The 115343-nt window shown below is 70.6% G+C and carries 65 protein-coding genes and 9 pseudogenes (2 of these 74 only partly in view); 36 read left to right on the top strand and 38 right to left on the bottom strand.

Annotated features, from left to right (window positions below; translation table 11 throughout):
* The 5 genes and pseudogenes from M1203_RS24820 to M1203_RS24800 all read left to right on the top strand — a co-directional run.
* The coding region annotated (locus tag M1203_RS24820; protein WP_374403898.1) for a type I polyketide synthase crosses the window boundary (this coding region is incomplete at its 5' end): on the top strand, nucleotides 1–6291 show 6291 of its 12497 nt. Its footprint begins 6206 nt before the window's first position.
* 42 nt (nucleotides 6292–6333) lie between these two features.
* On the top strand, nucleotides 6334–25935 hold the full coding sequence (locus M1203_RS24815; protein ID WP_249951998.1) for a type I polyketide synthase: 19602 nt from the start codon (nucleotides 6334–6336) through the stop codon (nucleotides 25933–25935).
* A gap of 31 nt (nucleotides 25936–25966) precedes the next feature.
* On the top strand, nucleotides 25967–46642 hold the full coding sequence (locus M1203_RS24810) for a type I polyketide synthase (protein WP_249951997.1): 20676 nt from the start codon (nucleotides 25967–25969) through the stop codon (nucleotides 46640–46642).
* Nucleotides 46643–46910: 268 nt separating this feature from the next.
* Nucleotides 46911–58169: pseudogene (locus tag M1203_RS24805) on the top strand (type I polyketide synthase); the annotation flags it as partial.
* A 42-nt stretch (nucleotides 58170–58211) separates the two neighbouring features.
* Nucleotides 58212–58970 (top strand): thioesterase II family protein, encoded by a 759-nt coding sequence (locus M1203_RS24800; protein ID WP_249951995.1) that lies wholly within the window; start codon nucleotides 58212–58214, stop codon nucleotides 58968–58970.
* 71 nt (nucleotides 58971–59041) lie between these two features.
* Here M1203_RS24800 and M1203_RS24795 read toward each other — a convergent pair whose 3' ends face one another.
* Nucleotides 59042–59776, bottom strand: a complete 735-nt coding sequence (locus tag M1203_RS24795) for a MerR family transcriptional regulator (RefSeq protein ID WP_249951994.1) — start codon at nucleotides 59774–59776, stop codon at nucleotides 59042–59044.
* Between the two features lie 76 nt (nucleotides 59777–59852).
* On the opposite strand from M1203_RS24795, the gene M1203_RS24790 reads away from it, so the two are divergent.
* On the top strand, nucleotides 59853–60161 hold the full coding sequence (locus M1203_RS24790; protein WP_249951993.1) for a hypothetical protein: 309 nt from the start codon (nucleotides 59853–59855) through the stop codon (nucleotides 60159–60161).
* A gap of 135 nt (nucleotides 60162–60296) precedes the next feature.
* Here the strand turns inward: M1203_RS24790 and M1203_RS24785 are convergent, their stop codons facing one another.
* The 4 genes from M1203_RS24785 to M1203_RS24770 all read right to left on the bottom strand — a co-directional run bounded on the left by M1203_RS24785 (nucleotide 60297) and on the right by M1203_RS24770 (nucleotide 63147).
* On the bottom strand, nucleotides 60297–61136 hold the full coding sequence (locus M1203_RS24785) for an ABC transporter permease (RefSeq protein ID WP_249951992.1): 840 nt from the start codon (nucleotides 61134–61136) through the stop codon (nucleotides 60297–60299).
* Nucleotides 61133–62143, bottom strand: coding sequence for an ABC transporter ATP-binding protein (locus M1203_RS24780; protein WP_249951991.1), 1011 nt, complete (start codon nucleotides 62141–62143; stop codon nucleotides 61133–61135). Before M1203_RS24780 ends, M1203_RS24785 begins: the two co-directional genes overlap by 4 nt.
* Nucleotides 62144–62200: 57 nt before the next feature.
* Nucleotides 62201–62656 (bottom strand): MarR family winged helix-turn-helix transcriptional regulator, encoded by a 456-nt coding sequence (locus M1203_RS24775; RefSeq protein ID WP_249951990.1) that lies wholly within the window; start codon nucleotides 62654–62656, stop codon nucleotides 62201–62203.
* Nucleotides 62657–62787: 131 nt separating this feature from the next.
* The gene (locus M1203_RS24770; protein WP_249951989.1) at nucleotides 62788–63147 is read right to left on the bottom strand and encodes a DUF6204 family protein; all 360 of its coding nucleotides are present in this window, start codon (nucleotides 63145–63147) and stop codon (nucleotides 62788–62790) included.
* A gap of 144 nt (nucleotides 63148–63291) precedes the next feature.
* Here M1203_RS24770 and map point away from each other — a divergent pair, with 144 nt between their 5' ends.
* The gene (map, locus tag M1203_RS24765; RefSeq protein WP_249951988.1) at nucleotides 63292–64074 is read left to right on the top strand and encodes a type I methionyl aminopeptidase; all 783 of its coding nucleotides are present in this window, start codon (nucleotides 63292–63294) and stop codon (nucleotides 64072–64074) included.
* Between the two features lie 7 nt (nucleotides 64075–64081).
* Here the strand turns inward: map and M1203_RS24760 are convergent, their stop codons facing one another.
* The gene (locus tag M1203_RS24760; protein WP_249951987.1) at nucleotides 64082–64657 is read right to left on the bottom strand and encodes a TetR/AcrR family transcriptional regulator; all 576 of its coding nucleotides are present in this window, start codon (nucleotides 64655–64657) and stop codon (nucleotides 64082–64084) included.
* A gap of 101 nt (nucleotides 64658–64758) precedes the next feature.
* Between M1203_RS24760 and M1203_RS24755 the strand changes: the two are divergent.
* The 4 genes and pseudogenes from M1203_RS24755 to M1203_RS24740 form a co-directional block, all read left to right on the top strand.
* Nucleotides 64759–65196: pseudogene (locus M1203_RS24755) on the top strand (MFS transporter); the annotation flags it as partial.
* 145 nt (nucleotides 65197–65341) lie between these two features.
* Complete coding sequence (locus tag M1203_RS24750) at nucleotides 65342–65785, top strand: hypothetical protein (RefSeq protein WP_249952018.1); 444 nt, start codon at nucleotides 65342–65344, stop codon at nucleotides 65783–65785.
* Between the two features lie 94 nt (nucleotides 65786–65879).
* Complete coding sequence (locus M1203_RS24745; RefSeq protein WP_249951986.1) at nucleotides 65880–66716, top strand: alpha/beta fold hydrolase; 837 nt, start codon at nucleotides 65880–65882, stop codon at nucleotides 66714–66716.
* A gap of 246 nt (nucleotides 66717–66962) precedes the next feature.
* Entirely contained in the window at nucleotides 66963–68543 is a 1581-nt protein-coding gene (locus M1203_RS24740) for a polymer-forming cytoskeletal protein (RefSeq protein ID WP_249951985.1), read from the top strand.
* A gap of 194 nt (nucleotides 68544–68737) precedes the next feature.
* Here the strand turns inward: M1203_RS24740 and M1203_RS24735 are convergent, their stop codons facing one another.
* Complete coding sequence (locus M1203_RS24735; RefSeq protein ID WP_249951984.1) at nucleotides 68738–69019, bottom strand: hypothetical protein; 282 nt, start codon at nucleotides 69017–69019, stop codon at nucleotides 68738–68740.
* A 621-nt stretch (nucleotides 69020–69640) separates the two neighbouring features.
* On the opposite strand from M1203_RS24735, the gene M1203_RS24730 reads away from it, so the two are divergent.
* Nucleotides 69641–69793 (top strand): hypothetical protein, encoded by a 153-nt coding sequence (locus M1203_RS24730; RefSeq protein ID WP_249951983.1) that lies wholly within the window; start codon nucleotides 69641–69643, stop codon nucleotides 69791–69793.
* 87 nt (nucleotides 69794–69880) lie between these two features.
* Here the strand turns inward: M1203_RS24730 and M1203_RS24725 are convergent, their stop codons facing one another.
* Complete coding sequence (locus M1203_RS24725; protein WP_249951982.1) at nucleotides 69881–70822, bottom strand: SDR family NAD(P)-dependent oxidoreductase; 942 nt, start codon at nucleotides 70820–70822, stop codon at nucleotides 69881–69883.
* Between the two features lie 187 nt (nucleotides 70823–71009).
* Here M1203_RS24725 and M1203_RS24720 point away from each other — a divergent pair, with 187 nt between their 5' ends.
* On the top strand, nucleotides 71010–71804 hold the full coding sequence (locus M1203_RS24720; protein ID WP_249951981.1) for a helix-turn-helix domain-containing protein: 795 nt from the start codon (nucleotides 71010–71012) through the stop codon (nucleotides 71802–71804).
* Nucleotides 71805–72259: 455 nt separating this feature from the next.
* Here M1203_RS24720 and M1203_RS38795 read toward each other — a convergent pair.
* The 6 genes and pseudogenes from M1203_RS38795 to M1203_RS24700 all read right to left on the bottom strand — a co-directional run.
* Nucleotides 72260–72402 (bottom strand): annotated as a pseudogene (locus tag M1203_RS38795) (transposase); the annotation flags it as partial.
* 28 nt (nucleotides 72403–72430) lie between these two features.
* Nucleotides 72431–72550, bottom strand: a pseudogene (locus M1203_RS39065) (IS110 family transposase); the annotation flags it as partial.
* Between the two features lie 761 nt (nucleotides 72551–73311).
* Nucleotides 73312–73777, bottom strand: a pseudogene (locus tag M1203_RS24710) (ATP-binding protein); the annotation flags it as partial.
* 151 nt (nucleotides 73778–73928) lie between these two features.
* Nucleotides 73929–74063, bottom strand: coding sequence for a hypothetical protein (locus M1203_RS38790; protein WP_283958970.1), 135 nt, complete (start codon nucleotides 74061–74063; stop codon nucleotides 73929–73931).
* A 293-nt stretch (nucleotides 74064–74356) separates the two neighbouring features.
* Complete coding sequence (locus M1203_RS24705) at nucleotides 74357–75241, bottom strand: hypothetical protein (protein ID WP_249952016.1); 885 nt, start codon at nucleotides 75239–75241, stop codon at nucleotides 74357–74359.
* Nucleotides 75242–75354: 113 nt separating this feature from the next.
* Nucleotides 75355–76008 (bottom strand): DUF1707 domain-containing protein, encoded by a 654-nt coding sequence (locus M1203_RS24700; RefSeq protein ID WP_249951980.1) that lies wholly within the window; start codon nucleotides 76006–76008, stop codon nucleotides 75355–75357.
* Between the two features lie 694 nt (nucleotides 76009–76702).
* Between M1203_RS24700 and M1203_RS24695 the strand changes: the two genes are divergently transcribed.
* Nucleotides 76703–77152, top strand: a complete 450-nt coding sequence (locus M1203_RS24695; protein ID WP_249951979.1) for a hypothetical protein — start codon at nucleotides 76703–76705, stop codon at nucleotides 77150–77152.
* A gap of 106 nt (nucleotides 77153–77258) precedes the next feature.
* On the opposite strand, the gene M1203_RS24690 is transcribed toward M1203_RS24695, so the two are convergent.
* Nucleotides 77259–78143, bottom strand: a complete 885-nt coding sequence (locus M1203_RS24690) for an IS5 family transposase (protein WP_249951978.1) — start codon at nucleotides 78141–78143, stop codon at nucleotides 77259–77261.
* Between the two features lie 133 nt (nucleotides 78144–78276).
* Here M1203_RS24690 and M1203_RS24685 point away from each other — a divergent pair, with 133 nt between their 5' ends.
* The 5 genes and pseudogenes from M1203_RS24685 to M1203_RS24670 form a co-directional block, all read left to right on the top strand.
* Nucleotides 78277–78735: a PPOX class F420-dependent oxidoreductase gene (locus tag M1203_RS24685; RefSeq protein WP_249951977.1), complete on the top strand. Its 459-nt coding sequence runs from the start codon at nucleotides 78277–78279 to the stop codon at nucleotides 78733–78735.
* Between the two features lie 529 nt (nucleotides 78736–79264).
* Nucleotides 79265–79492: pseudogene (locus M1203_RS39250) on the top strand (DeoR family transcriptional regulator); the annotation flags it as partial.
* Between the two features lie 42 nt (nucleotides 79493–79534).
* Nucleotides 79535–80134, top strand: coding sequence for an alkaline phosphatase (locus M1203_RS24680; protein ID WP_249951976.1), 600 nt, complete (start codon nucleotides 79535–79537; stop codon nucleotides 80132–80134).
* 413 nt (nucleotides 80135–80547) lie between these two features.
* Complete coding sequence (locus tag M1203_RS24675) at nucleotides 80548–81435, top strand: spherulation-specific family 4 protein (protein ID WP_249951975.1); 888 nt, start codon at nucleotides 80548–80550, stop codon at nucleotides 81433–81435.
* 161 nt (nucleotides 81436–81596) lie between these two features.
* A pseudogene (locus M1203_RS24670) lies at nucleotides 81597–81719 on the top strand (glycosyl hydrolase family 5); the annotation flags it as partial.
* Nucleotides 81720–81795: 76 nt separating this feature from the next.
* On the opposite strand, the gene M1203_RS24665 reads toward M1203_RS24670, so the two are convergent.
* Nucleotides 81796–82428, bottom strand: coding sequence for an ATP-binding protein (locus tag M1203_RS24665; RefSeq protein WP_249951974.1), 633 nt, complete (start codon nucleotides 82426–82428; stop codon nucleotides 81796–81798).
* A gap of 365 nt (nucleotides 82429–82793) precedes the next feature.
* On the opposite strand from M1203_RS24665, the gene M1203_RS24660 reads away from it, so the two are divergent.
* Nucleotides 82794–83864 (top strand): Gfo/Idh/MocA family protein, encoded by a 1071-nt coding sequence (locus M1203_RS24660; protein ID WP_249951973.1) that lies wholly within the window; start codon nucleotides 82794–82796, stop codon nucleotides 83862–83864.
* 95 nt (nucleotides 83865–83959) lie between these two features.
* Here the strand turns inward: M1203_RS24660 and M1203_RS24655 are convergent, their stop codons facing one another.
* The 5 genes from M1203_RS24655 to M1203_RS24635 all read right to left on the bottom strand — a co-directional run bounded on the left by M1203_RS24655 (nucleotide 83960) and on the right by M1203_RS24635 (nucleotide 88490).
* Nucleotides 83960–85231 carry a ferritin-like domain-containing protein gene (locus M1203_RS24655; RefSeq protein ID WP_249951972.1) on the bottom strand — a complete coding sequence of 424 codons (1272 nt, stop codon included), beginning with the start codon at nucleotides 85229–85231 and terminating at the stop codon, nucleotides 83960–83962.
* Nucleotides 85228–86079 (bottom strand): phosphate/phosphite/phosphonate ABC transporter substrate-binding protein, encoded by an 852-nt coding sequence (locus M1203_RS24650; protein ID WP_249951971.1) that lies wholly within the window; start codon nucleotides 86077–86079, stop codon nucleotides 85228–85230. The genes M1203_RS24655 and M1203_RS24650 overlap by 4 nt, the downstream gene beginning before the upstream one ends.
* Nucleotides 86076–87257: an acyl-CoA dehydrogenase family protein gene (locus M1203_RS24645; protein ID WP_249951970.1), complete on the bottom strand. Its 1182-nt coding sequence runs from the start codon at nucleotides 87255–87257 to the stop codon at nucleotides 86076–86078. The genes M1203_RS24650 and M1203_RS24645 overlap by 4 nt, the downstream gene beginning before the upstream one ends.
* A 415-nt stretch (nucleotides 87258–87672) precedes the next feature.
* Nucleotides 87673–87906 carry a helix-turn-helix transcriptional regulator gene (locus M1203_RS24640; RefSeq protein WP_249951969.1) on the bottom strand — a complete coding sequence of 78 codons (234 nt, stop codon included), beginning with the start codon at nucleotides 87904–87906 and terminating at the stop codon, nucleotides 87673–87675.
* Nucleotides 87906–88490 (bottom strand): DUF2975 domain-containing protein, encoded by a 585-nt coding sequence (locus M1203_RS24635; RefSeq protein WP_249951968.1) that lies wholly within the window; start codon nucleotides 88488–88490, stop codon nucleotides 87906–87908. The genes M1203_RS24640 and M1203_RS24635 overlap by 1 nt, the downstream gene beginning before the upstream one ends.
* Nucleotides 88491–88904: 414 nt before the next feature.
* Here M1203_RS24635 and M1203_RS24630 point away from each other — a divergent pair, with 414 nt between their 5' ends.
* A complete protein-coding gene (locus tag M1203_RS24630) occupies nucleotides 88905–89747 on the top strand; it encodes a DUF6461 domain-containing protein (protein WP_249951967.1) in 843 nt (280 codons plus the stop codon).
* A gap of 75 nt (nucleotides 89748–89822) precedes the next feature.
* Here the strand turns inward: M1203_RS24630 and M1203_RS24625 are convergent, their stop codons facing one another.
* From M1203_RS24625 to M1203_RS24605, 5 genes are all read right to left on the bottom strand, one after another.
* Entirely contained in the window at nucleotides 89823–90041 is a 219-nt protein-coding gene (locus M1203_RS24625; RefSeq protein WP_249951966.1) for a hypothetical protein, read from the bottom strand.
* Nucleotides 90042–90199: 158 nt separating this feature from the next.
* Nucleotides 90200–90436, bottom strand: a complete 237-nt coding sequence (locus M1203_RS24620) for a hypothetical protein (protein ID WP_249951965.1) — start codon at nucleotides 90434–90436, stop codon at nucleotides 90200–90202.
* Complete coding sequence (locus M1203_RS24615; protein WP_249951964.1) at nucleotides 90433–90915, bottom strand: hypothetical protein; 483 nt, start codon at nucleotides 90913–90915, stop codon at nucleotides 90433–90435. Before M1203_RS24615 ends, M1203_RS24620 begins: the two co-directional genes overlap by 4 nt.
* A 150-nt stretch (nucleotides 90916–91065) precedes the next feature.
* A complete protein-coding gene (locus M1203_RS24610) occupies nucleotides 91066–92280 on the bottom strand; it encodes a helix-turn-helix domain-containing protein (RefSeq protein WP_283958967.1) in 1215 nt (404 codons plus the stop codon).
* 112 nt (nucleotides 92281–92392) lie between these two features.
* Nucleotides 92393–93139, bottom strand: a complete 747-nt coding sequence (locus M1203_RS24605; protein WP_308404900.1) for a TetR/AcrR family transcriptional regulator — start codon at nucleotides 93137–93139, stop codon at nucleotides 92393–92395.
* 77 nt (nucleotides 93140–93216) lie between these two features.
* Here M1203_RS24605 and M1203_RS24600 point away from each other — a divergent pair, with 77 nt between their 5' ends.
* Complete coding sequence (locus M1203_RS24600; protein ID WP_249951962.1) at nucleotides 93217–93537, top strand: DUF1330 domain-containing protein; 321 nt, start codon at nucleotides 93217–93219, stop codon at nucleotides 93535–93537.
* 246 nt (nucleotides 93538–93783) lie between these two features.
* Here the strand turns inward: M1203_RS24600 and M1203_RS24595 are convergent, their stop codons facing one another.
* The gene (locus M1203_RS24595) at nucleotides 93784–94164 is read right to left on the bottom strand and encodes a MerR family transcriptional regulator (RefSeq protein WP_249951961.1); all 381 of its coding nucleotides are present in this window, start codon (nucleotides 94162–94164) and stop codon (nucleotides 93784–93786) included.
* Nucleotides 94165–94328: 164 nt separating this feature from the next.
* Between M1203_RS24595 and M1203_RS24590 the strand changes: the two genes are divergently transcribed.
* From M1203_RS24590 to M1203_RS24565, 6 genes are all read left to right on the top strand, one after another.
* The gene (locus tag M1203_RS24590) at nucleotides 94329–94613 is read left to right on the top strand and encodes a hypothetical protein (RefSeq protein ID WP_249951960.1); all 285 of its coding nucleotides are present in this window, start codon (nucleotides 94329–94331) and stop codon (nucleotides 94611–94613) included.
* A gap of 15 nt (nucleotides 94614–94628) precedes the next feature.
* Nucleotides 94629–95567 carry a chlorophyllase gene (locus M1203_RS24585; protein WP_249951959.1) on the top strand — a complete coding sequence of 313 codons (939 nt, stop codon included), beginning with the start codon at nucleotides 94629–94631 and terminating at the stop codon, nucleotides 95565–95567.
* A gap of 207 nt (nucleotides 95568–95774) precedes the next feature.
* Entirely contained in the window at nucleotides 95775–97115 is a 1341-nt protein-coding gene (locus tag M1203_RS24580; protein ID WP_249951958.1) for an FAD-dependent monooxygenase, read from the top strand.
* 240 nt (nucleotides 97116–97355) lie between these two features.
* Nucleotides 97356–98306: an SMP-30/gluconolactonase/LRE family protein gene (locus M1203_RS24575; RefSeq protein ID WP_249951957.1), complete on the top strand. Its 951-nt coding sequence runs from the start codon at nucleotides 97356–97358 to the stop codon at nucleotides 98304–98306.
* A 561-nt stretch (nucleotides 98307–98867) separates the two neighbouring features.
* Nucleotides 98868–99614 (top strand): VOC family protein, encoded by a 747-nt coding sequence (locus M1203_RS24570; protein WP_249951956.1) that lies wholly within the window; start codon nucleotides 98868–98870, stop codon nucleotides 99612–99614.
* A gap of 172 nt (nucleotides 99615–99786) precedes the next feature.
* Nucleotides 99787–100104 (top strand): hypothetical protein, encoded by a 318-nt coding sequence (locus M1203_RS24565; protein WP_249951955.1) that lies wholly within the window; start codon nucleotides 99787–99789, stop codon nucleotides 100102–100104.
* Nucleotides 100105–100126: 22 nt separating this feature from the next.
* On the opposite strand, the pseudogene M1203_RS24560 reads toward M1203_RS24565, so the two are convergent.
* Nucleotides 100127–100356 (bottom strand): annotated as a pseudogene (locus tag M1203_RS24560) (dehydrogenase); the annotation flags it as partial.
* Between the two features lie 39 nt (nucleotides 100357–100395).
* Between M1203_RS24560 and M1203_RS24555 the strand changes: the two are divergent.
* Both M1203_RS24555 and M1203_RS24550 read left to right on the top strand, forming a co-directional pair.
* Nucleotides 100396–100695: a hypothetical protein gene (locus tag M1203_RS24555; RefSeq protein WP_249951954.1), complete on the top strand. Its 300-nt coding sequence runs from the start codon at nucleotides 100396–100398 to the stop codon at nucleotides 100693–100695.
* 198 nt (nucleotides 100696–100893) lie between these two features.
* Complete coding sequence (locus M1203_RS24550; protein WP_249951953.1) at nucleotides 100894–101214, top strand: transposase; 321 nt, start codon at nucleotides 100894–100896, stop codon at nucleotides 101212–101214.
* On the opposite strand, the gene M1203_RS24545 is transcribed toward M1203_RS24550, so the two are convergent.
* Both M1203_RS24545 and M1203_RS24540 read right to left on the bottom strand, forming a co-directional pair.
* A complete protein-coding gene (locus M1203_RS24545; protein WP_249951952.1) occupies nucleotides 101193–101552 on the bottom strand; it encodes a hypothetical protein in 360 nt (119 codons plus the stop codon). The genes M1203_RS24550 and M1203_RS24545 overlap by 22 nt on opposite strands.
* Nucleotides 101553–102235: 683 nt before the next feature.
* Nucleotides 102236–102778: a GNAT family N-acetyltransferase gene (locus M1203_RS24540; RefSeq protein ID WP_249951951.1), complete on the bottom strand. Its 543-nt coding sequence runs from the start codon at nucleotides 102776–102778 to the stop codon at nucleotides 102236–102238.
* Between the two features lie 173 nt (nucleotides 102779–102951).
* On the opposite strand from M1203_RS24540, the gene M1203_RS24535 reads away from it, so the two are divergent.
* Nucleotides 102952–104043, top strand: a complete 1092-nt coding sequence (locus M1203_RS24535; RefSeq protein WP_308404899.1) for a cobalamin-independent methionine synthase II family protein — start codon at nucleotides 102952–102954, stop codon at nucleotides 104041–104043.
* A 226-nt stretch (nucleotides 104044–104269) separates the two neighbouring features.
* Nucleotides 104270–104665 carry an Imm7 family immunity protein gene (locus M1203_RS24530; protein WP_249951949.1) on the top strand — a complete coding sequence of 132 codons (396 nt, stop codon included), beginning with the start codon at nucleotides 104270–104272 and terminating at the stop codon, nucleotides 104663–104665.
* A gap of 23 nt (nucleotides 104666–104688) precedes the next feature.
* Here the strand turns inward: M1203_RS24530 and M1203_RS24525 are convergent.
* From M1203_RS24525 to M1203_RS24505, 5 genes and pseudogenes are all read right to left on the bottom strand, one after another.
* A pseudogene (locus M1203_RS24525) lies at nucleotides 104689–105557 on the bottom strand (IS5 family transposase).
* 174 nt (nucleotides 105558–105731) lie between these two features.
* Nucleotides 105732–106619 carry a poly-gamma-glutamate hydrolase family protein gene (locus M1203_RS24520; RefSeq protein WP_249951948.1) on the bottom strand — a complete coding sequence of 296 codons (888 nt, stop codon included), beginning with the start codon at nucleotides 106617–106619 and terminating at the stop codon, nucleotides 105732–105734.
* Nucleotides 106620–106881: 262 nt separating this feature from the next.
* Nucleotides 106882–107370 carry a DUF3558 family protein gene (locus M1203_RS24515; protein ID WP_249951947.1) on the bottom strand — a complete coding sequence of 163 codons (489 nt, stop codon included), beginning with the start codon at nucleotides 107368–107370 and terminating at the stop codon, nucleotides 106882–106884.
* 549 nt (nucleotides 107371–107919) lie between these two features.
* Nucleotides 107920–108339 (bottom strand): cupin domain-containing protein, encoded by a 420-nt coding sequence (locus M1203_RS24510; protein ID WP_249951946.1) that lies wholly within the window; start codon nucleotides 108337–108339, stop codon nucleotides 107920–107922.
* Nucleotides 108340–108491: 152 nt separating this feature from the next.
* Entirely contained in the window at nucleotides 108492–109334 is an 843-nt protein-coding gene (locus M1203_RS24505; protein ID WP_249951945.1) for an SDR family oxidoreductase, read from the bottom strand.
* Nucleotides 109335–109676: 342 nt separating this feature from the next.
* Here M1203_RS24505 and M1203_RS24500 point away from each other — a divergent pair, with 342 nt between their 5' ends.
* A complete protein-coding gene (locus tag M1203_RS24500; RefSeq protein ID WP_249951944.1) occupies nucleotides 109677–110537 on the top strand; it encodes a helix-turn-helix domain-containing protein in 861 nt (286 codons plus the stop codon).
* 203 nt (nucleotides 110538–110740) lie between these two features.
* Here M1203_RS24500 and M1203_RS24495 read toward each other — a convergent pair whose 3' ends face one another.
* From M1203_RS24495 to M1203_RS24485, 3 genes are all read right to left on the bottom strand, one after another.
* Nucleotides 110741–111580, bottom strand: a complete 840-nt coding sequence (locus tag M1203_RS24495; protein ID WP_249951943.1) for an SDR family oxidoreductase — start codon at nucleotides 111578–111580, stop codon at nucleotides 110741–110743.
* Between the two features lie 106 nt (nucleotides 111581–111686).
* A complete protein-coding gene (locus M1203_RS24490; RefSeq protein WP_249951942.1) occupies nucleotides 111687–112121 on the bottom strand; it encodes a carboxymuconolactone decarboxylase family protein in 435 nt (144 codons plus the stop codon).
* Nucleotides 112118–113152 carry a zinc-binding dehydrogenase gene (locus tag M1203_RS24485; protein WP_249951941.1) on the bottom strand — a complete coding sequence of 345 codons (1035 nt, stop codon included), beginning with the start codon at nucleotides 113150–113152 and terminating at the stop codon, nucleotides 112118–112120. Before M1203_RS24485 ends, M1203_RS24490 begins: the two co-directional genes overlap by 4 nt.
* Before the next feature lie 319 nt (nucleotides 113153–113471).
* On the opposite strand from M1203_RS24485, the gene M1203_RS24480 reads away from it, so the two are divergent.
* From M1203_RS24480 to M1203_RS24470, 3 genes are all read left to right on the top strand, one after another.
* Nucleotides 113472–114353, top strand: a complete 882-nt coding sequence (locus M1203_RS24480) for a helix-turn-helix transcriptional regulator (protein WP_249951940.1) — start codon at nucleotides 113472–113474, stop codon at nucleotides 114351–114353.
* Between the two features lie 494 nt (nucleotides 114354–114847).
* The gene (locus M1203_RS39245; RefSeq protein WP_326613926.1) at nucleotides 114848–115051 is read left to right on the top strand and encodes an RlpA-like double-psi beta-barrel domain-containing protein; all 204 of its coding nucleotides are present in this window, start codon (nucleotides 114848–114850) and stop codon (nucleotides 115049–115051) included.
* Between the two features lie 14 nt (nucleotides 115052–115065).
* Nucleotides 115066–115343: the beginning of a cell wall protein gene (locus M1203_RS24470; protein ID WP_249951938.1), read on the top strand. Its footprint extends 340 nt past the window's final position; only the first 278 of its 618 coding nucleotides appear in the window; its start codon is at nucleotides 115066–115068; its stop codon lies beyond the right edge, outside the window.

Here is a 115343-nt window from a genome sequence, read left to right as displayed (position 1 = left end):
TCCGTCGCCGCGCTGCTGGCCGGCGTCCCCTCGCTCACCGCGGTCGTGCACACGGCGGGCATCGAGCGCATGACACCCCTTGCCGACCTTGATCCCGATGACCTCGCCGAGTTCGGCGAGGTGCTGGCGGCCAAGGTCGTCGGCGCGCGGAACCTGCACGAGCTGCTGGGCGACACGCCGTTGGACGCGTTCGTGCTGTTCTCGTCCATTGCCGGTGTGTGGGGCAGTAGCGGGCAGAGCGCGTACGCGGCTGCCAACGCCTACCTGGACGCCTTGGCCGACCACCGAAGGGCGGCGGGTCTGCCCGCCACGGCCGTCGCGTGGGGGCCGTGGGGCGGTGGTGGCGGCATGGTGGCGACCGACGAGCAGGCCGCGCTGCTGCACCGCTGGGGCTTGTCGACGATGGCTCCGGCTGTGGCGATCGCGGGTCTGGCCACGGCTCTGGAGCGTGGTGACGGGAACGTTGTCGTCGCCGATGTCGACTGGGAGCGGTTCGCGGGCACCTTCATGTCGCAGCGGCCCAGTGTGCTTCTGAGTGAACTGCCCGAGGTGCGTGCGGCGTTCGAGGCCGCTCCGGCGGAGCCGGGTATATCCGCTCTCGCGCAGCGCCTCGCGGGTCTGGAGGTGGCTGAGCAGGAGCGGCAGCTCACCGAGTTGGTCCGGTACGAGGCGGCCGCGGTGCTGGGCCATATGTCCGGTGACGCGTTCTCCGCGACCCGCGCCTTCAAGGAGCTGGGCTTTGACTCGCTGACGGCGATGGAGTTGCGTGGCCGGCTGAGCGAGGCCACCGGAGTCGCCCTGCCCGCGACGGTGGTGTTCGACTATCCGACGGCCGCCGCGCTGGCCGCCTTTCTGCGTGTCGAGTTGTCCGGTACGGACGTGACCCCCGCTGCTTCCGCCCCTGTCGCCGTCTCGGGTGTGACCGATGAGCCGATCGCGATCGTGGCGATGGCGTGCCGGTATCCGGGGGGTGTGTCGAGCCCGGAGGATCTGTGGGACGTGCTCCTGTCGGGTGGGGACGCGGTGGCGGAGTTCCCGGCCGACCGTGGCTGGGACGTGGAGTCGCTGTACGACCCGGACCCCGACCACGCGGGCACCACCTACAGCCGCATGGGCGCGTTCCTCGACCGTGTGGCGGAGTTCGACTCGGGTTTCTTCGGTATCTCGCCGCGTGAGGCGTTGGCGATGGATCCGCAGCAGCGCCTGCTCCTGGAGACCTCCTGGGAGGTTTTCGAGCGGGCGGGCATCGACCCGAATTCGGTACGCGGCGAGCGGGCGGGCGTGTTCGTCGGTTCGAACGTGCAGGACTACGGGATGGTGCTGGACGGGGCCGCCGAGGACGTGGGCGGCCATGTGGCGACGGGCAGCGCGGCGAGCGTCATGTCCGGCCGGCTGTCGTACACGTTCGGGCTTGAAGGTCCCGCGGTGACGGTGGACACGGCGTGCTCGTCGTCGCTGGTGGCACTGCACCTGGCGGTGCAGGCCCTGCGGTCGGGCGAGTGCTCGCTCGCGCTGGCCGGTGGCGTCACCGTGATGTCCACACCCGGCGCGTTCATCGAGTTCAGCCGCCAGCGCGGACTGTCGGTGGACGGCCGCTGCAAGGCGTTCTCCGACAGCGCCGACGGCACGGGCTGGGGTGAGGGCGTCGGCATGCTGCTCGTGGAGCGGTTGTCCGACGCCCGGCGCAACGGCCACCAGGTGCTGGCGGTCGTACGGGGTTCGGCGATCAACCAGGACGGCGCGTCCAACGGCCTCACCGCGCCGAACGGTCCTTCCCAGCAGCGGGTCATCCGCCAGGCGCTGTCGGCAGCCGGCCTCGCGCCGTCCGAGGTGGACGCGGTGGAGGCACATGGCACCGGCACCACGCTCGGTGACCCGATCGAGGCGCAGGCGCTGCTCGCCACCTACGGTCAGGACCGTGACGGTGAGCCCCTGTTGCTCGGTTCGGTGAAGTCCAACATCGGCCATACGCAGGCGGCCGCCGGTGTGGCGGGCGTGATCAAGATGGTGTTGGCCATGCGGCACGGTGTGCTGCCGAAGACGCTGCACGTGGATGAGCCGTCGTCGCACGTGGACTGGTCGACGGCGGCGATGGAACTGCTCACCGACCAGCGGGAGTGGCCTGCCGTGGATCGGCCGCGGCGGGCCGGCGTGTCGTCGTTCGGATTCAGTGGAACGAACGCGCACGCCATCATCGAGCAGGCACCCGAGGTGACGTCGGCCGAGGCCGAGCCCGAGCCGCGCGAACCGGGTGTTGTGCCGTGGGTGCTGTCGGCGCGGTCCGGCGAGGCGCTGCGGGAACACGCGTCCCGGCTCCGGGAGGAGTTCGCGCGGGAGGCGGCCGTGCCGGTCGCCGACGTCGCCCACTCGCTGGGGTCCCGGTCGGTGTTCGACCACCGGGCCGTGGTGGTGGGGCAGGACCGGGAGGACTTCCTCTCCGGTCTCACCGCCCTGGCCGACGGCCGTGAGGCGCCGAACGTCGTGACCGGCGTGGCGGAGAACCGCGGCGCCGGTGTGGTGTTCGTGTTCCCCGGCCACGGTTCGCAGTGGGTCGGCATGGCACTGGAGCTGCTGGAGTCCTCGCCGGTGTTCCGCGCGCGGATGGAGGAGTGCGCGGAGGCGCTGGACGAGTTCGTCGACTGGTCGCTGCTGGACGCGATCCGGGACGCAGGACTGATGGAGCGGGTGGATGTCGTCCAGCCCGCCCTGTTCGCGGTGATGGTGTCGCTGGCGGCCACCTGGCGGTCGTGGGGCGTCGAGCCGAGCGCCGTGCTCGGGCACTCGCAGGGCGAGATCGCGGCAGCGTGCGTCGCGGGTGCCCTGTCCCTGGAGGACGCGGCGCGGCTGGTCGTCCTGCGGAGCAAGGCGTTGACCGTACTGTCCGGCCAAGGCGGCATGGTGTCGGTCGCGCTCGGCGTCGACGCCGTACGGGAGTTGCTGACCCGGTGGGACGGGCAGCTCGCGGTCGGCGTGGTCAACGGCCCCGCCTCGGTCGTCGTGTCCGGCGATGTCGCCGCGCTGGACGAGCTGATGGAGGTCTGCGCCGAGAAGGGGGTGTGGGCACGGCGGGTCCAGGCGGACTACGCCCCGCACTCCCACCACGTCGAGCGGATCGAGGCGGAACTCCTGGAAGGGCTGGCGAGTGTGTCGCCGCGCTCCGGTGACGTGCCGTACTTCTCCCCGCTGACCGGCGGGTGGCTGGAGACCCGTGGGATGGACGCCGCGTACTGGTACCGGAGCCTGCGGCAGACGGTGGAGTTCGCGGACTCCGTCTCCACGCTGGTGGCGGAAGGCTTCAAGGCCTTCGTCGAGGTGAGCCCGCATCCGGTGCTGGTGGCCGGGCTGGGCGAACTGGTCGGTGGAGACGGTGTGGTGGTCGGCTCGTCGCGGCGCGGGGACGGGAGCCTCGCCCGGCTGATGACCTCGGCGAGCACACTGCTCGTGCGCGGCGGCCAGGTGGAGTGGGAGCTCTCCGGTGCGCGCTGGGCCGGCCTGCCGACGTACCCGTTCCAGCGCGAACGCTTCTGGCCCACGACGACGCACACCGCGACCGGCGATGTGACCTCGGCCGGTCTGGGGCGGGTGGACCACCCCCTGCTCAGCGCCGTCACCGAACTCGCCGACTCCGAGGGCCTCGTGTTCAGCGGCAGGCTGTCCCCGCGCACCCACCCCTGGCTCACCGACTACCGCGTCCTGGGCGCCGCTGTGCTCCCCGGTGCGGCCTACCTCGACCTCGCGCTGCGCGCCGGCGACCACGTCGGCTGCGCGTCCCTGGACGACCTGGTGCTGGGCACGCCCCTGGTGCTGCCCGAGCGGGACGGCGTCCAGGTGCGGCTCAGCCTCGACGGGCCTGACGCGTCGGGCAGGCGGGCGTTCACCGTGGATTCCCGAGGGGACGAGGGCGGTGGCTGGACCCGCCACGCCACCGGCACCCTCGCGGCCGAGGCGGCACCCGTCACCGACGACCTCGTCGTCTGGCCGCCGAGCGAGGCCGAGCCGGTCGAACTGGACGGCCACTACGCCACTCTCGCCGCCTCCGGCCTCGACCACGGCCCGGCGTTCCAGGGGCTGCGCGCGGCCTGGCGCAAGGGTGACGAGGTGTTCGCCGAGGTGGTGCTGCCCGACGGCCTCGCGGCCGAGGGCTTCGGCCTGCACCCCGCTCTCCTGGACGCCGCGCTGCACGTCATCGGGCTCGGAGTGGGTTCGGACGGGCTTCCCTTCTCGTGGGCCGGGGTGCGGCTGTTGGCGACCGGCGCGACAGCGCTTCGGGTCCGGTTGACGCCGGTCGGCGTGGACGCCGTGGCGGTGCTGGTCGCCGACGGTTACGGCGAGCCGGTCGCCGCTGTCGACGAGCTGAGCCTGCGGCCCGTCTCCGCCGATCAGCTCAACCTCGCGCGATCCGCCCACCGCGACTCGCTGTTCGAGGTGAAGTGGGTTCCGATGCCGGACGCCGCTCCCCACACCGGTACGTGGGCGGTGCTCGGCGGCGACACCGCCCGGCTTGCCCACGCGCTCACCGCGGCGGGTGAACCGGTCGACGAGCACGACGACCTGGCCGCCCTGCTGGCCGCCGTCGATGGCGGCGCGCCCGTGCCCCGGTGTGTGGCCGTGACGCCCGGCGAGGGCGCGACGACGCCCCGGGAGGCGACGCGCCGCACCCTCGACCTGCTCCAGAAGTGGCTCGCGGACGACAGGCTCTCCGAGTCGCGGCTCGTGCTCGTGACGAGCGGCGCGGTCGCGGCCGGGCGGGACGAGGACGTCCCGGACCTGGTACGCGCCCCCGTGTGGGGCCTGGTGCGGTCGGCGCAGTCGGAGCACCCGGCGCGGTTCGTACTGGTCGACGTGGACGAACACGAGAAGTCGCCGCGCAGGCTGCCCGCGGCCGTGGCAACCGGGGAGCCGCAGGTCACGGTCAGGAACGGCGCCGCCTCGGTGGCCAGGCTGGCACAGCTCGCCACCCCGGCCGACGCGCCCGGACCGGTGGCGTTCGGCCCCGACGGCACGGTCCTGATCACCGGTGGTTTCGGCACGCTCGGCGGGCTGACGGCGCGCCACCTCGTCACCCACCACGGAGTCCAGGACCTGGTACTGACCGGCAGGCGCGGCGCCGCCACGCCTGGCGCGCGGGAGCTGTGCCGGGAACTGGAGGAACTGGGCGCGCGTGTCACGGCCGCGGCGTGCGACGTGAGCGACCGCGAGGCGGTCGCCGCGCTGCTGTCCGAGCACCCCGTGACCGCTGTCGTACACACCGCCGGCGTGCTCGACGACGGCACGGTCGAGTCGCTGACCCCGGAACACATCGACACGGTGTTCCGCCCCAAGGCCGACGCCGCGCTGCACCTGCATGAACTGACCTCGGGCACGGACCTCACGGCGTTCGTGCTGTTCTCCGCCATCGCCGGTGTGCTGGGCAGCCCAGGCCAGGGCAACTACGCCGCGGCGAACACGTTCCTGGACGCGCTCGCGCAGCACCGCCGGGCAGCCGGGCTGCCCGCGACATCGCTGGCGTGGGGCCTGTGGGCCGAGGCCAGCGGCATCACCGGCCACCTCGATGAGGCCGACGTACAGCGGATGGCGAGGGGCGGCATGCTCCCGCTGTCCTCCGAGGACGGCATGGCGCTGTTCGACGCGGCACGCGCGACCGGCGCCGCGACCGCGGTGCCCGCCGCGATCGACCTGTCCGCACTGCGAGCCCACCCGGAGCAGGTGCGGCCACTACTGCGGGGTCTGGTGCCCACGCCCGCCCGCCGCATCGCCCGGTCCGGCCACGGCTCCGGCGCGGTACCGCTCGCCCAGCGGCTCGCGGGCCTCACCGAGGCGGAGCAGGACCGGGCGCTGGTGCACCTCGTCCGCACCCACACCGCGGCCGTGCTCGGCTTCGCGGGACCGGAGACCGTCGAGGCGGACCGGGCGTTCAAGGAGCTCGGGTTCGACTCGCTCACCGCCGTGGAACTCCGCAACAGGCTCGACACCGAGGTCGACACCCGACTGCCCGCCACCCTGGTGTTCGACCACCCGAATCCGGCTGCGCTCGCGGCCCACCTGCGGACGACGCTGTTCGCCGGCCAAGGCTCGCCGGCCGCCGCGGCGCTCAGCGAGCTGAACAAGCTGACGATCACCATCTCCAAGCTCGACCCGGACGACGCGCTGGTCGGGGACATCCGGCTGAGGCTCCGGTCGCTCCTGTCCACCTGGGACGACAAGGAGCCCGAGGCCGCCGTGGACGACCTGAACAAGGCAACGCTGGACGACGTGTTCGACATCATCGACGAGGAACTCGGCAACTCCTGATCCGCGGGTCCCGACTCTTTACCAAGAGGGGTTAGCAAGCATATGTCGAATGACGACAAGGTCCTCGACTACCTGAAGCGCCTGACCGCGGATCTGCGGCAGACCAAGCAACGGCTTCGCGAGGTCGAGGAGAAGGCCGGCGAGCCGATCGCGATCGTCGGCATGAGCTGCCGTTTCCCCGGTGGTGTGGAGTCTCCCGAGGACCTGTGGCGGCTGCTGGCCGAAGGCGGGGACGCGGTGGCGGAGTTCCCGGCCGACCGTGGCTGGGACGTGGAGTCGCTGTACGACCCGGACCCCGAGCACTCGGGCACCACGTACAGCCGCAAGGGCGCGTTCCTCGACCGTGTGGCGGAGTTCGACTCGGGTTTCTTCGGGATCTCGCCGCGCGAGGCGTTGGCGATGGATCCGCAGCAGCGGCTGCTGCTGGAGACCTCCTGGGAGGTGTTCGAGCGGGCGGGCATCGACCCCAACTCGTTACGGGGCAGCCGGTCCGGTGTGTTTGTCGGTACCAACGGCCAGGACTACGCGGCGCTGTTGAGGGCCCTGCCGGAGAGCGTCGAGGGGTACGCGGGTACCGGTATCTCGGCGAGTGTCATCTCCGGCCGGCTGTCCTACACGTTCGGCCTTGAAGGCCCCGCGCTCACCGTGGACACGGCGTGCTCGTCGTCGCTTGTCGCGCTGCATCTGGCGGCGCAGGCGCTGCACAAGGGCGAGTGTGAGCTGGCCCTCGTCGGCGGTGTGACGGTGATGACGACGCCGGGCTCGTTCGTGGAGTTCAGCCGCCAGCGCGGGCTGTCGGTGGACGGGCGCTGCAAGGCGTTCTCGGACAGCGCCGATGGCACCGGTTGGGGTGAGGGTGTCGGCATGCTGCTCGTGGAGCGGTTATCGGATGCCCAGCGGAACGGGCACCGTGTGCTTGCTGTGGTGCGGGGTTCGGCGGTGAACCAGGACGGTGCGTCGAACGGTCTCACCGCGCCGAACGGTCCGTCGCAGCAGCGGGTGATCCGGCAGGCGCTGGCCAGTGCGGGGCTGGCGCCGTCCGAGGTGGACGCGGTCGAGGCGCATGGCACGGGTACGACGCTGGGTGACCCGATCGAGGCGCAGGCGCTGTTGGCGACGTACGGGCAGGACCGGCCCGAGGGCCGGCCGTTGTGGCTGGGGTCGTTGAAGTCGAACATCGGCCACACCCAGGCCGCGGCCGGTGTCGCGGGCGTCATCAAGATGGTGATGGCGCTGCGGCACGGTGTGCTGCCGCGGACGCTGCATGTCACCGAGCCCTCGTCGCACGTGGACTGGTCCGCCGGTGCCGTGGAGCTGCTGACGGAGGCCCGGCCCTGGCCGGAGACGGGGCAGCCCTGGCGGGCCGGTGTGTCGTCGTTCGGAGTGAGTGGCACCAACGCGCACACCATCATCGAGCAGGCCCCCGTGGTGGAGCGGGATGAAGCCCCGGAGCCGGTACGTGACAGCCTCGGCCCGGTGCCATGGGTGCTGTCGGCGCGCGGCGAGGATGCCCTGCGTGGTCAGGCCGAGCGTCTGATGTCGATGGTGGATGACCGGGCCCTCGCGGATGACCGGGCCCTTGTTGATGTCGGCTACTCGCTCGTGGCGTCCCGGGCGACGTTGGACCACCGCGCGGTGGTGGTCGCGGGTGACCGGGCCGAGTTCCTGGACGCTTTGGCCGCCGTGGCCGAAGGCCGGTCGACCGGCGCGGTGGTCAGCGGAGTCGCTGATAACCCCGGTCAGCTGGGTTTCCTGTTCTCGGGTCAGGGGTCGCAGCGGCTGGGGATGGGGCGTGAGTTGGCGGGGCGGTTCCCGGTGTTCGCGGAGGCGCTTGACGGGGTGCTGGGTGAGTTTGATCCGGTGGTGCGTGAGGTGGTGTTCGGTGAGGACGCGGAGGCGTTGGATGGGACGGGGGTGACGCAGCCGGCGTTGTTCGCGGTGGAGGTGGCGTTGTTCCGGTTGTTGGAGTCGTGGGGTGTCCGGCCGGATGTGGTGGCGGGTCATTCGATTGGTGAGTTGGCGGCGGCGTATGTGGCGGGTGTGTGGTCGTTGGCTGATGCGGTGAGGGTGGTGTCGGCTCGTGGTGCGTTGATGCAGGCGTTGCCGTTGGGTGGTGCGATGGTGGCGGTGGGGGCGTCGGAGGCGGAGGTCGCGGCTGAGTTGCCGGATGGTGTGGGTATCGCGGCGGTGAATGGGCTGAACTCGGTGGTGGTTTCGGGTGTGGCCGCTGGTGTGGAGGTGGTGGCGGAGCTGTGGCGTGAGGCGGGGCGGAAGGTGTCGCGTCTGCGGGTGAGTCATGCGTTCCACTCGCCGTTGATGGATCCGATGCTGGATGAGTTCCGGCGGGTGCTGGAGGGGGTGTCGTTCGAGGCGCCGTCTATTCCGGTTGTGTCGACGCTGACGGGCCGGTTGGCGACGGCCGAGGAGTTGGGTTCGCCGGAGTACTGGGTGCGGCATGTGCGTGAGTCGGTGCGGTTCCACGACGCGGTCGTGACGCTGCGCGAGCAGGGTGCCGGTGTGTTCGTCGAGATCGGGCCGGGCGGGACGCTGTCCGCCCTCGGTCTCGGCAGCGCGCCCGACGCGGCGTTTCTGCCCGCGCTGCGGACGGACAGACCCGAGGAGATCGCTCTCGTCACCACGGTCGCCGCACTGCACACGCAGGGCGTGGCGGTTGACTGGACCGCTTACTTCGCGGGCAGCGGCGCGCGGCAAATCGACCTGCCGACCTACGCGTTCCAGCGTGAGCGCTACTGGCTGGACGCTCCGTCCGTCGACGAGGGCGTTGAGCGTATGTCGCCCGTGGAGGCGCGGTTCTGGGAGGTCGTGGAGGACGGTGACCACGCTGATCTCGCGCGTACGCTCGACGTGTCGTCGGACGATCCGCTGAGTGCCGTACTGCCCCGGCTGTCCGCGTGGCGCAAGGAACAGCAGGGCCGAACCGCTGTGGACGGTTGGCGTTACCGGATCGACTGGCGGCCGGTGGCGGCCGGGAGCCGGCAACTGGACGGTGTCTGGCTGGTGGTCGCGCCGGCCGGTGGGGACCGCGCCGAGGTGGTTGGTGACGCGCTGGTCCGTAACGGTGCGGATGTGCATGTCCTTTACGTGGATCCGGAGGCGGTCGATTGGGCGGAGCGGCTGGCTGATCTGCCTGTTCTGAGTGGTGTGGTCTCTCTGTTGGGACTCGCGGACGCGGGTGGGTCGGTTGTGCCTGTGGGTGTCGCGGCCACGGTCGGTCTGCTGCGGGCGTTGGGTGACGCGGGTGTGTCCGCGCCGTTGTGGTGTCTGACGTCGGGTGCGGTGTCGGTGGGTGCGGGTGACGCCGTCGCTGGGTTCGAGCAGTCGATGGTGTGGGGTCTGGGCCGGGTGGCGGCGTTGGAGCACCCCGGCCGCTGGGGCGGCCTGGTCGACCTGCCCGAGGTGCTGGATGACACGACCGCTGACCTCCTTGTCTGTGCTCTGGCCGGAACGACGACCGGCGAGGACCAGATCGCCTTGCGTGGCGGGGAGGTTCTTGGCCGGAGGCTGGTGCCCGCGCCGCTGGGCGAGATCTCCGGCGAGGGCTGGTCGCCGCGCGGCACGGTCCTGGTCACCGGCGGCACCGGTGCCCTCGGTGCGCACGTTGCCAGGTGGCTGGTGGCGAAGGGGGCCGAGCACCTGCTGCTGACCAGCAGGCGCGGGCTGGCGGCCGATGGCGCCGAGGAGCTGCGTGCCGAACTGACCACGCTCGGTGCCCACGTCACGATCGCGGCCTGTGACGCCGCCGACCGGGACGCGCTGGCAGACGTGCTCGCCTCGGTGCCCGCCGAGTTCCCGCTCACCGCGGTCGTGCATGCGGCGGGCATCGAGCGCTCGACACCCCTTGCCGACATAGATCCGACCGACCTCGCCGAGTTCGGCGAGGTGATGGCGGCCAAGGTCGTCGGCGCGCGGAACCTGCACGAACTGCTGGGCGACACGCCGTTGGACGCGTTCGTGCTGTTCTCGTCGATCGCCGGTGTGTGGGGCAGCGGTGGGCAGAGCGCGTACGCGGCCGCCAATGCCTACCTGGACGCCTTGGCGGAGCACCGCAGGGCGGCGGGTCTGCCCGCCACGGCCGTCGCGTGGGGTCCGTGGGGCGATGGTGGCATGGTCGCGGACGCCGGGCAGGACGTGGCAGCCCAGTTGCGGCGCAGGGGCCTGACCACGATGGCTCCGGCTGTGGCGATCGCGGGTCTGGCCACGGCTCTGGAGTGTGGTGACGGGAACGTTGTCGTCGCGGATGTCGACTGGGAGCGGTTCGCGGGCACCTTCATGTCGCAGCGGCCGAGCGCGCTGCTGGGTGAACTGCCGCAGGTCCGTGCGGCGTTCGAGGTCGCTCCCGTGGAGCAGGGGGTGTCGGCTCTCGCGGGGCGGCTCGCCGGTTTGGATGTGGGGGAGCAGGAGCGGCAGCTGACCGAGCTGGTCCGGTATGAGGCTGCCGCGGTGCTGGGCCATGTGTCGGGTGAGGCGTTCTCCGCGACGCGTGCGTTCAGGGAGCTCGGGTTTGACTCGCTGACGGCGATGGAGCTGCGGGGCCGGCTGAGCGAGGCCACCGGTGTCGCCCTGCCCGCGACCGTGGTGTTCGACTATCCGACGGCCGCCGCGCTCGCGGCTTTTCTGCGTGTTGAGTTGTCGGGTGCGGAGGCGGCTGTCCCCGCGGCTGCGGTCGCTGTGTCGGGTGTGGCGGATGAGCCGGTCGCGATTGTGGCGATGGCGTGCCGGTTCCCGGGTGGTGTGTCGAGCCCGGAGGATCTGTGGGACGTGCTCCTGTCGGGTGGGGACGCGGTGGCGGAGTTCCCGGCCGACCGTGGCTGGGACGTGGAGGCGCTCTACGACCCGGATCCGGCGGGTGTCGGTACGTCGTACAGCCGCATGGGTGCCTTCCTCGACCGTGTCGCGGACTTCGACTCGGACTTCTTCGGGATCTCGCCGCGTGAGGCGTTGGCGATGGATCCGCAGCAGCGGCTGCTGCTGGAGACCTCCTGGGAACTGCTCGAACGGGCCGGGGTCGACCCGGCGTCGCTGCGCGGTGAACGCGTCGGCGTGTTCGTGGGGTCGAACATGCAGGACTACGGGATGGTCCTGGACGGCGCCGCCGAAGACGTGGGCGGTTACGCGGCGACCGGCACCGCGTCCAGCGTGGCTTCCGGCCGGCTGTCCTACACGTTCGGCTTCGAAGGTCCCGCGGTGACGGTGGACACCGCGTGCTCGTCATCGCTGGTGGCACTGCACCTGGCGGTGCAGGCCCTGCGGTCGGGCGAGTGCTCGCTCGCGCTGGCGGGTGGCGTCACCGTGATGTCCACGCCGGGTGCGTTCATCGAGTTCAGCCGCCAGCGCGGGCTGTCGGTGGACGGCCGCTGCAAGGCGTTCTCCGCTGACGCGGACGGTACCGGGTGGGGTGAGGGTGTCGGCATGCTGTTCGTGGAGCGGCTGTCGGACGCGCAGCGCAACGGGCATGAGGTGCTTGCTGTTGTGCGGGGTTCGGCGGTGAACCAGGACGGTGCGTCGAATGGTCTGACGGCGCCGAACGGTCCGTCGCAGCAGCGGGTGATTCGTCAGGCGCTGGCGAGCGCGGGCCTTTCCCCGTCGGATGTGGATGCCGTCGAGGCGCATGGCACCGGCACCACGCTCGGCGATCCGATCGAGGCGCAGGCGCTGTTGGCGACGTACGGGCAGGACCGGCCCGAGGGCCGGCCGCTGTGGCTGGGGTCGTTGAAGTCGAACATCGGCCACACCCAGGCCGCGGCCGGTGTCGCGGGCGTCATCAAGATGGTGATGGCGATGCGGCACGGTGTGCTGCCGCGCACCCTGCACGTGAACGAGCCGTCGCCGCACGTGGACTGGTCCGCGGGCACGGTCGAGCTCCTGACGGAGGCACGTCCGTGGCCGGAGACCGGTGGGTCGTGGCGGGCCGGTGTGTCGTCGTTCGGGTTCAGCGGGACGAACGCGCACACCATCATCGAGCAGGCCCCCGTGGTGGAGCGGGAGGAAGCCCCGGAGCCGGTACGTGACGGCCTCGGCCCGGTGCCATGGGTGCTGTCGGCGGGCGGCGAGGGTGCTCTGCGTGGCCAGGCCGAGCGCCTGATGTCGATCGTGGACGAGCACACGCTTGTCGATGTCGGGTACTCGCTCGCGACGTCGCGGTCGGCGTTGGATCACCGCGCGGTGGTGGTCGCCGGTGACCGGACCGAGTTCCTGGACGCATTGACGTCCGTGGCCGAAGGCCGGTCGACCGGCGCTGTGGTCAGCGGAGTCGCCGACGACCCCGGCCGGCTGGGTTTCCTGTTCTCCGGGCAGGGGTCGCAGCGGCTCGGAATGGGTCGTGAACTGTCCGAGCGTTTCCCGGTGTTCTCGGACGCCCTGGACGCTGTGCTGGGCGAGTTCGACCCTGCGGTACGGGAGGTCCTGTTCGGCGAGGATGCCGAGGCGCTGAATGAGACGGGGGTAACGCAGCCGGCGCTGTTCGCGGTCGAGGTGGCGTTGTTCCGGTTGCTGGAGTCGTGGGGTGTCCGGCCGGACATGCTGGCGGGTCATTCGATCGGTGAGCTGGCGGCTGCCCATGTGGCGGGTGTGTGGTCGTTGGCCGATGCGGTCAGGGTGGTGTCGGCTCGTGGTGCGTTGATGCAGGCGCTGCCCGGGGGCGGTGCGATGGTGGCGATCCAGGCGACCGAGGCGGAGGTCGCGCCGGAGCTGCCTGACACCGTGGGTATCGCGGCGGTGAACGGTCCGCACTCGGTGGTGGTTTCGGGTGTTGCCGCCGATGTGGAGGCGGTCGCGGAGCGGTGGCGCGAGGCGGGGCGGAAGGTTTCTCGTCTGCGGGTGAGTCACGCGTTCCACTCGCCGTTGATGGACCCGATGCTGAACGAGTTCCGCCGGGTACTGGAGGGTGTGTCGTTCGAGGCGCCGTCCATTCCGATCGTGTCGACGCTGACCGGTGTGCGGGCGACGGCCGAGGAGTTGGGTTCGCCGGAGTACTGGGTGCGGCACGTACGGGAGTCGGTGCGGTTCGCGGACGCCGTCGGGACGCTGGTGGCCGAGGGTGTGGCGACGTTCGTGGAGGTCGGGCCGGGCGGGACGCTGTCGGCGCTGGGCCAGGAGTCCGCGCCGGAGGCGACGTTCGTACCGGCGCTGCGGGCGGATCGGCCGGAGGCCGTGGCCGCCACGACGGCCGCGGGACAGCTGCACGTACGCGGTGTCCGGGTGGAGTGGGAGGCGTTCTTCACCGGTCGCGGCGCGCGGCGGGTGGACCTGCCCACCTACGCGTTCCAGCGGGAGCGCTACTGGCCTGACATGCTGCCGGCGATCGGCGATGTCGCGGCGGTCGGACTCGGTTCGACGGAGCATCCGTTGTTGGGTGCGACGGTCGCCGTGGGAGGCACGGATGGTGTGCTGCTCACCGGTCGCCTGTCGGTTCAGTCCCATCCGTGGCTGGCCGACTACGCAGTCCAGGGTTCGGTTCTGCTGCCCGGTACGGCTTTCCTTGAGTTGGCGATCCGAGCGGGTGACCAGGTCGGGTGTGACCTGGTGGAGGAACTGACGCTGGAGGCACCCCTCGTCCTGGCCGAGAACGGTTCGGCGCGGATGCAGGTGTGGGTCGGCGCGGCGGACGAGTCGGGCCGGCGTGAGCTGGCCTTCTACTCCAGCGCGGGTGAGACCGACGACGGCCGTTCGTGGACCCGGCACGCCATCGGTGTGCTGCGCGCGGGAGGCGGCTCCGGTGGGGCTTCTCTGGTCGAGTGGCCGCCCGTCGGCGCGGAGGCCGTGGACCTGGACGGGGCCCACGACCGGCTGACGGAGCTGGGCTTCGGCTACGGGCCGGTGTTCCAGGGGCTGCGGGCCGCGTGGCGCAGTGAGGAGGAGGTGTTCGCCGAGGTCGCGCTGCCCGAGGGTGTGGGCGTGGACGGATTCGGTCTGCACCCGGCGCTGCTGGATACGGCGCTGCATGTCATTGGGCTGACGGGCGACGCTGACGCTCCCGGCAGGTTGCCGTCCGCGTGGTCGGGTGTGCGACTGCACGCCTCGGGCGCGACGGTGCTGCGGGTGCGGTTGGCGCCCGTGGGGTCGGACGGGATGTCGTTGGCGGTCGCGGACGGGGCGGGTGCCCCGGTGGCCACAATCGACTCGCTGGTGCTGAGCCCGGTGTCGGAGACACTGGCGCGGCAGGATTCGGAGTCGCTGTTCGGCGTTGACTGGGCGTCGGTTCCCCTGCCCGACGGCGACGCTCCGACGACCGAGTGGACCGACCTGGAGACACTGACGAGCTCCGCCGAGCTGCCCGACTTCGTCGTCCTGCCGTGCCCGGTCATCGCCGCTTCCGACACCGTCACCGGCGCGCATGAGGCCGCGCACTGGGCGCTGAACGCGGTCCGGACCTGGCTTGCCGATGAACGGTTCGACGCGGCGCGCCTGGCCGTCGTGACCAGCGGCGCGATCGCCACTGGGCCCGATGAGGCGGTGCGCAATCTCGCGCAGGCCGCGGTGTGGGGTCTGGTGCGGTCGGCCCAGTCGGAGAATCCGGACCGGATCGTGCTGGTGGACCTCGACGACGAAGTGGCCTCGCTCGACGCGTTGCCGTCCGCGTTGGCCACCGGTGAACCGCAGTTGGCGGTCCGCTCCGGCGCCGTCAGCGCGCCTCGCCTTGCGAAGGTTCGGCGGTCCGTGGTGGATGACCCCGGTTTTGGTTCGGGTGCGGTGCTGGTCACGGGTGCGACGGGCACGCTGGGCGGCCTGGTCGCCCGCCATCTCGTGGCGGAGCGGGGTGTGCGGAGTCTGCTGCTGGTCAGCAGGCGTGGCGCGGCGGCCGAGGGTGCCGGGGAGCTGCGTGACGAACTGGTCGCGCAGGGTGCCGAGGTGGTGTTCGCGGCGTGTGACGTGGCCGACCGGAAGGCCATCGCGGGCCTGCTGGCCGAGCACCCGGTGACGGCTGTCGTGCACACCGCCGGTGTGCTGGACGACGGCACGATCGGTTCGTTGACCCCGGAGCGGATCGACGCCGTATTCCGGCCGAAGGTCGACGCGGCGTGGCATCTGCACGAGCTGACCCGTGATCTGGACCTGTCGGCGTTTGTGCTGTTCTCCTCGGTGGCCGGCACTCTCGGCGGTCCGGGCCAGGGCAACTACGCGGCGGCGAACACGTTCCTGGACGCGCTCGCGCAGCACCGCCGGGCCGCCGGCCTGCCCGCGACGTCGCTGGCCTGGGGCCTGTGGGCCGAGGCCAGCGGGATGACCGGCCAGCTCGACAAGACTGATGTGGAACGGATGAGCAGGGGCGGTCTGATCCCGCTCCGCTCGGCCGAGGGGCTCGCCCTGTTCGACGCGGCGGGTTCTACGGGGCGTGCCGTGCTGGCGCCGGTGCCTCTGGATCTGCCCGCGTTGCGCAAGCAGGCACGTTCCCAGCCGGTGCCGTACATGCTGCGGGGCCTGGTGCGCTCCACCGTGCGCGGGACCGCCGAGTCCGGGGCCGCCGTCAGGTCCGTGCTGGCGCGGTCGCTGGCGGGGCTCACCGAGGCCGAGCGGGAGAAAGCGCTGCTGGATCTCGTACTCGGCCATGTGGCTGTGGTCCTCGGCCACAGCTCGGCGCACGCCATCGCGCCCGACCGCGCGTTCAGGGAACTGGGCTTCGACTCGCTCAGCTCCGTCGAGTTGCGCAATCGGCTGGGCGTGGCCACCGAGCTGGCCCTGCCTGCCACGCTCGTCTTCGACTACCCGACTCCCGCTGTTCTCGCGGCGCACCTCGGAGCCGAGCTGCTGGGTGTGGTGCTCGATGCCGCGGCCCACGATGCCGCCGCGGCCGTGAGCGACGAACCGATCGTGATCGTCGGTATGAGCTGCCGGTTCCCCGGTGGGGTCGAGTCGCCGGAGGATCTGTGGCGTCTCGTCGAGTCCGGTGTGGACGCGGTGTCCGGATTCCCCGCAGACCGGGGATGGGACCTGGACTCGCTGTATGACCCGGACCCCGAGCACTCGGGCACCAGCTACGCGCGAGAAGGCGCCTTCCTGGCCGACGTGGCGGAGTTCGACCCGGGATTCTTCGGGATCTCGCCGCGCGAGGCGCTGGCGATGGATCCGCAGCAGCGGCTGCTGCTGGAGACCTCCTGGGAGGTCTTCGAGCGGGCGGGCATCGACCCGGACTCGTTGCGGGGCAGCCGGTCCGGAGTCTTTGTCGGTACCAATGGCCAGGACTACGCGGCGTTGTTGATGGCCGCGCCGGAGAGTGTCGAGGGGTACGCGGGTACCGGTCTCTCGGCGAGCGTCATCTCCGGCCGGCTGTCCTACACGTTCGGCCTTGAAGGCCCTGCGGTGACGGTGGACACGGCGTGCTCGTCGTCGCTCGTCGCGCTGCATCTGGCCGCGCAGGCGCTGCACAAGGGCGAGTGTGAGCTGGCGCTCGTCGGCGGTGTGACGGTGATGTCGACACCGGGATCGTTCGTGGAGTTCAGCAGGCAGCGTGGCCTGGCTCCGGACGGTCGGTGCAAGGCGTTCTCCGACAGTGCCGATGGCACCGGTTGGGGTGAGGGTGTCGGCATGCTGCTCGTCGAGCGGCTGTCGGACGCCCGCCGCAACGGTCACCAGGTGCTTGCGGTGGTGCGGGGCTCTGCGGTGAACCAGGACGGTGCGTCGAATGGTCTGACGGCGCCGAACGGTCCGTCGCAGCAGCGGGTCATCCGTCAGGCGCTGGCCAGTGCGGGCCTGTCCCCGTCGGATGTGGACGCGGTGGAGGCGCACGGTACCGGTACGACGCTGGGTGACCCGATCGAGGCGCAGGCACTGCTGGCCACCTACGGGCAGGACCGTGCCGACGAGCCGTTGTGGCTCGGGTCGATCAAGTCGAACATCGGTCACACGCAGGCCGCCGCGGGTGTGGCCGGTGTGATCAAGATGGTGATGGCGATGCGGCACGGTGTGCTGCCCCGCACCCTGCATGTGGACGAACCGTCGTCGCACGTGAACTGGTCGGCCGGCGCCGTCGAGCTGTTGACGGAGACTCGGCCGTGGCCGCAGACCGGTCAGCCGTGGCGGGCAGGCGTCTCATCGTTCGGTGTCAGTGGCACGAACGCGCACGCCATCATCGAGCAGGCCCCCGTGATCGAGCGGGAGGAAGCTCCGGAGCCTGTGCGTGACGACCTCGACCTGGTGCCGTGGGTGCTGTCGGCGCGCGACGAGGCCGCCCTGCGGGGCCAGGCCGACCGGCTGATGTCCATGGCGATGGTGGACGAGCACGCGGTTGCCGATGTCGGCTACTCGCTCGCGACATCACGGACGGCGTTGGACCACCGTGCGGTGATTGTGGCCGCGGACCGTTCCGAGTTCCTGTCGGCTCTCGCCGCTCTCGTTGAGGGGCGGGACGGGCCGGGTGCGGTGGTGGGTGAAGCGGCATCGCACCGGGTGGGTTTCCTGTTCTCGGGTCAGGGGTCGCAGCGGCTGGGGATGGGGCGTGAACTGTCCGAGCGTTTCCCGGTGTTCGCCGAAGCTCTGGACGCTGTGCTGCGCGAGTTCGATCCTGCGGTACGGGAGGTCCTGTTCGGTGAGGATGCCGAGGCGCTGAATGAGACGGGGGTGACGCAGCCGGCGTTGTTCGCGGTTGAGGTGGCGCTGTTCCGGCTGCTGGAGTCGTGGGGTGTCCGGCCGGACATGCTGGCGGGCCATTCGATCGGTGAGCTGGCCGCTGCCCACGTGTCCGGCGTGTGGTCGTTGGCCGACGCGGTCAAGGTGGTGTCGGCGCGGGGTGCGCTGATGCAGGCGCTGCCCGAGGGCGGTGCGATGGTGGCGATCCAGGCGACCGAGGCCGAAGTCGCGCCGGACCTGCCCGACACCGTGGGTATCGCGGCGGTCAACGGCCCGAACTCGGTGGTGGTTTCGGGTGTCGCCGCCGATGTGGACGTGATGGCGGAGCTGTGGCGTGAGGCGGGTCGTAAGGTGACCCGGCTCCGTGTCAGCCACGCGTTCCACTCGCCGTTGATGGACCCGATGCTCGATGAGTTCCGCGCGGTGCTGGAGTGCGTGTCGTTCGAGGCGCCCACGATCCCGATCGTGTCGACGCTGACCGGTGTGCGGGCGACGGCCGAGGAGTTGGGTTCGCCTGACTACTGGGTGCGCCATGTACGGGAGTCGGTGCGGTTCGCCGACGCCGTCGGGACGCTGGTGGCCGAGGGCATGACCACGTTCGTCGAGGTCGGGCCCGGCGGGACGCTGTCGGCACTGGGCCAGGAGTCAGCGCCCGACGCGGTCTTCGTACCGACGCTGCGGACGGATCGCCCGGAGGCCGTCGCCGCCACGACGGCCGCGGGACAGCTGTACGTACGTGGTGTCCGGGTGGAGTGGGAGGCGTTCTTTACCGGTCGCGGCGCGCGGCGGGTGGATCTGCCCACCTACGCCTTCCAGCGCGAGCGCTACTGGGTTGATGTGGTGCCGCTGGTCGGTGATGTCACGGCGGCCGGGCTCGGTGCGGCCGAGCACCCGTTGCTGGGTGCGACCACCGCTCTCGGTGGCACGGACGGTGTGCTGCTCACCGGCCGTCTGTCGGCCCAGACCCACCCCTGGCTGGCCGACTACGTGGTCCAGGGTTCGATTCTGTTGCCCGGTACGGCGTTCCTTGAGTTGGCGATCCGTGCCGGTGACCAGGTCGGCTGCGACCTGGTCGAGGAGCTGACGCTGGAGGCGCCGCTCGTCCTGCCCGAGAAGGGCACGGTGCGAGTGCAGGTGTGGGTCGGTGCCGAGGACGGGGCGGGCAGGCGTGAGCTGACGCTCCACTCCAGCGCGGGCGACGACGGCGTGTCGTGGACCCGGCACGCCGGCGGAGTGCTCCGTGCGGGCAGTCGGTCCGACGGTGTTTCCCTGGCCGAGTGGCCGCCCGCCGGTGCCGAGACAGTGGACCTGGACGGCTTCTACGACCGCTTGGCCGACGGCGGGTTCGGTTATGGCCCGGTGTTCCAGGGGGTGCGGGCCGCGTGGCGCAGTGGGGACGAGGTGTTCGCCGAGGTCGCACTGCCCGAGGGCGTAGGAGCCGACGGATTCGGTCTCCACCCGGCGCTGCTGGACGCGGCGCTGCACGCCATCGGCCTGTTGGACGATGATGCGGATGCTCCTGACACTCTGCCGTTCGCGTGGTCGGGCGTACGACTGCACGCCTCCGGGGCGGAGATGTTGCGGGTGCGGCTGTCGCCCGCGGAGTCGGACGGCATGTCGTTGGTGGTCGCGGACGGCACCGGCGCGCCGGTCGCCGAGATCGACTCGCTGCTGCTGCGCCCGCTGTCGGAGACGCTGACGCGGCAGGACTCGGAGTCGCTGTTCGCCGTCGACTGGGTGTCGGTTCCCCTGCTCGACGACGACGCTCCGACGACCGAGTGGGCCGAACTGGATGCCCTGGCCGAGCCGCTGTCCTCCGACTTCGTGGTCGTGTCGTGCCCGGTCGTCGCCGCGTCCGACACGGTCGATGGCGCGCACGAGGCGGCGCACTGGGCGCTCGACACAATTCAAACCTGGCTGACGGACGAGCGGTTCGACGCGGCCCGCCTGGTCGTGGTGACCGGCGGCGCGGTCGCCGTCTCGGACGACGAGGATGTACGGGACGTCGCGCAGGCCGCCGTGTGGGGCCTGGTGCGATCGGCCCAGTCGGAGAATCCGGACCGTATCGTGCTGGTCGACCTCGACGACGAGGCGGCCTCGCTCGACGCGTTGCCGTCCGCGTTGGCCACCGGCGAACCACAGTTGGCGGTCCGCTCCGAAGACATCCGGGTACCCCGCCTTGCCAGGGTTCGGCAGTCCGTGGTGGACGATCCCGGTTTCGGCTCGGGCGCGGTGTTGCTCACGGGTGCGACGGGCACGCTGGGCGGCCTGGTGGCCCGTCATCTCGTGGCGGAGCGGGGCGTACGGAGTCTGCTGCTGGTCAGCAGGCGTGGCGCTGCGGCCGAGGGTGCCGGGGAGCTGCGTGACGAACTGGTCGCGCAGGGTGCCGAGGTGGTGTTCGCGGCGTGTGACGTGGCCGATCGGGAGGCGGTGGCGGCGCTGCTGGCCGAGCACCGGGTGACGGCCGTCGTACACACCGCCGGTGTGCTGGACGACGGCACGATCGGGTCGTTGACCCCGGAGCGGATCGACACCGTGTTCCGGCCGAAGGTCGACGCGGCATGGAACCTCCACGAGCTGACCCGTGATCTGGACCTATCGGCGTTTGTGCTGTTCTCGTCGGTGGCGGGCACGTTGGGTGGTCCGGGCCAGGGCAACTACGCGGCGGCGAACACGTTCCTGGACGCGCTCGCGCAGCACCGCCGTACCCAGGGCCTGCCCGCGACATCGCTGGCGTGGGGCCTGTGGGCGGACACGGGCGGCATGGCCGGCAGCCTTGACGAGGCCGATGTGCGTCGGATGGCCAGGGGCGGTGTGATCCCGCTCCGCTCGGCCGAGGGCCTGGCGCTGTTCGACGCGGCGGGTTCGACGGGGCGTGCCGTGCTGGCGCCGGTGCCTCTGGATCTGCCCGCGTTGCGCAAGCAGGCACGTTCCCAGCCGGTGCCGCACATGCTCCGCGGCCTGGTGCGCTCCACCGCGCGCAGGACCGTCGAGTCCGCCGCTGTGGCCGGGTCGGCGTTCGCGCGGTCGCTGGCCGGGCTGACCGAGGCCGAGCGGGAGAAGGCGCTGCTGGACCTGGTACTGGACCATGTGGCCGTGGTGCTGGGGCACAGCTCGATGCAGGCCGTCGCCCCCGATCGCGCGTTCAAGGAGGTCGGCTTCGACTCGCTGACCGCCGTCGAGCTGCGTAACCGGCTGGGCGGCGCGACCGAACTGCGGCTGCCCGCCACGCTGATCTACGACTATCCGACCCCCGCGGCGCTCGCGGCACACCTCGGCGCCGAACTCGTGGGCGCACCCGTCGCGGCGACGATCACCCGCCCGGCCGCGGCCGTCCTCGACGAGCCGATCGCGATCGTCGCGATGAGCTGCCGGTTCCCCGGCGGGGTGAACTCGCCCGAGGACCTGTGGCGGCTCGTGCTGGACGGTGTCGACGCCATCGGCGAGTTCCCCGGCAACCGCGGCTGGGATCTGGCAAACCTGTACGACCCCGACCCGGATCACACCGGCACCTCGTACGCGCGTGAAGGCGGCTTCCTGTACAACGCCGACCTGTTCGACCCGGCGTTCTTCGGGATCTCGCCGCGTGAGGCACTGGCGATGGACCCGCAGCAGCGGCTGCTGCTCGAAACCTCCTGGGAGGCGTTCGAACGGGCCGGAATCGACCCGAATTCGGTGCGGGGGCGTGACATCGGCGTCTTCACCGGCTCGAACGTGCAGGACTACACCACGCTGCTGACGGCGAGTGAGGAGACCGTCGAAGGGCTGGTCGGCACGGGCAACGCGGCAAGTGTCGTGTCCGGTCGGGTCGCCTACGCGTTCGGTCTCGAAGGTCCCGCGGTGACGGTCGACACCGCGTGCTCGTCGTCGCTGGTGGCGCTGCACATGGCGGTGCAGGCGCTGCGCACGGGTGACTGCTCGATGGCGCTGGCGGGCGGCGTGACGGTGATGTCGACGCCGGGTTCGTTCATCGAGTTCAGCCGCCAGCGCGGACTGTCCACCGACGGTCGGTGCAGGCCGTTCTCGTCGGACGCGGACGGCACCGGCTGGGGCGAGGGCGTCGGAATGGTCGTGCTGGAGCGGCTGTCCGAAGCCCAGCGCAACGGGCACCAGGTGCTCGCCGTCGTGCGGGGGTCCGCGATCAACCAGGACGGTGCGTCGAACGGTCTCACCGCGCCCAACGGGCCTTCGCAACAGCGGGTGATCCGCCAGGCGCTCGCCGGCGCGGGTCTCACGTCGTCCGATGTGGACGCGGTCGAGGCACACGGCACCGGCACCACCCTCGGTGACCCGATCGAGGCGCAGGCGCTGCTCGCCACGTACGGCCAGGACCGTAGCGGTGAGCCGCTGTGGCTCGGGTCGCTGAAGTCCAACATCGGCCACACCCAGGGCGCGGCCGGTGTCGCGGGCATCATCAAGATGGTGATGGCGATGCGGCACGGCGTGCTGCCGAAGACGCTGCATGTCGCCGAGCCCACCCCGAAGGTCGACTGGTCGGCGGGCGATGTCGCGCTTCTCACCGAGGCCCGCTCCTGGCCGGACACCGACCGTCCGCGCCGTTTCGGTGTGTCGTCGTTCGGGTTCAGCGGCACCAACGCGCACGCCATCATCGAGCAGGCGCCGGTCACCGAGGCCGCCCCGCGGACGGCCGCGCCGGTCACGTCCCCGGTGCCGCTGCTGGTCTCGGCCAAGGACAACGACGCGCTACGGGCACAGGCCGACCGGCTGCGCGCGCATCTCGTGGCGCACCCCGAGCTGAGCCCGCTCGATGTCGCCGGCACGCTCGCCGTGGCGCGAACGGCCTTCGACAACAGGGCGGTTGTCGTCGGCCATGACCGCGACGGCCTGCTCGCCGGCCTCGCCGCGCTCGTCGAGGGGCCGACGGCGACGGCCCGCCGCGTCGAGTCGACCCGGGTGGCGATGGGGGTGACCCGGCCCGCGGGCAAGGTGGCGTTCGTGTTCCCCGGCCAGGGTGCGCAATGGCTGCACATGGGTGCGGCATTGGCGGAGTCGTCGCCGACGTTCCGGGCCTCGCTCGACGCGTGTGCCGACGCGCTCGCCCCGTACGTGGACTGGTCGCTGTACGACGTGCTGGCCGACGCGGCCGAGCTGGAGCGGGTCGATGTGGTGCAGCCCGCGCTGTGGGCGGTGATGGTGTCGCTCGCCGCGTTGTGGCGCTCCTACGGTGTGGAGCCCGACGCGGTGGTGGGGCACAGTCAGGGCGAGATCGCCGCCGCCTGTGTCGCGGGCGCGCTGTCGCTGGCCGACGCCGCCAAGGTGGTCGCGCTGCGCAGCAAGGCGATCCTGGCGCTGTCCGGCCAGGGCGGAATGGTGTCGCTGGCGGCGAAGGTCGACGACGTACGCGAGCGGATCGCCCGGTGGCACGGGCGGATCTCGGTCGCGGTGGTCAACGGCCCCGGCTCGGTCGTGGTGGCGGGCGATGTCGACGCGCTGGACGAGCTGATCGAGTTCTGCGCCGCCGACGATGTGCGGGCACGGCGGGTTCCGGTGGACTACGCGTCGCATTCACCGCACGTCGAGCGCATCCGGGAGGCGCTGGCGACCGAGCTGGCGGGGGTGGAGCCGACGCGGGCGAGCGTACCGATGCTGTCCACGGTCACCGGGGAGTGGCTGACCGGCACGGAAGTGGGCGCGGACTACTGGTATCAGAACCTGCGGAACACCGTGCGCTTCGAGGAGGCGACCCGCGGCCTGCTCGACTGGGGCGTCGGCGTGTTCGTGGAGTGCAGCGCGCACCCGGTGCTGACCTTCGGGGTGCGTGAGACGCTGGACGTGACCGGCGCGGAGGCCGTGGTCGTGGGCACGCTGCGCCGCGACGACGGTGATCTGGACCGGTTCCTGCTCTCCGCCGCCGAGGCATACGTGCGGGGCCTGCCGTTCGACTGGCGCGACGTGGTCGCCGAGGGGCGGCAGGTGGACCTGCCGACCTACGCCTTCCAGCACAAGCGGCTCTGGCCGAGCATGGCGGCGGCCCCCGCGGGCGATGTCACCGGAGCCGTCGACGCGCGGTTCTGGGCGGCCGTGGCGGACGGCGACCTCGGCGAACTGGCGGACGAGCTGGACGTATCCCTCGACGACCCGATCGGCGCGGTGCTGCCCCGTCTGGCGTCGTGGCGGCAGTCGCAGTCCGAGCACTCCGAGATCGACGGCTGGCGCTACCGCGTCACCTGGCTGCCGGTGCCCGAGCCCACCGCCGCGCTCACGGGTACCTGGCTGGTGGTCAGCAAGGACGGCGCCGGTGAGGAATCCGTCGCCGACGCGCTGACCCGGCACGGCGCGCGGGTGCTGCCGGTCCGGGCCGGAGAAGCGGTGGACCGGGACTCGCTGACGGCCCGGCTGGCGGTCGACGAGCCCGTCGCGGGCGTACTGTCGCTGTTCGCGCTGGACCCCGAACTGCCGTCGGGCGGTGTGTACGCGACCCTCGCCCTCGTCCAGGCGCTCGGCGACGCCGGTCTCGACGCTCCGCTGTGGTACGCGACGCGCGGCGGTGTCTCGGTCGGTCGCTCCGACACGCCCGTCAGCCCCGAACAGGCGATGGTGTGGGGGCTGGCCCGGTGCGCCGGGCGGGAACAGCCCGAGCGCTGGGGCGGTCTCGTCGACCTGCCCGAGGCGCTGGACGACCGTGCCGCCGCCCGTCTCGCTGGCGTCCTGTCCGGCACACGGGACGAGGACCAGGTCGCGCTCCGCGCCGGTGGCGTGTTCGCCCGCAGGCTGGTGCAGGCGCCCTCGGGGCACCTCGGCGACTGGGACCCCACAGGCACGGTGCTGGTCACCGGTGGCACCGGCGGGATCGGCGCGCATGTGGCCAGGTGGCTGGCCACGAAGGGCGCGGAGCATCTGCTGCTGGTGAGCAGGCGCGGGCCGGACGCCGACGGTGCGCAGGAGTTGCGTGCGGAGCTCACCGAGCTGGGCGCGCGTGTGACGATCGCCGCCTGTGATGTCGCCGACCGGGACGCGCTGGCGGAGCTGCTGGCGTCGATTCCGGAGGAGTTCCCGCTCACCGCGGTCATGCACACGGCGGGCGTCCTGGACGACGGCGTGCTGACCGCGCTCACCCCTGACCGGTTCGCCGCCGTGCTGCGGCCGAAGGTCGACGCCGCCGTCAACCTGGACGAACTGACAAGGGACCGGCAGCTGTCGGCGTTCGTGATGTTCTCCTCGATCTCGGGCACGTTCGGCGCGGTGGCGCAGGGCAGCTACGCGGCCTCCAACGCCTTCCTCGACGCCTTCGCCGAACGGCGTGTGGCGGCGGGCCTGGCCGGCAGCTCGGTCGCGTGGGGGCCGTGGGGCGGCGGCGGCATGGTCGGCGAGAAGCTCGGCGAGATTCTGCGCGGCCGGGGCACGGCCCCCTTCGAGCCGGAGTCGGCGATCGCCGCACTGGACAGGGCAGTTCGCCAGAGCGACCCGACGGTGCTGGTCGTGGCGGACATCGACTGGGACCTGTACGCGCCTTCGCTGCCGGCCTCGCTGCTGCGGGAACTGCCCGCCGCGCGACGGGCGGCCCCGGCTCCCGCCGAGGCGGCGCCGCTCGACCTGGCGGCCAGGCTGGCCACGATGTCCGGGCCGGACCGCGAGCGCGTCATGCTGGATCTGGTGCGCGAGCAGGTGGCCGCCGTCCTCAGCTACGAGAGCACCTCGCAGGTGGAACCCGGCCGGGCGTTCAAGGACCTCGGCTTCGACTCGCTCACCGCGGTCGAGTTCCGCAACGTCTTCAACTCGGCCACCGGGTTGAGCCTGCCCTCGACGCTCGTCTTCGACCATCCCAACCCGTCCGCGCTCGCCGCACACGTGCTTGACCAGATGCCGGGAATGGGGGCGCCGACCATCGACGCCGAGCTGGACCGCCTGGAGGCGACACTGTCCCTCCTGACGCCGGACGACCAGCGGAGCGCCGCCGTAGGCGACCGCCTTCGCACGCTGCTGACCAGGTGGGACGAAGCGCACACCCGCACGGAACCCGTCAACTCCGGACCGGACGCGCGCACCGCCACGGCGGACGAACTACTCGCGCTGCTCGACGAAGAACTCGGTAGGTCCTGAGCCAATGAACTCGCCTGAAGGGTCGGAACACATGTCGAACGAGGAGAAGTACCTCGACTACCTCCGGCGGGCCACAGTGGACCTGCAGGAGATGCGCGGCAAGCTGCGCGAGGCCGAGGAGCGCGAGGTCGAGCCGATCGCGATCGTCGGCATGAGCTGCCGGTTCCCCGGCGGTGTGCGCTCGCCGGAGGATCTGTGGCACCTCCTCGCGGACGGCCGGGACGCCGTCTCCGGGTTCCCCACCAACCGTGGCTGGGACCTGGAGGGGCTGTACGACGAGAACCCCGATCAGCAGGGGACCAGCTACACCCGCGAAGGCGGCTTCCTGCACGACGTCGACCAGTTCGACCCGGCGTTCTTCGGTATCTCGCCACGCGAGGCCGCCGCGATGGATCCGCAGCAGCGGCTGCTGCTGGAGACGTCATGGGAGGTGTTCGAGCAGGCGGGCATCGATCCGCACTCGGTGCGGGGCAGCAGGACCGGTGTCTTCATCGGCACCAACGGCCAGGGCTACCTGGCGCGCTTGGCCAAGGGCGGCGTGCCGGACGGCTACGAGGGGTACTTCCTCACCGGCAACGCGGCCAGCGTCGTGTCCGGCCGCATCTCCTACGTGCTCGGCTTGGAAGGCCCCGCGCTGACCATCGACACCGCCTGTTCGTCGTCCCTGGTCGCCCTGCATCTCGCGGTACACGCGCTGCGGCACAGCGAGTGCGGGCTCGCCGTCGCGGGCGGCGTCACCGTGATGGCGACACCGGACACGTTCATCGAGTTCAGCCGCCAGCGCGGGCTGGCGATGGACGGCCGCTGCAAGCCCTTCGCCGACGCCGCTGACGGCACCGGGTGGGGCGAGGGAGCCGGTCTGCTCCTGCTGGAGCGGCTGTCGGACGCGCAGCGCAACGGGCATCCGGTGCTGGCGGTGGTGCGGGGTTCGGCGGTGAACCAGGACGGTGCGTCGAACGGTCTCACCGCGCCGAACGGCCCCTCGCAGCAGCGGGTGATCCGGGCCGCGCTGGCCCACTCGGGCCTCGTACCGTCCGATGTGGACGCCGTCGAGGGGCACGGCACGGGTACGACGCTGGGTGACCCGATCGAGGCCCAGGCGCTGCTGGCGACGTACGGCCAGGGCAGGCCCGCCGACCGGCCGCTGTGGCTGGGGGCGCTGAAGTCGAACGTCGGTCACACGCAGGCCGCCGCGGGTGTGGCCGGTGTGATCAAGATGGTGCTGGCGATGCGGCACGGTGTGCTGCCCAAGACGCTGCACGTGGACAAACCGTCGTCGCACGTCGACTGGTCGGCGGGTGCGGTGGAGCTGCTGGCGGAGACCCGGCCGTGGCCGGAGACCGGCCGGCCGTGGCGTGCCGGTGTGTCGTCGTTCGGTGTGAGCGGGACGAACGCGCATGTCATCGTCGAGCAGGCGCCCGTGGTGGAGCGGGAGGAAGCCCCGGAGCCGGTGGGCGACGGACCGGCGCCGCGCGACGGGCTGATGCCGTGGGTGCTGTCGGCGCGTGACGAGGCCGCGCTGCGTGGTCAGGCCGAGCGGCTCCTGTCCTCCGTGGGCGATCAGTCCCTTGTCGATGTGGGTTACTCGCTCGCGACATCGCGGGCGGTGCTGGAGCACCGTGCGGTGGTGGTCGCCGCCGAACGGTCCGAGTTCCTGGATGCCTTGGCGGCGGTGGCCGAGGGGCGGGCGACCGGCGCCGTGGTCACGGGAGTCGCCGACGACCCCGGGCAGGTGGGTTTCCTGTTCTCGGGTCAGGGGTCGCAGCGGCTCGGAATGGGGCGTGAACTGTCCGAGAGTTTCCCGGTGTTCGCGGAGGCCCTGGACGAGGTGCTGGGCGAGTTCGACCCTGCGGTGCGTGAGGTGCTGTTCGGCGAGGATGCCGAGGCGCTGAATGAGACGGGGGTGACGCAGCCGGCGTTGTTCGCGGTCGAGGTGGCGTTGTTCCGGCTGTTGGAGTCGTGGGGTGTCCGGCCGGACATGCTGGCGGGTCATTCGATCGGTGAGCTGGCGGCGGCGCATGTGGCGGGTGTGTGGTCGTTGGCCGATGCGGTCAGGGTGGTGTCGGCGCGGGGTGCGTTGATGCAGGCGCTGCCCGAGGGCGGTGCGATGGTCGCGATCCAGGCGACCGAGGCGGAGGTTGCGCCGGACCTGCCTGACACTGTGGGCATCGCGGCGGTGAACGGTCCGAGCTCGGTGGTGGTTTCGGGTGTGGCCGCCGATGTGGAGGCGGTCGCGGAGCGGTGGCGCGAGGCGGGGCGGAAGGTGTCTCGTCTGCGGGTGAGTCACGCGTTCCACTCGCCGTTGATGGACCCGATGCTGGACGAGTTCCGCCGGGTACTGGAGGGCGTGTCCTACGGGGCGCCGGCGATGCCGGTCGTGTCGACGCTGACGGGCCGGTTGGCGACGGCTGAGGAGCTGGCCTCGCCGGAGTACTGGGTGCGGCATGTGCGCGAGTCGGTGCGGTTCGCCGACGCCGTCGAGACGCTGGTCGCCGAGGGTGTGGCGACGTTCGTCGAGGTCGGGCCCGGCGGGACGCTGTCCGCGCTGGGCCAGGAGTCCGCGCCCGACGCGACGTTCGTGCCGATGGCGCGCGGTGATCGGCCGGAGGCCCTGGCCGCCACAACGGCCGCCGGACAACTGCATGTACGTGGTGTCCGGGTGGACTGGGAGCCCTTCTTCGCCGGTCGTGGCGCCCGGCGGGTTGACCTGCCGACATACGCGTTCCAGCACGAGCGCTACTGGCTGGACGCGTTGCCCGCGGTCGGTGATGTGACGGCGGCCGGGCTCGGCTCGGCCGACCACCCGCTGCTGGGCGCGGCTGTCACGGTCGGGGGCACGGATGGTGTGCTGCTCACCGGCCGCCTGTCGGTGCAGACCCACCCGTGGCTGGCCGACTATGTGGTCCAGGGTTCGGTTCTGCTGCCAGGTGCGGCGTTTGTCGAGCTCGCGGTGCGGGCGGGTGACCAGGTCGGGTGTGACCTGGTGGAGGAACTGACGCTGGAGGCGCCGCTGGTGGTGCCCGAGCGCGGCGGCGTCCGGGTGCAGGTATGGGTCGGCGCCGAGGACGAGTCGGGCAGGCGTGAGCTGACCGTCTATTCCAGTGCGGGCGACACCGACGACGATCGGCCGTGGACACGGCACGCCACCGGTGTGCTGCGCGGGGTCGGGCGCTCCACCGGGACTTCCCTCGTGGAGTGGCCGCCCGCGAGCGCCAAAGTCGTCGACCTGGACGGGCTCTACGACCGCGCCGCCGATGCCGGTATCGGCTACGGGCCGGTCTTCCAGGGGCTACGGGCCGTGTGGCGGCGCGAGGACGAGGTGTTCGCCGAGGTCGTACTGCCGGACGGTGTGGGCGTGGAGGGTTTCGGCCTGCACCCGGCGCTGCTGGACGCCGCGCTGCACGCCCTGGACCTGGCCGGTGAAGCCGACGGGATCGGGCGCCTTCCGTACTCGTGGTCGGGCGTGCGGCTGCACGCCTCGGGCGCGACGGTGCTGCGAGTGCGCTTGGCGCCCACCGGGGCGGACGAGGTGTCGTTGACCGTGGCGGACGGGGCGGGTGCTCCGGTCGCGACCGTGGACTCGCTGGTGCTGCGCCCGGTGTCGCTGGACCAGCTCGCCGGTGGGGATGGCGGCAACGCGCTGTTCGGTGTCGATTGGGTGCCGGTCCCGCTCTCCGACGACGACGCCCCGACGGTCGAGTGGACCGACCTGGAGACCCTGACGCAGCCGCGGTCCGACTTCGTGGCCATGTCGTGTCCGGTCACGTCCGCGTCCGGTCCGGTGTCCGCCGCGCATGAGGCGGCGCACTGGGCGCTGAACGCGGTGCAGAGGTGGCTGACGGATGAACGGTTCGACGCGGCCCGGCTGGTCGTGGTGACCGGAGGCGCCGTCGCCGCCTCGTCCGACGAGCATGTGCGCGACATCGCGCAAGCGGCGGTGTGGGGTCTGGTGCGGTCGGCCCAGCTGGAGAACCCGGACCGGATCGTCCTGGTGGACCTGGACGACGACGCGGCCTCGCTCGATGTGCTGCCCGCCGCGTTGGCCACCGGGGAGTCGCAGGTGGCGGTGCGCTCGGGTGCCGTCACCGCTCCACGGCTGGCCAGGGTTCCGCGGTCCGTGGTGGACGACCCCGGTTTCGGTTCGGGTGCGGTGCTGGTCACGGGTGCGACGGGCACACTGGGAGCCCTGGTCGCGCGGCACCTGGTCGCGGCGCGGGGAGTGCGGAGCCTGCTGCTGGCGAGCCGACGTGGTGCGGCGGCCGAGGGCGCCGGGGAACTGCGTGACGAACTGGTCGCTCTGGGGGCCGAGGTTGACGTGGTGGCCTGTGACGTGGCCGACCGGGAGGCCGTCGCGAGCCTGCTGGCCGAGCACGAGGTCTCCGCTGTCGTCCACACCGCCGGTGTGCTCGACGACGGAACGATCGGCTCGCTGACGCCGGAGCGGATCGACACCGTGTTCCGGCCGAAGGTCGACGCGGCGTGGAATCTGCACGAGTTGACGCAGGACCTGGACCTCTCGGCGTTTGTGCTGTTCTCGTCGGTCGCGGGCCTCCTCGGCGCCCCTGGACAGGGCAACTACTCGGCGGCGAACACATTCCTGGACGCGCTCGCCCAGCACCGCCGGGCCGCCGGGCTGCCCGCCACGTCGCTGGCGTGGGGCCTGTGGGCCGAGGCCAGCGGGATGACCGGCCAGCTCGACGACGCCGACCTGAAGCGAATGAGCCGGGGCGGCCTGCTCCCCCTCCGTACGGCCGAGGGGCTCGCGCTGTTCGACGCGGCGGGCTCGACCGGGCGTGCCCTGCTGGCGCCGGCGCCTCTTGACCTGCCCGCGTTGCAGCGGCAGGCGCGTACCCACCCCGTGGCGCACATCCTGCGTGGCCTGGTGCGCGGCACGGTGCGCAGGACCGCCGACGCCGGCTCCGTCGCCGAGTCCGCGTTCGCGCACTCGCTGGCCGCGATGACCGCCGCGGAGCGGGAGAAGGCACTGCTGGACCTCGTGCTCGGCCACGTCGCCGTGGTGCTGGGCCACAGCTCCGCGCACGCCATCGCACCCGACCGGGCGTTCAGGGAACTCGGCTTCGACTCGCTGACCGCTGTCGAGCTGCGCAACCTCCTCAACGCGGTCACCGAGCTGCGCCTGCCCACGACGCTGGTCTTCGACTACCCGACCCCCGCGGCGCTGGCGGCGTTCCTCGACGCGGAACTCGCGGGCGCACCCGTCCTGACCGCGACCGCGCACACAGCCGTCGCCGTCGACGAGCCGATCGCGATCGTCGGCATGAGCTGCCGGTTCCCCGGCGGGGTGGACTCGCCGGAGGACCTGTGGCGACTGCTGGTCGGCGGCGGGGACGCCGTGGTGGAGTTCCCGGCCGACCGCGGCTGGGACCTGGACGCGCTGTACGACCCGGACCCGGCGAGTACCGGCACGTCGTACACCCGCATGGGTGCCTTCCTCGACCGCGCCGGGGAGTTCGACCCCGCGTTCTTCGGGATCTCGCCGCGTGAGGCGTTGGCGATGGACCCGCAGCAGCGGCTGCTGCTGGAGACCTCCTGGGAGGCGTTCGAGCGGGCGGGCATCGACCCGAACTCACTGCGGGGCAGCCAGGCAGGCGTGTTCGTCGGCACCAACGGCCAGGATTACCCGACGCTGCTCATGGCCGCGCCGGACAGCCTGGAGGGGGTGGAGGGGTACGTCGGCACGGGCAGCGCGGCGAGTGTCATCTCCGGCCGGCTGTCCTACACGTTCGGCCTTGAGGGTCCCGCGGTCACGGTGGACACGGCCTGCTCCTCGTCGCTGGTGGCGCTGCACTGGGCGAGCCAGGCGCTGCGCTCCGGGGAGTGCTCGATGGCGCTGGCCGGTGGTGTGACAGTGATGTCGACGCCGGGTGTGTTCATCGACTTCAGCCGCCAGCGCGGACTGGCGGAGGACGGGCGCTGCAAGGCGTTCTCCGACAGCGCGGACGGTACCGGGTGGGGCGAAGGCGTCGGCATGCTGCTGCTTGAGCGGCTGTCGGACGCGCGGCGGAACGGTCACCAGGTGCTGGCGGTGATGCGCGGCTCCGCCGTGAACCAGGACGGCGCGTCGAACGGTCTGACCGCGCCGAACGGTCCGTCGCAGCAGCGGGTCATCCGCCAGGCGCTCGCCAGTGCGGGTCTCGCTCCGTCCGAGGTGGACGCGGTGGAGGCGCATGGCACGGGTACGACGCTGGGTGACCCGATCGAGGCGCAGGCGCTGCTGGCCACCTACGGGCGGGATCGCTCCGGTGAGCCGCTGTGGCTGGGTTCGGTGAAGTCGAACATCGGTCACACCCAGGCCGCGGCCGGTGTGGCTGGTGTGATCAAGATGGTGATGGCGCTGCGGCACGGTGTGCTGCCGCGGACGCTGCATGTCACCGAGCCGTCGTCGCACGTGGACTGGTCGGCGGGCGCCGTCGAGCTGCTGGCGGAGAATCGGCCGTGGCCGGAGACGGGGCGGCCGTGGCGGGCCGGCGTATCGGCGTTCGGTGTGAGCGGTACGAACGCGCACGTCATCTTCGAGCAGGCTCCCGTGGAGGAGCGGGAGGGGACCCCGGAGTCTGTGCGCGACGACCTCGGCCTGGTGCCGTGGGTGCTGTCGGCCCGGACCTCCGAGGCGTTACGGGAGCAGGCCGCGCGACTCGGGTCCTTCGTCGACGACGACGCTGAGTTGACGGTGGCGGATGTGGGTCGTGCGCTGGTGTCTTCGCGGGCGGTGCTGGAGCACCGTGCGGTGGTGGTCGCCGGGGACCGGTCCGAATTCCTGGCTGCTTTGGCGGCGGTGGCCGAGGGGCAGGCGACCGGGGCCGTGGTCACTGGAGGTGTCGAGGATCCCGGGCAGGTGGGTTTCCTGTTCTCGGGGCAGGGGTCGCAGCGGCTGGGGATGGGGCGTGAACTGTCCGCGCGTTTCCCGGTGTTCGCGGAGGCCCTGGACACGGTGCTTGGCGAGTTCGCCCCTGCGGTGCGTGAGGTGCTGTTCGGTGAGGATGCCGAGGCGCTGAATGAGACGGGGGTGACGCAGCCGGCGTTGTTCGCGGTCGAGGTGGCGTTGTTCCGGCTGTTGGAGTCGTGGGGTGTCCGGCCGGACATGCTGGCGGGTCATTCGATCGGTGAGCTGGCGGCTGCGCATGTGGCGGGTGTGTGGTCGTTGGCCGATGCGGTCAAGGTGGTGTCGGCGCGTGGTGCGTTGATGCAGGCGCTGCCCGAGGGCGGTGCGATGGTGGCGATCCAGGCGACCGAGGCCGAAGTCGAACCCGAACTGCCCGACACCGTCGGCATCGCGGCGGTCAACGGCCCGCACTCGGTGGTGATCTCCGGTGCTGCCGACGACGTAGAGGTGGTCGCGGAGCGGTGGCGCGAGGCGGGACGTAAGGTGACCCGGCTCCGTGTCAGCCACGCGTTCCACTCGCCGTTGATGGACCCGATGCTCGATGAGTTCCGCGCGGCGCTGGGGGGCGTGTCGTTCGAGGCGCCGACGATCCCGATCGTGTCGACACTGACCGGTGTGCGGGCGACGGCCGAGGAGTTGGGTTCGCCTGACTACTGGGTGCGGCATGTGCGGGAGTCGGTGCGATTCGCGGACGCCGTCGAGACGCTGGTGGCCGAGGGTGTGGCGACGTTCGTGGAGGTCGGGCCCGGCGGGACGCTGTCGGCGCTGGGCCAGGAGTCCGCGTCCGACGCGGTCTTCGTACCGGCGCTGCGGGCGGATCGCCCGGAGGCCGTGGCCGCCACGACGGCCGCGGGACAGCTGCACGTACGTGGTGTCCGGGTGGACTGGGAGCCCTTCTTCGCGGGGAGCGGCACTCGACAAGTGGACCTGCCCACCTACGCGTTCCAGCGCGAGCGCTACTGGCCCATCGTGCGGCCCGCGATGGGTAATGTCACGGCGGCCGGGCTCGGTGCGGCCGAGCACCCGTTGCTGGGCGCGACCGTCGCCCTCGGTGGCACGGACGGTGTGCTGCTCACCGGCCGTCTGTCGGCCCAGACCCACCCCTGGCTGGCCGATCACGCGGTACTCGACTCGATCCTGCTGCCCGGCACGGCGTTCCTTGAACTGGCGATCCGCGCGGGTGACCAGGTCGGCTGCGACCTGGTCGAGGAGCTGACGCTTGAGGCGCCGCTCGTCCTGCCCAGGAGCGGCACGGTGCGCGTGCAGGTGTGGGTCGGTGCGGAGGACGGATCGGGCCGGCGTGAGCTGACCCTTCACTCCAGCGTGGGTGACACCGATGACGGCCGTTCGTGGACCCGGCACGCCATCGGTGTGCTGCGGGCAGGCGGGCGCTCTGCGGGGGCTTCCCTGACCGAGTGGCCGCCCGCCGGTGCCGAGGCCGTGGACCTGGCCGGGTTCTACGAGCACATGGCCGACGGCGGGTTCGGCTACGGACCGGTGTTCCAGGGGTTGCGCGCGGCATGGCGACACGGTGGCGAGGTGTTCGCCGAGGTCGCGCTGCCCGAGGGCGTAGGAGCCGACGGATTCGGTCTCCACCCGGCGCTGCTGGACGCGGCGCTGCACGCCATCGGCCTGGCCGACGACGCCGACGGCGTAGGTCGGTTGCCGTTCGCGTGGTCGGGCGTGCGACTGCACGCCTCAGGCGCGGAGCTGCTGCGGGTACGGTTGACCCCCTCCGGGGCGGACCGGGTGGCGTTGACGGTCGCGGACGGGGCGGGCGCCCCGGTGGCCACGATCGACTCGCTGGTGATCCGACCGGTCTCGCAGGAGCAATTGGCGGATGACGATCTCGCCGACGCCCTGTTCGGTGTGGACTGGGTGCCGGTGGCGCTGCCCGACGGCGATCTCCCGACGACCGAGTGGACGGAACTGGAGACGCTCACGCCGTCGGTGGAGCTGCCCGACTTCGTCGTCCTGACCCGTCCGATCATGTCCGCGTCCCACCCCGTTTCCTCGGCGCACGAGGCGGCGCACTGGGCGCTCGACGCGGTCCAGACCTGGCTGACGGACGAGCGGTTCGACGCGGCCCGCCTGGTCGTGGTGACCGGCGGCGCGGTCGCCGTCTCGGACGACGAGGATGTACGGGACGTCGCGCAGGCCGCCGTGTGGGGCCTGGTGCGATCGGCCCAGTCGGAGAATCCGGACCGTATCGTGCTGGTCGACCTCGACGACGAAGTGGCCTCGCTCGACGCGTTGCCGTCCGCGTTGGCCACCGGTGAACCGCAGTTGGCGGTCCGCTCCGGCGCCGTCAGTGTGCCGCGGCTGGCCAGGGTTCGGCGGTCCGTGGTGGATGACCCCGGTTTTGGTTCGGGTGCGGTGCTGGTCACGGGTGCGACGGGCACGTTGGGTGGTCTGGTGGCCCGGCATCTGGTGGTGGAGCGGGGTGTGCGGAGTCTGCTGCTGGTCAGCAGGCGTGGCGCTGCGGCCGAGGGTGCCGGGGAGCTGCGTGATGAACTCGTGGCGCAGGGTGCCGAGGTGGTGTTCGCGGCGTGTGACGTGGCCGACCGGGAGGCCGTGGCGGCGCTGCTGGCCGAGCACCGGGTGACGGCCGTCGTGCACACCGCCGGTGTGCTGGACGACGGCACGATCGGTTCGCTGACCTCGGAGCGGATCGACACCGTGTTCCGGCCGAAGGTCGACGCGGCATGGAACCTCCACGAGCTGACCCGCGATCTGGACCTGTCGGCATTCGTGCTGTTCTCCTCCGCCTCCGGTGTGTTCGGTGGTCCGGGCCAGGGCAATTACGCGGCGGCCAACACGTTCCTGGACGCGCTCGCGCAGCACCGGCGCTTCGCCGGCCTGCCCGCCACGTCGCTGGCGTGGGGCCTGTGGGCCGAAGCCAGCGGGATGAGCGGCCAGCTCGACGAGGCCGATGTGAAGCGGATGAGCAGGGGCGGTCTGATCCCGCTCCGTACGGCCCAGGGGCTCGCCCTGTTCGACGCCGCGGGTTCGACCGGGCGTGCCGTGCTGGCGCCGGTGCCCCTGGATCTGCCCGCCCTGCACCGGCAGGCGCGTTCACACCCCGTGGCGCTCGTCCTGCGCGGTCTGGTGCGCGGCACGGCGCGCAGGGCAGTCGAGCGCGCGGCCGTCGCGGGCTCGGCGCTGGCCGAGTCGCTGGTGGGACTCACCGACGCCGAGCGGGAGAAGGTATTGCTGGACCTCGTGCTGGGGCATGTGGCCATGGTGCTGGGCCACAGCTCGGCGCACGCCATCGCGCCCGACCGCGCGTTCAGGGAACTCGGCTTCGACTCCCTCAGCGCTGTCGAGCTGCGCAACAACCTCAACGCGGTCACCGAGCTGCGCCTGCCCGCGACGTTGGTCTTCGACTACCCGACCCCCGAGGCGGTGGCCGCCTTCCTCGGCACCGAGCTCGCGGGTTCTCCGGTCGTCACGGTGGCGACCGCTCGCGCGGTGGCCACCGTGACCGACGAGCCGATCGCGATCGTCGGCATGAGCTGCCGCTATCCCGGCGGTGTGAACTCGCCCGAGGACCTGTGGCAGCTCGTGCTGAACGGTGTCGACGCCATCGGCGAGTTCCCCGGCAATCGCGGCTGGGACGTGGAGAGGCTGTACCACCCGGACCCGGAACACATGGGCACCTCCTACACGCGTGAAGGCGGCTTCCTGTACGACGCCGACCAGTTCGACCCGGCGTTCTTCGGGATCTCGCCGCGTGAGGCGCTGGCGATGGACCCGCAGCAGCGTCTGCTGCTGGAGACCTCGTGGGAGGCGTTCGAACGGGCGGGGATCGCCCCGGAGTCGGTGCGGGGCAGCGCGACCGGTGTGTTCGCGGGTCTGATGTACCACGACTACGCGGCGCGGCTGCGTTCCGTTCCGGAGGACGTGGAGGGCTATCTCGGCACCGGCGCCTCCGGCAGTGTCGCGTCCGGCCGCGTCGCCTACGTGCTGGGGCTTGAGGGCCCCGCGGTCACGGTGGACACGGCGTGCTCGTCGTCGCTGGTCGCCCTGCACATGGCGGTGCAGGCGCTGCGGTCCGGCGAGTGCGATATGGCGCTGGCCGGCGGCGTCGCCGTGATGGCCACCGCGGGCACGTTCGTCGACTTCAGCCGCCAGCGGGGTCTGGCCGCCGACGGTCGGTGCAAGTCGTTCTCCGACAGCGCGGACGGCACCGGCTGGGGCGAGGGCGTCGGCATGCTGCTCGTGGAGCGGCTGTCCGACGCCCGGCGCAACGGCCACCAGGTGCTGGCGGTGGTGCGGGGCTCGGCGATCAACCAGGACGGCGCGTCCAACGGCCTCACCGCGCCGAACGGCCCGTCGCAGCAGCGGGTCATTCGCCAGGCTCTGGCGAGTGCCGGGCTGACACCGTCCGAGGTGGACGCGGTGGAGGCGCATGGCACGGGTACGACGCTGGGTGACCCGATCGAGGCGCAGGCGCTGCTGGCCACCTATGGCCAGGACCGTGCCGGTGAGCCGCTGTGGCTCGGCTCGATCAAGTCGAACACCGGCCACACCCAGGCAGCGGCCGGGGTCGGCGGCATCATCAAGATGGTCATGGCGCTGCGGCACGGTGTGCTGCCACCGACCCTGCACGCCGACGAGCCCACGTCCCAGGTGGACTGGTCGGCCGGTGATGTCGAACTGCTGACGGAGGCCCGGCCCTGGCCGGAGACGGGCCGGCTGCGTCGTGCCGGTGTGTCGTCGTTCGGTGTGAGCGGCACGAACGCGCACACCATCATCGAGCACGCGCCGGGCGAGGACCGCCTTCCGGTTCCGGTTCCGGTTCCGGTTCCGGTCGACGGCGTCGCACCGTGGGTGTTGTCGGGCCGGAGCGTGGAAGCGCTGCGGGAGCAGGCGTCGCGGCTGCGGGAGCGTGTCGCGGGCGAGCCGGGGATCGGCGTGCTGGACGTCGCCTACTCACTGACGGCGACACGGTCCGCCTTCGACCACCGGGCCGTCGTCGTGGCGGACGACCGTGAGGCACTGCTGGACGGGCTCGCCGCACTGGCCGAGGAGCGTACGTTCCCCGGCCTGGTCACGGGGTCCGTCGCCGTCGGCGGTGTGGGTTTCCTGTTCTCGGGTCAGGGCTCGCAGCGGCTCGGGATGGGCCGTGAACTGTCCGAGCGTTTTCCGGTGTTCGCCGAGGCTCTGGACGCTGTACTGGACGAGTTCGGCCCGGCGGTACGTGAAGTCCTGTTCGGCGAGGACGCCGAGGCGCTGAACCAGACAGGTGTGACCCAGCCGGCGCTGTTCGCGGTCGAGGTCGCGCTGTTCCGACTGCTGGAGTCCTGGGGCATTCGACCCACCATGCTGGCCGGGCACTCGATCGGTGAGCTGGCCGCGGCGCACGTGGCGGGTGTGTGGTCGCCGGCCGACGCCGCTCGCGTTGTGTCGGCGCGCGGCGCGCTGATGCAGGCGCTGCCCGAGGGCGGCGCGATGGTCGCGATCCAGGCGTCCGAGGCGGAGGTCGCGCCGGACCTGCCCGACACCGTGGGTATCGCGGCGGTCAACGGTCCGCACTCGGTGGTGATTTCCGGTGTCGCCGCCGACGTGGAGACTGTTGCCGAGCGATGGCGTGAGACCGGGCGGAAGGTGACCCGGCTGCGCGTCAGCCACGCCTTCCACTCGCCGTTGATGGACCCGATGCTGGACGAGTTCCGCGCGGTGCTGGAGGGCGTGTCGTTCGAGGCGCCCACGATCCCGATCGTGTCAACGCTGACCGGCGCGCAGGCGACGGCCGAGGAGTTGGGTTCGCCGGATTACTGGGTGCGGCACGTACGGGAGTCGGTGCGGTTCGCCGACGCCGTCGAGACGCTGGTCGCCGAGGGCGCGGTCACGTTCGTCGAGATCGGGCCGGGCGGGACACTGTCGGCACTGGGCCAGGAGTCCGCGCCGGAAGCGATGTTCGTGCCGGCGCTGCGCGGCGATCGTCCGGAGGAGTCGGCGCTGATCTCCGCGGTGGCGCGGATGTCCACGCGGGGCGTACGGGTGGACTGGGAGGCGTTCTTCGCCGGTCGTGGCGCGCGTCGGGTGGATCTGCCGACGTACGCCTTCCAGCACCAGCGCTACTGGCTGGACGCCGGGGTCTCGGCCGGCGACCTGGACGCGGCGGGGCTCGGCTCGGCCGACCATCCGCTGCTCAGCGCGGTCGTCGACACGGCGGACTCGGACGGGCGGCTCTTCACGGGCCGGTTGTCCCTGGAGTCCCACCCGTGGCTGGCGGACCACGCGATCCAGGGCTCGGTCCTGTTGCCCGGCACGGCGTTCGCCGAGCTGGCGATCCGGGCCGGCGATCAGCTCGGCTGCGGCCTGGTCGAGGAGCTGACGCTGGAGGTGCCGCTCGTGCTGCCCGAGCGCGGCGGCGTCCGGGTGCAGGTACGAGTGGGTGTGCCGGACGAGTCCGGTCGTCGTCCTGTGACGGTGTACGCGCGGGACGATGACGCCGAGTTGTGGGTGCGGCACGCGAGTGGTGTGCTCGCGAGCGGTGGCGCCGACGAACCCTCGGTCGATGTCGGTGTCTGGCCGCCCGCCGGTGCCGAGACAGTGGACCTGAACGGGTTCTACGACCGGATGGCCGATGGCGGTTTCGGTTATGGGCCGGTGTTCCAGGGGCTGCGTGCGGCGTGGCGCAGTGGGGACGAGGTGTTCGCCGAGGTCGCGCTGCCCGAGGATGTGGGTGCGGATGGGTTCGGTCTGCATCCGGCGCTGCTGGACGCGGCGCTGCACGCCATTGGGCTGATGGGTGATTCCGACGGGCCCGGCAAGCTGCCGTTCTCGTGGTCGGGCATGCGGCTGCACGCCTCCGGTGCGACGGTGCTGCGGGTGCGGTTGGCGCCCGCGGGGTCGGACGGGGTGGCGCTGGCCGTGGCGGACGGGGCGGGTGCTCCGGTGGCCACGATCGACTCACTGGTCCTGCGACCGGTGTCGGCGACGCTGTCGCGGCAGGGATGGGAGTCGCTGTTCCGGCTGGACTGGGTGACCGCTTCGGCGTCCACCGGGAGCGCCGGCTCCGCGCCGGAGTTCGCGGCGGAGTTCGCGGACTGGGCCGCCGTGCGGGCGGCGCTGGACGCGGGGGAGTCGCTGCCCGACAACGTCGTGGTGCGGTGCTCCGAGTCGCGCGATGTGGCCGCCGTACGCCCGGAGGTGCTGGCCGCGCTGGAGCTGGTGCAAGGCTGGTTGGCCGACGACCGCTGTGCGGCCTCGCGGCTCGTGCTGGTGACCCGGGGCGCCGTCGCGGTCGGCCGTGAGGATGACGTGCCGGATCTGGCGGCGGCCGCGGTGTGGGGTCTGGTGCGGACGGCGCAGTCGGAGAACCCGGACCGCTTCGTACTGGTCGACATCGACGACGAGGACGGCTGGAGGCCGGCGCTGGCGACCGGGGAGCCCCAGGCCGTCGTGCGGGACGGACGGGTGTTCGTGGCCCGCCTGGCGCGGGTACGGCCGGAGGCCGGCACCGACCAGGCGTTCGGGCCGGACAGTTCGGTCCTGGTGACGGGCGCGTCGGGTGCGCTGGGCGGTCTGGTCGCCCGGCACCTCGTCGGCGGCCACGGGGTCGGGCGGCTGGTGCTGGCGAGCAGGCGCGGTCAAGTGGGCGGCCTGTACGACGAGTTGGTCGGACTCGGTGCCGAGGTCACCGTGGCCGCCTGCGACGTCGCGGACCGGGACGCGGTGGCTGCGCTGCTGGCCGAGCACCCGGTGACCGCTGTCGTGCACACCGCCGGTGTGCTGGACGACGGCACGATCGGTTCGCTGACTCCGGATCAGGTCGACGCCGTGTTCCGGCCGAAGGTCGACGCGGCGTGGCATCTGCACGAGCTGACCCGTGATCTGGACCTGTCGGCGTTTGTGCTGTTCTCCTCGGTGGCCGGCACTCTCGGCGGTCCGGGCCAGGGCAACTACGCGGCGGCGAACACGTTCCTGGACGCACTGGCACAGCACCGCCGTACCCAGGGCCTGCCCGCGACATCGCTGGCATGGGGCCTGTGGGCGGACGGCATGGGTGCTCGGGTGGCACAGTCCGCCTCCACCGGTCTGTCGGCGGAGGAGGGGGTCGCGCTCTTCGACGCCGCGGTCTGCGGGACCGATCCGGTCGTCGTACCGATGCGGCTCGACCCGAAGGCCGTACGGGAACTCCCGCTGGTGCCACCGGTGTTCAGCGGTCTGGTCCGGACGACCAGCCGCAGGGCGGCGGGGAGCGGCGCCGACCCGGTCGCCGCGCTGCGGAACCGGCTGGCACCGCTGGCCGGGGCCGAGCGCGACCGGATACTGCTCGACCTCGTCCGTACCCAGGCCGCCGCGGTGCTCGGCCACTCCGGGCCGGAGGCGGTCGCGTCCGGCCAGGCGTTCACCGAGCTGGGTTTCGACTCGCTGACCGCCGTCGACCTGCGTAACCGACTGGGCGCGGCCACCGGGCTGCGCCTGCCCGCCACGCTGGTCTTCGACTACCCGACCCCCACGGCGCTCGCCGCGTTCGTCGGCGCCGAGTTCGCGGGCGCGCCCGTCGTCCCGGCGACCACCGGTACGGCCGTGGCCGTGGCCGTGACCGACGAGCCGATCGCGATCGTCGGCATGAGCTGCCGCTACCCCGGCGACGTCCGCTCGCCCGAGGACCTGTGGCGGCTGGTCGCCGACGGAGCCGAGGGCATCACACTGTTCCCGACCGAGCGCGGATGGGACACGGACGAGCTCTACGACCCGTCGGGCGAACGGGTCGGCAGCTCTTACACCCGTGAGGGCGGCTTCCTGCACGACGCCGACCTGTTCGACCCGGCGTTCTTCGGCATCTCTCCCCGGGAGGCGCTGGCGATGGATCCGCAGCACCGGCTGCTGCTGGAGACCTCCTGGGTGGCGTTCGAGCGGGCCGGCATCGACCCCAGGTCATTGCGGGGGAGCGCGACCGGTGTGTTCGCGGGCGTGATGTACCACGACTACGCCAGCCAACTGCACGGCGTGCCGAAGAGTGTCGAGGGCTATCTCGGTACGGGCAACGCGGGCAGCGTCGCGTCCGGCCGGGTGTCCTACACGTTCGGCCTCGAAGGCCCCGCGATGACCGTGGACACGGCGTGCTCGTCGTCGCTCGTCGCGCTGCATCTGGCGGCGCAGGCGCTGCGGTCGGGCGAGTGCTCGCTCGCCCTCGCGGGTGGCACCACCGTCATGTCGACACCCTCCGCGTTCATCGACTTCAGCCGCCAGCAGGGCCTGTCGCCGGACGGCCGGTGCCGCTCGTTCTCGGACGACGCCAATGGGACCGGCTGGGGCGAGGGCGTCGGGATGCTCGTGCTGGAGCGGTTGTCGGACGCCGAGCGCAACGGTCACCAGGTGCTGGCGGTGATCCGTGGTTCGGCGGTGAACCAGGACGGCGCGTCCAACGGACTCACCGCGCCGAACGGTCCGTCGCAGCAACGCGTGATTCGTCAGGCGCTGGCGAGCGCGGGCCTGTCCCCGTCGGATGTGGACGCTGTGGAGGCGCACGGGACCGGTACGACGCTGGGTGACCCGATCGAGGCGCAGGCGCTGCTCGCCACCTACGGGCGGGACCGGGCGGGCGAGCCGCTGTGGCTGGGCTCGCTGAAGTCCAACATCGGTCACACCCAGGCCGCCGCCGGTGTGGGTGGCGTCATCAAGATGGTGATGGCGATGCGGCACGGTGTGCTGCCGAAGACGCTGCACGTCGGCGAGCGCTCCCGGAACGTCGACTGGTCGGCGGGTGCGGTGGAGCTGCTGACCGAGGCGCGGCCGTGGCCCGAGACGGACCGCCCCCGGCGGGCGGGTGTGTCGTCCTTCGGCTTCAGCGGTACCAACGCGCACGTCATCATCGAGGCCACGCCGGACGTCGACGCGCCGCGTGTTCCCGAGGCCGAGGCGCCGCTCGGTCCCTGGCTGGTCTCCGGCCGTACCGAGAGCGCCTTGCGCGACCAGGCGGTGCGGCTGCGCGACCACCTGACCGCCCGGCCCGGCCTCGACCCGGCGGACATCGCCCGTGCGCTCGCGACGTCGCGGGCCGACTTCGAGCACCGGCTCGCCGTCGTCGGCCGGGACGTCACCGACTTGGTGACCGGGCTCTCCGACATCGTCGAGGGCCGGCTGGCCGCCGGGTCCCTACGAGGTGTCGCCGACGAGCACAGGGTGGGTTTCCTGTTCTCGGGACAGGGGTCGCAGCGCCTCGGGATGGGGCGTGAACTGTCCGAGCGTTTCCCGGTGTTCGCTGACGCCCTGGACGCTGTACTGGGCGAGTTCGGCCCGGAGGTGCGTGAAGTCCTCTTCGGCGAGGACGCCGAGGCGCTGAACGAGACGGGGGTGACGCAGCCGGCGCTGTTCGCGGTCGAGGTGGCGTTGTTCCGGTTGCTGGAGTCGTGGGGTGTCCGGCCGGATGTGCTGGCGGGCCATTCGATCGGTGAGCTGGCCGCGGCGCACGTAGCGGGTGTGTGGTCGTTGGCCGACGCGGTCAAGGTGGTGTCGGCGCGTGGTGCGTTGATGCAGGCGCTGCCCGAGGGCGGTGCGATGGCCGCGATCCAGGCGTCCGAGGCGGAGGTTGCCCCGGACCTGCCCGACACCGTGGGTATCGCGGCGGTCAACGGTCCGAACTCGGTGGTGGTTTCGGGTGTGGCCGCCGATGTGGAGGTGGTCGCGGAGCGGTGGCGTGAGGCAGGCCGTAAGACGACCCGGCTCCGTGTCAGCCACGCGTTCCACTCGCCGTTGATGGAGCCGATGCTGAACGAGTTCCGCGCGGTGCTGGAGGGCGTGTCGTTCGAGGCGCCCACGATCCCGATCGTGTCCACATTGACCGGTGCGCAGGTGACGGCCGAGGAGCTGGGTTCGCCGGAGTACTGGGTGCGCCACGTACGGGAGTCGGTGCGGTTCGCCGACGCCGTGGTCGCCACCGGAGCGGACGTCCTCGTCGAGATCGGACCCGGTGGCGTGCTGTCGGCGCTGGGTCAGGAGTCCCTGCCGGACGCGGCGTTCGTCCCGGTGCTGCGCGGGGACCGGACGGAGGACGGCGCCCTCATGACCGCGCTCGCCGAGTTGCATGTGCGGGGCGTACACGTCGACTGGGCCGCCTACTTCGCGGGCAGCGGCGCACGACGGGTGGATCTGCCGACGTACGCCTTCCAGTACCAGCGGTTCTGGCCTGACACGAGCGTGCGGCCCGCCACCGACGCGACCGGGCTCGGGCTCGGTTCCGCCGATCACCCGCTGCTGGGTGCGGCGGTCGCCCCGGCGGACGAGGACACCGTCCTGTTCACCGGCAGGCTGTCGCGGCGGACGCACCCGTGGCTGGCCGATCACGCCATCCAGGGTTCGGTGCTGCTGCCCGGTACGGCGTTCCTGGAGCTGGCGGTGCGTGCGGGTGATCAGGTCGGGTGCGACCTGGTCGAGGAGCTGACGCTGGAGGCGCCGCTCGTCCTGGCCGAGAACGGCTCGGTGCGGGTGCAGGTGCGGGTCGGTGTGCCGGACGAGTCCGGTCGGCGTCCCGTGACGGTGCACGCGCGGGACGACGACGGCGATCTGTGGGTGCGGCACGCGAGTGGTGTGCTCGCGAGCGGTGGCGCCGACGTACCGTCGGCCGATGTCGGTGTCTGGCCGCCAGCCGGGGCGCGGGCCGTGGACCTGGACGGGCTCTACGACCGGATGGCCGATGGCGGTTTCGGTTATGGGCCGGTGTTCCAGGGGCTGCGTGCGGCGTGGCGCAGTGGGGACGAGGTGTTCGCCGAGGTCGCGCTGCCCGAGGGTGTGGGTGTGGATGGGTTCGGTCTGCATCCGGCGTTGCTGGACGCGGCGCTGCACGCCATCGGACTGATGGGCGACGCGGATGCTCCCGGCAGGTTGCCGTTCTCATGGTCGGGTGCGCGGCTGCACGCTTCGGGTGCGACGGCGTTGCGGGTGCGGTTGGCGCCCGCGGGGTCGGACGGGGTGGCGCTGGCCGTGGCGGACGGGGCGGGTGCTCCGGTGGCCACGATCGACTCACTGGTGCTGCGACCGGTGTCGGCGGGTTCGCTGGGGTCGGCGCGGAGGCATGAGTCGCTGTTCCGGCTGGACTGGGTGACCGCTTCGGCGTCGGCCGGGGGTGCCGGTTCCGTCGCGGAGTTCGCGGACTGGGCCGCTGTGCGGTCGGCGCTGGACGCGGGGGAGTCGCTGCCGGAGAACGTCGTGGTGCGGTGTGCCGGGTCGCGCGATGTGGCCGCGGTACGCCGGGAGGTGCTGGCCGTTCTGGAGCTGGTGCGGGGCTGGTTGGCCGACGACCGCTGTGCGGCGTCGCGGCTGGTGCTGGTGACGCGCGGTGCGGTGGCGGTCGGGGCCGGGGAGGATGTGCCGGATCTGGCGGCGGCCGCGGTGTGGGGTCTGGTGCGGACGGCGCGGTCGGAGAACCCGGACCGCTTCGTACTCGTGGACATCGACGACGAGGACGGCTGGAAGCCGGCCATCGCCGGCACGGAACCCGAGCTGGCCCTGCGGGCCGGTGGGTTGTTCGTGCCGAGGCTTGTGCGTGCGGGTGCGGTGGAGTCGGAGGGGCCCGATTTCGGTGTGGGGCCGGTGCTGGTGACCGGTGCGAGCGGGATGCTCGGTGGTTTGGTGGCGCGGCATCTGGTGGTGCGGCACGGGGTGCGGCGGCTGGTGCTGGCGAGCAGGCGCGGTCAAGTGGGCGCCCTGCACGACGAGTTGGTCGGACTCGGTGCCGAGGTCGTCGTGGCGGCCTGTGATGTGGCGGACCGGGACGCGGTGGCGGCGCTGCTGGCCGAGCACCCCGTGACGGCCGTCGTGCACACCGCCGGTGTGCTGGACGACGGCACGATCGGTTCGCTGACCCCGGATCAGGTCGACACGGTGTTCCGGCCGAAGGTCGACGCGGCGTGGCATCTGCATGAGCTGACCCGTGACCTGGACCTGTCGGCGTTCGTGCTGTTCTCCTCCGCCGCGGGCACGCTGGGCAATCCCGGCCAGGCCAACTACGCGGCGGCCAACGCGTATCTCGACGCGCTCGCCCGGCACCGGCGTACTCAGGGCCTGCCCGCGACGTCGCTGGCATGGGGCCTGTGGGCCGGCGAGGACGGGATGGGCGCCCGGATGGCCGGGACCGGGGCCCTGGGCCTCTCCACCGAGGAGGGGCTCGAGCTGTTCGACGCGGTGGCCGTGGGCGTGGATCCGGTTGTCGTGCCGATGCGGCTCGACCTGCGGGCCATACGGGAACTCCCGGTCGTGCCACCGCTGTTCAGTGGTCTCGTGCGTACGACGACCCGCAGGGCGGCGGACACCGGGACCGACCCGGCTGCCGCGCTGCTGGACCGGCTGGCGGCGCTGCCGAAGACCGAACGGACGTCCGCCCTGGTGGAGGTGGTGTGCACGCATGTCGCCGCTGTGCTGGCGCTTCCCGGTCCCGGGGCGGTCGACGAGCGGCGCGCCTTCACCGAGCTGGGCTTCGACTCGCTGACCGCCGTCGAGCTGCGCAACCGACTGGGCGCGGCCACCGGGCTGCGTCTGCCCGCCACCCTGATATTCGACTACCCGACCCCGCTCGACCTGGTCGGCCTCCTCTCGGAAGGGCTTGTGGTCGACGAGCCCGGTGGTGTGGCGCCGCTGCTCGCCGAGTTGAGCCGTATCGAGGCGAGCCTCGCCTCGATCGAGCGCGGCGACGACGAGGACGACCGGATCGGCGCCCGCCTGTCGGCGTTGCTGGCCGTGTGGCGCGACAGTCGTGCCGACGCCGCCGCGGAGGCGTCCGACGATCTCGACGACGCGACCGACGACCAGGTGTTCGAGCTCCTTGGTAAAGAGTTCGGTATCTCCTAGGGCGTGTATCGAAAGTAGCGCCGTCCGCCCTCAGGGCGGGGCTCGCGGCGTCCGGTGCGTGCGATCGCAAGGCGGAGGATCGTCCTCGTACTGGACGTACTTGGACGACTCCGACAACGCGGCGAGCGTGCGTGCCGGGCGTCGCGAGCCAGGCGGGACTTTCGATACACGCCCTACCGCCCGACCACCCCACTGGCTCGACGTTCCCTGGAGTAGAGACGGCATGGACAACGAGGACAAGCTCCGTTATTTCCTGAAGCGGGTCACCGCCGACCTGCGTGAGACACGCCGGCGGTTGCGCGAGGTCGAGGACGGTGAGCAGGAGCCGATCGCGATCATCGGGATGAGCTGCCGCTACCCCGGCGACGTGCACTCACCCGAGGACCTGTGGGAGCTGGTCGCGAACGGTCGCGACGGTGTGACGGCCTTCCCCACCGACCGGGGCTGGGGCGATGTCGAGCTGTCCGACCCCGAGGACCCGGAGCGCGTGTTCCTCACCGAGGGCGGATTCCTGCACGACGCGGCCGAGTTCGACCCCGGCGTGTTCGGGATCTCGCCGCGCGAGGCGCTGGCGATGGACCCGCAGCAGCGGCTGCTGCTGGAGACCTCGTGGGAGGCGTTCGAGCGGGCCGGGATCGACGCGTCGTCGCTGCGCGGCAGCAGGACGGGCGTGTTCGCGGGTGTGATGTACCACGACTACGTGTCGCGGCTGCGGTCGGTGCCGGAGGGGCTGGACGGCTTCCTCGGCACCGGCAGCTTCGGCAGCGTCGCCTCCGGCCGGGTGTCGTACACGTTCGCGTTGGAGGGGCCCGCCGTCACGGTGGACACCGCCTGTTCGTCCTCCCTGGTCACGCTGCATCTGGCGGCCCAGGCGCTGCGGTCGGGCGAGTGTTCGCTCGCCCTCGCGGGCGGTGTCACCGTGATGGCGACCCCGAACACGTTCATCGGTTTCAGCAAGCAGCGCGGCCTCGCCGCGGACGGCCGGTGCAAGTCGTTCTCCGACAGCGCCGACGGCACCGGCTGGGGTGAGGGCGCCGGGATGCTGCTGCTGGAGCGGCTGTCGGACGCCCGGCGCAACGGCCACCAGGTGCTGGCGGTCGTACGCGGTTCCGCGGTGAACCAGGACGGGGCGTCGAACGGCCTCACCGCGCCCAACGGCCCGTCCCAGCAACGGGTGATCCGGCAGGCGCTGGACAGCGCCGGACTGACCCCGGCCCAGGTCGACGCGGTCGAGGCGCACGGCACCGGTACGACGCTGGGTGACCCGATCGAGGCGCAGGCGCTGCTGGCCACCTACGGCAAGGACCGCGCCGGTGAACCGCTGTGGCTCGGGTCCCTGAAGTCCAACATCGGCCACACCCAGGCCGCTTCGGGCGTCGCCGGCGTCATCAAGATGGTCATGGCGATGCGGCACGACATGCTGCCGCGGACGCTGCACGTCGGCGAGCGCTCCCGGCATGTCGACTGGTCGGCCGATGCCGTGGAACTGCTGACCGAGGCGCGGCCGTGGCCGGCGACGGGGCAGCCGCACCGGGCGGCGGTGTCGTCGTTCGGTATCAGCGGCACCAACGCCCATGTCGTCCTCGAACAGGCTCCCGCCGTGGACCCCGACGACGACCCGGCCGAGCCCGTCGACCCCGTCCTGGCCGACGCGGTGCCATGGGTACTGTCCGGCAACGACCCCGCCGCGCTGCGCGATCGTGCCGCCGCTCTCCTGTCCCACCTGGACGGGCGCGACGCGTCGGCGGCGGACATCGGCTACTCGCTCGCCCTGACCAGGACCGCGCTGGAGCACAGGGCCGCCGTCGTCGGCGCCGACCGCGCGGAGCTGCTGCGCGGGCTCGCGGCCCTGGCCGCCGGCGGCGAGGCGGCGAACCTGGTGCGCGGCACGGTGGGCACACGCGGCAAACTCGCGTTCCTGTTCAGCGGACAGGGCAGCCAGCGGGTGGGCATGGGCCGCGAACTGTACGGGGAATTCCCCGTGTTCGCGCACGCGCTGGACGAGATCTGCGCCGGCCTTGACCCGCATCTGGACCGGCCGCTGCGGGACGTGCTCTTCGCCGAGCAGGGCACCGAGGCCGCCGCCCTGCTCGACCTGACCACCTACACGCAGCCCGCGCTGTTCGCGATCGAGGTGGCGCTGTTCCGTCTCGTCACGGCATGGGGCCTCGCCCCGCAGTTCCTCGCGGGCCACTCCATCGGGGAGCTGGCGGCGGCGCATGTGTCGGGCGTGTTCTCCCTCGCCGACGCGTGCGCGCTGGTCGCCGCCCGTGGCAGGCTGATGGGCGCGCTGCCCGAGGGCGGAGCGATGCTGTCGCTGCGCGCGGACGAGGACACCGTCCGCCGCCTGGTCGCCGAGCACGGCGGCGCGGTGGATGTCGCGGCGGTCAACGGCCCCGAGTCCACGGTGGTCGCGGGCGACGCCGACGCCGTGGCCGTCATCGACAGCGCGTGGCGGGAACGCGGCGGGAAGAGCCGCTACCTGCGGGTCAGCCACGCGTTCCACTCGCCGCACGTGGACGCCGTGCTGGACGACTTCCGCGCCGTCGCCCGGACCGTCTCCTACGGGAGCCCGGCGATCCCGATCGTGTCCACCCTGACCGGCGCCGTGCTGGCCCCGGAGCAGGCGCGCGACCCGGAGCACTGGGTGCGCCATGTCCGCGAGGCGGTGCGGTTCCTCGACGGTGCCCGGTGCCTGCGCGATCAGGGCGTCACGCACTTCCTGGAGCTGGGCCCGGACGCGGTACTGACCGCGATGGGCCGTGACTGCGTCGACGAGGGCGCGCTGCTGGTGGCCGGGTCGCGTGCGAACCGGCCCGAGGGCGCCACGCTCACCTCGGCGGTCGCCGCACTGCACGTGCGGGGCGTCGCCCTCGACTGGCAGGCGGTGTTCGCGGGACGCGGCGCCCGGCGGATCGACCTGCCCACGTATCCGTTCCAGCGCACCAGCTTCTGGCTGGACGCGGGCGCGCACACGTGGGACGTGGCCTCGGTGGGCCTGCGGCCCGCCGACCACCCGCTGCTGGGCGCCGCCGTCACCCTGGCGGACGAGGAGGGTGCCCTGCTCACCGGCAGGCTCTCCCTGCCCACCCACCCGTGGCTGGCCGACCACACGGTCGGGGGCGTGGTCCTCGTGCCGGGCGCCGCGTTCGTGGAGCTGGCGATCAGAGCGGGCGACCAGGTCGGGCTCGATCACATCGAGGAGCTGACGCTGGCGGCGCCGCTGGTCCTGCCGGAGGACGGCGCGGTGCGGCTCCAGGTGTCCATCGGGGCGCCGGACGAGTCCGGGCGCCGCGCGCTGAGCGCCTACTCGCGGGCCGACGACGCGCCCGACGATCAGCCGTGGACGCGGCACGCCTTCGGCACGCTCGCGGCGGGCGAGGCGCTCCCGGCCACCGGTGGGGACGCCTGGCCGCCCGCGGGGGCCGAGCGGATCGACATCGAGGGCCGTTACGACGACCTCGCCGCGTCGGGACTCGGCTACGGGCCCGCGTTCCGCGGCCTGCGCGCCGCGTGGCGGCGGGGCGACGAGGTGTTCGTCGAGGTGGAACTGCCCGACAGCGACACTGCGGGCTCCTTCGGGATGCACCCCGCGCTGCTCGACTCCGCGCTGCACGCCATCGGGCTCGGCGGCTTCGTCGCCGACGCGGAGCGGCTGCACCTGCCGTACTCCTGGCGTGGCGTGCGGCTGCACAGCAGCGGCGCGTCCGCGCTGCGGGGACGGCTGTCCCCGGCGGGCGCCTCGGGCGTCGCGATCGCCCTGGCCGACGGCACGGGCGCGCCCGTCATCTCGGTCGAGGCACTGTCGCTGCGGCCTCTGGCGGCGGAGGGGCTGGGGGGCGACCGGCTGGACTCGCTGTTCCGGGTCGACTGGTCGCCCGTACGGCCCGCCGTCTCCGCCCCCGCCCGCTGGGCGGTCCTGGGGGACGGGCTCGGCCGGGTGGAGACCTCCGGTCCGGCCCGCGCGTATCCGGACCTGGCCGCGCTGGCGCGGGACGAGGTGCCGGACCTCGTGTTCGCCCCCGTGCCCTCGGCCGAGGGCACGGCGGAGGCGACACACCGGGCGCTGGCGCTGGTAAGGGGCTGGCTCGCCGATGACCGGCTGAGCTCGGCGCGGCTGGTGTTCGTCACCGCCGGCGCGGTTTCGGCGGGCGCCGACGAGGACGTCACCGACCTGGCCAACGCGCCCGTGTGGGGCCTTGTGCGCGCCGCGCAGTCCGAGCACCCCGGGCGGTTCGTGCTCGTCGATGTCGACGGGTCGGCGGCCTCGGTACACGCCCTGCCGGGCGCCGTCGCCGCCGGTGAACCTCAACTGGCGCTGCGTGCCGGTGAGTTGTTCGTGCCGAGGCTTGTGCGTGCGCGCGCGGTGGAGTCGGAGGGGCCCGGTTTCGGTGCGGGTCCGGTGCTGGTGACCGGTGCGAGCGGGATGCTCGGTGGTCTGGTGGCGCGGCATCTGGTGGTGCGGCACGGGGTGCGACGGCTGGTGCTGGCGAGCAGACGCGGCCATGTGGGCGGCCTGCGTGACGAGTTGGTCGGACTCGGCGCCGAGGTCACTGCCGTCGCCTGTGATGTGGCCGATCGGGACGCGGTGGCGGCGCTGCTGGCCGAGCACCCCGTGACGGCCGTCGTGCACGCGGCGGGTGTCCTGGACGACGGTGTGATCGAGTCGCTCACCCCGGAGCGGATCGACACCGTGTTCCGGCCGAAGGTCGACGCGGCGTGGCACCTCCACGAGCTGACCCGTGACCTGGACCTGTCGGCGTTCGTACTGTTCTCCTCCGCCGCCGGCACGTTCGGCAACGCCGGCCAGGCCAACTACGCGGCGGCCAACGCGTATCTCGACGCCCTCGCCCAGCACCGGCGCGCCGGCGGCCTGCCCGCGACGTCGCTCGCGTGGGGCCTGTGGGCGGACGCGAGCGGCATGACCGACGAACTGGCCGCGGCCGACCGCGGCCGACTCTCGCGTGCCGGTGTCGCCGCGCTGTCCGCCGGGGAGGGGCTGCGGCTGTTCGACGCCGCCATCGCCCTGCCGTCGGCCGTGGCCGTGCCCATGCGACTGGACCTGGCGCCGCTGCGGGCGCGCCCCGAGGCCGTCCCCGCGCTGCTGCGCGCGCTGGTGCGCACGGCGCGCCCAGGGGCCGCGAAGCCCGACGGGAGCCTGGCGGCGCGCATATCGGCGCTCCCGGAGGACGAACGTCTGCCGCTGCTCCTCGATCTCGTGCGCACGTGCGTCGCCGCCGTGCTCGGCCACGCGTCCGCGGCAGAGGTGGAACCGGAGCGGGCGTTCGGCGAACTCGGCTTCGACTCGCTCACCGCGGTCGAGCTGCGCAACCGGCTCGACGCGGCCACCGGGCTGCGGCTGCCCGCGACGCTGGTCTTCGACTACCCGACGCCGCTGGTGCTCGCGGGCCATCTGCGCGCCACGCTGCTCGGCGGCGACGACGCGCGGACGACGGTCGGCAGGGTGGCCGTTGCCGAGGACGAGCCGATCGCCATCGTCGGCATGAGCTGTCGCTACCCCGGTGGGGTGCGCTCGCCGGAGGACCTGTGGCGACTGGTCGCCGAGGGCCGTGACGCGGTGTCCGACTTCCCGGACGACCGGGGCTGGGACGTGGAGTCGCTCTACGACCCGGACCCCGAGCACACCGGCACCAGCAGCGTCCGACGGGGTGGTTTCCTCTACGACGCCGCCGAGTTCGACCCGGCGTTCTTCGGCATGTCGCCGCGCGAGGCGCTGGCGGTCGACCCGCAGCAGCGGCTGCTGCTGGAGACCTCCTGGGAGGCGCTGGAACGGGCCGGGATCGAGCCGAAGTCGTTGCGGGGCAGCGCGACCGGCGTGTTCGCGGGAGTGATGTACAACGACTACGCCGCCCGGCTCCGGCGCGCTCCGGAGGGTTTCGAGGGCCAGCTCGGCTTCGGCAGCTCGGGCAGCGTCGCCTCGGGACGCGTGTCCTACGTACTCGGTCTCGAAGGCCCGGCGATGACGATAGACACGGCGTGCTCGTCGTCGCTCGTCGCGCTGCATCTGGCGGCTCAGGCCCTGCGCTCCGGCGAGTGCTCGCTGGCGCTGGCGGGCGGTGTGACGGTGATGTCCAGCCCGGCGGCCTTCGTGGAGTTCAGCAGGCAGCGTGGGCTGGCCCCGGACGGCCGCTGCAAGGCGTTCTCCGCCGACGCGGACGGCACCGGCTGGGGTGAAGGGGTCGGCATGCTGGTGGTGGAGCGGCTGTCGGACGCCCGGCGCAACGGTCACCGGGTGCTGGCGGTCGTACGCGGTTCGGCGATCAACCAGGACGGCGCGTCCAACGGCCTCACCGCGCCGAACGGTCCGTCGCAGCAGCGGGTCATCCATCAGGCGCTCGCGAGTGCCGGGTTGTCCCCGTCGGACGTGGACGCGGTGGAGGCGCACGGGACCGGTACGACGCTGGGTGACCCGATCGAGGCGCAGGCGCTGCTGGCCACCTACGGCCAGGACCGTGCCGGTGAGCCGCTGTGGCTCGGGTCGCTGAAGTCGAACGTCGGCCACACGCAGGCCGCGGCCGGTGTCGCGGGTGTGATCAAGATGGTCATGGCGATGCGGCACGGCGTGCTGCCGCGCACCCTGCATGTCTCCGAGCGCTCCCCGCACGTGGACTGGTCCGCGGGCGCGGTCGACGTGCTGACGGAGGCCCGGCCCTGGACGGTGGCGGGCCGGCCGCGGCGGGCGGGCGTCTCGTCGTTCGGTGTGAGCGGGACGAACGCGCACACCATCATCGAGCAGGCCCCGGACACCGAGGAGTCCGCTCCCGCCGGTGCGTCCGCGCCGGTCGACGGTGTCATGCCGTGGGTGCTGTCCGCGCGTCACGCGGAGGCGTTACGGGATCAGGCGATCCGGCTGCGGGAGCACGTCGCGGCTGACCCGGGGGCCGGAGTGGTCGACATCGGCTACTCGCTGGCGACGACGCGTTCGGCATTCGACCACCGGGCCGTTGTCATCGGTGGCGACCGCGAGGCACTGCTGGACGGGCTCACCGCTCTGGCCGAGGCGCGCCCTTTCCCCGGCCTGGTCGAAGGGTCCGTCGCCGTGGGCGGTGTCGGATTCCTGTTCTCGGGTCAGGGGTCGCAGCGGCTCGGCATGGGCCGTGAACTGTCCGAGCGGTTCCCGGTGTTCGCCGGGGCGTTGGACGAGGTGCTGGGCGAGTTCGACCCGGCCGTGCGCGACGTGCTGTTCGGTGACGATGCCGACGCCCTGCACCGGACCGGCGTGACGCAACCCGCGCTGTTCGCGGTCGAGGTGGCGTTGTTCCGGCTCTTGGAGTCGTGGGGTGTCCGGCCGGATGTGCTGGCCGGACACTCGATCGGCGAGCTGGCCGCGGCGCACGTGGCGGGTGTGTGGTCGCTCGCTGATGCTTCGAAGGTGGTGTCGGCTCGTGGTGCGCTGATGCAGGCGCTGCCCGAAGGCGGTGCGATGGCGGCGATCCAGGCGTCCGAGGCCGAGGTCGCGCCAGGGCTGCCCGACACCGTGGGCATCGCGGCGGTCAACGGCCCGAACTCGGTGGTCGTCTCCGGTGTCGCCGCCGACGTGGAGGTGCTGGCGGAGCTGTGGCGTGAGGGCGGTCGCAAGGTGACCGGACTCCGCGTCAGCCACGCGTTCCACTCGCCGTTGATGGAGCCGATGCTCGACGAGTTCCGTCAGGTGCTGGAAGGCGTGTCCTACGAGGCGCCCACCATCCCTCTCGTGTCGACGCTGATCGGTGCGCGGGCGAGCGCCGAGGAACTCGCCTCGCCGGAGTACTGGGTGCGGCACGTACGGGAGTCGGTGCGCTTCGCCGACGCCGTCGGCACGCTCGTGGCCGAGGGTGTGGCGACCTTCGTCGAGATCGGACCGGGCGGGACACTGTCCGCGCTGGGCCAGGAGTCCGCGCCCGACGCGGTCTTCGTACCGGCGCTGCGCGGCGATCGCCCGGAGGAATCCGCGTTGGTCTCCGCCGTGGCGCGGCTGGGCACGAGGGGCGTACGGGTGGACTGGACGAGGCTGCTCCCCGGCGGGCGTTCGGTCCCGCTCCCGACGTACGCGTTCCAGCGCAGGCGCTACTGGCTGGACGCGCCGCGTGATCTCCGTATCGACGAAGCCGCCGGCGGTCTGGGCCTGGCGGGCGCGGACCACCCGCTGCTCGGCGCCGCCGTGGACCTCGCCGACGGTCAGGGCCTCGTATGCACCGGCAGGTTGGGTACGGACACCCACCCGTGGCTCGCCGATCACGCCGTCTCGCAGGCGATCCTCCTGCCGGGCACGGCATTCGTGGAGCTCGCGCTCGCCGCGGGCGGCAGGCTCGGCCTCGACGAGGTGGACGAACTGACCCTGGCCGCACCGCTGGTGCTGCCCGAACGCGGCGGCGTGCGACTGCGGGTGACGGTCGGCGGCGACGACGGCTCCGGCCGCCGGACGCTGAGTATCGACTCCTGCCCGGACGACCCGGTCGCCGACACCGACTGGACCCGGCACGCCACCGGCTTCCTCACCACCGGAGCCCCCACTCACCCGGCCGCGATCACACAATGGCCGCCCGCTGGAGCCGAACCCGTCGACGTGGAAGGACTCTACGACGGGCTCGCGGGGGCCGGGTTCGGATACGGGCCCGCCTTCCAGGGCCTCAGGGCGGCATGGCGCGGCGAGGACGCCGTGTACGCCGAGATCGAGTTGGACGAGGCCCAGCACCGGGACGCCGCGTCGTTCGGCGTCCACCCGGCGCTGCTCGACGCCGCGCTGCACGCCTGCACACTCGGCGACCTCGTCGAGGACGCCGGTCGGCCCCGGCTGCCGTTCTCCTGGAGCGGGGTCCGGTGGCACGCGACCGGTGCCACCACGGCGCGGGTACGGGTCACGCCGGCCGGGCCCGACGCCGTCTCCCTGGACCTGACCGACGTACAGGGACACCCCCTGGCGACGGTCGCATCCCTGGTCCTGCGGCCGATCGCCGCGGACCAATGGGGTGCGCGCCACCGCGATTCACTGTTCCGGTTGGAGTGGGTGGCCGCACAGACCCGTGCGGCCGCCCCCGCTCCTTCCCGCGGTTGCGCTCTTATCGGCCCGGACGACCTGAAGGTCGGCGCGGGTCTCGCCGCGACGGGCATGGCCGTCGAGGAATACGGCGATCTCGCGGCACTCGCCGAGGCCGAGGCCGGGGTGCCCGGGCTGGTCGTCGTCCCGTGCGTCGAGGACGGCTCGGGGCCGGTCCCCGCCGCCCGTAGCGCCGCCCTCCGCGCGCTGCGGCTGGCCCAGGAGTGGCTGGCCGACGACCGGTTCCTCGACTCCCGCCTCGTCTTCGTGACCCGCTGGGCCGTCGCGACCGGGCCGGACGAGGACGTGCCCAATGTCGCCAACGCGACGGTGTGGGGCCTGATCCGGTCGGCACAGTCCGAGAACCCCGACCGGTTCGCGTTGGTCGACGTGGACGTGCACGACGCGTCCTGGGCGGCGCTGCCCGCCGTATTCGCCGGTTCCGAGCCCCAGGTGGCGGTGCGCGCCGGTGACCCGCTGGTGCCGCGCCTGGCACCGTCCCGACCGTCGACGGCGGAGTCCCCGGTCGAGTTCGCGCCCGGTGGCACCGTCCTGGTGACCGGGGCCACCGGCACGCTGGGCGGCCTTGTCACCCGGCACCTGGTGACCGGCCATGGCGTCCGGCACCTGCTGCTGGCCAGCCGCAGTGGCGCCGCCGCGCCCGGCGCCGCCGCCCTCCGCGCGCAGCTCGCCGGCCTCGGCGCGCGGGTCACGCTCGCCGCCTGCGATGTCACCGACCCCGCTGCGCTGGCGGAACTGCTGGCCGCGGTGGACCCGGATCACCCGCTGACCGGTGTGGTGCACTCGGCCGGAGTGCTGGACGACGGTGTGATCGGCTCGCTGACCCCCGAACGGATCGACAAGGTGTTCCGGCCGAAGGTCGACGCGGCCTGGCACCTGCACGAGCTGACCCGTGACCTGGACCTGTCGGCGTTCGTGCTGTTCTCCTCCGCCGCGGGCACGTTCGGCAATCCTGGCCAGGGCAACTACGCGGCGGCCAACACCTTCCTCGACGCGCTCGCCCACCACCGAAGGGCCGCCGGTCTGCCCGCGACGTCGCTGGCGTGGGGCCTGTGGGACACGACCGGCGCGATGACCGACGGACTGGCGGGGACCGATGTCGCGCGGATGTCACGCTCCGGTGTCACCGGCTTGACCGAGGAGCAGGGCCTCGCGCTGTTCGACCTCGGGTGCGCGGCGGATGACGCCGTCGTGGTGCCGATGCGGCTCGACGTCGGCGCCCTGCGCGGCGCGCCCGACGACGTGCCCGCCCTGCTGCGCGGGCTCGTGCGTCCACGGACCACCAGGGCGGCCGGCGCGGCCGGCGCGGGCGTGGAGCGGTTGGCCCAGCGGTTGACCGGCCTGACGGAGGAGGAGCAGGACCGGGAAGTGCTCCGGGTCGTCCGGGACCAGGCGGCGGCCGTGCTCGGCTACCCCTCGGACGAACTCGATGTCTCCGGCTCCCTGACCCAGCTCGGCCTGGACTCCTTGACCGCGCTGGAACTGCGCAACCGGCTCGCGACCGCGACCGGACTGCGTCTGCCCACCACCGTCGTGTTCGACCAGCCGACCGGCCCGGCGCTCGCCGGGTATCTGCGGCGCGAACTCGCCTCGGGGACCGTGGACGCTCCGGCCGCGCCCACCGCCTTGGCGGCCGAGGACACGTTCACCGGCCTGTTCCGGCAGTCATGTGACCTCGGACTGTACGAGGAGGGGTGGCACATGGTGACCGCCGCCGCGCGCGTGCGGCCGGTGTTCACGGCCCCGGACGAGGTGCCCGCACTGCCGTCGATCACGCTGGCGACCGGACCGGGAATCCCGCTGCTGTGCTTCCCGCCGACGATGGCGCCCTCCGGCCCGCACTACTTCGCCTGGTTCGCCCCCGTGTTCGCGGGCGAGCGGGACGTGACCGTGCTGCCCCACCCCGGCTTCGCGGCGGGGGAGGCGCTGCCGGCGACCAGGGAGGCGGTCGTCCGCTTCCAGGCCGAGGCCGTCAGGAGGCAGGCGGGCGACCGGCCGTTCGTGCTCCTCGGCTACTCGTCGGGCGGATGGCTGGCCAACGCCGTCGCCGCGCTGCTCGAACAGCAGGGCAGCGCACCGGCCGCGGTGGTGCTGCTCGACACCCACACCGCCACGACCTCGTTCGAGGACCGGCTGGAGGCGGCGTTGAGGAAGCGTCTGTCCAGCAGCAAGGCGTTCGAGCTGATGAACGGCGCGCAGCTGACCGGGCAGGGCGGCTACGTGCCCGTGTTCAGCGACTGGGAGCCAGAACCGGTCGAGGCGCCGACGCTCTACGTGCACGCCACCTTCCCGCCGGGGGAGTCGGCGGCGCTGGAGACCGAGGACGACTGGGAGCCCACATGGCCGCTCCCGCACGAGGACGCGTACGTCCCCGGTGACCACTTCACGATCATGGAAGACCACTCCGAGTCGACGGCCCTCGCCGTGCGGGCCTGGCTGGGCGACGGCCCGGGCGACACCACCCTCTGAACCCCCTGAGCACGACAACGACAGCAGAACGGACGAATCGACATGACAGTTGCCGATGGCAGCGACCTCTGGCTCCGCCGGTTCCACCCCGCGCCGGCTTCCCCGGTCCGGCTCGTGTGCTTCCCGCACGCGGGCGGATCGGCGAGCTTCTACTTCCCCGTCTCGGCCGCGCTCGCGAGCGACAGCGACGTGGTGGCCCTCCAGTATCCCGGCCGCCAGGACAGGCGGACCGAGCCGAGCGTGGACGACATCGGTGTGCTGGCCGACCGGATCGCGCCCGTGGTGGCGCCGCTGTTCGACCGGCCCGTGGTGTTCTTCGGACACAGCATGGGCGCGGTCGTCGCGTTCGAGGTCGCGCGCAGGCTGGCGAGCGGTGGCCGGACGCCCGCGATGCTGTTCGCCTCCGGCAGGCGCGCACCGTCGACACGGCGCGTGGAGACCGTCCACCAGCGGGACGACGACGGGCTCGTGGCCGAGATGAAGGCCCTGAGCGGCACCGACGCCCAGGTGCTCGGTGACGAGGAACTGCTGCGGATGGTGCTGCCCGCCATCCGCAGCGACTACCGGGCGATCGAGACGTACGGTCCCGTGGAGGCGACCGTCGACTGCCCGATCACCGCCCTGGTGGGCGATGACGACCCGAAGGCGACGCCCGCGGAAGCCGACGCGTGGCGCGCCCACACGACAGCCGCGTTCCACATCCAGGTGTTCCGCGGGGGCCACTTCTACCTCAGCCCGCGCGCGGTGGAGGTGATCGGGGTGGTGCGCGAGGCACTGCGCAGCGCCGTGGCCGTCCGCTAGAAGCTGGGGACGGGGCTGGACGACTGGAGGAAAGAGGTCGTCCAGCCCCTGTTTCTCCCGGATACGCCGAGTCACACGCCCAGTTGTGTGCGGATGAGTGTGTCGAGCCGCCGCCACGCCGGGGACGCGGCGTTGACCGTGCCCTGGATGAGGGCGGGGATCTCGGATCCCGCATCCAACTGGGGCGGTTCGTCGAGTCCGTAACGCTCCCGATTCGCGTCGGCGATCCGGCGGGCGAGGTCGTCGACGCGGGGATCGTCGGCGTCGAGGTCGTGCGCGTGGTCGTAGTCGAGGAAGAGCCGCCGTAGGGCGGGGTCGGCCAGGGTCTCGGCCTGGTCGTGGAACAGCGCGATCGCACGGTCCGGGTGGGTGGCGAACACGAGGATCCACAAATCGCGTTGCAGGTCCACCCATCGAGGCGTGAATCCCCAGCGGGCCAGGTCCTCCAGGTAGGCACCGACCTCGGTGGGCAGGGGCGGCGCCAACTCCCCGGAGGCGAGCCGGCGCAGACGCTCCTTCGTCGCTCGCAGGCCACGGATACGGGCGGTCAGCTCGTCGTCGATCTCACGCAGCGCCTGCCGGAACTCCTCGTCCGTCGCCGCTCTCAGGTCCCGGATACGGGCCAGCGGGACACCGGCTTCGGCGAGCGTACGGATCTTGATCAGATCGATGGCGTCGTGCGCGCCGTACTGCCGATAGCCGGACGCGTCGCGGTCGGGCTCGGGGAGCAGCCCCTTGTCGTGGTACACGCGAATGGTCTTGATCGACACTCCGATGTACCTGGCCAGCTGACCGATGGTGATCACCTGGCCATCGTCGCATGGCCATCGTTCCCTTGACCTTTCCCCTGGGGCAGGGTTGCAGCATGGCGCCATGGAGAACATGAGTATCGATCGGGAGACCCTGCGCGGGCTCGCCGATGACGGCACCGAGACCGCTTTGGACCGGCTGGCCGACCTCGCCGACGCGAGCGGCGACCTCGATGAGCTGAGCGAACTGCTGGACGAGGGATCCATGCACGCCGGGTCCCTGCTCACGCGACGCGCGGTCGCGTCCGGCGACCTGCGCGAGCTGCGACGGATCTCCGACGCCGGATACGACGAGGCGGGGCACGAGCTGGACCGGCTGCTGAACGCACCGGCCGAATCATCCGGGCCTTCCTCGACCACCACCGGGCGCCCCGCGCCCTGAGGTGCGAAGGGCCTCCACCGGGCGGGTCGAGTCCGCGGCGGTCAGGACAGTGCCGAACGGAATGGCCCGCCGGCGATGCCCTGGCGGCGCTGCCGATGAGGAGCCTCGTCACCGCGGGTGCGACGAGGCGGGGCGTCAGGTCCGCACCCGCCGAGCGAAGCGGCGCACGGCGAGACAGCCCAGAGCGGGGGTGCCGAGGGTGAGTGCGCCGAGGTAGGCCCAGGTGGGCATGTGACCGGTGGACGGTGTGAGGTTGGCGCGCAGGCCCTCGCTCATGTAGACGAGCGGGTTGGCGAGGGTCAGGACCTGGACCCAGCGGATCGGGTGCAGAGCGGTCCACGGGTAGTAGACGCAGCCCAGCATGGTGGCGGCGGCCAGCAGCAGACCGAGCAGCGCCCCGAAGGCGGAGGTGTCGACCGCGGTGCCGAGCAGCAGCCCGAGCGTGGCGGCGAGCAGCGCGCTGAGCACCAACGTGACAACCAGCAGGGGCCAGTTGTCGATATGGACCCTGGGCGCGTTGCCGGGGGCGTGGACGAGCCGGACGATCGGGACGACGACGAGGGTCGAGACGAGGCCGAAGATCGCGGACGAGGTGATCTTCTGCAGCCCGAGGGCCCAGATGGGCAGCGGCGCCAGGGCACGGTCGGTGATCTCACGGCCGGGGCCGAGCTCGGCGGCCAGAGGACCGGTGACGGACATGATGCTCTGCAGTGTGAGGGTGCTGGCGATCAGGCCGGGCAGCAGGATCGTGGAGAACGAGGTCGCGCCGCCGAGTCCGCTGCCGATGCTGGGCATCACGTAGGCGAAGGCGAAGGTGAACAGCAGCGGCTGGAGGCCGACTTGGAGGAGCAGTACGGGCAGATTGCGGCCCAGGACGTAGAGATCGCGCATGGTCAGCGCGCGATAGGCGTGCCAGGCGGCCCGGCGGGAGGACAGCGGTCGGGGGGTGGTGGCAACGGAGTTCGCGATGGTCATGGCGTGTAGTCACGTCCGGTCAGGGTGAGGAAGGCGGTCTGCAGGCTGGGGGGAGTGGTCGCGGCGTCGCGGACGGTGAGGCCGGCCGCGCTGCCGGCTCGCAACAGGTGGCCCAGGACGCCGTCGGGACGCGTGGTGCGAACCCGTACGGTCGGGCCTTCGACGGCCAGGTCGTGGGGGCCGCCGGGGATGCTGTGGAAGGCGTCGGCGGCCGGGGTCGCGTCGGCGTCGTACCGGACGGTGATGACCGTCTGCGCTCCGCTGGACGCCTTGATCGCCTCGGGGGTGTCGCAGGTGAGCAGGTTGCCGTGGTCGATGACGGCCAGCCGCTGGCACAGGGCCTCGGCCTCGTCGAGGTAATGGGTGGTCAGCACCACGGTCTGGCCGGTCTCGTGCAGGCCCGCGATGGTCTGCCAGAGGTCGTCGCGTGCCTGCGGGTCGACGCCCGCGGTGGGTTCGTCGAGGAAGAGCACTTCCGGCAGGTGCATCAGGGCCCGGCCGATCATGACGCGACGGGCCTGACCGCCGGAGAGTTGGTGGGCTTTGGCGTCGGCCTTGCCGGCGAGGCCGAACCGTTCCAGCAGTTCGAGCGCGCGGCGCCGGGCAGCGGCGGCGGGCATACCGAAATAGCGGCCCCGGAAGACGAGGTTGTCCGCGACGGTGAGCGCGCGGTCCAGGGTGTTGGCCTGGGAGACCACACCGATGCGGGACTTCACGCCGACCGGATCGGCACTCACCTCGCGCCCGGCGACCCACGCCTTGCCGGCGGTGGGCGCGACCAGGGTGGTGAGCATGCCGATGGTGGTGGACTTGCCGGCGCCGTTGGTGCCGAGCAGGCCGAAGAACTCGCCCTGGTGGACCGTCAGGTCCAGGCTTTCCACGGCGACAAGGCCGCTCTGTGCGCGCGGATAGACCTTGCGCAGACCCACCGTCCTGATGGCCCACGGGGCATGGGCCGTGGTGGAGGCCGGGTCGACCGGCGGCGCGGGGGCAGGGGTTGGATTCATGTGGGTGCTCCGAGGTGCGGACGAGTCGTCCGTCGGGGGGTCGGGGGTGTGCGTGGGTTACGGGGCCGGGGTGTGGCCGGGAAGACCGGTGCCGCCGAGGTGGGTCAGCAGGGTGGACAGCCGGCCGATGTCCTCCTTGCTCCACGGCGGCGCGGCGAAGATCTCGCCGGCGACCTGCTCGGCCGTGGCGAGCATGTCCGTCAGGCGTGCCCGGCCGGTGTCGGTCAGTGCCGCGTAGGCCACCCGGCCGTCACGGGCGTCCGTCTCGCGTGTCACCAGCCCGATCCGCTCCAGCGGTGCCAGCCCCCGGGTCACCCCGGAGGCTGTCAGCCCCAGCGCCTCGGCCAGGTCCACCCGCCGCATCCGGCCACCGGGTGCCTGCCCCAGACGCAGCAGCGTCGTGAAGTCGGCCAGGCTCACACCGTGCAGCCCTCCCAGGCTCGCGTCGAACCGCTTCACCAGGGCTGTCTGGGCCCGGACGAGACGCAACGACGCGTCGAGCGCATCACTCATTGCTACCTCCTTGAGTACTCAAGCTTATCAGTGTTTGAGTACGCAAGGATTTGTTGTGGTTGCCGGCCGGATGGAGTCCTTGGCCCGAGCCTGGGATGCCGGGGCCTCGACTTCGAGCGCGAGGGGGAGGGTCAGACGTTCTTCTGGGCCACGGCGCGACGCTGCCGCTTGCCCAGCGGTGCCTGGGAGAGGTCCTCGGCCTGGGACCTGAGGTTCTTGTAGCCGTAGCCGCGCTCGGCCAGCCATGCCTTCGCCGACTCTTCGGCGCGTTCGGACGCCTCCAGGATGTCCTCCTCTTCCTCCCCGGAATCGAGGAAACGGAAGGTGAAGGCGGATCGCGCCGCGAGGTCGTAACTGAGGTGTCCCTCGGGTGTGAAGGCCGCGCGCAGGACGTCGTGCTCCGCGGCGCGGGCGAGGAGTTCGGCCCGCTGATCGGTGCTGAGTCCGTCGAAGACGCCGCGGACCGTGATACGGAAAGTGCGAGTACTCATCCCATGACAGTAACCAGCGAGATCGGTGGACTCCACCGTGTTTCCGGCGGAAACGGGGCGCCGTAGCCGGTGCGGACCGGACCCGATTCCTATACCGGTATAGTATGGCCGGTATAGTTATTGGTTCCCTGAGAAGAGCGCCGCATGATCGAGATCCTCAACGCCACCCTGCTGACCCGGGCGAAGGACACGGGTGCCCTGGTCGCTGACATCCTGCACACCCTGAAGAGTCGTAGCGTGATCGGCACGAACCTTCTGGACATCGACCGGTGGGCCAAGGCCATGATCGTCGAAGCGGGAGCGCTGTCCTGTTACGTCGACTACGAGCCGTCCTTCGGACGAGGCCCGTTCGGCCACTACATCTGCACGGCCGTCAATGACGCCGTCCTCCACGGACGGCCGTACGACTACACACTTGCCGACGGCGATCTGCTGACACTCGACCTCGCCGTCTCCCAAGGGGGAGTCGCCGCAGACGCTGCCATCAGCTTCATCGTGGGCGACTCGGAGCCGCCGGAGAGTGTCGCGATGATCAGTGCGACCGAACGCGCCCTGGCCGCGGGGATCGCCGCTGCCGGGCCCGGGGCACGTGTCGGCGACATCTCGCATGCCATCGGCACGGTCCTCAGCGAGGCGGGGTACCCGATCAATACCGAGTTCGGCGGTCATGGCATCGGATCAACGATGCACCAGGACCCGCATGTCTCGAACACGGGGCGGCCCGGCCGTGGATACAAACTGCGCCCCGGGCTGCTGCTGGCACTGGAGCCGTGGGTCATGGCGGACACCGCCGCACTCGTCACCGATGCCGACGGGTGGACGCTCCGCAGTGCGACAGGCTGCCGCACCGCACACAGTGAGCACACGATCGCCATCACCGGCGACGGAGCCGAAATCCTCACCTTGCCGAAACACGCGAGGCCGTGAGCGCCTGTCAGTCCGGCGGCAGCAGGTGTGACACGAGGGTGTGTGTCCATTCGGGGGTGAGGGGGTCGTTGGTGAAGACGGCCCGGTAGTACAGGGGGGCGAGCACGGCGTCCGTGGTGCGCTCCAGGGTCGGGGGCTGATTGCCCCGGGCCTGCTCCCGTTCGAGGATGGCTTCGAGCTGGCGCTGTCGCTCTCCGCGGCATGCGGCGGCGCCTTGCTCTCCGCCTGTGCCGATGGTGGCGCGTACCAGGGCGAGGGTGTCCGGGTCGCAGAGGTCCTTGGCGAGGTCGTACGCGTACCGTTCCAGGTCGCCACGGAGACTGCCGGTGTCGGGCACGACGAAGTCGCCGGAGAAGCGGCTGGTCATGACGTCGGCGAGCAGTTCGGCGACGGTGCCCCAGCGACGATAGACCGTGGTGGCGTGCACGCCGGCGCGAGCGGCGATGACGGGGATGGTCACTGGCTCGTTGGCCTCGTCGGCGATCAGTTCTTTGACGGCCCGGTGGACGGCCGCGCGGACTCGGGCCGAGCGGCCCCCCGGCCGGGACCCGGTCTGCGGAGCGGGCGAAGTGGTAGTGGACACGTGAGCAGTATCGCATTGATTGTTGCATCAGGAATAAAGCAGTTATCTATGCGTTTGTGTGGGCGTCAGGTCGCTAACGCATAGATCACTGCGAGAATCCTATGGCTCTTGGCCCCGCTGTATCCGCCGTATCGTCCGACGAGGGCAGGCACCGCGTCCTGCGGGGTGCCGCCTTTCCCAATGCGGCCGCCGTCTTCGTCGTCTTCCTGGCCGCCTCCAGCGTGCCGTCCCCGCTCTACCCGATCTACCAGCAGCAATGGCACTTCTCGGCGTGGGTGCTGACCGTCGTCTTCGCCCTCTACGTGGTCGGCCTGCTGAGCTCGTTGCTCGTCATCGGAGCGTTGTCGGACCACCTCGGCCGTCGGCCCGTACTCGCCGCGGCGATCGCACTGGAGATGGTCGCGCTTGTCCTGTTCCTCACCGCCGGGAACGTGGTCGCCCTGGCCGCCGCGCGGGTGCTGCAGGGCATCGCCACCGGGGCGGCCACGACCACACTGAGCGCCACCCTCGTCGACCTCGAACCGCCGCACGCCCGTGGGCGCGCGGGCGTCGTCACCTCGGTGGCGCCCCTGACCGGGCTCGCTCTCGGCGCTCTCGGCTCCGGCCGGGCTGTTCCTCTCCCTCGGCCCCTCCGTCGCGGCCCAGTTGCTGGGGCTGCAAAGCCGCCTGGTCGGCGGCGTCGTCGTGACACTGCTGGCAGGCACAGGGGCGCTCACCGTCGCCGTGCTCCGCTCCCGATCCGCGTCCTCGCTGCTGGCCCCCACGTCCGCGCTGCTCGGGCTCGGCGTCCTGACCGCGCTCGCCGGCATCATGGCGGACCTCGTCTGGCTCGCCGCCGTCGGCACCGTCGTGGCGGGCGTCGGCTTCGGCGGCTCGGCTCTGGCGACGTTCGGCACCTTTGCCCGGATCGCCAGGCCACACGAGCGCAGCGCGGTCTTCGCCTCCGCGAACATCATCAACTACCTCGGCAACAGCGTGCCCGCCGTGCTCGGTGGCATCGCCGTCACCACCATGGGATTGCGGACCGCCACCGAGATCTACGCACTGACGATCGCGGCGATCGTCGCCGCCGCCCTGCTCCTGCGCCTGAACCAACCGCGGGCGTCGCGCCGTCGCGGCTCCGAGTGAGTGAGACACCGGCCCGCGGTGACCGCCTCCTCCGCCCCCTCCCTCCTTACCGAAGACCGACACGGAATCACTCGTGCGAAAGAAAGGAAACACCGTGACGACCGCAAGCAGCGGAGCCAGCAAGAACCTTGCCGTCCAGCGATCGGACCACACGACGATCCGGTACACGGCCGGCGGCCCGGTCGACGGCCCGGCCCTGGTCCTCATCCACGGCTGGGGATGTGACCGAGGCGACTTCGACGCGCTGACCGACCACCTGCCCGACGGCTACCGGGTCCTCGCGGTCGACCTCGCCGAGCACGGCGAGTCCCGGTCGACGCGAGAGGTGTGGACCATGGAGGAATTCGCCCGCGACGTGGCGGCGGTACTGGAGGCCGAGGCGGTGACCACGGCCGTCGTCACCGGGCACTCCCTCGGCTCGGCGGTCGCCGTCGAAGTCGGCCGACTGCTCCCCGACACCGTCACGCAGGTGATCGCGCTCGACGGGCTGCACTACCTCGGTCTGTTCCCGGCGCAGAGCGAGGAACAGGCCGACGTCACGCTGGGCAGGTTCCGCGACGACTTCGCCGCGGCGGTGCGCGGCCTCGTCGAAGGGGGTTCGCCGGCCGGGACCGACCCGGCTCTCATGGATGCCTACTTCGAAAAGATGGTCGCGGTGCGGCAGCCCGCGGGCCTGCGTGCCATCGAGGGCCTGGTGCACTGGGACATGGACGCGGCGCTGCGCGATACGAAGCAGCCGATCACCGTGTTCGCCATTCGCGACCTGGTGACACAGGAGGCGATCGACCGCTACGGGGACCGCCTCGACATCGTGCTCGTCGACCTGGGCAGCCACCACTTCCCCGTGGAGGCCCCCGAAGCCACGGCGCAGCTTCTGGCCGAGGTGATGCCGGAACCCACACTTCGCCCTGCGCAAGCGCCCGGTGAGTAAAGCGGCCTGGCTTCACCAGGACCAACGCGCCCTGTGAACGATCATCCAGCTTCGTCGCCCACAGAACCAGACCGCGCCCCCTGAACGTCGGTCATCCCGGTTTCGGCCAGTGCGGGTCAGGTTCGCGCCGGTTACGGCATATCGGGGTTCTTGGGCTGTCCAGTGGGACCCAGTATGGACCGTAGTGGACTGGCCCCATGGGGGGGGCAGGCGTACGCACACCAGAAACCAGGGGGGTTTTCAGCGGTGGCTTATCTCGTTTACGACATCCTCACCGACCCGGCTCCGCTCCAGGTGCCGGAGGCGGCCGAAATATCCCAGGGAGCGGTCTACATCGTCGTGTCCAACCCGAAGAACAAGGACATGGCCTGGGACTCGATAACCGTGCATGTGCCCGTCGGGCAGCAGGCCGATGCCCTGACGCCCGATCCGAAGGCGATCAGGGCACGGATCGAGCACAACAACGCGACGAAACCGGGGGACGAGCCGACAGCCGTCTGTGACAGCACGACAGGTGTCTGCACCCTGACCCCCGGGCCCGGCCGGGTGTTCGCGGCGGCCGGTTCCATGGTCCTGGTGCTGGAGGGCTTCCCGGTCTCCAGCACACCGGGGTCGGTCCTGCTGCGGATGACAGAGACGGTGTGGAATGGGCCCTGGAAGGAGGAGTCCCCCGTGACGCTGAGCCTGCTGAAGCAGGCTCCCAAGGTGCCGCGCAACTTCCGTCCGAAGCAGTCTCTGGTGGCCGCGGGCACGGACGTCGTCCTACGGTGGGATGGCCCCGATGCCCTCATCTACCGGATTCAGGGCCCGGACGGCCCCTCACCATCCGCACCGCAGAGGAAGACGACCGGCTGGGAGTGGTCGCCGCAGCCGGGCGAGGAACCCAAGCGGGACGCCACCTACACCCTGATAGCCACCTCCCCCGCCCAGCAGCAGCCGGGCTACTTCCTCACCACCACCGTCCACCTGCGCAGCCCCGAGTTCGAGAGCGTGACCGCAACCGATGGAGTGCACTCTCCGTGGGTCGAGGGCACCACGGACAAGGGGAAGATCTACTTCACCGCGCAGGGGGCGGAGATCCGCGACGCGTCCAACGCTCAGGGATCCCTCACAGCCGACAAGGCGGAACTGAGGGACCTGAACACCGGCCAGGCGCAGGTGAAGGGAGACCTCTCCGTCAACGGCCGGGTGGACGCGGGAGGCGAGCTGCACGCTGCTCAGAACGCCGTGGTCGATGGTGATCTCACCGTCAACGGCAAGCTGGAACTGGATGAGCTGCTCGTCGCTCGCACGGCCACGATCGGCGGCGACCTCTCGGTCAACGGCCGGGTGGATGCGGGCGGTGAGCTGCACGCTGCTCAGAACGCCGTGGTCGATGGTGATCTCACCGTCAACGGCAAGCTGGAACTCGATGAGCTGCTCGTCGCGAGCAAGGCCACCATCGGCGGTGACCTCTCCGTCAACGGCAGGGCGGATGTCCTGGGCGGACTGCGGTCCGCCGGAAAGACCGTCATCGGTGATGACCTCACTGTCAACGGGGATCTCGACGTCAACGGGGAGTCCGTGTTCTCAGGCAAGGTGAACGCCAACGCGCATCTGTCGGTCCGTGGCGGCAGCCACTGGATCCTGCACACCAACGACGCCCTGATATCGGTCAACGGAGGCCTGCGCGTCCAGGAGCAGTCGCTGTTCATCGGGAAGGTGAACGCCAACGGGCACTTGTCGGTCCGCAACGGCACCGACAAGTGGATCATGCACACCAATGACGACCTGGTGGCGGTCAACAGCAATCTGCGCGTCCACGGGGCATTCCACTCCGACAACTGACGGCCAGGGTACGACGGCCGCCCTGCCGGCCCCCCCGGGTCCGGCAGGGCGGCCATAGGCCGAGGCAGCCGTAGGAAGGCGGGGCGTCAGGCTCGACGGTGACGCCGTCGACGACTGGTCCTCGGGGCCATCCCATGCGGGTACCGGTGGTAGGTGAGCCAGGACGCTCAGCTTGTTCGTTAAGGTGCGGGACCTCAACGAGCTTGGTCGCCCCGCTTGCGCATTCCCGCCGCGGCCAGCGCCGTCGTCGGCACCGACACCAGCACTGCCCACCCCAGGCGTCGTGTCTGGAAGGAGGCACACGTCGCCTCCACTCCTTTCTCCATCGACCCGTAGCCGGGGCTCCATTCGGTGCCGAGGACGGCGTGGCACTTTGAAAGGGGGTAGCCCGAGCTGATGTCGGGTGCGCTGGTCAGCAGCCACAGGGTCACACCGAACCCGGCGCACGCGAGGAGCCATATGATTGTTCTCGTCATACCGTGACCCTAGAGCTTGATCTCCAGCCTCTGAGCCGATCGCGTTCGGTGAGGGTCTCAGGGCGGTTGACGCTCTTGCCTACGTCGTAGCGGGTGGCTGGTCGTTTGTTCTTGGAGCCGGGAGGCTGTCCCGAGCCCGGGCGTGAAGGTTGTGGAGCGCGGCCGGGCAGGGCAAGCAGGGGTCTGCACGGCGCCATAGCGGTCGGTGACCCGCACGGTGGCCGCGTCCGGCTCGCCCCAGGACTGAGGTTTGGCGAAGCGGAACTCCTTGCCGTGCTTCTGGGGGCCGTTCACCCTGCGGCGGCGAGATCCGCGGCACCGGGACAGGCTTGCGCATCACTCGATCCGAACGCATCCGCCCGAGCACCTCGAGGGTGTTCCCACCGTTCTGTACACCCGGTACTCGCCCACAACGGTCCCCGACGGTCTCGCCGTGGACGAGACGCCCAGCCCCTCGATGGTGCGGCCCCGGCGCTGCTGCACCCCGCTCCGGAGCTGCCAGTCACCCTCGACATGCCGGGCAGGTCGCGGACTCCTTCCGCGCGGCCGACCGGGAGCCCGCCGAGCGGGCCGCGCTCGACCAAGGGGTGACCGTACGGCGCGGCCAGGGCTACAGCCCGCGTGTCAGCGCCACCCCCGCCGTCCACCGCCAACTTTTCGCGCTTCCAGGTGCTCGACGGCAGCCCGAACCCCTCGGTGATCCCGGCACAGCGCGAGGCCCGCCGCGAGTACGCGAACCGCGTCCACGCCCTCGTAGCCGATGCTCGGCGCTGATGGATCGCCGAGACCGCAGCCCAGCACGCTGCACAGGGCTACTCGCCACCCGGCCGTGCTCTACGAGAGCAGGGCCTTGTCGGTTTGTCAGTTGGTTGTTCGTGGGGTCTGTTCCCGTGGGAGTTGTTCCAGCCAGTTCCAGAGGGCGTGTTCGCGGTCGGGGTTGTAGGACTCGGCGGAAGACGGCATGGCTTTGGTTCGGTGGATGTAGGCGCCGGTCGGGGCGGGGGTGGCGCCGAGGATGGCGTCGGCGAGTTTCTTGCCCGCGGGGGCGGGGGTGTCTACCAGGGGTGTGGCCGACAGTATCGGGACGATTCTCCGCATCAGGAAGGGGAACGCGCCGCCGGTTTCTCGGGCGAGTCCGGTTCCGATGACGAGGCTGGGGTTGTACGCGATGATGTCGACGCCTTCGGGCAGGCGGCGGGACCACTCGTGGACCAGGTAAATGCCGCCGAGTTTGCTGGTGACGTAGGCACGGCGACCGGCTCGGACGTTCCCCGAGCGGTTGAACGCTCCGGGTCGGGAGATGTCCGGGATGGCCCACCGGGGCGAGGGCATGGTTCCTCCGGTGTGCCGGAGGTCGCCGAAGTGGGCGTCGCTGACCGTGACGACGATGCGGGCCGGTGGGTGAAGGTGGGGGTGGAGTTGCCGCAGGAGCTGGTGGGTGGACATGACGTTCACGGCGAAGGTCCGCTCGTAACCGTCGACCGTGGCCTCCAACGCGTTGGACAGGTGCACACCCGCGTTGAAGACCAGGCCCCACAGCGGAGGCAGGGCGCCGGAGTCGAGGAGGTCTTCCAGGCGCGCGCCGGCGGCGGCGATGCTGGCCTTGCTCGCCAGATCGATGTCGACGTGTGAGACGTGTGGGGAGATCTCCCGCAGGCCCGGCAGTGTCTCGGCGGCGGAGGAGGCCCGTCCGAGAACGACCAGGTGGGTGTCGGGGCGGCGTCTGAGGACGTCCCGCGCGGCCTCCAGTCCGATCCCTCGGGTGGCACCGGTCATGATCAGGGATCGGTTGGCTGTGGTCATGGGGGAGTCTCCTGGGCCGGGGTCGGGTGGGTGCCGGCGGTGGCGTCGACCCGCGTCGACGTCCGCGTTCTGCGTCACCACCGACCCTGACGCAGCCTCCGATGGTCAGGGAGACCGTCTCGAGCCTGGTACCCACAGGGCCACACTCCGACCGGAAGCCCGCCCCACGGGGAGGGACAATGAATCCATGCGGGGAGACGAGCGGTCAGGTCTGGGCGAGTACCTGCATCACCACCGCTCCCAGATGGCGCCCCGGGATCGGCCCGGAGCCTCCCCTCTGTCCCACCGGCGTGTCCCGGGTCTGCGACGTCAGGAACTCGCCGACATCGCGGGCATCTCGGTCGAGTACTACACCCGCCTCGAACAGGGCCGCGCCGCTCGCCCGTCGCGGGAGATCCTCACCGCGCTGGCCCGAGCGTTCCGGCTCTCGAACGCCGAACGGGACCACCTCTTTCGCCTCGCCGGCGAGCGCCACCCGCCATCGCGGGCACCTGCCACCGAGATCCGCCCCGGCCTCCAGCAGCTACTCGACGGCCTGAACGACGTCATGCCGGTGACCATCCACGACGGCCGTCTCGACATGCTCGCCTTCAACACCGCCGCCGCGGACCTGTTCGGGTCCCTCTTCGACGACGGACCTTACGGCCGCAACATCGCCTACCAGGCCTTCACCGCAACGGGACTCGACAAAGTACTCGGGAACGAAGGGGCCGAACAACTGGCCCGGGTGGCCACCGCCGAACTCCGCAAAGCGCTCAGCCACTACCCGGAAGACGAGTATCTCCGCTCCCTGTTCCGCGAACTCTCGGCAAACAACTCCGAGTTCGACCGTCACTGGCAGAAGGGGGAGATCGGGACCTGGAGTTCCGCGATGAAACACGTCAACCACCCGATAAAGGGCTCGCTCACCTTCGACAGCGAAATGCTCCACGACCCCGAGAACGACCACTGGGTCATGCTCTTCACCCCCCACCACACCTGACCCACCCAACCCCCGACACCACGGGAACTCCGCAAGGACCTGCGCCGCTGGTGAGCCCGAGGCAGGTCAGCAGGCGACATCGTCAGCGGCTCTCGACCACGGCCGCCGTCGGATAGATGTTGCGTCGTGGGGGCTGGACTGCCGGGGCACCACAGGCCGCTTCTGATTGCGCGCGCTGCCCGGGCAGGCCGTGAGACTCGCACCGTGGCCGACACGAGACCGATCACCCCTGACTGCCCCGACCCGGGCGGCGCCTCGCAGCCCCATCCCAACGGGGCGACCGCGTCCAGCACGGGCCGTGTCCGCTTCTCTCTGGTCCGATGGCTGCTCGCCCCCCCCGTACGACCTGGCAGGCCCGGCGCCTGGCCACCGGGTCCGGGCGATGTCATCGGTTCGGTGTTCCTCCGCCAGGACCGGCTCACTTGGGGATGTCCGCGTAGCCTTGGTGCCCCCGCCCGCCCGCCCGCGACCAGATTCTGCACCACGCGGCGGACCTGGACGGCGGTGACCCGGCAACGTCCCCCTCGGGCCCGAGGGGGACTACGTACAGCAGCTGGCACCACGACGTGCGCCCGGATTCGAGCGCGGCGACGGATGACGAACGCGTCCCTCTCATCCGTCTTGGCCTGACTGCGGTAGGCCGTCGACGCCTGGTGCACGGCGAGGCCAGTGATGTAGACCATCGGCTGCCGGTGGCTGAGCAGGAGGCCGCTCAGCAGCGCGGCGCCGCCATGGCTGATGTCCACCGCCCACAAGTGGCTCTGGTCACTTCTGGGGGCAGCGTTTGTCGGTGAGTTTGCGCAGCAGTCGCCGGTCCACCGACTTCGCGATGCTTGCGAGTTCTGACAGTACTCGGCGTGTCGTCGTTCTGCCGGGAAGCGTCTAGGGTCTGTGAGCTATGCGACTGATCGAGATGGAGATCGCCCGGCAGAATTGGAAGGGCATGCTCTGCGGATGTGGCGACTCGGCAGTGCATCTTGCGGGGTATCTGCTGCAGCTCGCGGGGCATGGACCCGAGCAGAGGCCGCTCCATGTCAGTCTCGAAGGGCATGCCTGGTCGCCGGCGGTCCTATGGGAACCCGCGCCTGCGGTGACGTCCGTTGCACTGGCGGCCCTCGCCGACGAGGCGGCGCCGTCAGCACGTGCATGGTTCCTTGACCTCCTCCAGCGCATGGTCGCAGGAGAGGGGACGGATTGGAGGTCTGCTCGGAAGGGATTCGATCTTCCGGAGCTGTGTCGGGCCCTTGCTGCGCAAGGCATTTGGCTCCTCTATGAGGAGGTGATGTCGAACCGATCGCCCGGTACCGCCGGCACCGCGTTCGAGATTCTGACTGTGATAGAGCCCGACAGGGCTCGCCTGCAGCGGGTTCGCGAGATCGCGGCTGAGTGGCTGCCTGTGTGCTGTCGAACCGGTCAATGCGATGACGACTTTGATGCTTCTGGCCGGTCGTGTTGAAACTGCGCTGCCTGCCGCCCACGAACGCGGCGGGCAGCGGCGTGCTGTTGCGGCGCGGGCGCGGGTGGTGGAGAGGCGGTAGGAGTCGGTGCCGGTCTCCGACGATGGTGCCGTTGAAGGTGAGGAGATCGACGTGGCCGTAGCGGGCGATGGTCTTGTTCAGCTGCTTCTCGTCGGCGGCCTCGACCAGCTCGTTGACCGGCTTTGTGGCGAAGGTGTGGATGGTGGCGGGGTCGATGTTCGGGTTGGCGTCGAAGTTGAACGCCTGCAGGGACTTCTCCCGCGGGAAGTCGGCCGCCTTGATCCGCCGTTCCGAGCGGCGCCGGGCCCGGTCGTCGCATTCGGCCATCAGCAGTTCGGCGAGGAAGCCGCAGTAGGTCATCTGGTCCTTTGCCGCCGAGGTTGCGATGTCGGGGAACTCGGCGCGGATCGTCGGCAGTCGCAGGAGACGGAAGGCGGTGTCGATGGCGGCGTCGGCGGCTTGCTCGGTCATGTTCCGTTGGCGGGGCAGGGTCACTGGGCTTCTCCCTCACCCTGGGTGCTGCCACTGGTGCGGTGGCGGCGGAGCAACTGGTCATGGGGCGTCACCGAGGGCAGCGGCCTGGTGTTCGGCGGAAGGTGTGCGAGCCGGCACTCGTGCAGAGACGTGCATGGTTGCTTCCGGCTGATCAGCAGGTGCGGCTCTGGTGAGCCGCCAGCGCATGGATCCCGCAGAGGGCGACGACCACCCGCAGGGCCGGATCCTGCGGAGCAGTCTGAGCGACGACATCCACCTCCTCCGTGGTGAGCGAGGCGGGAATCATGGTGGTGAGGTCTGCCGCCCTCGATGCCGCGCATCGGGTTGCCGTAGATCAGCCGCTCGGCTTTGAGCGTCCCGAACAGCGAGCGCAGGGCACTGGCCTCGTAGGCCCGGTGAGGCCGGTTGGTCGGCCACGTCGCGAGCCCCGCTGATATTACGAAGGGCCAGCTCAGACCCATGCTTGGAAGGCTAGGACAAGCTGAGATTGCTGTTTAACCTTCGCTGAGAGCCTTGGCTGGCGGATCCGCGGGCTATTCATCGCGGGTGTTCTGAAACCCTAAGGGGCCCAACACCCACCTATATGCCGATCACGAACCACTGCCTGGCTGATGAACCGCGAAGATACAGATGGCGTCCCCGTCCAATGGGGCGCGAGTACTGTTTGAGCGGAGCGCCGTCGGGGCGGGTGAGTTGCGCTTCTTCGACCAGTAGGACTTCGTGTCCGGTCGTGCGGCAGAGGTGGAGCCGGTCGTGCTGTCGGTTCCCGCCGAGCATCATGATCTCCTCCCCGTGTACGGCCAGTCCGCGGGGAGCGGCCACGGGCGACGCCCGGATATGGGTCTGCCCGTCCGTGCGGGCTTCCAACAGTGGGAAGGTCGGGTAGTAGCTGGCCCAGGCCGCACCGTCAGCTACGTTGAATGCATAGACCGTGTCGATGCATTCGACGTCCTCGGGAGCCGCGTACCGCCATTCCTGACGGCCTCCACTGTCCCAGCGCACCAGGCCGGCGGCGCTGATGGGGTCGGTATAGACGCCTTCATCGAAGTAGGCACTCCAGACATGGTTCCGTCGGTCCGCCATCATGAACTCGATGGCGTCCCCCATCCGGAAGGCGTGTCGGCGTCGTCCATCCTGGCCGTACACCTGTGCGTTGCGCTCCCCCTGGAGTGCCCGTCCTGCCAGCAGGATCACCCGTCCATTGGGCAGAGCGTCCACGCGGGTGGGCCGCACGCTCACGTCGTGCAGCGTACGTTGGCGTACGGTGCCGCGGTCGGCGGTGACCAGAAGCGCGTCGTAGGGGTAGTTTCGCGGGGAGGGATACGGGCTTCCGTACGATCGCGGCACAAGTTCCGCGTCGGGGCAGATCAGCCAGAGAGTCCTGTCCCAGGCATCCACCGTGGTCGCCAGGACCCTGCGGTGGTCGTACTGCCGAGGCAACAGCGCGTGGGGGCGCAGCGCCACCTTCCTCAAAGGATCACCTCACGGGCACACGAACATGTCGCACCCATATTCGCAGACCGCGCCCCACCGACCGCTACTCGCCGACGGGCCTCTCGCACTCCGTCCCTGTGGAGTCAGCCGCCGACGGCGGGAGAGGCGGGCTTGCGCAGCAGCCACTGTCCGAACGTCCGACGTGGCGGGCGCACCACGACGCGGCCAAAGCTCTTACTGCCGACCAGTTCCACTCGCAGCGTGATCGGCGTACCGGAGTCCGGAGCCTGGCGGAACGTGAGTTTGCTGTGTTCCAGTGTCAGGGCATCGGCATCGACCACGATGCCCGGCTTGGTGATCAGCGTCAGGGTCTTGCCGCGCATGTCCACGTCGATCCGAAAGGTGTCCTGCGTGATCACCGCCTGAGTGAAGTCGAGCGTCACCTCGCACCACTCCGCCGCGAGCTCCATCCGCCGCGGCACCACCCAGCGCCCCGCACGTTCGACCGCACTGAACCGCTGGTCGATCCGGAGCACATCCTTGACGTCCGCCACGGCCGTGCCGGCCGAGGTCGATACGGGCGGCAGGTCGGCGGTGAGCGGGGTCAGTTCGCTGAGGGTCCGCGCCGACAGGGCAGCCTCCAGGCGCTCGTCCAACTCGGCCGCGGTCAACCGCCCGTCCCCGGCCGCGACGCGCAGCACATCCACCACCCGGTCGCGGTCCGCATGCGATGCCCGCAGTTCGGGCGACGAACCGGGGCCGGAGCGCTTTCCGGTGGGCGAGATCTCTCCCGACATGCTTCCGTCCTGGTCCTGTCGACGTCTTCGCGCGACGCTGCGAGCGGCGCGACTGAAAGACTAACGCTATATCGCGATATGAGAACCGGCCAAGCTCTCTGTGAGCGGACATCTGTGGGCCCCCGGTGTACCGCGTGCGCTGGGCCTCGATAGCGTGAGAAGTGGATCTGGCACCTGTAGCCGCTCGGATTCCTGGTCACGTTTGAGGCATGTCTTCTCGGCGACCGCCCGTACTGTCGGACGGCGGTCATCTTCCTGTCCGCTTCCCGCACGACCCTTGACGCGTCGCCCACCGAGGTAGCGGACCTGCACCGTCGCCCGATCCCGCTGGAGAGCGTGGAGTTGGTGCGGGTACGTGAGAGACGTGCCTCGGATCCCCTTGCCGTGCAGCCTTGGTGGCGAGTAGCCGAGTGTCGAGACGGGGGTGCGGAGATTCTGGCGGGGTGCGCTCCGCGGCATATGGGTTATCTCGTCACCGTCCTCGGTACCGCGACCACCGCCGCCTAGGGGCTGTCCGATGGATCGTGTGCCCCTGATCAGGGCCGTGGCTTAGGTACAAATGAGCTTCTCTGAAGGCGCCGTCGTCGGGCTCGCTGGCACTGAGAGTTCGTCGCCAATCTGCCCACCCTTGCCTGCGTCGGCCGGGCAAGGAATTTGGTTGCGGTGGATCAGGCGGATGCGGGGATACTCCGGCATGAGTAGAGACGCCGAGGTCATCGTGCTCGCCCGCTGGTCGGACGAGGTGATGGAACCGCTGACCCATGACGACCCGGAACGCACGTGGCGAGGTCACTTCGTCCCGATAGCGGGGCACTGGGGCTACGAGTTCGGGTGGGCCCTGGAGTTCGAAAAAATGCGTGCCCGCAAGGGCCTGCTCAGGCACCTGGAGTCGCTGCCGTGGCCGCATCCGCATACGGTGCAAGTTCTGCTTCGCGACCAGGACGACGACTGCTTTGGGCTATGGATGTTCCAGGAGAGCCGGCTGGTGGAAGTCGGCATTCCGCGCACCGAGCGTTTCCACCAGCCGGCACCGCCCAATGAGGACTTCGAACCCGACCCGGGCATGCTGCTGCGCACCGACCAAGACACAGCTCTGCCCGAGCAGACCCCAGAGGCATGCCGCGACACCCGCTCACCCTGGTAGACCGGGTTCGACAGCTCATCTTGGGACGTCAGGGCTGTCGACGCGCGCCCACTCAGCGAACTGCGCCACCACTACCCAGGTGCCGATAAGCACGCAACGAGGCGTTTCACTGCGGACGCAGCCATAGGCGGATCGCGGCCACGGTGACCGTCCCGTGGAAGACGTACGCCCGTTTGTCGAAGCGCATGGCGACGGCTCGGAAGTTCTTGAGCCGGTTGATGGTCCGCTCGACCTCGTTGCGGCGGCGGTAGATCGTCTTGTCGAAGCCTGTGGGCCGACCTCCTTGGCTGCCGCGGCGCCGGCGGTTGGCCCGCTGGTCTCTCGGCTCGGGGATCGTGTGCTTGATCTGGCGTCTGCGCAGATGACGCCGATTACGGCGTGATGAGTACGCCTTGTCTCCCCCGACATGGTCGGGCCGAGTACGCGGTCGTCCGCCAACCTGCCGGGGCACACGGATCTCTTCCAGGACGGGAATCATCTGTGGTGCGTCCCCCCACTGGCCGGGCGTGATGACAAACCCGAGCGGGCGGAGCCCGCCCTCTCCCGCAAGGTGGATCTTGCTCGTGAGCCCGCCTCGCGAGCGTCCCAGGGCCTCATCGGGACGGTGACGCCCCGGGCTCCTGCGCCGACCCGGGATGTTCGGGGCACGGGTGGAGGCACCAGCCGAGTGCTGATGAGCGCGGCAGGTAGTGGAATCGACGCTGACCATGCTCCAGTCGATCCGGCCCTCGGCATCGGCGTCGGCCTGGACGGCCCGCAGGATTCTCTCCCACGTGCCGTCCGCCGACCACCTGCGATGACGATCGTGAACCGTCTTCCAGCTACCGAAGCAGGGAGGCAGGTCCCGCCAGGGGAGGCCGGTCCGCTGCCGGAACAGAATCCCGTTGATCACACGACGGTGGGATTGCCAGCGTCCACCCCGCCCGCGATTCGTCGGCAAGTGCGGCTCCAGACGAGCCCACTCTTCATCCGAAAGATCTCCCCGCCCCATGTCCCACGGAACGAGTGCCCAGCGGGAGCGTCACGCGACCCATCGGACAGGCCCTAGGGCCGGTCGAGAAAGTTGACGGGCAGGTTGCAGCCTGCGGGGGAATGCCGGGCCAGGTAAGGAAGTTGCTTACGTCATGACAAAAGGCCCCGCACCTCGTACCCTGTCCGACGAAGCCCTCTCCGACCTGCTGAGCAGAGAGCAGTTCGGCACCCTCGCCACCAACAAACGCAGTGGCCATCCTCATCTGACCACCATGCTCTACAACTGGGACCCTGAAGCCCGCATCGTGCGGTTCTCCACCACGGCGGACCGCGTCAAGGTCAACCACGTGCGGCGCGATCCGCGCGCGGCCCTGCATGTGCCGGGCGGCGATGTGTGGTCGTTCGCCGTCGCCGAGGGCGAGGCCGAGGTTTCTGAGGTCACGACCACACCAGGTGACGCGGTCGGGCGGGAACTGCTCGACATGCTTCGGAATGCCTTGAAGCCGGCGGACGAGGACGCGTTCCTGGCGGAGCTGGTGGCCGAGCGCCGGGTGGTCATCCGGCTCAAGGTGGATCGACTCTACGGGACGGCACTCGACATCAACGGTTAGGACATGTCAGGGCCGTGCTGCTCACGGCCGCTCAGTGATGGCCGCTACGAGGCCGGTCGCCTGCCGGCGGACCCCAGGGTCCGCCGGGCGTGATCGCCCCGTATCAACGGCTCATCCGCGCGTACGCCAGGGCATCAGGGCATGTTCGGACCGGGGGGCAGACCTGGACAAAAGAGGAGCACGCCAGTCCAGCGAATGATCTCCGCCTCAGGGCACTAGGGATTTTCCCTGGTCCGTTCGGAGAGTGCGCAGGAGAGAGTTGCGGTCGGTCGGCGCATCCCGCGTCGGCCGACGTGAACACCGCCCCGCTGTCGTGGGACCGCCGCGCACATGCGGGGCGCCATACGTCCCCGATTCCCGGGGCCGTGAATACGTGTCGCCCTCAAACGCCCAGTTCGCTCGATCACGTCCATCGCTTCGTGGCGGGACACCGCCGCCGGTACGGCCACACGGAAAACTCCATGAATTCTGGTGACCAAGATTCAATCCTCGATCGGTCGGGGGATTCAAACCCTGACAAGCGGACCACATGGATTTCTGGTGGATCCGGCGGGATTCCCTGCTCGCGGATTCGGCGGAGCAGCCGATGACCGACAGGAAACGTGACCAGCGTATTTCGATAGTTCTCAAGCTTCTGTCACAACGCGGCGAGCTGCGGGTTCGTTTCCTTCCCCAGGCCCTCGGAGTCTCCGGGGCCACAATCCGGCGGGATCTGGCGCTGATGGAGGAAACGGGACTCGTTCGCCGCTCGTATGGGAAGGTCACCGCGGCTCGGCGCGGCGCGGAGCTCCCGACGAGCGTGAGGCACTCCCAGAACACCGAGGCGAAGCGCCGCATCGGGGCCCTGACCTCGTCCTTGATCCCTTACCGTCCGCTCACCATGGCACTGAGCGGGGGCACCACAATGGATTTCGTCGCCAAGAGTCTGGCCACCCGGTCGGATCTGACGGTCGTGACGAACGGCCTGGACACGGCGGCGTCCCTTACGGCGCGTCAGTTGGTCCATGTCGTCGTCACCGGAGGAACCGCGAGGTTTCTCTCCAACGACCTTGTCGGGAAGGGCGCCGAGGAATCGCTGCGCTCATACCACTTCGACTTCGCGGTCATCGGTGCGGACGGCATCAGTCCTGGAGCCGGAATCACGCGGCACAGCTCCCGTGGGGCGGAGATCGACCGCGTCATGCTGGAGCGAGCCGAGCACAAGATTGTCGTCGCCGACAGTTCCAAACTGGGTAGGGCGCATCACGCGAAAGTCGCCGACATCGGTTTCGTCCACACCATCGTGACCGACTCGCGTGCGGATCCCGCCATCGTCGCCGCTCTTCGGAAGACAGGTGTGACGACCACCGCCGTGGTCGTTCCCCCGACAGCCGACGACGGCCGCGTTCGGTTCGGCTGATCTTTTGCTCGGCTCGCAGAGGTAACGGTCCCCATCCCCGGACACGGCGGGGGTGACAACGATCAACGGGAGTGCGCATTGTCGAACGAGGCCGGAATTGTCGTCGATCAATTTCCCGAAAGGATGTGATGGTGCGTCACTATCGGTCTTGTGAGCCGGACAGGCGGCTCCTGGAGTGTGCGGGAGCGCTTCCGAACTCCCTGCTGTGGTCGGCGGAAGGGCTGTTGTAGGCACGAACGAACCTTCCGAAGTCACGCTCCAGTCGGTCGCTCTCGTCCGCAGTGCGGCACGCCCCCCCACAGCCCCATCAGCGGGCGGTCGCCTCATAGCCCCACCGACCGGCCGATGGCTGATCGCGCCCGCGACAGACGCGCACTCGACCATCGGTATCCCCCCCACGAAAGAGGTTCACCATGACGTCGCATTCCAGGCGCTCCCTGATGTGCGCCGTGCTCGCCGCCGCCGGAGTGCTCACCCTGTGCGCGGCTCCGGCCCTTGCCGCGCCGGAGGCGCCTGCGGGCACTGCCACTCGGGCGGGCTCCCAGAAGATCTCCGTACCCGCCTACTTCTATCCCGGCCCACTGTGGGACCGGCTCACCCGGGCCGGCACAGGGGTGGGGCTCGCGGTCGCCAACCCGTACAACGGCCCCGGCGACGGTGATGACCAGTACACCGCCGCCATCAAGAAGGCCGACGCCGCCGGCATCTCCGTCATCGGCTATGTGGCGACCGGCTATTTCGGCACCACTGGCATGACCACGCGGTCCGGCTCCACGGACCCGGGCGAGTGGATGCGGCAGATCAAATCCGATGTCGACGTCTGGTACCGGCTCTACGGCGGAGCGGGGCTCGGCGGCATCTTCTTCGACGAGGGCATGGCGCGATGCGGTTCCGGAAACACCGACGTCGCCCGGTACATCGAGCTGAAGAACTACGTCGAGAGCCGCTATGGCGACGACGCGGTGGTCGTCGACAACCCGGGGACCGGTGTCGAGGAGTGTTATGCCGAGGCCGCCGACACCCTGGTCACCTTCGAGGGCGATGAGAACTCCTACCGCGGTCACCAGCCGGAGGCATGGGAGAGCGGCGCTCCCTCCGGCAAGGTCTGGCACCTCGTCTATGACGTCCCGGACGAGGGCCGGATGCGTGAGGTCATGGAACTCTCACGCCGGCGCAATGCCGGGCATGTCTATGTCACCCCGGACACCATGGCGGACAAGAATCCCTGGGACACGCTGCCTCCGGACGCGTACTGGAACACCGAGATCGACCTTGCTGGTGGCGGTGCGGCCCGGCGCTGATCTCCCCCCCTTCTCCCACGGTGAGTCCCAGTCCTGACAGATCACGAGTCCTGACAGGTCATGAGTCCTCGCAGGTCATGAGCCATTCCATGTCATCCCCACATGATGGGAAGAACGCGATGAAACTCTCCACGCGAACTGCCGTCCACACCCTGCTGCCCGCCCTCAGCCGCGGCTTCGGTGACTCCTCGTGGTACCTCACGAGCGTCCAAGCGGGCTTCGAACCGTGGGAGGGCGGAGCAGGCCTCAAGGTCAACTCCTTCTCCTCCGAGGTGAACACAGGCTGATCCATCCGAGCGGCGTCGCCGGTCGGCCGAAACGCTCACCCTCACCGAGCGTTTCGGACACAGGAGTTACCGATCAGTGGAAAGAATGCCGCCGAGCATTCATGATGGGGCACGAGCATGACAACTCGTTCGCGATCACCATCCATGAGCCGTTGGCAGCTTCCACCCCGCTATGCCGACTCCCGCGGTGTGGCCGTCTTCTTCGTGACGGCCCGCCCGACGAGCCGAGGAGTTCGATGACCGCCCCGCCCATGCTGAGCACCGAAGGCTGGGCAGGGGAGGGGGCGTACCGATGTCGCGGTGAGCTCTCCGCGCCGCCGTCGGCGAGGAGTCCGGTGACCGTGTAGAAGGGGAGGTCGGTTTTCGGTGGTACGTCCCGTGCTCTGACGATCATGAATTCCTCGCCGGCCTCGGCCGTGAAGCGGTTGACGAGAGCCGTCTTGCCCATGCCCGCCGCCCCCGAGACGATGACGACCCGGGGATTCTCCCGGACCGCGTCCCGCGCCGCCTTCCACAGGATTCCCAGTTCATCGGCGCGCCCGATGAACCGGTGGCCCGGAGACTCTTTCATGCGCACCCCTCGAAACCGAGGCCGAAGCGCCTCGGCAGTGCGTTCCAGTGTACTGATCGCGGTGTTGCCACCACCGTGGCGGCGCAATCCATCGGTGCCGTGGTCGCCGTGTCCGGGCGCGACCCGCTGAACCACTGACACACACCGCGACGCCGAGGGCCTCGCGGTCGACGCCCTTGACGCGTGTCCGTCGGCGCGTGTCCGTCGGCTCTCCAGGGCCGGTTCCGGCGGCTCTCGGTGCGATGCCGCACGTAGAAGACCGCGACGACCTGCCGGTACGCGGGCCGGAACAAGGCGCTTGGCCGCGCCGAACTGCTCACGTCCCTTGATCGTTGTGTGTGGGGTGTCGGCGGTACGGGGGTCGCGCCCCGGTAGCACGAGAGGGCGACTCCGCGCCGTACACCCGGCTTCCGTACCCTGTGAACGCCGCACCCCGTTGCTTCCGCATCTCGTACCTTTGCATCGTGTCACCTCCGTACCTCGTTCCGGACAGGAGCCCCATGCCGCACCCACGCCAGGCCGACGGACATCCGCAGCACGCGGCAGGCGGACCGCTGCCCGCGCCGAGGACGCCTTCTCCCCGCGACGCGCCAGCCCTGAACTGGGGTGTCATCGCCCCGGGCGGCATAGCGGCCTCCTTCGTCGAGGCGTTGCGCACACACACCGAGCAGCGTGTGGTGGCGGTCGGATCCCGCGACACCCGGCGGGCGCGCGCCTTCGCGGACCGGTTCGGGATACCGGCGGCCTACGGCAGCTACGCCGAAGTGGTCGACGACCCGCGCGTGGACATCGTCTACATCGCGTCACCGCACTCCGCGCACTTCGACCACGCCATGCGGGCGATCGAGGCCGGCCGGCATGTGCTCGTGGAGAAGGCGTTCACCCGCAACGCCCACGAGGCGGAGCGGTTGATCGAGGCCGCCCGAGCACGCGGGGTGTTCCTCATGGAGGCGATGTGGACGCGCTTCCTTCCGCACATCGACGTGGTCCGCCAGGTGCTCGACTCCGGACAGCTCGGCGAGGTGCGCACGGTCGCCGCCGACCACGGTCAGTTCATGAATCCGGACCCGGCCCACCGGCTCTTCGCCCCCGAACTGGCGGGCGGAGCGCTGCTGGACCTCGGCGTCTACCCGGTCTCTTTCGCGTCGATGGTGCTGGGGCCGTTCGCGTCGCTCACCGCCGTGGGGGAGAAGGCCTTCACCGGCGTCGACGGTCAGGTGTCGATCGTCGTCACCAACGGATCCGGCGCGCACGGCGTCCTGAACACCACGCTGTTCGCCCGTACCCCGACCACGGCGTCGATCTCGGGCACGCACGCCCGCCTGGAGATCGAGGGCGCCTTCTACGCGCCCGCCACGGTCCGCCTGATCAGCCGCGAGCGCGGACTGCTCGACACCTACGTTCCCGCACTGCGCGAGGGCGGCTTGTGCTACGAGGCAGCCGAGGCGGCCCGATGCGTCGCCGCCGGGCGGCTGGAGTCCGACCTGATGCCCCTCGATGAGACCCTGCGGGTCATGCGTGCCCTCGACGAGATCCGCCGCGACCTGGACGTCGTCTACCCCGGCGAGTGACACGCCTTCTCCCCGGCGCCCTACGGCGCCGGGGGTTGCGCCGCCCCAGGAGTTGTCCCTGTTCTGCGAGCGAGTTCCGCGTGCTCCGGTCCGGTTCACATGAAGTTGCGGGTGTGCAGGGCGGAGAGGTCCGCGGCCTCGCGGTGCGGGAATCCCAGGTGTACCAGTCGACGCCGGCGTCCCTCGTCCATCTCCGCCTGGAGCCGCAGGACTTCGCGGTGGCCGCGCGCGATCGCCCGCGGTGTCCACTCCCCGGCCGCCATGACGATCAGCGCGTCCGTCACGTCCTGGTTGAGCCCCGCGGTGTCGGCGAGGGCGTCGTGTCGTCGCTCGACGGCGGCCCGCAGCCGGTGGCGCAGTCCCGGGTCGACCGTGGCCTGGTGTTGGAGGTGGGCGATGCCGAACGCCACGTGGCGGGCCTCGTCCTGGCGGGCGAGTTGGACGACGCGCCGGGTGACGGGGTCGGGTGCGTGGCGGTCCAGGAAGGCAAGGAGGTTGAGGAAGCTGCCCTCGCCGAGGACGGAGAGCAGGAAGGAGGCCAGGGAGTAGTCGGGCTCGGCCAGCAGCGTGGTCAGCGAGGCCCGCCCGCCGACCGACGAGGTGCCCATACGGCCGTTCTTGAGAAGCGCCCTGCGAGTGAACACCTCGACGTGTCGCGCCTCGTCGGCCGCCTGCACGGCGAGCAGTTGCAGCACCTCGCGGAAGTGCGGATGCACCCGGGCGAGCAGCCGCGCCGGGATGATCAGCGCGGCCTGCTCGTTCTCCACCAGGTAGGTCATGATCTGTACGACGGCCTGCTCCACGGCGTCGGGGAGCGTGAAGGGGCTGTCCCAGGGGATCGCGGTCGCCGGATCCCACTGGGCGGCCGCGGCATGGGCGTAGAGGCTGGGGGCCAGTTCGCTCCACACCACGTCGCGGTCGGCGAAGTCGAAGGCCGTCTCGGGCCCGCCGGCCTCGACGAGCGCCCCGCGCGCGGCCAGCCCCCAGTGCCCCGGGGGCCGGGCCGCGACACCGTCGGGGGCCGCGCCGCCGGCGCGCTCGGCCCCCGACCACCGGTCCGCCACACGGCGTCCGGGCCGCACCCACGCCCGCGCCGTGCCGCCCGGCCGACCACCTTGAGCGTCGGACGGCCGGCCGTCTCGCGCGTCGGACGGGCCGGGGAGCCGGAACTCGCAGCCCTCGCGCCGGCACCAGGCCGCGAGGCCGGTGGTCAGGTCGGGGCGGTAGCCCAGTACGGCGATCTCCCCGCCCGGTGGCACCCGCGCCAGCGCGCGTCCCACCAGGAGGTGGGCTCCCTCGTCGAAGCCGAGGTTCTGGAGATCGACGACGGGATACCCGTCGGAGGTGGTGGGGTGCTCCCAGGTCACGGCCGGTATTCCGGCGCGGTGACCCGGCCGTCCGCGTCGTAGAAGCCGCTCTCCTCCACCGCGAGGTCCAACGCGGCGTAGCCGTCGGTGCGTTGGGGACACCAGGCCGTCATGCCTTCGAGGTCCAGGAGGCGGCGGGCGTCCGGATCCGCGTACGACATGGAGAGCAGCAGGGCGGTGAACCGGTCGGTGGCGTCGGGCGGTGCTGTCTCGCCGGCCACCAGGAGGCAGTGGTCGTAGGGGGCGGTTTGGGTGAGGACGCGTGTGGCGCCGACCGGCACCGTTCCCTCTCGGCCGAACAGCAGGTGGTTGGCGTCGAGGAGGCAGGCCGCGTCGACCCGGCCGGCGAGCAGGGCGCGGACGGCGTCGCGCTCGCCGCCGATGTGGTCGCCGTGCAGGCCCACGCCCACGTCGTGCCGCGCCACCCGGAAGTCTTCGTGAGGGCGTAGGCCGAGGCCGTTCAGATGGGACAGCGGGATCAATGTCGCCTGGGGGGAATCGAGGGCTCCGACCGCAACGGTGGTGTCCTTGAGGTCGGTGACATTGCGGTGCGGGGAGTCGTGCCGCACCACGACCACCGAGGTCAGGTCCCGGTCGGTGTCGCGCATGAGCAGCGGGCGCAGGGTGACGCCGCGGGCCGTGGCCAGCCGCCGGGCGCGAAGCCAGGCGAGCGGGGAGTTCCAGGCCACCTGGATGCGGCCGGCCACGAGGTCCTCGACCTGCCGTTCGTAGTGGGAGTAGAGCACAAAGTCCGTCGCCGCTCCCCGCTCGGCCAGCCAGGAGCGGAAACCCGCCCAGATGGTGACGGTCTTGGGGTCGTAGGCGACCGCGCCCACCATCAGCGTCATTTGCCCGCCTCCCCGAAGACCGGGAGGCCCAGGCTCGCCCGCGCGACGAAGTCGTACAGCGCGTCGGTGGTGGGGGCCATGACCCGGGCGGCCAACGCGTCGCGGAAGCGGCGTTCGAGGCCCGACTCCCGGCGCAGGGCGGAGCCGCCGCACAGCCGCATGGCCTCGCTCGTCACGTCGTGTGCGGCCTCGGCCGCGACGGCCTTGACCTGGAGGACCCGTAGGGTCGCGTCCGCGCGTCCGCGCTCCAGGGCGGCCACGGTGTCGTTCAGGAAGGCAGACACCTCGTCGGTCCGGATACGCAGCGGAGCGTAGCGGGCGCGGACGGTCGGCTGGTCCGCGAGGGTCTGGTCCAGATGGGAGAGGCGGGTCCGGGTCAGATGGGTCCGGGTCAGCTCCATGGCCGCGTCCATGGTGCCGAGCGAGCAGGCGGCGCTGAGGACCAGGAAGCGGGGCAACGCGATCGTCAGTGCCAGGTCCAGGCCCGCGCCGTCCGCGCCGAGCAGCGCGGTGGCCGGTACGGTGACCCGCTCGGCGGTCATGGGGCAGGAGGCGTTGCCGCGCAGTCCCAGGCCGTCGAAGGCGCCCGCGACGGTCAGCCCGGGGGCGTCGGCCGGCACCAGCCACAGGCTCATCGGCCCCTCGGCCCGCAGTGGGCGACTGGACCATACGTAGCTGTCCGCCTGGTCGGCCGAGGTCACCCAGCTCTTGCGCGCGTCGAGACGGACGGACTCACCGTTGGGCTTTGCGGTCCCCAGGGGGGCCCAGAAGTGGCTGCGCGAGCCGACCTCGGAAAACGCGAGGCTGGTGAGGTGGGAGCCCTCCGCGATCGCGCGCCGGGTCTTGTCGGGGCCGTGTTCCTCGATCACCGAGGTGGCGGCGTAGTGCATGAGCACCACCATGGCGGTGGAGCCGCAGGAGCGGGCGATCTCCCGTACGAAGTCGACGGCCTGGCCGAGCGGGACGCCGCCGCCCCCGACAGTCGTCGCGCTGGTGGCGCCGAGGATCCCGGCGCGGCCCAGCGCCTCTACGCCGGAGCGGGGAAAGCGACCGGTGGCGTCCACCTCGTCGGCCTGGGGGGCGATGGTCTGCTCGATGACCGATTTCAACGCGGCCATCAGAGCGGTGGGGTTCCCGGTCGCGTCCGGGGCGTCGCATGCGGAGGCTGGCAGTGGCATGTCGGTATCCGATTCCTCGGGTAGGTACACCGCAAGATGGGGCAAATGCTCTCAATCAACGCCTGAGCATAGAGGAGTTCGCCGAGCCTGCGGTGCACATCCGCGCCGTGCCGCAGGCGTGCCAGGGGCGTCCACGTCGTCCCGTTCATCGGCCGAATCGGCGCGCGCAGTCAAGGCTTGGGGCTCAGGCCCAAACTTCTGTGATGGCATCTGCTCCAGCGGTCCGGCGGGCAGCACCCCACGCTGCCTTCGGTACACCCTGGGCGGACCGCCCGCACTCCACCCCGGCCTGTGCTGACCGATGCCCGCCCACGCTGACAAGAGATACGTCGGTTGGGCTTGTTGTGCGTACGCCCCCCGCCGCCCCGCTTCCGCTGCCCGCCCGCAACCCCTGCTGCGGGCGGGCATGCGCGATTCAGTTGGGCTCGGCGGGGTCGTGGGTGATCAGGTCTCCTGGCTGACACCGGAGGACCTCGCAGATCCTCGACAGGGTCGAGAAGCGGATGGCCTTGGCCCGCCCGTTCTTGAGCACGGACAGGTTCACGACGGTGATACCCACCTGTGCGGACAATTCGGTGAGCGTCATGCCGCGCTCGGCGAGTAGCCGGTCGAGGTGGATCCGGATCGTGTGGAGTTCCTCCTCTGGCATCAGATGGTCCCTTCGAGGTCCTCTCGCATGCGTACGCCCTCGCGCATGATCTTCCCCATGATCACCGCTGCGAGGCCGGCGAGGATGAGCACCGTCGGCCCGGAGACGGTCGGCCCGGATCCTACGATCGGCGCCATGCTCGCGACGAGCCAGGAATGCGACCAGCCGACGACGAGGCCGGCCAGCGGCGTACCCACGGCGACGAACCAGCCGAGAACGGAGAGCCGTTGCGACACCGCGTCGGTGAACGGCCCTTGGAGCAGGACGGCCTTGAGCAGCCGGGAGAAGAGCAGCAGTGCGAGGGAGCCGAACAGCAGCCAGGGCAGTTCGCCCCCGAGGTCGGCGGCGCGCTGAGCCGCGGAGGGGCCCTCCTGGCAGAGGGTCGCGGCACTGCTGGACGCGTCTACGCCTGTGGCGACCGGCAGGCTGTCCGCCAGTGAGGCATTGCGCCAGAAGCCCGTCTGCACGCAGACCGCCCCGTCGTCGGCCATGTGAACGACCCCCTTGCCGACGAAGGCAAGCCCACAGAGCACCGCCAGCACAAAGGTCACCGAGGCCAGAGTCCTCGTGAGTCGCGTGTTCATCGCACCCCTCCCCATCGATTTTCGATATGCCCGAGGCTAGCGGAGCATATCGATATTCGACAAGTCGATGGCTGTCCATGACCCAGCCCCGGCGGGCGCTGTCCCTTCGCACGCCCGGTCCTCCAGCGGCAGCCGGCTGCGTGAGGCGCCGTCGCATTCCCACTTATCCACGGTGAGCAGGGGCGGCATCGCGGTCGCGCACACGGGGCAGCCGACCGGAGCGGCCCGTGTGTAGAGCTGGACAACGGCCGGCATCGGCAACGGGCCGCCATCGCAGAGGTCCGGAACGTGCTGCCCCTGCCTCGCCTGCCGTGACGGGGGTGCAGCCGCGGCGGCGCGACCCGAGGACCAGCTCCAGCTGTAAGAACTGCCTTGCCCCGGGCGTTGTCAGAGGCATCAGGCACACTGCGCCGTATGAACTTGGTGACCGCACGCGACTACGCCTGGATCCGCACCTCACTGCTCTTCCGCCACATGATGGAGAGCGGATACACCCTGACACTGATACGCGGGCGAACTCCGCGCGAGGTGCTGCGCGTGATGGAGGCGGAACCGCGCGGCACCGGGGAGGGAGCGGCCGGGCTGATCGAGGCGGACGACGCTCACCGCGCCGAGGTGGATGACGACTACTTCGACGATTCCTACGTCGCGGGCGCCTTCAGAGTTCCGGACGAGAACGGCGACTGGACGCTCGTCCTCGGCTTCGACGGTGGCCTGGGGATCGCGACGCAGTGCGTGGAGACGCTGTCGAAGGGCGGCAGGGTCGTGGCGCACTCGACCAATGGCGGCAAGCCCATCCACCTCTTCTACTGGTTCGAGGACGGTGAGTCCCGTACGACGTTCGAGGGCCCCTCGTCGCGCGGCGGCAACACCCCCGATGAACTGGTCCCTCTGATGCGGGAAGTCGGCTTTCCCCTGACCTCCGAGGGAGAGCACGACGAGAGCGCCCCGGATGTCGACGGGAAGGCGGCGGTCTTCGCTCTGGCCGAGAGACTCACCGGCATACGCGTCACCGAATCCCTCCTCCAGGACGCCACGTATGAACTGGGACTCGTCCCCGAAGAGCCCGCCGAGGAGTGGACCGGTGTGGCCATCGACATCACCGATGCCCACGGGGAGCGCCTGCACAAGGAATGGACCTACGAGGAGATCGCGACGGCATCGGACCGCGCACGGGCGGAGGCGAACGCGCCGGTGGTGATCACCTACAACGAGCCGCCGGCCATGGGTCGTTCGGAGCACGGGACAGGTGAGTAACGAACGAGAGCGAGGTGGATGCCCCGGCGTACTGGCCGCCCTCCGCAAGGGAACGCGCCGCCACGGGGGCTTCTGTCAGCCGGCCTGCACGTAGGGCCTGATGGGACTCCGCAGGGAGTCGGCGAGCAGCGGCGTCAGCTGCTGCTCAGAGGCCTGGCACGCGTACAGGGGGATTTCGATGGCCTCACGGCTGGGCCCGCCGTTGCGGGTGAGTTCACCGATGGCGACCGTGAGCACGACCAGGAGCACGACGAGGACGACGACGTACAGCACTTGTTGGGCCCGCTCGCTCACCGTGCTCCTTCGTTCCGGCATGGGGGCGCCGGGCGTTGAGGGGAGGTCGTACTCTGTGATGGGCGGGCCGTTCCACCTCAGCGTGAGACCGTGCTCTTCGCAGTGCGCACCGTCCTCGTCCCGCATTGGGAAGTCGCGGCCGCCGCCGAGGCATTGCGTCATGACCGCCCCCGGTGGCAGGCGCAGGCGCAGCGCAGGGTCTCAATGGGCGGCTGTGCGGCCGTCTGCCAGGCGAGCCGCGTTTCACCGGGGCCGGGGCACTCCGCGTGTTCGCCGATGCGACAGGCGGGCGCCGTGTGCGCCGGAGTTCGGGCGGTGCAGCGCAGGACGTCGTCCGGCTGCTCGATCCAGCAGATCGAGGGGATGCGGGTACGGGGCGTCTCGACTGCGCTCACAGGGCGGCGCCCTCCGCGCGGGCCCGTCCGACGCGAAGCAGTTCGGCGACCGTGTCAGGGGCGCACAGCTTCCCAGCCTGCTCTACGGGGACAGCCCAGTACGGGTTGAGCGGTGTCGGCTCCGTGCGGTCAGGCCGAGGGATTCCGAGCCAGGCACCCGCGCCGCGGACCACGGCCTCGGCCGACCGCCAGGTCTCGCAGGTTCCAGCCGGTACTAACGCGTAGTACCAGTGGCGCGGATGGCAGATCACGGGGCCGTCGAGGACTTCGGCCAGGACGCCCGCCACCACGTCCGGGGCGCTGCTGTCGGCCGCCGCGTGGACCAGCGTCAACGGCATCCGCACGGCGTCGTAGGGGCCGCCGGTGCGCAGCATCGCCGGCCGGTGGTCCTGCCACGCCTCATAGGCGACAGAGGGGTGGGGGCTGGACGACGTCAGCCATCGGGCAATGGCGCTGTCAATGGCGGTGGGTGTGGGCATGGTCGGCTCCTGGGCTGCATGCGGCGCGGCGCCGGCCGTTCCTGGTGGGGATTGGACGGCGCCGCCTCATGCCGATCACGCTACGAACCCACGCGACCGCGGCCCAGTGACGAGCCGCCCCAGTTTTCGGATCAGGTAGGACACCGCGCCCTACCCGATCAGTCCGAGTCGGTCGGCGAGGCCCAGCAAGGCCGCGTCCCGGCGAGGCGCACGTTCCCGGAGGTCCTCCACCAGCCGCCGCGAAGTGGAGTGGTAACGAATCCACTCGGGCGCGTCCTTCTCCGCCTTCAAGAGCGCGTTCGTCGCCGCTTTGTCCCTGCCCAGGTCGTCGTAGGCGAGCGCCCGGTCGACAGAGAAGCGCGCCCGCCATGTCGGGGGCAGTGAGCCGAGGTTCGGGATTCGTGACGAGAGGATCGCCTCCTCGCTCCTGTCCATCTCCACCAGGAAATTGACGTTGGCGACAGCCGTGTTCGTCGGCCCGAACGGGGTGGCGTAGACGAGACGGTCTTCGCCCATGCTCGCGGCGGCTCCCTTCGCCATCCGCAAGAAGGAGGTCACGGCGTCGTGCTTTTCCTGCCTCACAGCGGCTGTTGCCGCGCGCAGCAGCAGAATGCCCCAGAGCGCCAGATCTTCAGGAGCGGATCGGAACGACGGCTCGATCTGCTCGGCACGGGCGAGCGCCACTCGCTCCGCGTCGGCCAACCGGCCTTGTTTGGTGAACACCCACGACAGAGTCGATGCGGTCAGCGTCTCCAAGTTCGGGTCGTCGCACTGCTGAATCGCGGCGAATGAGCGCTCCATCGCCGTGAACGCGGCGTCCTCCTTACCGAGAGCGGTCAGCGTCGTCGCTGCGACTTGATATGCCACGGCAAGAACGGAGTTGGCCGCAGCGCGGTCGGCCCCTGTGTATGCGTGAGCGGCGGTACGCGCGTCCCGGATCAGCTGGGGCAGCAAGGAGCCGATCTCGGACATACGGCCGTCCCGGCGGATGACCTCTGTCGATGCCAGAGCGGAGCGCAGGTCCGCGATGCTTGGCGGGTCCTCTGCATCGGTGTCACCGCCCAGGAGGTCAGCGACTGGTGAAACAGCTTGTCGGAGAGCCAGAACAGACGGCATTCGGCTGTCTTCCCCGGTCCGTAGCTCAAACGTCGTGGGCTGACCGACAAGATAGCTCGGCTCCGTGTCCAGCGCGTGGGCAAGCGCGTTGATACTGGACAGTCGGGCCGTTTTCCGTCTTCCCTGTTCCAACTTTCGCACCACATCGATGGACAGGTTGGAGCGCTCGGCCAGTTGTTCTTGAGTCATGTTCCGCCGAAGTCTCAGTTCCGCGAGACGATCGCCCAAGCTCGATGATGTGGAACTCATCTGTACCCCCGACAGAAGGTGGGCTTCTACGGTACGTCGGGAAGCAATGAAGGGCTTGCCCCCGAAGCTGAACGCGCACGCCGTGAACAGTGACGACCCGTCTGCCGGGCAGTCACGTGATCTCTCCGGGCGGAAGCTGGTCCAGGCCCAGTGACCTGACGAGGTCGAGCATTTCAGCGTGGTGCAGTGCGGCCGGGTTGCCCGCGACGGGGTGGATGTGGCCGTCGATCTCCAGGGCCACCAGGCCGTGCATCCGGCCCCACACGCGCAGCGCGAGCGCCGCCGCGGCCGGTGGCACGTCCGGGAGGTCTGCCTGGATCTTGGCGACGTAGTCCGGGTGGAGGTCGGACCAGGAGGTGTCCTCGGGCTGGTGGTGCCGGGCGTGGGGCCACGCGACGGCCACCAGACGGGTCAGCTCGCGGCACACGCGGCGCGCCGTCCGCTCCACCGGCCCCTCCTCAGGAGGCTCATAGCCGGGGATGGGGTGACCGTAGAAGAGCCGGAAGCTCTCCGGATGAGCCACCGCCCATTCCCTGAGGGCCTGGCCCCACGCCATCAGCCTGCCGCCTGGGTCGGTGTCCGGTACGGCGTTGCTCGCCGCTTCCACCGCCTCCGTGAGTGAGGCGGCGATTCCGGTGATCAGTGCGGTGATCAGGTCGTTCCGGGTGGGGAAGTAGCTGTAGATCGCGCGGGCGGTCATCCCCATGTCACGAGCGATGCCGCGCAACGAGATCGCTCCAGGACCCCCTTCCGCCAACTGCCGCAGCGCGATGGCCTTGATCTCCTGGCTCGTCTCCTGCCGCAACCGCTCACGGCGGCTCATCGTCCCCGCGACACGTTCACCCTCACCGATGCTCACCTTGAGCAGAGTACAGGGGTGCAATAGTCTCCCCCGTGACATTAGTACACGCCGTGTCCGGAGAACGGGAGAACCTCATGCCTGCTTACGTCATCGTCAACGTCGATGCGGTCGACGAGGAGGCCGGCCTTGCCTACGCCCCCGTGGCACAGAAGTCCATCCTCAGCCACGGCGGCCGTTATCTGGTCGCGGGCCCCACGCCCAAGCCCGTCGAAGGCACCTGGAACTCGTCCCGGTTCCTGGTGATCGAGTTTCCCGACATGGACAGGATTCGCGAGTGGTACGACTCCCCCGAGTACCGGGCGGCCCGGGAGATACGGGAGGGCAAGATCCGGCTGGGGATGCTGTTCGCCGAGGGCACACCGCCGGAGGGCTTCTCCCTCCCGGACGGGCCCTGAGGGTCGCAAGTCCCTGCGTTCGGGCGCGCTGCGGTGTCGGCGTCTTCGGCGAGCGCGTCCACGGACCGCCGTGAGCGGTCGTGAGCCGACCTGACGAAATAAGGGGATTGTGGGCGAGCTCAAGCGGTCAGCGCATCACCGCTGTTCAGGAGGCCGGCGTCGACCTCTGCCGGTGTGCGGTAGCCATGAGTCTTGCGCGGACGACGGTTGAGCTCGCCATCCTTTTCCGACGGGGCCGGCGCAGGTCTATGCGTGCGCGTCCCGTGGGCAGGGCGCGCCTGTGCGCATGTTGGTTGAGGCGCCGTCGATGACGGAGTCGAGCCTGTCCCGGGTATGGGTGAGATCCGCGATGCGCCGGTCGAGGTGGTCGCGTTCCGCGGCCAGGCGCTTGAGCAGTTCAGGGGTGGCCTTGCCGTCGATGACGCAGGGCGTCAGCTCGGCGATGGCCTTGCTGCTCAGTCCGGCGGCGTACAGCTGGCGGATGAGGTGGATCCGGTCGACGGCGGCTTCCGCGTAGTGGCGCTGGCCGCTGCCGCTGCGCTCGGCGGTGAGCAGGTTCTGTTCCTCGTAGTACCGCAGGGCCCGGGTGGTGACTCCCGTGCGACGGGCGAGTTCCCCGATCCGCATTCCCGTCCCTTCTCGCGTGTTCCGCATCACACGCATTTGCCTTTCACGTCAACGTCAAGTTTTACGGTAGCTCATGTGCTCGCTGGCGGGCGAATGATCCCGTCGGATCCCTTATCGGGATGACGCAGATGACGCAGATGACGTAAACGACGAACGGAGTGTCCATGAGCGAGGACACCGCAACGACCCGGCGGGTGATCGGCGTCGAAGAGATGACGGGCCTGCTCCTGTCCACCGGAGGATGGGGATGGCACTCCGAGGCGGGCCCGGCGACTCTGCGCCTGATCCTCGCCGGGGCCCTGGACCGGCACCCGCGCGGCACGTTCGGCGGGCCGGGCGGCGCCCGCGCCTTCGTCGACCACGCCCCGCCCGACGAGCGGGGCCGGGACAAGCTCGGCCACCTCAACGCCGAACGCATCCTCCGCCTCCCCCGATCCGCCACCTCCTGAAAGGCAGACACACGCATGACCACCCACCACACCACCACCGGCCTCACCGGCCCTGCCCCCACTGCGACGGTCTCCGTCAAGCCGCTCGTGATGAGCGCACCGCAGCGCGGCGAGGACCTGCACGTCCGCGTCACCGCCCCCACCACCGGCACCAGCCTGCCCGTCGTGCTCTTCGCCCACGGCTTCGGCTCCAACCTGGACGGCTACGCCCCGCTGGTCGACCACTGGGCCGCCGGCGGCTTCGTCGTCGTCCAGGCCACCCATCTGGACTCCAAGCGGCTCGCCCTCCCCGCCGACGACCCCCGCCGGCCCCGGATGTGGCGCCACCGCGTCCAGGACATGCGGCGCATCCTCGACGAACTCACCACCCTGGAGGCGAGCGTGCCGGGGCTGGAAGGCCGCATCGACCACAGCCGCATCATCGCGGCCGGGCACTCCTTCGGCGGCCAGACCGCCGGCATCCTGGTGGGCCTGCGCGTCACGGACCCGGACACCGGCGCCGCCGAGGACCTGTCCGATGCCCGGGTCATGGCCGTCATCCAACTGGCCACCGCAGGCAAGGGCGGCGACGAACTGACCCCCTTCGCCCACGACAACCTTCCCTGGCTGCGCGACCAGGACTTCTCCCACATCACCGCCCCCGGCCTCGTCGTCGCCGGAGACAAGGACGACCTCCCGCTCACCACCCGAGGCCCGGCCTGGACGACCGACCCCTACACCCTCAGCCGTGGCAACAAGAGCCTCCTGACCGTCCACGGCGGCGAGCACTTCCTCGGCGGCATCTCCGGCTACCAGTCAGCCGAGACCACCGACGAGAACCCCGACCGTGTCGCCCTCGTCCAGCAGGTCACCCTCGCCTACCTGCGTCACATCACCGGAATCGACCACACTGACTGGAACAACGCCCTAGCGGTCCTCACGGATCACCCGCTGGGGCACCTCGAAACCAAGTGACCCCGCCACCCGCAGCCGGGTGGAGTCGGTGAAGCTGTAACGGCCGAGCAGGTTCAGGCTGCGGTGCTTGAACGGGGGCAGGCGGGCGACGCCCTCGTCGCGCACGTGTGCCGTTGCCCCCGTGCACTCTGTTGCCCACCCCACGTGTGCGCGATGATACGGAGCGCGATCGCCGTTGAAGGGGGTGCGTGGTGAAGGGGGTGCGTGGTGACGGATGATGTGACGGGTCACGCGGTGGTGGTGGGAGCCGGGTTGTCCGGTCTGCTCGCCGCCCATGTGCTGGGCAGGCGCTTCGAGCGCGTCACGGTGATCGAGAGGGACGCGTTCCGCGACGGGCCCCCGGCGTTCCGGCCCGGCGTACCGCAGTCCAGGCATGTGCACATCCTGTGGTCGCGCGGCATGGCGGCGCTGGAAGACCTTCTGCCGGGTGTCGTCACCGGCCTCGAAGCCGCCGGGGGCGCTGTCGTCGGCGCCCCCGAACAGATGCGGTGGCTCTCCGCCGCGCAGTGGTTCACCGGCGTACGGGGAACGGACTACCTGTCCGTCTCGCGCGAACTCCTGGAGTCGGCCCTGCGCCGCGCGGTCGTCGCGGACGGGTCCGCGGTGACCATGCTGGACCGTCATGAGGTGACCGGGCTTCTTCCGGCGCGGGCCGGGCAGGCGGTGGGAGGCGTGAGGCTGCGTGAACGGGGCGCGGACGGGGCGGAGTTCACCGTCGAGGCGGAGCTGGTGGTCGTCGCCGCCGGTCGCAGTTCCCGTGCCGCGCGCTGGCTGAGCGAGTTGGGCCGCCCGATGCCGGTGACCGAGCGGATCGACGCGCGTCTTGGCTACTCTTCCCGCTACTACCGGCGCCCGGACGACGAGGACCCCTGGAAGGCCATGTATCTCCAGGGCAACCCGGACGTGCCGCGCGGCGGTGTGATCGTTCCGGTCGACGGCGGCCGGTGGCTGGTCACGCTCATCGGACAAGGCGAACACCAACCACCCACCGAGGAGAGGGAATGGCTCGCGTTCGCCGCGTCGCTGCGTTCGGCCGAGCTGTCGCAGGCGCTGACGGGCGCGGTGCCGCTGTCGGACGCGGTCGCCTTCCGGGCGACGGCGAATGAGTGGACGCACTTCGAACGCGTGAAACGGTGGCCGCGCGGGCTGCTGGTGATCGGGGACGCCCTGTGCCGCTTCAACCCCGTCTACGGGCACGGCATGACGGTCGCGGCCCTCCAGGCCCAGGTCATCGCAGGCCAGATCGACGGGCGTGAGCCGGCGGACATCGCCGCCCGGGCGCGACAGACGCAGAGAGCGGTGGCGAAGTGCGTGAGGCCGGCCTGGATGATCGCCACGGGTGAGGACCGCCGGTATCCGGGCACCGACGGACCGGAGACGGGTCGGCTCGGCAGGACGCAGCAGGACTATCTGGCCCGGGTGCTGGCCGTGGCCAACACCGACCCGGTCGTCGCCGAAGCGTTCTTCGCGGTGCTCTCACTCAACCGCCGCCCCGAGACCTTGCTGACGCCACGGATCGCGACACGCGCCCTTCGCCGGCGGAAGTGACCCACCGCTGTCCGGATCGAGGAGCTTCGCTCACCAGGGCCGGCCGACGTACGCGGTCGGCACCGCCCCTGAGGCCCTCGCCGGCGGCGATTCGGCCAGCGGTGACGGGAACTCGTAGCTGGCGGCTCGTGACGAACGAGCAGAAGGCGCAACAGAGTTGACGCCGTTGACCGAGTTACTGGAACGTTGAACCACTGAGTCCGCCGAGTCCCATCCGACACTGCCCGGAGGCCCGGAACCATGTCCCAGAACCACCCCCGCCCGTCCCGACGCACGCTTCTCGCCGGTGCCGCCGCCGCGCTCGCCGTGGCGGCCAATGCCGGCACGGCGAGCGCCGCTTCCGGCGCCCCGACTCGCGCGTACCCGACCGAGTTCCCGCTTCCCGACGGCTTTCTGCCCGAGGGGATCAGCATCGGTGAGAAGCCGTACGCCTACATGGGATCGCGCGCCAACGGCGCCGTCTACCGCACCGATCTGCGCACCGGCAGGGGCGGATTCATCTACGCCGGGGCGACCGGCACCGTGGCCATCGGGCTCAAACTGGACCATGACGGCCTGCTCTATGTCGCCGGAGGTGGCGGCGGATCCGCACGGGTCATCGACTCCCGCACCGGCAAGATCGTGACCACGTACCAACTTACCGAGCAGATCGGCCACTTCATCAACGATGTCATTCTGCTCGGCGATCGCGCCTGGTTCACCGACTCGCGCGACAGCGTGCTCCACGGCGTACCGCGCGGGCGCGCAGGAGAGGTGCTCAGCCTGCCGCTCAGTGGCGACTGGGTGCAGCTGCCCGACGTGAACAACGCCAACGGCGTCGTGGGCACCCCCGATGGCCGCGGGCTGATCGTCGTCAGCAGCACGTCCGGCAAGCTCTACCACGTGGATCTCAAGACCGGTCACGCCACCGAGATCGCGCTGAGCGGCGCGGAGAACGTCGTCAACGGCGACGGTCTCGTCCGCATCGGTCGTACGCTGTACGTCGTACAGAACCGGCTGAACCTCATCAGCGTGTTCGATCTCGACGCCAAGGTCCGCACCGCCACCCTGCGCCGTACGATCACCGACCCCCGCTTCGACGTCCCCACCACGGCCGCGCGCTGGGGCGATCGCCTGTACCTCGTCAACGCCCGCTTCACCAGCCCCCAGACGCCCGAGACGACGTTCAACAGTGTCGCCGTTTCCCTCTGACATCCGACTGGCAACTGACTGACATCTGGCGCGGGGCGCTCCACGCGTCGGCGGAGCAAAAGGCCGGGGACCCGTCGGCCGGGCGTCAGGAGCGCCCGCGACGCATGCGGCTCAGGCGGTTCGGGCCCGCCCGGCCCCCGGTGGCCTCGTCGACGCGTGCCGGTGGGGCGGGCGGCCGGACCGTCCGTCCGCGCCACCGCTGAATGTACGGTCAAGACGGCCCCCACGTGGGCCGGTTCGCCGAGGTGGCCGCTCACCTCGACCTGATCGTCGAGCCGGCGCCCGGACCGTCGTGGTGACCCGGAACCTGACACCCGTCGGCCACCATCACATCGCCGACGACCCGGACCGACACCCTTGTGTCCTGGCAGGAGTTCCGCTTCCGAGCAGCCTCGGCCGGGCCTCGAACCCAATCGCTGTACCGCGATGTTCTCGTCCACGGAGCGAAGGGACTCCCCGATGGACGGCGCGATCCAACTCGCCCACGCGACAGCCCAGACCATCGTCAAACGTAGCGACATCGCCCGATCCGACGCGAGGAGGGTGCATAGGATCGTCGCCATGGCACTGCGACCTGTTCAGGTGAACATCAAGGCCCTCGACGACGCGCTGGTCGGCCGGTTCTGGGCGGAGGCGCTCGGCTGGAGTGCTTACGGCGAAGCGTCCGGTGCGACCACCTACGTTGGCCCCGTCGGCGGCCTCGTTTGGCCGGACCCGGTCGCCGTCTGCGTCGACGTCGTTTCCGTCCCGGAACCCAAGACAGTGACCAAGAACCGTGTGCACCTCGATCTCGCCACCACCTCTGCCGCCCACCAGGCGGAGCTGGTCGCGCGCCTCCAGGCGCTCGGTGCGACGCCCGCCCACGTGGGCCAGGGCGACGTGCCGTGGACGGTCCTCGCCGACCCCGAGGGCAACGAGTTCTGCGTGCTGGAGCCCCGGGAGGTCTACCGGGACACCGGGCCGATCGCCGCGGTGGTGGTCGACTGCGTCGATCCGCGGGCCATGGCCCGGTTCTGGGGCGAGGCGATGGACTGGACCCTGCGCGAGGTGACCGACGACCAGGCGGTGTTGCGCTCCGCCAAGGGTGTCGGCCCGTATCTCGAATTCATCCGCACGCCCGATGTGAAGACCGTGCCGGACCGCGTCCATCTTGACCTGCTGCCCTACCCCGGCGACGACAAAGCGGCGGAGGTGGCCCGGTTGCGGGCCCTCGGCGCCACCGACCTCGACCTCGGTCAGGGCGACGTCCCGTGGACATGTCTGGCCGACCCGGAAGGCCACGAGTTCTGCGTCCTCGCCCCGTCCTGACGCGGAGCCTTGACGACACCCCGACACAGGAGCCGTGCGTGCTCATGAGCCATGACCCCGGGTGGGCCGAGCCGTGGCAGCTCGGTCGATTCGAGCGGCCCGGTCGCTGGTGTTCGTTTCCGCCAGCCTGTCACGCCCCGAACGCGTCGTGGCAGATGGATAGGATCCCCCAATGGGCGGCATACGAGTCTGGGAGAGCACGCGCCGGAGGGACAAGCCGACGGCGGTCATCATCGGGGCCGGCAATCTGCTGATGAGCAGCGTGCTCTGCTTGATGATGATCGGCGCACTACCGTTCCACGAGCCCACGACCCGCGAGCAGGAAACGGCAGCTCAGCAGACCGCCATCCCGATCTTCGGCGGCTGGCTCGCGGCCGGACTGGTGCTGTCCCTTGTCCTGGGCATGCGACGGACGGCGTTGAGCCACCTCACCACGATGCTCGTTCCGCCCGCTGCCCTGATCCTGCTCCTGATCTTGCTGACGCTGTGAGGCCCGTCAGTCACCGCGTACCAGTGCCGCTCAACTCCTTGGCGTACCGGATGATGAGGGCGTCGAGGCGGTCTTCGTCGGCGCGTAAGCCCCGCTGATCCCTCCGAGGTCGACACCGGGCGTGGTCTGCAGAGCCAGAGAGCCGACGTGGCTGGACCGGGTGACGATCGGTGGGTGCACCGACTGGCGCGGCAGAGTCCGCATCGCGTTGGTGACCCGAATGACGCCGATGACGTTGGTCTCCACCAGCCTTGCTTCGGTACGAAGGCCCCGGATCGACAGAATGAGAGCATGGGTGAACCTGTGCAGATCCAGCTTGATCAGCTTCGGCGTGCCTTCGACCTGCTCCTGAAACGCGTCGAAGCGTCAGCCGGTAGTGCGGTGCCGCTCGAACACGACTACTTCTGGTCCGTTCCGGGCGATGAGCTCTACGACGTCCTCAACGAACCGAGAACGATCACGATCGGGCAGCTGTCCGAGTCATGGCAGCATCTTGAGGACCTCGTGGCCGACCCGGACCGGGCCGTGGGGCAACACCTGGTCTGGCTCGCCGATGTCCTCCGTGCGATCGGTCAGGACACCGCCCCGTAACCAGCACACGCGCGACGCTGCGGTGAACTACGAGTCAAACCTGCCTCAGAGGACGTCCAAGTCGGAACACCAGCCAACTGCGCGCTCTGCTCAACCGCGTCGGACGGCTCCGGCGCGGGATCGACACCGAGGTCGAAACAGTTCCGGGAGATCTTCCGCAGGGAGTGCCTGCACCAGCTGCCGAAGGTCGAGAAGGTCATGGGCAGGCAGGCCCAGGCGCTCCTCCAGCAGCTCGACGACACCTGCTGGAGCGTCGACGACCTCACGAGGGGTACCGAGGAAGCGTGCCTCACCCACCACGATGCAGAGATCATCACCAGCTTCGCCGGACTGTCGATGATGCCCGGAGCCCGTGTCCTGGCCGAGGTCTGCGGCGACCGGCAGTGGTTCGCTGACGCCCGGGCCTCGAAGGCACACGCCGGCGCCGCCTCGGTGACCCGGGCTTCCGGTCGCAGCCGTGTCGTGGTCGAGAGCCGTCAAGAACCCGGGACACTGGTTCACTCCGGCAGAGTCCGCTGAAGGCGGTCGAGGATCCGCAGCACCTCACCGCGATGTCTGGCGAGCTTCATCCATCGCGGCAGAATCTCGATCATTGTGTACGCACTCGGTGCAGGCGTCCCCTCGCGCAGGCCGGCACCGACGTATCCCACGAGCACGGCGAGATGCTCCGCGTTGTAGGCCCATAGCGTCCGCCCACGACAGGAAGCCTGCAACCACAACGGCAGCCTGAAGATCGGGTCGATGGGGCTTCCCATCTCCTGGCCCCGGACCTCGCGTTGGCGTGTATAGCCACAGCGCGAACAGACGAGCCTCGCGTCACCGACATATATGTGCCCGTCGGCCATCGGGCGGGTCACCGTCGCGCACCCCGCACACCGAGGGCATCGCACCAGGACCTGGCCGCCGTAACGCCACAACCTGCCGCCAGGATCTCTGAACCGCTCGAAACGTACATGCTGGGAGCCCACGGCTTGAATGATGCCAGCCCATTGGCGCCCAAGGTGCTGAATATCGGCCCACTGTCTTGCCCCGGCTAGCAGGTCCACGACTCCGGTCCCGAACGGATGGGCCAACGGATCGCCGATCGCTTGACGCAAGCGCGACATGAGACGTCTCGCTGGTCACGCAGTCCGGGAGCGTCCGAGTGCGGAGATGCGGAGCCCCCTTCTCGGGCTCCGACGGCACGCTGGTGAGCGCGTACGACGATGGAGCCGACCGACACCGCCCAGTCGATCTCGCCCGTTGCGTCAGCCCGGCATGGGAGGCCCGGAGCATCTGCCGGAAGTGCCGTGCATCGCCCACCGGCGGAAGCGGGTGTGCGGCGTCACTCAAGACCGTACCGCTCAGACACATCCCGCCAAGCAGTCCCAGGACGGAACTACCGCACGATCCCGTTGAGCACGGTGCGATCGTTCAGCCGCTTCCGGCTCCGCAACGACTCGGGCAGCAGTGGTTGGACAAACACCTACTCGGCATCGGACAGCTCGCGTCGACGTATCACCCGACCATGATCCACCACCGAAGAACGGCCGGACAGGACCTAGACTCCCGGGGCCGGCTTCCAGTCGTGGACGAGGAGGCCGAGCAGTACCTCGTCCAGGAACTCGCCCATCACCCAGGCCGAGGAGCGCAGCACGCCCTCACGGACGAAGCCGTTGCGCTCGGCGGAGCGCAGCATCGCGGCGTTGTCCGCCAGCGTCTCGATCTGCAGCCGTTGCAGGCCGCGTACGACGAAGCCGTAGTGGCACAGCACCGCGACCACGTCGGTTCCGTAGCCCTTGCCGCGGGAGGACGGCAGCAGGCCCAATCCGATGTGCGCGAATCGGTTGTGGTTGTCGATGCCCCACAGCGTCGCGGTGCCGACCAGGGCGCCGCCGTCCAGCTCCACCACGGAGAACGGGACGTGCCCCTGCTCCGTGTCGTCCACGACGAGCCGCGAGTCCTGCGAGCCGGGCGTGATCGGCCGCCATGGCCGGCCCTCAGCCCGCGAGGCGTTGACCACGTCGTCGTAGAGCTCGGCCCGCAGGATCGGGATGTCATCCTCGTGCCGGGCCCTGAGCCCGACCTTGCTGCCCCTTAGCATGCGAGCTTCCTATCCGACCGAGCCGGCCGGTGGCAAACGAATAAGACACAGCGATGGCCGGCCGAAGAGAAGAGGCCTGGGGCAGGTCAACACAACGTGTCGTTTATGCCCCAAGAGGATGGATGCGGTGTGTTCCGGGCAATGTGCGGGGGGATGCTTCCTACGCTGCCACCATGATCATCCCCACCGAACCCATCGGCAGTATTCCGCGGACTCCCGAACTTCTCGGAGCAATGGCAGCGTTCCAGGCCGGAGACCTGGATGCGACTGCTTTCGCGGACATCCAGGATCGGGCCGTGACTGAGACCATCCAATCGCTGGAGGCGGCCGGGTCGCCCGTTGTGACAGACGGCGAGCAGATCAAGCCCAGCTTCCTTACCTACCCCATCGCCGGCATGACCAGCGGCCTGGCACCCGAGGGCGTAGTCATCCCTTTCGCCGACGGACACCAACGGCAGCTGCCCGTCCTGACGGCCGGACCCTTCCGGTACAAGACGAACGCCGAGGAGTACCTGCGAGTCGCGAAGCAACGCGCCAGTGCGCCGGTGAAGCAGTCCGTCGTCGCGCCGTCCGCGCTGAGCCTGCTCTACCCACACGGCGGGATCGAGGGGTATCCGCGTGAGGAATTCCTCCAGCAGCTGGTCGACGCGTCGGAGACGGAGATCCGCGGCTGTCTGGACGCGGGTGCCCACGTCGTTCAACTCGACTTCGAGGAAGCCCGTCTCTCCCTCAAGCTGGACCCCAGCGGGGGTGTGCTGAACGACTTCATCGACCTGAACAACCAGGTGCTGGCCCGCTTCACCGAGAGCGAGCGGGCCCGGATCGGTGTCTACAGCGGGCCCGGCGCCGATCAGGACTCCACGCACAGCCTCGATGTCGACTACGCGGAGCTGCTGCCCCAGCTCTTCCGCCTGACGGCGGGTAACTTCTATCTCCAGCTGGCCGGCGAGGCCGATCCGGACCGGGTCCTGGGCATCATCGCCGACCAGTTGCGTCCTGGCATCAGGGTCTTCGTCGGCGTGATCGATCCGGTCGACCCGCGCGTCGAGACCGCGGACGAAGTCCGCGACCGGGTGCTGCGGGCCGCTCGTCACATCCCGGTGGATCAGCTGGGGACCTGCGATGACGCGGGCTTCGCGCCGTTCGCGGATGACCAATCCACCTCACGCCAGGTGGCGTTCGCCAAGATCCGCGCTCGCGTCGAGGGCACGGCAAAGGCCGCCGAGCTTCTCACATCGGGCGACTGGGCCCTGTCTGACAAATAGCGCCGTCCGCCCGGAGGGCGGGGCTCGCGGCGTCTGGTGCGTGCGATCGCAAGGCGGAGGGTCTCCCCAGTACTGGACGTACTGGGGTGACCCGACAACGCAGCGAGCGCGCCTGCCAGGCGTCGCGAGCCAGGCGGGATTTGTCAGACAGGGCCTAGGGCCTGTCCGGCGGATCATGCCGTGGTCAGGGCTGTTGAGACGCAGCTTGCCTCATTAGGATCGCGGTGTGTTCGAGTACCACGGCTGGATCACGGTCAGGGAGACCGCGGTTGATGACGACGATGACGTCCGACTGCGGCAGGTCGTGGATGAGCTTCGGCTTCGCATTGCCCAGATGGCCAGTCCCTACCTCCTTGACCTCAGGTGGATGAACGGCGAGCCGTTCATCCATCTGGGCGGCCATTCCAATCACCGCTCGTCGCCTGATGTCGCCGGTCTGTTCGAGCATGTTGCGAAGGTTGCTCCTGGCTCCTACGGCCTCCTGCATATTCGCGATGACGAGGACCCGGCCCATGCGAACGAGGTACGCGTGCTCAGGCTCGCTCGGGGCACGGTCACCCAACACACGGAAGCTCTACTGTCCCCGTGCATCCCGACGCTGGAAGACCCCTTCACCAATTAGGCCGTCTGCTTCCCCTCGCGAAGCTACAGGCTGATCGAGGCGACGGTGACGGTGCCGTGGAAGACGTAGGCCCTCTTGTCGTAGCGGGTGGCTACGGCACGAAAGGTCTTGAGCCGGTTGATCGTCCGCTCAACCTCGTTGCGACGCTTGTAGATCTCGTTGTCGAAACCGGCAGGTCGGCCGCCCCTGCTGCCACGCCGTTTGCGATGGGCCCGCTGGTCCTTGGGCTCCGGAATCGTGTGCTTGATCTGACGTCTTCGCAGATAGCGGCGGTTACGGCGGGAACTGTATGCCTTGTCGCCGCTGAGGTGGTCCGGTCGCGTGCGCGGGCGTCCGCCCTGTGGGCGGGGGACACGGATGCGTTCGAAGACCTCGATCATCTGGGGAGCGTCGCCCTGCTGACCGGGGGTGACCACGAGCGCCAGGGGGCGGCATCCGCCTTCACCGGCGAGGTGGATCTTGCAGGTCAGACCGCCCCGGGACCGTCCAAGTCCCTCGTCAGGGCGATGGTTCCGGGGCGTCGTCCTTTTTTCGGGACGCGCGGAATGTTTTTGCGGGCGCCAGCAGCGTGCTGATGAGCACGGCATGACGTCGAATCCACGCCGACCATGCTCCAGTCCATGCGGCTGGCCAGATCGGCGTCGGCCTGGACAGCACACAGGACCCTGTCCCACGTGCCGTCCACCGACCAGCGCCGGTGCCTCTCATAGACGGTCTACCAACTGCCGAACCGCTCGGGCAGATCACGCCACGGAATGCCGGTCCGGGCCCGGAACAGGATCCCGTTGATCACTGTCCGGTGGTTGTTCCAACGTCCGCCGCGTCCTCCCGACGAAGGCAGGTGCGGCTCCAGTCGGACCCACTCCGCGTTCGTCAGGTCACCCCGCCCCATGCCAAGAACAACGAGCCAAGAACCCGACCGTCACATGGTCCGCCGGACACGCCCTAGCCCTGTTGACAGCGGGCGTTGTTGGCATTGGCCTGGCTTGACCAGGACGAAGACCTCCCGTGTGGTGGAGTTGTCCAGGAACGCACCACACGGGGGGCAGATCCAGGTCCGCGATACTTACGCGCCCGCTGCCAGGGCGTCAAGGCCGCGTTCATGCCGGTCGACAGCTTCGCGTACAGCGTTGACGAAGCCGTTCCAGAAGTGCTCCTGGTGGGCGGTGCCCACGCCCGCGGTCTGCCTGCGGGTGACGGCCCCGTCGAAGTTCCCGAACATCGCCCTGCGCAGTTCGGTCGAAATCTCCAGCTGCGCCCCACCTCCGGTCCGGGTGCGGTTGACGATGTTCCTCGGGTCGTCGCCGTTCAGCGGGGTGCCGGGGGCCGCGAGGGTCACTGTTACGTCCAGGGCGGGGTCGGTGTTTCCGGACCTGAGTCCGTACTTGGCGAAGGCGTCCTTCAGGTTGCGCATCAGCCGCTGGTCCGCGCCGCCGATGAGAATCTGCCTGGCCGGGCCGGCGTCCGGGGCGAAGCCGTGCAGGGAGACCGCGTACAGATTGTTGCCGCACACGGCCAGGGCCGCCGGGTCGTCACAGCCGGTCGAGGTGACATGAAGCCCTGGGGCGGAGGTCAGCGCCTCGAACATCCAGTAGTCCCGCTGCGGCACTCCCGCCAGCGGAGCCGGCAGGGTGGTACCAGCCCCGGTGAGCGAGTAGCCCGCGATGGCGAGGCACAGTTCGCTGGTGCCCGCCTCGATGCCACCACCGTGCGGGGCGACGACCGCCGTACTGCGGACGGGTTCGCTCGTCCCGCTCGCGTTGTCGAGGAGCTCGGTCCGCGCGCCGCAGCGGAAGCGCCGCACCCAGTCGACGCCTTCGCTGTCCTTGAACTTGGCGCTGCTGTACAGCTCGCTGTTCTTGGCGAACTCGTCGGCGACCGCGGCCTCGGCCGCGGTACTTCCATTCCCGGCAAGGTTGTCGAGGACCGGCAGACCGACGGCTGCGGCGGCCACGGAGGTGAGGATGCCACGTCTACGGATAGGTCTCATACGCTGTTCATTCCCATTGCCCGCCGGTGCTGTGCTCTCCGCGTGAGCGGATGGCCGGCGGAGCGAGGAGACGACTGCGACCTCCGCTCCACCGGCCACCCCGATCAGACCGCTGACCAGTCTCCCGGCCGGCCTGTCCGGGATCACGTTGTGATGAGGCGGGCCGCCGCGTCGGCCCGCCTCATCCTCCTGTGGGCCGCAGCATGGAAGTGGCCCTGCGGCTCGTTCAGAGCCGTGGGCGGATGAGTCCGACGAGCCTGGTCGTGGTCGGACGGTCGGAGTCGTCCGTAACGCTGGTGACGACCTGGAGCGTGCAGGCACGGTCATCGATGATGAACTCCGCCATGTTGCCGGACCCGAAGCTGATTCCGTCGGGGCCGGAGGACGACTGCCCGGGGACGGCTGTACCGGGCGAGCCGATGCTCAGGGTGATGGAGTGGTAGGTGTCGGGGTTCTCCCACAGACACACGCTCTCCCCGACCCCGGCATCGGGTCTGCCGCCGTCGTTCTCGCCGATGATCGGCGTGACTTCCTCGGGCTTGAGCAGAGCGCACGCGTCGACCTTCTTGGCCGGCGCCGCGGCATTGGGCTCTCCGCTCGCCGAGGCACGGGGAGAACGGTCGTCGGGGGCCTGCGTGTCCGTGTTGGAGCCACAGGCCGCCGCCATGGGAGCCAAGAGCACGAGGCAGACCACAGCCAGAGTTGAACGCTTCACGATGGGTCCTCCAATTGGTCCTTGAGCTGAAACCGGGGAGTGCGTGTTCGTCATGGGATGGGACAGGGGAGTGGGTCGGCCTGGTCGGCGGTACGGCGACTCCGGAAAGGCCGCCGCGAACCCGGCCGCCGGCCCGGACAACCACAAGGACGGCCCGGCCCGAGGCGCGGGTTGCGGCGGCGCGTGCCAGTTACGTGCGGGAACTGTCACCAGTCGGCCACTGGCTCCCGCGCGTTGGCGGGGGAGCGGCGTCGGGACACCTGCGACGCCTCTCCGGCGGCCGGATGATCACGCGCAGGAGCCGCAACCCGACGACGAACTGGGTCTGTCTCGTCGTGCGGGAAGCGGCCGGGAAAGCCCCAACTGTTCACCGGGGAACCGGTGGCATTGCTCCTAGAGCCTCGCGCGTCGCATGGTGGGGGAGACCGCGAGATATTCGTCGGCGGAGTTGGCGAGCCTGGAGGCGTCGGCGTTGTCGAGGGCTACCGCGTGGGCGCGCACCACGATCTGTCCGGGGCCCGGGCTGGGGTACGGGGACCTGGCGGGCGGTCAGTGGCCGCGAGTGCGCGGGGCGTTGTACTGCTCGTCGGTGACGTGCTCCAGCCAGGTGGTCTCGGGCCGGTCGTCGTCAGGCGCGGTGCCGTCCCACAGAGCGAGGTGCTGCATGAACCGGTCGGCGGTGGCGCCGTGCCAGTGGTCCTCGCCGGGCGGGCAGGTCACGGTCTCCCCGGGGTGCGCCTCGTATACGACACCGTCGCGGGTGCCGATCAGCGCGATGCCGGCGACGACATGGAGGGTCTGTCCGACGGCGTGATGGTGCCAGGCGGTGCGGGCGGCGGGGGCGAAGCGCACCATGTTGGCGCGGATGCGGGACGGCTCCTGGCCGGCGTGGATGACGTCGAACCAGACGTCGCCGTTGAACCAGTCCTGAGGTCCCTTGCCCGTGGGCCGGGGCTTGACGAACTCCATGCGGGGATCTCCTTGAACTGTGCGTGGGTGCTTTACGGGGGTGGGGTGCCGTAGGCGATGACGGCGGATTGCGGGAGTTTCGGTGGACGGTCCGACGGCACCGCGCGCGACCTTGCGTCTGCTGCGGCCATCGGGTGCCCCGGCCGTCCGGCTCAGGCCGCGTCGGCGTGGGAGAGGCCGGTGCCCAGGGTGCGCGAGGCCGCGGCCTGGTCGATGATCTCCTTGCCCTTGGCCTCGACGGCGGGAACGGCGTCGTCACCGGCGACGAACCGCAGCGGCGGGGTCTCCAGGTCGATGACCTTCAGCAGGGCGCCGGCGAGCCCGGCCGGGTCACCGGCCTGCCGACCGTTCATCGACTGCCACATCTTCTTCGTCTCCGCCGTGCGCTGGGCGTAGTCCTCGATCGAGTCCTCTGCCCAGCTGGTGGAGGCGTCCACCAGGAGCTCGGTGCGGAAGAAGCCGGGCTCGACGATCGTCGTCTCGATGCCATAGGGCTCCAGGTCGAAGCGCAGCGACTCCATCCAGCCCTCGACGCCGAACTTCGAGGCGGCGTAGGCGACACAGAACTCCTGGCCGATCACACCGGCCAGCGAGGAGATCGTGACGACGTGCCCGGCGCGCCGGGAGCGCATGACGGGCAGGACGGCGCGGGTGACGTTCATCGGCCCGAACAGATTCGTCTCGATCTGCGCCCGCATCTGGGCGTCGGAGATCTCCTCGAAATACCCGGCCTGGAAGGTGGCGGCGTTATTGATCAGTACGTCGATCCGGCCGAATGTGTCCATGGCGGCCTGGACCGCGGCGCGGGCGGCGTCCGGGCTGGTGATGTCCAGAGCCAGGGCCAGCAGTTTGCCCCGCTCGCTGCCGAGGGCGTCGAGGACCTTCCGCGGGTCGCGGGCGGTGGCCACGACCTGGTGGCCGGCGTCAAGGGCCGCGCGGGCGATATGGGTGCCCAGGCCGCGTCCGGCGCCGGTGACGAAGATGACCTTGCTCATGAGCAGACTGGTTCCTTGTTCTGTCGGCCCCCGGTGGGGGTGCCGGTCGGTGGCTGGAGTGTGGTGGGCCGGCTTGGGGTGGAGCCCCGGCCGTTTACCGGAATCCTCTTCCCGGTTGTGGGCGGTCGCCTCATCGCCACGTCATCCACCGTGGCACCGCCTCGCGCGCCCGAAAAGTGGAGCAATTCTTCCGGGGGAAGGAACCTTCCCCCGGTGAAGGCGCCCAGGTCCGGCTCCACGCGGGCCGGGCGTCGGTCGTGGGCGGCTCGCACCGGGGAGGAGCGCATCCAGGGAGGAAGCCTTCCCTCCCATCAGCGGGGTTCCCGGTGTAACAGTGGGCTCATGAGCAGCAACCGCAACGAGCTGGGAGCCTTCCTGAAGGCGCGCCGCGCCGAGCTGAACCCACGTGCCGTCGGCCTGCCCGACAGCTCCGGCCCGCGCCGGGTGGCCGGGCTACGCAGAGAAGAGGTCGCGCGGCTCGCGGCGATCTCCACCGACTACTACACCCGCCTGGAACAGGGCCGCCTGCCCGCCTCCGCGCCGGTGCTGGAGGCTCTGGCCGAGGCGCTGCACCTCGATGAGGACCAGCGCCGGTACCTGTTCGGCCTGGCGGGGAAGCACACCGCGAAGCCGCGCCGTAGGACGGTGCAGAAGGTCCAGCCACAGCTGCGCAGGGTTCTGGACGATCTCACCTCCACCCCGGCGGTCGTGCTGGGCCGCCGGATGGACGTCATCGCCTGGAATCCACTCGCGGCGGCCCTGATCGTCGATTTCGGCACGGTGCCGGAAAAGCACCGCAATTACGTGCGGATTCTTTTCACCGACCCGATGATGCGCACCCTGTACGCGGACTGGAAAGGCGTCGCCCGCACGGCGGTCGCGCAACTGCGGATGGAGGCGGCGAAGTATCCGGACGATCCGCGCCTGACCGCGCTGGTCGGGGAGCTGTCCGTGCGGGACGCCGATTTCCGCACGTGGTGGGCCGCTCACCAGGTGGCCGGCCTGAGCGTGGGCAACAAGGTCCTGAACCACCCGATCGCGGGCGAACTGTCCCTGGACTGGGACACCCTGACCGCCAGCACCGACCCGGACCAGCAGCTGGTGGTGTGGACGGCCGAGGTCCGCTCCCCCACCCACGACGGTCTGCGCATCCTGGCCTCCTGGGCCGCCGGCCGGCGGCACGCCGCGAAATCGACCGAATGACCCGCGCAGCCGGCGGCCTCGACGCGCGTGCGTCGTCACTTCCGGCGCCGGTCAGAGTGTGCGACATGCCCGTCGGCGCCGGGCCCGATCCGACCCGGGAGACCTCCAGGTCGACCGGCTCGATGTGCTTCATGGTCGGGCATCTCCTGACGGGGGGAGCCCGTCGCGATCGGCGCGGTCGTACGCCTGATGCGGAAGGGCGGTTACTCCCCGGCGGGGAAGTCCGTGGACGCTGCCAGGTCGCGCTGGGTCTCGAAGTCGTCGATCCGCTTGCGCAGTACTTCGAGAGTGGAGTCCAGGGCCTGGGAGCCGAGTACCATCCGCAGCGGCGCCGGCTCGGTGTCGACCGACTCGATGATCGCCGCGGCCATGCGCCGCGGATCCCCGGGGGCCAGGCCGTTGGCGGGGTCCAGCATGGCCTGGAAGGCGTGGGCGGGGTTGCCGTCGTAGGCGTCGATCGGGTCGGCGACCTGGGCACTGCCGTAGCGGAACTCGGTGCGCGCCCCGCCGGGTTCGACGATCGTCACCCCGATGTCGAACGGGGCAGCCTCCTGGGCGACCGATTCGGCGAACCCCTCGATGCCCCACTTGGTGGCGTGGTACATCGAGTTGCCGGGGAAGGCGACCTGCCCGCCGTAGGTGGACATCTGCACGATCCGTCCGCCGCCCTGCGCCCGCAGGTGCGGCAGGGCCGCGCGGATCAGGGTGATCGAGCCGGTGAGGTTGGTGGCAATGATGTGGTCGACCTGGCCGTCGGTGATTTCCTCGGCGGCGCCGAACAGGCCGTAGCCGGCATTGGAGACGATCACATCGACCCGGCCGGCCGCGAACGCGCCGTCGACCGTCCTGCGGACGGCGGCGGTTTCGGTGACGTCGAGGATCTCCGGACGGAAGGTGTCGGGATACAGCTCCGCGAGGTCGGCGACCCTGTCCAGTTCGCGGACGGTGCCGATGACCCGCTCGCCCCGTGCCAGGAGCTGAGTGGTCAAGGCGTGGCCGAAACCGCTGCTGACGCCGGTGATGAGCCAGGTACGGGTGGTCATGCGTGGTGATCCTTCGAGGTCGGGGCGTCCTCGGCCGGGGCGGAGGCATCGACGGCGGCCGGGGCGTTCAGCGTGCGGGGATAGCCGATGAACGGCAGCGGACCGGTCAGCACGGCGAGCGCGCCGTACGGGTGTCCGGGCCGGTCGTGGACTGGCGCTCCAAGGGCAGCTCGATGCCGCGGCCGGTCAGGACGTCGTTGGTGGCGTGCAGAAAGTCGAAGACGCGGGCCATCCCGGCGTACGGCACGGCTTGGTACACGATCTCCTTGGCCTCCACCGGCGTGACGCCGACGGTGAGGGCCCCGCCGAGCATCACCCGGTACTCCGCGACCGCGCCGACAGCGATCACCGCGGCGAGCTGCGTCATCAGCCGGGTGCGCTCGTCCAGATCACCGGTGTGGTGCGGGACCTCGTCGAAGGCGAAGGTGTCGAAGTACGCGATCAGCTCCGGATCGGTGACCGTCAGAGTCGACGCACAGCCGGGAAACAGCCGCTCGTGCGCGGCGGTGGCGGCATCGCCCGGCTCGGGGAAGGCCGTCACGGCCGCACCAGCACCTTCAGCGCCTCACGGTCGTTCATCGCCCGGTACCCGTCGGCGACCTCCTCCAGGCCGACCGTGCGGTCAAAGACCCGGCCGGGCCGGATGGACCCGTCCAGGACGTGCGGCATCAGCTCCTCGATGTAGGCGCGGGCCGGTGCCACACCGCCGGTCAGGGTGATGTTGCGCATGAAGTCGGGAAAGCCGAACGGCACGTCGGTGAACTGCGGCGCACCGACGCGGCTGATCGTGCCACCGGCCCGGACCACACCGAAGGACTGCGCGAGCGCGTCCTTCAGCCCGACACACTCCAGGACCCTGCGCGTGCCCTCGCCGCCTGTCAGCTCCCGCACCCGGGCCACGCCCTCCTCGCCGCGCTCGGCCACCACGTCGGTGGCACCGAAAGCGCGGCCCAGGTCGGTGCGCGCCGTGTGCCGGCCCATGAGGATGATCCGTTCCGCGCCGAGCAGCTTCGCGGAGATCACCCCGGCCAGGCCCACCGCACCGTCACCGACCACGGTGACCGTGTCGCCTCGCTGGACGCCGGCCGTGCGCGCCGCGTGAAATCCGGTGCACAGGATGTCCGACAGGGTCAGCAGGTCCGGCAGCAGCTCGGAATCCTCCCCGACCGGCAACGTCACCAGCGTGCCATCCGCGTACGGGACCCGGGCTGCCTGCCCCTGACCGCCGTCGACGCCGTCCACCCCCCACGTCCCGCCGTGCACGCAGGAGGTCTGAAGGCCCTCGCGGCAGTAGACACAGGTGTTGTCGGCGTAGACGAACGGGGCCACGACCACGTCGCCGCGCCGGAGCGTGGCGACCTCGGAGCCGGTCTCCTCGACCACGCCGAGGAACTCGTGCCCCATGTGCCGCGGCGTGTCGGTGTGCGGCAGCGACTTGTACGGCCACAGGTCGCTCCCGCAGATGCACGACAGCACGATCCGCACGACCGCGTCGGTGGGGTTCTGGATCTTCGGGTCGGCGACATCCTCGACACGTACGTCGTCAGCCGCGTACAGCAGGGTGGCTCGCATGGTTGAGATCTCCTGAAGAAATTGCTGGACAGGGCATTCAGATTGCTGGACAGGGCATTCAGTTGGTCTGCCCCGGACGAGAGTGTGTGAGCGGGACCACCGTCACCCGTGCTCGGGAAGCAGGTCAGCCGGACGAACCGTCCTTCCGGCACGCCATACGGCGCCGGTGGCAGTCGCCGTCCCGCATCGGCTATCCACGAGTCTGCGTCGTCGCGCCCGTATCAGGCAGGCCGGGCCGTACGGGGGAACAGCCAGCGGGGGTGTGACAGGGCCTCCCTGTTCCGGCGCGTCACGGCCACGCCGGAGAGAGACTGTGCCCATGGCACCCGAGCACAGCGGCGAGGAACTGGGACGCTTCCTGCGCGCCCGCCGCACCCAGACCAGCCCCCAGAGCGCCGGCCTCACCCCCGGCCCCGGCGTACGGCGCACCCCCGGCCTGCGCCGCGAGGAGCTGGCCACGCTCGCCGGAGTGAGCATCGACTACTACACCCGCCTGGAACGCGGCAAAGAGACCCGCCCCAGCCCCGCCGTCATCGATGCCCTCGCCCGCGCCCTCCAGCTCGACGACGCCGAGCATCAGCACCTGCGCGACCTCGCCGTCCGCGCCGCCCACTACGCACCCCAGGCAGCCCCGGTCCCGAGCCGCGCCATGCGCCCGCACCTGAAGCTGCTCCTGGAGACCGTGCGGCCGAACCCCGCGTACATCGTCAGCCGCAGCATGGACCTGCTCGCCCACAACCCCGGCGGCCTCGCCCTCTACGCGGGCCTCGCCGACTGGCCCGCCAAGCAGCGAAACCTCGCCCGCTACCTCTTCCTCCACCCAGCCGCCCGCGGCCTCTTTCCCGACTGGGACAACCAGATCCGCGGCTGCGTCGCCCGACTGCGCGCCCTGGCCGGCACCGACCCCGACGCCCCGGACCTCGCCGCCCTCGTCGGCGAACTACTCCTCAAGAGCCCCGACTTCGCCGGGCTGTGGGAACGCTACGAGGTCACCGGCCGGAAGATCACCACCAAGACCTTCCAGCACCCACAGGTCGGCAACCTCACCCTCGGCTTCCAGGGCATGGCCCTCGAAGGCACCCCCGGCCACCGTATGGGCATCTACACCGCAGAACCCGGCACCCCCGACCACGACGCCATGCTGCTGCTCGACATGACCGCCCTCCACAACGAGTCGGCAACATCCAGGCAGAAGCGGTAACCCGCCACGGATGTACTCGCCCGCGCACCGGGCGATGCCACGCACCGGACGACGCCGCGCACCCGACGACGCCGCGCACCGGACGATGCCACGCACCGGACGATGCCGCTCAGTGCGGCGGCGATCACCCGGACGCGAGAGACCTCAGGACGGGGCGGCCGACTCCCCTCTAGCCAACGCGCGTAGATAACAGCATCATGGGGTTGCTCCAAGCGCGCGACCTTCTCCAAAACTTGACATATGCACGTCAACTTTGAACTGTGAGAGGTGGCACCATGGCTTGCGGATCGACCAGCCTGTGGGCTGGTGAAACGAGTTGGTTCTGTTGCGGATCGGCGTGGGGTCCGTGCGGCAGCGCCGGCGGAGGCGCCTGCGGCAACTGCCGGTCGAGCGCCAACCACGGCGCCTGGCCCAACGCGTCACAGGCATGCTGGGACATCACCCGGCCCGACCTGTGCGGCGAGAACATCCCCAGACGCGGCTGCGGCGCCGTGATGAACGTCAGACACCAGTGTTCCGGCGCGACGGTGTGCATCACGATCACCGACTGCGGACCACGCACCAAGGAATGGTGCGGCGAGGCAGCCTGCTGCAACGGCGCCTGCCGCACCAACCGCGTCCTGGATCTGACCCCGGCCGCCTTCTCGGCCATCGGCAACCTCAGCTCCGGCAAGCTGCCGGTCTACATCTACGAGTGAGAAAGGACGCGGACATGACCTCTCGTCAGGACGACCACCGCGGCCTGGGCCGCCGTCGGTTCCTCACCACCGCCGCCCTCAGCGGCGCCACGATCGTCGGAGCGACCGCCCTCGGCGGCATTGACGCCGATGCCGCCTTCGCCGCCGAGCCGTCACTCGACCCCGCGATCGCGAAGTCCTCCTTCGTGGAGGGCCGGATCACCGGCATCACCGGCAGCGTCCTGGAGGTCGCCGGCTCCTACGGTGACCACGCGCGTGTCCAGATGACCAACGCCACCAGTGTGTGGAAGGT

The organism is Streptomyces sp. 35G-GA-8, from assembly GCF_023534745.1.
In the GTDB taxonomy this organism is placed as follows: domain Bacteria; phylum Actinomycetota; class Actinomycetes; order Streptomycetales; family Streptomycetaceae; genus Streptomyces.
The sequence above is the reverse complement of the archived record's forward strand: the minus strand, read 5'-3'. Positions and strand labels throughout refer to the sequence as shown.

What these genes read in the sequence shown, in the direction of transcription:
- M1203_RS24815 (WP_249951998.1), top strand. Translation starts at nt 6,334, where the DNA reads ATGTCGAATGACGACAAGGTCCTCGACTACCTGAAGCGCCTGACCGCG.
- M1203_RS24810 (WP_249951997.1), top strand. Translation starts at nt 25,967, where the DNA reads ATGTCGAACGAGGAGAAGTACCTCGACTACCTCCGGCGGGCCACAGTG.
- M1203_RS24800 (WP_249951995.1), top strand. Translation starts at nt 58,212, where the DNA reads ATGACAGTTGCCGATGGCAGCGACCTCTGGCTCCGCCGGTTCCACCCC.
- M1203_RS24790 (WP_249951993.1), top strand. Translation starts at nt 59,853, where the DNA reads ATGAGTATCGATCGGGAGACCCTGCGCGGGCTCGCCGATGACGGCACC.
- M1203_RS24785 (WP_249951992.1), bottom strand. Translation starts at nt 61,136, where the DNA reads ATGACCATCGCGAACTCCGTTGCCACCACCCCCCGACCGCTGTCCTCC.
- M1203_RS24780 (WP_249951991.1), bottom strand. Translation starts at nt 62,143, where the DNA reads ATGAATCCAACCCCTGCCCCCGCGCCGCCGGTCGACCCGGCCTCCACC.
- M1203_RS24775 (WP_249951990.1), bottom strand. Translation starts at nt 62,656, where the DNA reads ATGAGTGATGCGCTCGACGCGTCGTTGCGTCTCGTCCGGGCCCAGACA.
- M1203_RS24770 (WP_249951989.1), bottom strand. Translation starts at nt 63,147, where the DNA reads ATGAGTACTCGCACTTTCCGTATCACGGTCCGCGGCGTCTTCGACGGA.
- map (WP_249951988.1), top strand. Translation starts at nt 63,292, where the DNA reads ATGATCGAGATCCTCAACGCCACCCTGCTGACCCGGGCGAAGGACACG.
- M1203_RS24735 (WP_249951984.1), bottom strand. Translation starts at nt 69,019, where the DNA reads ATGACGAGAACAATCATATGGCTCCTCGCGTGCGCCGGGTTCGGTGTG.
- M1203_RS24725 (WP_249951982.1), bottom strand. Translation starts at nt 70,822, where the DNA reads ATGACCACAGCCAACCGATCCCTGATCATGACCGGTGCCACCCGAGGG.
- M1203_RS24720 (WP_249951981.1), top strand. Translation starts at nt 71,010, where the DNA reads ATGCGGGGAGACGAGCGGTCAGGTCTGGGCGAGTACCTGCATCACCAC.
- M1203_RS38790 (WP_283958970.1), bottom strand. Translation starts at nt 74,063, where the DNA reads ATGATTCCCGCCTCGCTCACCACGGAGGAGGTGGATGTCGTCGCTCAG.
- M1203_RS24700 (WP_249951980.1), bottom strand. Translation starts at nt 76,008, where the DNA reads ATGTCGGGAGAGATCTCGCCCACCGGAAAGCGCTCCGGCCCCGGTTCG.
- M1203_RS24695 (WP_249951979.1), top strand. Translation starts at nt 76,703, where the DNA reads ATGAGTAGAGACGCCGAGGTCATCGTGCTCGCCCGCTGGTCGGACGAG.
- M1203_RS24690 (WP_249951978.1), bottom strand. Translation starts at nt 78,143, where the DNA reads ATGGGGCGGGGAGATCTTTCGGATGAAGAGTGGGCTCGTCTGGAGCCG.
- M1203_RS24685 (WP_249951977.1), top strand. Translation starts at nt 78,277, where the DNA reads ATGACAAAAGGCCCCGCACCTCGTACCCTGTCCGACGAAGCCCTCTCC.
- M1203_RS24675 (WP_249951975.1), top strand. Translation starts at nt 80,548, where the DNA reads ATGACGTCGCATTCCAGGCGCTCCCTGATGTGCGCCGTGCTCGCCGCC.
- M1203_RS24660 (WP_249951973.1), top strand. Translation starts at nt 82,794, where the DNA reads ATGCCGCACCCACGCCAGGCCGACGGACATCCGCAGCACGCGGCAGGC.
- M1203_RS24650 (WP_249951971.1), bottom strand. Translation starts at nt 86,079, where the DNA reads ATGACGCTGATGGTGGGCGCGGTCGCCTACGACCCCAAGACCGTCACC.
- M1203_RS24645 (WP_249951970.1), bottom strand. Translation starts at nt 87,257, where the DNA reads ATGCCACTGCCAGCCTCCGCATGCGACGCCCCGGACGCGACCGGGAAC.
- M1203_RS24640 (WP_249951969.1), bottom strand. Translation starts at nt 87,906, where the DNA reads ATGCCAGAGGAGGAACTCCACACGATCCGGATCCACCTCGACCGGCTA.
- M1203_RS24635 (WP_249951968.1), bottom strand. Translation starts at nt 88,490, where the DNA reads ATGAACACGCGACTCACGAGGACTCTGGCCTCGGTGACCTTTGTGCTG.
- M1203_RS24630 (WP_249951967.1), top strand. Translation starts at nt 88,905, where the DNA reads ATGAACTTGGTGACCGCACGCGACTACGCCTGGATCCGCACCTCACTG.
- M1203_RS24615 (WP_249951964.1), bottom strand. Translation starts at nt 90,915, where the DNA reads ATGCCCACACCCACCGCCATTGACAGCGCCATTGCCCGATGGCTGACG.
- M1203_RS24610 (WP_283958967.1), bottom strand. Translation starts at nt 92,280, where the DNA reads ATGAGTTCCACATCATCGAGCTTGGGCGATCGTCTCGCGGAACTGAGA.
- M1203_RS24600 (WP_249951962.1), top strand. Translation starts at nt 93,217, where the DNA reads ATGCCTGCTTACGTCATCGTCAACGTCGATGCGGTCGACGAGGAGGCC.
- M1203_RS24595 (WP_249951961.1), bottom strand. Translation starts at nt 94,164, where the DNA reads ATGCGGATCGGGGAACTCGCCCGTCGCACGGGAGTCACCACCCGGGCC.
- M1203_RS24590 (WP_249951960.1), top strand. Translation starts at nt 94,329, where the DNA reads ATGAGCGAGGACACCGCAACGACCCGGCGGGTGATCGGCGTCGAAGAG.
- M1203_RS24585 (WP_249951959.1), top strand. Translation starts at nt 94,629, where the DNA reads ATGACCACCCACCACACCACCACCGGCCTCACCGGCCCTGCCCCCACT.
- M1203_RS24575 (WP_249951957.1), top strand. Translation starts at nt 97,356, where the DNA reads ATGTCCCAGAACCACCCCCGCCCGTCCCGACGCACGCTTCTCGCCGGT.
- M1203_RS24570 (WP_249951956.1), top strand. Translation starts at nt 98,868, where the DNA reads ATGGCACTGCGACCTGTTCAGGTGAACATCAAGGCCCTCGACGACGCG.
- M1203_RS24565 (WP_249951955.1), top strand. Translation starts at nt 99,787, where the DNA reads ATGGGCGGCATACGAGTCTGGGAGAGCACGCGCCGGAGGGACAAGCCG.
- M1203_RS24555 (WP_249951954.1), top strand. Translation starts at nt 100,396, where the DNA reads ATGGGTGAACCTGTGCAGATCCAGCTTGATCAGCTTCGGCGTGCCTTC.
- M1203_RS24550 (WP_249951953.1), top strand. Translation starts at nt 100,894, where the DNA reads ATGGGCAGGCAGGCCCAGGCGCTCCTCCAGCAGCTCGACGACACCTGC.
- M1203_RS24540 (WP_249951951.1), bottom strand. Translation starts at nt 102,778, where the DNA reads ATGCTAAGGGGCAGCAAGGTCGGGCTCAGGGCCCGGCACGAGGATGAC.
- M1203_RS24535 (WP_308404899.1), top strand. Translation starts at nt 102,952, where the DNA reads ATGATCATCCCCACCGAACCCATCGGCAGTATTCCGCGGACTCCCGAA.
- M1203_RS24510 (WP_249951946.1), bottom strand. Translation starts at nt 108,339, where the DNA reads ATGGAGTTCGTCAAGCCCCGGCCCACGGGCAAGGGACCTCAGGACTGG.
- M1203_RS24505 (WP_249951945.1), bottom strand. Translation starts at nt 109,334, where the DNA reads ATGAGCAAGGTCATCTTCGTCACCGGCGCCGGACGCGGCCTGGGCACC.
- M1203_RS24500 (WP_249951944.1), top strand. Translation starts at nt 109,677, where the DNA reads ATGAGCAGCAACCGCAACGAGCTGGGAGCCTTCCTGAAGGCGCGCCGC.
- M1203_RS24495 (WP_249951943.1), bottom strand. Translation starts at nt 111,580, where the DNA reads ATGACCACCCGTACCTGGCTCATCACCGGCGTCAGCAGCGGTTTCGGC.
- M1203_RS24485 (WP_249951941.1), bottom strand. Translation starts at nt 113,152, where the DNA reads ATGCGAGCCACCCTGCTGTACGCGGCTGACGACGTACGTGTCGAGGAT.
- M1203_RS24480 (WP_249951940.1), top strand. Translation starts at nt 113,472, where the DNA reads ATGGCACCCGAGCACAGCGGCGAGGAACTGGGACGCTTCCTGCGCGCC.
- M1203_RS39245 (WP_326613926.1), top strand. Translation starts at nt 114,848, where the DNA reads ATGAACGTCAGACACCAGTGTTCCGGCGCGACGGTGTGCATCACGATC.